This is a genomic window from Enterococcus sp. AZ101, from assembly GCF_050499005.1.
GTDB classification, from domain to species: domain Bacteria; phylum Bacillota; class Bacilli; order Lactobacillales; family Enterococcaceae; genus Enterococcus_L; species Enterococcus_L ureilyticus.
This window is the reverse complement of record NZ_JBMHEZ010000002.1, coordinates 461,371-576,713: the sequence shown is the minus strand read 5'-3', so window position 1 is coordinate 576,713 and position 115,343 is coordinate 461,371. Positions and strand designations below refer to the sequence as shown.

The 115,343-nt window shown below is 36.5% G+C and carries 114 protein-coding genes, 1 pseudogene, 1 CRISPR repeat array and 2 other annotated features (2 of these 118 only partly in view); of the genes and pseudogenes, 11 read left to right on the top strand and 104 right to left on the bottom strand.

From position 1 onward, the window contains the following. Nucleotides 1-69, bottom strand: partial view of an O-acetylhomoserine aminocarboxypropyltransferase/cysteine synthase family protein gene (locus IGJ50_RS12100; protein WP_069639525.1) — the 5' portion only. It extends 1,212 nt beyond the left edge of the window; 69 of the gene's 1,281 nt are visible here — the first part of the coding sequence; it begins with the start codon at nt 67-69; its stop codon lies beyond the left edge, outside the window. A gap of 145 nt (nt 70-214) precedes the next feature. Next, nucleotides 215-474 (bottom strand) — a binding site (T-box leader). A gap of 151 nt (nt 475-625) precedes the next feature. Here IGJ50_RS12100 and IGJ50_RS12095 point away from each other — a divergent pair. Both IGJ50_RS12095 and IGJ50_RS12090 read left to right on the top strand, forming a co-directional pair. Further along, the gene (locus IGJ50_RS12095; protein WP_069639526.1) at nt 626-982 is read left to right on the top strand and encodes a hypothetical protein; all 357 of its coding nucleotides are present in this window, start codon (nt 626-628) and stop codon (nt 980-982) included. 32 nt (nt 983-1,014) lie between these two features. Next, entirely contained in the window at nt 1,015-1,176 is a 162-nt protein-coding gene (locus IGJ50_RS12090; RefSeq protein WP_167351665.1) for a hypothetical protein, read from the top strand. Between the two features lie 378 nt (nt 1,177-1,554). Here IGJ50_RS12090 and IGJ50_RS12085 read toward each other — a convergent pair whose 3' ends face one another. From IGJ50_RS12085 to IGJ50_RS12045, 9 genes are all read right to left on the bottom strand, one after another. Next, nucleotides 1,555-1,989 carry a hypothetical protein gene (locus IGJ50_RS12085; protein WP_069639527.1) on the bottom strand — a complete coding sequence of 145 codons (435 nt, stop codon included), beginning with the start codon at nt 1,987-1,989 and terminating at the stop codon, nt 1,555-1,557. Nucleotides 1,990-2,136: 147 nt separating this feature from the next. Beyond that, nucleotides 2,137-2,724 (bottom strand): ATP-dependent Clp protease proteolytic subunit, encoded by a 588-nt coding sequence (locus IGJ50_RS12080; RefSeq protein WP_069639528.1) that lies wholly within the window; start codon nt 2,722-2,724, stop codon nt 2,137-2,139. A 382-nt stretch (nt 2,725-3,106) separates the two neighbouring features. Beyond that, nucleotides 3,107-4,591 carry a hypothetical protein gene (locus tag IGJ50_RS12075; RefSeq protein WP_069639529.1) on the bottom strand — a complete coding sequence of 495 codons (1,485 nt, stop codon included), beginning with the start codon at nt 4,589-4,591 and terminating at the stop codon, nt 3,107-3,109. A 349-nt stretch (nt 4,592-4,940) separates the two neighbouring features. Continuing rightward, the gene (locus tag IGJ50_RS12070; RefSeq protein WP_069639530.1) at nt 4,941-6,404 is read right to left on the bottom strand and encodes an MDR family MFS transporter; all 1,464 of its coding nucleotides are present in this window, start codon (nt 6,402-6,404) and stop codon (nt 4,941-4,943) included. 170 nt (nt 6,405-6,574) lie between these two features. Continuing rightward, the gene (locus IGJ50_RS12065) at nt 6,575-7,276 is read right to left on the bottom strand and encodes a YoaK family protein (RefSeq protein WP_069639531.1); all 702 of its coding nucleotides are present in this window, start codon (nt 7,274-7,276) and stop codon (nt 6,575-6,577) included. Between the two features lie 76 nt (nt 7,277-7,352). After that, the gene (locus IGJ50_RS12060; protein ID WP_069639532.1) at nt 7,353-8,519 is read right to left on the bottom strand and encodes an oxalate decarboxylase family bicupin; all 1,167 of its coding nucleotides are present in this window, start codon (nt 8,517-8,519) and stop codon (nt 7,353-7,355) included. 506 nt (nt 8,520-9,025) lie between these two features. Beyond that, nucleotides 9,026-11,737 carry a cation-translocating P-type ATPase gene (locus IGJ50_RS12055; RefSeq protein ID WP_069639533.1) on the bottom strand — a complete coding sequence of 904 codons (2,712 nt, stop codon included), beginning with the start codon at nt 11,735-11,737 and terminating at the stop codon, nt 9,026-9,028. Nucleotides 11,738-12,189: 452 nt separating this feature from the next. Then, on the bottom strand, nt 12,190-12,357 hold the full coding sequence (locus IGJ50_RS12050; RefSeq protein ID WP_207121004.1) for a hypothetical protein: 168 nt from the start codon (nt 12,355-12,357) through the stop codon (nt 12,190-12,192). Nucleotides 12,358-12,482: 125 nt separating this feature from the next. Next, a complete protein-coding gene (locus tag IGJ50_RS12045; protein ID WP_207121003.1) occupies nt 12,483-13,700 on the bottom strand; it encodes an AraC family transcriptional regulator in 1,218 nt (405 codons plus the stop codon). Nucleotides 13,701-13,827: 127 nt separating this feature from the next. On the opposite strand from IGJ50_RS12045, the gene IGJ50_RS12040 reads away from it, so the two are divergent. Further along, the gene (locus IGJ50_RS12040; protein ID WP_207121002.1) at nt 13,828-14,796 is read left to right on the top strand and encodes an NAD-dependent epimerase/dehydratase family protein; all 969 of its coding nucleotides are present in this window, start codon (nt 13,828-13,830) and stop codon (nt 14,794-14,796) included. Between the two features lie 118 nt (nt 14,797-14,914). Here IGJ50_RS12040 and IGJ50_RS12035 read toward each other — a convergent pair whose 3' ends face one another. The 29 genes from IGJ50_RS12035 to mobA form a co-directional block, all read right to left on the bottom strand. Next, the gene (locus IGJ50_RS12035; protein WP_207121042.1) at nt 14,915-15,307 is read right to left on the bottom strand and encodes a hypothetical protein; all 393 of its coding nucleotides are present in this window, start codon (nt 15,305-15,307) and stop codon (nt 14,915-14,917) included. A gap of 22 nt (nt 15,308-15,329) precedes the next feature. Continuing rightward, entirely contained in the window at nt 15,330-16,085 is a 756-nt protein-coding gene (locus IGJ50_RS12030) for a tRNA 2-thiocytidine biosynthesis TtcA family protein (protein WP_429950600.1), read from the bottom strand. A gap of 26 nt (nt 16,086-16,111) precedes the next feature. Continuing rightward, nucleotides 16,112-17,950 carry an LTA synthase family protein gene (locus IGJ50_RS12025; RefSeq protein ID WP_429950598.1) on the bottom strand — a complete coding sequence of 613 codons (1,839 nt, stop codon included), beginning with the start codon at nt 17,948-17,950 and terminating at the stop codon, nt 16,112-16,114. Nucleotides 17,951-18,051: 101 nt separating this feature from the next. After that, on the bottom strand, nt 18,052-19,092 hold the full coding sequence (locus tag IGJ50_RS12020) for a Gfo/Idh/MocA family protein (RefSeq protein WP_429950596.1): 1,041 nt from the start codon (nt 19,090-19,092) through the stop codon (nt 18,052-18,054). 170 nt (nt 19,093-19,262) lie between these two features. Continuing rightward, the gene (locus tag IGJ50_RS12015) at nt 19,263-20,231 is read right to left on the bottom strand and encodes a sugar phosphate isomerase/epimerase family protein (RefSeq protein ID WP_207121038.1); all 969 of its coding nucleotides are present in this window, start codon (nt 20,229-20,231) and stop codon (nt 19,263-19,265) included. Beyond that, nucleotides 20,228-20,962 (bottom strand): ThuA domain-containing protein, encoded by a 735-nt coding sequence (locus IGJ50_RS12010; RefSeq protein WP_207121037.1) that lies wholly within the window; start codon nt 20,960-20,962, stop codon nt 20,228-20,230. Before IGJ50_RS12010 ends, IGJ50_RS12015 begins: the two co-directional genes overlap by 4 nt. 2 nt (nt 20,963-20,964) lie before the next feature. Beyond that, nucleotides 20,965-22,059 carry a Gfo/Idh/MocA family protein gene (locus IGJ50_RS12005; RefSeq protein WP_429950594.1) on the bottom strand — a complete coding sequence of 365 codons (1,095 nt, stop codon included), beginning with the start codon at nt 22,057-22,059 and terminating at the stop codon, nt 20,965-20,967. A gap of 643 nt (nt 22,060-22,702) precedes the next feature. Further along, the gene (locus tag IGJ50_RS12000) at nt 22,703-22,843 is read right to left on the bottom strand and encodes a putative metal homeostasis protein (RefSeq protein ID WP_207121035.1); all 141 of its coding nucleotides are present in this window, start codon (nt 22,841-22,843) and stop codon (nt 22,703-22,705) included. Between the two features lie 34 nt (nt 22,844-22,877). After that, on the bottom strand, nt 22,878-23,147 hold the full coding sequence (gene rpsN, locus IGJ50_RS11995; protein WP_207121034.1) for a 30S ribosomal protein S14: 270 nt from the start codon (nt 23,145-23,147) through the stop codon (nt 22,878-22,880). Nucleotides 23,148-23,297: 150 nt separating this feature from the next. Further along, nucleotides 23,298-24,167 (bottom strand): AraC family transcriptional regulator, encoded by an 870-nt coding sequence (locus IGJ50_RS11990; RefSeq protein WP_069639549.1) that lies wholly within the window; start codon nt 24,165-24,167, stop codon nt 23,298-23,300. Between the two features lie 162 nt (nt 24,168-24,329). Beyond that, nucleotides 24,330-24,485: a hypothetical protein gene (locus IGJ50_RS11985; protein WP_167351667.1), complete on the bottom strand. Its 156-nt coding sequence runs from the start codon at nt 24,483-24,485 to the stop codon at nt 24,330-24,332. A gap of 22 nt (nt 24,486-24,507) precedes the next feature. Further along, nucleotides 24,508-25,632 carry an ABC transporter permease gene (locus IGJ50_RS11980; protein WP_429950591.1) on the bottom strand — a complete coding sequence of 375 codons (1,125 nt, stop codon included), beginning with the start codon at nt 25,630-25,632 and terminating at the stop codon, nt 24,508-24,510. Beyond that, entirely contained in the window at nt 25,629-26,777 is a 1,149-nt protein-coding gene (locus tag IGJ50_RS11975) for an ABC transporter permease (protein ID WP_429950589.1), read from the bottom strand. The genes IGJ50_RS11980 and IGJ50_RS11975 overlap by 4 nt, the downstream gene beginning before the upstream one ends. After that, nucleotides 26,767-27,669: an ABC transporter ATP-binding protein gene (locus IGJ50_RS11970; protein WP_429950587.1), complete on the bottom strand. Its 903-nt coding sequence runs from the start codon at nt 27,667-27,669 to the stop codon at nt 26,767-26,769. Before IGJ50_RS11970 ends, IGJ50_RS11975 begins: the two co-directional genes overlap by 11 nt. Nucleotides 27,670-27,893: 224 nt before the next feature. Continuing rightward, complete coding sequence (locus IGJ50_RS11965; protein WP_429950585.1) at nt 27,894-28,895, bottom strand: sulfate/molybdate ABC transporter ATP-binding protein; 1,002 nt, start codon at nt 28,893-28,895, stop codon at nt 27,894-27,896. Further along, nucleotides 28,892-29,563, bottom strand: a complete 672-nt coding sequence (gene modB, locus IGJ50_RS11960) for a molybdate ABC transporter permease subunit (RefSeq protein ID WP_069639554.1) — start codon at nt 29,561-29,563, stop codon at nt 28,892-28,894. The genes IGJ50_RS11965 and modB overlap by 4 nt, the downstream gene beginning before the upstream one ends. A 9-nt stretch (nt 29,564-29,572) precedes the next feature. Beyond that, complete coding sequence (gene modA, locus IGJ50_RS11955; RefSeq protein WP_429950582.1) at nt 29,573-30,391, bottom strand: molybdate ABC transporter substrate-binding protein; 819 nt, start codon at nt 30,389-30,391, stop codon at nt 29,573-29,575. Nucleotides 30,392-30,416: 25 nt separating this feature from the next. Continuing rightward, complete coding sequence (locus tag IGJ50_RS11950; protein ID WP_207121027.1) at nt 30,417-31,391, bottom strand: molybdopterin-binding protein; 975 nt, start codon at nt 31,389-31,391, stop codon at nt 30,417-30,419. 15 nt (nt 31,392-31,406) lie between these two features. Continuing rightward, nucleotides 31,407-31,880 carry a molybdenum cofactor synthesis domain-containing protein gene (locus IGJ50_RS11945; RefSeq protein ID WP_207121043.1) on the bottom strand — a complete coding sequence of 158 codons (474 nt, stop codon included), beginning with the start codon at nt 31,878-31,880 and terminating at the stop codon, nt 31,407-31,409. Further along, a complete protein-coding gene (locus IGJ50_RS11940; protein ID WP_207121026.1) occupies nt 31,873-32,307 on the bottom strand; it encodes an MOSC domain-containing protein in 435 nt (144 codons plus the stop codon). Before IGJ50_RS11940 ends, IGJ50_RS11945 begins: the two co-directional genes overlap by 8 nt. A 5-nt stretch (nt 32,308-32,312) precedes the next feature. After that, nucleotides 32,313-33,278, bottom strand: coding sequence for a GTP 3',8-cyclase MoaA (moaA, locus tag IGJ50_RS11935; RefSeq protein ID WP_207121025.1), 966 nt, complete (start codon nt 33,276-33,278; stop codon nt 32,313-32,315). A gap of 25 nt (nt 33,279-33,303) precedes the next feature. After that, entirely contained in the window at nt 33,304-33,804 is a 501-nt protein-coding gene (gene moaC, locus IGJ50_RS11930; protein ID WP_069639560.1) for a cyclic pyranopterin monophosphate synthase MoaC, read from the bottom strand. A gap of 187 nt (nt 33,805-33,991) precedes the next feature. Further along, nucleotides 33,992-35,194 carry a molybdopterin molybdotransferase MoeA gene (locus IGJ50_RS11925; protein WP_207121024.1) on the bottom strand — a complete coding sequence of 401 codons (1,203 nt, stop codon included), beginning with the start codon at nt 35,192-35,194 and terminating at the stop codon, nt 33,992-33,994. 15 nt (nt 35,195-35,209) lie between these two features. Continuing rightward, entirely contained in the window at nt 35,210-37,927 is a 2,718-nt protein-coding gene (gene fdhF, locus IGJ50_RS11920; protein WP_429950580.1) for a formate dehydrogenase subunit alpha, read from the bottom strand. A gap of 1 nt (nt 37,928) precedes the next feature. Next, nucleotides 37,929-39,227 carry a complex I 51 kDa subunit family protein gene (locus IGJ50_RS11915; protein ID WP_429950578.1) on the bottom strand — a complete coding sequence of 433 codons (1,299 nt, stop codon included), beginning with the start codon at nt 39,225-39,227 and terminating at the stop codon, nt 37,929-37,931. A gap of 11 nt (nt 39,228-39,238) precedes the next feature. Beyond that, nucleotides 39,239-39,727, bottom strand: coding sequence for an NAD(P)H-dependent oxidoreductase subunit E (locus IGJ50_RS11910; protein WP_207121021.1), 489 nt, complete (start codon nt 39,725-39,727; stop codon nt 39,239-39,241). Continuing rightward, nucleotides 39,715-40,308: a hypothetical protein gene (locus tag IGJ50_RS11905; protein WP_429950576.1), complete on the bottom strand. Its 594-nt coding sequence runs from the start codon at nt 40,306-40,308 to the stop codon at nt 39,715-39,717. The genes IGJ50_RS11910 and IGJ50_RS11905 overlap by 13 nt, the downstream gene beginning before the upstream one ends. Then, nucleotides 40,295-41,104 (bottom strand): formate/nitrite transporter family protein, encoded by an 810-nt coding sequence (locus tag IGJ50_RS11900; RefSeq protein WP_207121019.1) that lies wholly within the window; start codon nt 41,102-41,104, stop codon nt 40,295-40,297. The genes IGJ50_RS11905 and IGJ50_RS11900 overlap by 14 nt, the downstream gene beginning before the upstream one ends. A 17-nt stretch (nt 41,105-41,121) precedes the next feature. Continuing rightward, the gene (mobA, locus tag IGJ50_RS11895; protein ID WP_429950574.1) at nt 41,122-41,661 is read right to left on the bottom strand and encodes a molybdenum cofactor guanylyltransferase; all 540 of its coding nucleotides are present in this window, start codon (nt 41,659-41,661) and stop codon (nt 41,122-41,124) included. A gap of 270 nt (nt 41,662-41,931) precedes the next feature. Here mobA and IGJ50_RS11890 point away from each other — a divergent pair, with 270 nt between their 5' ends. Then, complete coding sequence (locus tag IGJ50_RS11890) at nt 41,932-42,630, top strand: TIGR00266 family protein (protein ID WP_069639568.1); 699 nt, start codon at nt 41,932-41,934, stop codon at nt 42,628-42,630. 70 nt (nt 42,631-42,700) lie between these two features. Here IGJ50_RS11890 and IGJ50_RS11885 read toward each other — a convergent pair whose 3' ends face one another. From IGJ50_RS11885 to IGJ50_RS11875, 3 genes are all read right to left on the bottom strand, one after another. After that, on the bottom strand, nt 42,701-43,633 hold the full coding sequence (locus tag IGJ50_RS11885; RefSeq protein WP_429950573.1) for a DUF975 family protein: 933 nt from the start codon (nt 43,631-43,633) through the stop codon (nt 42,701-42,703). A gap of 246 nt (nt 43,634-43,879) precedes the next feature. Beyond that, nucleotides 43,880-44,859: direct repeats of the CRISPR family, unit length 33 nt; unit sequence ATTTCAATCCACTCACTCTAAACAGAGTGAGAC. A 187-nt stretch (nt 44,860-45,046) separates the two neighbouring features. Beyond that, the gene (locus IGJ50_RS11880; RefSeq protein ID WP_069639570.1) at nt 45,047-45,373 is read right to left on the bottom strand and encodes a hypothetical protein; all 327 of its coding nucleotides are present in this window, start codon (nt 45,371-45,373) and stop codon (nt 45,047-45,049) included. Then, nucleotides 45,370-45,978: a hypothetical protein gene (locus IGJ50_RS11875; RefSeq protein ID WP_429950571.1), complete on the bottom strand. Its 609-nt coding sequence runs from the start codon at nt 45,976-45,978 to the stop codon at nt 45,370-45,372. Before IGJ50_RS11875 ends, IGJ50_RS11880 begins: the two co-directional genes overlap by 4 nt. Before the next feature lie 204 nt (nt 45,979-46,182). Between IGJ50_RS11875 and IGJ50_RS11870 the strand changes: the two genes are divergently transcribed. Beyond that, nucleotides 46,183-46,713, top strand: coding sequence for a helix-turn-helix domain-containing protein (locus IGJ50_RS11870; protein ID WP_429949103.1), 531 nt, complete (start codon nt 46,183-46,185; stop codon nt 46,711-46,713). Beyond that, nucleotides 46,701-47,591, top strand: a pseudogene (locus IGJ50_RS11865) (IS3 family transposase); the annotation flags it as partial. The gene IGJ50_RS11870 and the pseudogene IGJ50_RS11865, both read left to right, overlap by 13 nt. Nucleotides 47,592-47,777: 186 nt before the next feature. Here IGJ50_RS11865 and IGJ50_RS11860 read toward each other — a convergent pair. The 26 genes from IGJ50_RS11860 to IGJ50_RS11735 form a co-directional block, all read right to left on the bottom strand. After that, entirely contained in the window at nt 47,778-48,200 is a 423-nt protein-coding gene (locus IGJ50_RS11860) for a cupin domain-containing protein (protein ID WP_429950569.1), read from the bottom strand. A 391-nt stretch (nt 48,201-48,591) separates the two neighbouring features. After that, on the bottom strand, nt 48,592-50,028 hold the full coding sequence (locus tag IGJ50_RS11855; protein ID WP_069639573.1) for a PTS transporter subunit EIIC: 1,437 nt from the start codon (nt 50,026-50,028) through the stop codon (nt 48,592-48,594). Then, a complete protein-coding gene (locus IGJ50_RS11850; RefSeq protein WP_429950977.1) occupies nt 50,018-51,697 on the bottom strand; it encodes a glycoside hydrolase family 13 protein in 1,680 nt (559 codons plus the stop codon). The genes IGJ50_RS11855 and IGJ50_RS11850 overlap by 11 nt, the downstream gene beginning before the upstream one ends. A 74-nt stretch (nt 51,698-51,771) precedes the next feature. Beyond that, on the bottom strand, nt 51,772-52,770 hold the full coding sequence (locus tag IGJ50_RS11845) for a LacI family DNA-binding transcriptional regulator (protein WP_207121423.1): 999 nt from the start codon (nt 52,768-52,770) through the stop codon (nt 51,772-51,774). Nucleotides 52,771-52,951: 181 nt separating this feature from the next. Further along, nucleotides 52,952-53,500: a hypothetical protein gene (locus IGJ50_RS11840; RefSeq protein WP_069639575.1), complete on the bottom strand. Its 549-nt coding sequence runs from the start codon at nt 53,498-53,500 to the stop codon at nt 52,952-52,954. 112 nt (nt 53,501-53,612) lie between these two features. Then, nucleotides 53,613-54,071, bottom strand: a complete 459-nt coding sequence (locus tag IGJ50_RS11835) for a hypothetical protein (RefSeq protein WP_429950566.1) — start codon at nt 54,069-54,071, stop codon at nt 53,613-53,615. Nucleotides 54,072-54,095: 24 nt separating this feature from the next. Further along, nucleotides 54,096-54,476, bottom strand: a complete 381-nt coding sequence (locus IGJ50_RS11830) for a PTS sugar transporter subunit IIB (RefSeq protein WP_429950564.1) — start codon at nt 54,474-54,476, stop codon at nt 54,096-54,098. A gap of 31 nt (nt 54,477-54,507) precedes the next feature. Then, the gene (locus IGJ50_RS11825) at nt 54,508-54,696 is read right to left on the bottom strand and encodes a hypothetical protein (RefSeq protein ID WP_069639578.1); all 189 of its coding nucleotides are present in this window, start codon (nt 54,694-54,696) and stop codon (nt 54,508-54,510) included. A 154-nt stretch (nt 54,697-54,850) separates the two neighbouring features. Beyond that, nucleotides 54,851-55,531 carry an amino acid ABC transporter permease gene (locus tag IGJ50_RS11820; protein ID WP_429950562.1) on the bottom strand — a complete coding sequence of 227 codons (681 nt, stop codon included), beginning with the start codon at nt 55,529-55,531 and terminating at the stop codon, nt 54,851-54,853. Further along, nucleotides 55,532-56,377: a transporter substrate-binding domain-containing protein gene (locus tag IGJ50_RS11815; protein WP_069639580.1), complete on the bottom strand. Its 846-nt coding sequence runs from the start codon at nt 56,375-56,377 to the stop codon at nt 55,532-55,534. Between the two features lie 9 nt (nt 56,378-56,386). Continuing rightward, complete coding sequence (locus tag IGJ50_RS11810; protein ID WP_429950560.1) at nt 56,387-57,847, bottom strand: amidase; 1,461 nt, start codon at nt 57,845-57,847, stop codon at nt 56,387-56,389. Between the two features lie 101 nt (nt 57,848-57,948). Then, nucleotides 57,949-58,464 carry a GNAT family N-acetyltransferase gene (locus IGJ50_RS11805; RefSeq protein WP_429950558.1) on the bottom strand — a complete coding sequence of 172 codons (516 nt, stop codon included), beginning with the start codon at nt 58,462-58,464 and terminating at the stop codon, nt 57,949-57,951. A 496-nt stretch (nt 58,465-58,960) separates the two neighbouring features. Continuing rightward, nucleotides 58,961-60,363 (bottom strand): IS3 family transposase gene (locus IGJ50_RS11800; protein ID WP_429949650.1). Its coding sequence is split into 2 segments (ribosomal slippage): nt 58,961-59,817 and nt 59,817-60,363, totalling 1,404 coding nucleotides; the frame shifts between segments, so codons are not numbered across the junction. Nucleotides 60,364-60,446: 83 nt separating this feature from the next. Then, nucleotides 60,447-60,617: a hypothetical protein gene (locus tag IGJ50_RS11795; RefSeq protein ID WP_429950556.1), complete on the bottom strand. Its 171-nt coding sequence runs from the start codon at nt 60,615-60,617 to the stop codon at nt 60,447-60,449. Between the two features lie 428 nt (nt 60,618-61,045). Continuing rightward, nucleotides 61,046-61,537: a hypothetical protein gene (locus tag IGJ50_RS11790; RefSeq protein ID WP_429950554.1), complete on the bottom strand. Its 492-nt coding sequence runs from the start codon at nt 61,535-61,537 to the stop codon at nt 61,046-61,048. 414 nt (nt 61,538-61,951) lie between these two features. Beyond that, nucleotides 61,952-62,440 carry a hypothetical protein gene (locus tag IGJ50_RS11785; RefSeq protein WP_429950552.1) on the bottom strand — a complete coding sequence of 163 codons (489 nt, stop codon included), beginning with the start codon at nt 62,438-62,440 and terminating at the stop codon, nt 61,952-61,954. Nucleotides 62,441-62,596: 156 nt separating this feature from the next. Beyond that, nucleotides 62,597-63,370 carry a carbonic anhydrase gene (locus tag IGJ50_RS11780; protein WP_207121750.1) on the bottom strand — a complete coding sequence of 258 codons (774 nt, stop codon included), beginning with the start codon at nt 63,368-63,370 and terminating at the stop codon, nt 62,597-62,599. Between the two features lie 195 nt (nt 63,371-63,565). After that, nucleotides 63,566-64,174: a signal peptidase I gene (lepB, locus tag IGJ50_RS11775; RefSeq protein WP_429950551.1), complete on the bottom strand. Its 609-nt coding sequence runs from the start codon at nt 64,172-64,174 to the stop codon at nt 63,566-63,568. A gap of 27 nt (nt 64,175-64,201) precedes the next feature. Further along, on the bottom strand, nt 64,202-64,867 hold the full coding sequence (locus IGJ50_RS11770) for a hypothetical protein (protein WP_429950550.1): 666 nt from the start codon (nt 64,865-64,867) through the stop codon (nt 64,202-64,204). A gap of 82 nt (nt 64,868-64,949) precedes the next feature. Then, nucleotides 64,950-66,020, bottom strand: a complete 1,071-nt coding sequence (locus tag IGJ50_RS11765; protein WP_429950549.1) for a DUF916 and DUF3324 domain-containing protein — start codon at nt 66,018-66,020, stop codon at nt 64,950-64,952. Nucleotides 66,021-66,112: 92 nt separating this feature from the next. Continuing rightward, the gene (locus IGJ50_RS11760; protein ID WP_429950547.1) at nt 66,113-66,889 is read right to left on the bottom strand and encodes a WxL domain-containing protein; all 777 of its coding nucleotides are present in this window, start codon (nt 66,887-66,889) and stop codon (nt 66,113-66,115) included. 28 nt (nt 66,890-66,917) lie between these two features. Beyond that, nucleotides 66,918-67,709 (bottom strand): WxL domain-containing protein, encoded by a 792-nt coding sequence (locus IGJ50_RS11755; RefSeq protein ID WP_429950545.1) that lies wholly within the window; start codon nt 67,707-67,709, stop codon nt 66,918-66,920. Nucleotide 67,710: 1 nt separating this feature from the next. After that, nucleotides 67,711-68,061 carry an LPXTG cell wall anchor domain-containing protein gene (locus tag IGJ50_RS11750; protein WP_429950543.1) on the bottom strand — a complete coding sequence of 117 codons (351 nt, stop codon included), beginning with the start codon at nt 68,059-68,061 and terminating at the stop codon, nt 67,711-67,713. A gap of 16 nt (nt 68,062-68,077) precedes the next feature. Continuing rightward, nucleotides 68,078-70,567, bottom strand: a complete 2,490-nt coding sequence (locus IGJ50_RS11745; protein ID WP_429950541.1) for a WxL domain-containing protein — start codon at nt 70,565-70,567, stop codon at nt 68,078-68,080. A 214-nt stretch (nt 70,568-70,781) separates the two neighbouring features. Further along, nucleotides 70,782-73,226, bottom strand: coding sequence for a lectin-like domain-containing protein (locus IGJ50_RS11740; RefSeq protein ID WP_069640658.1), 2,445 nt, complete (start codon nt 73,224-73,226; stop codon nt 70,782-70,784). A gap of 62 nt (nt 73,227-73,288) precedes the next feature. After that, nucleotides 73,289-73,978, bottom strand: coding sequence for a winged helix-turn-helix domain-containing protein (locus IGJ50_RS11735; RefSeq protein ID WP_429950538.1), 690 nt, complete (start codon nt 73,976-73,978; stop codon nt 73,289-73,291). A 273-nt stretch (nt 73,979-74,251) separates the two neighbouring features. On the opposite strand from IGJ50_RS11735, the gene IGJ50_RS11730 reads away from it, so the two are divergent. Then, on the top strand, nt 74,252-75,691 hold the full coding sequence (locus IGJ50_RS11730; protein ID WP_429950536.1) for a helix-turn-helix domain-containing protein: 1,440 nt from the start codon (nt 74,252-74,254) through the stop codon (nt 75,689-75,691). Between the two features lie 624 nt (nt 75,692-76,315). On the opposite strand, the gene IGJ50_RS11725 is transcribed toward IGJ50_RS11730, so the two are convergent. Genes IGJ50_RS11725 through IGJ50_RS11705 form a run of 5 tightly spaced genes read right to left on the bottom strand, consistent with a single transcriptional unit; the run spans nt 76,316 to nt 79,903 of the window. Continuing rightward, nucleotides 76,316-76,582: a tyrosine-protein phosphatase gene (locus tag IGJ50_RS11725; protein ID WP_429950534.1), complete on the bottom strand. Its 267-nt coding sequence runs from the start codon at nt 76,580-76,582 to the stop codon at nt 76,316-76,318. Nucleotides 76,583-76,599: 17 nt separating this feature from the next. Next, nucleotides 76,600-77,379, bottom strand: coding sequence for a PhnE/PtxC family ABC transporter permease (locus IGJ50_RS11720; protein ID WP_429950532.1), 780 nt, complete (start codon nt 77,377-77,379; stop codon nt 76,600-76,602). Nucleotides 77,380-77,392: 13 nt separating this feature from the next. Beyond that, nucleotides 77,393-78,184, bottom strand: a complete 792-nt coding sequence (phnE, locus tag IGJ50_RS11715) for a phosphonate ABC transporter, permease protein PhnE (protein ID WP_429950530.1) — start codon at nt 78,182-78,184, stop codon at nt 77,393-77,395. Next, nucleotides 78,177-78,989 (bottom strand): phosphonate ABC transporter ATP-binding protein, encoded by an 813-nt coding sequence (gene phnC / locus IGJ50_RS11710; protein ID WP_429950528.1) that lies wholly within the window; start codon nt 78,987-78,989, stop codon nt 78,177-78,179. Before phnC ends, phnE begins: the two co-directional genes overlap by 8 nt. After that, nucleotides 78,989-79,903: a phosphate/phosphite/phosphonate ABC transporter substrate-binding protein gene (locus IGJ50_RS11705; protein WP_239574262.1), complete on the bottom strand. Its 915-nt coding sequence runs from the start codon at nt 79,901-79,903 to the stop codon at nt 78,989-78,991. The genes phnC and IGJ50_RS11705 overlap by 1 nt, the downstream gene beginning before the upstream one ends. 375 nt (nt 79,904-80,278) lie before the next feature. On the opposite strand from IGJ50_RS11705, the gene IGJ50_RS11700 reads away from it, so the two are divergent. Continuing rightward, entirely contained in the window at nt 80,279-80,476 is a 198-nt protein-coding gene (locus tag IGJ50_RS11700) for a hypothetical protein (protein ID WP_207121761.1), read from the top strand. Between the two features lie 894 nt (nt 80,477-81,370). Here the strand turns inward: IGJ50_RS11700 and IGJ50_RS11695 are convergent. From IGJ50_RS11695 to IGJ50_RS11685, 3 genes are all read right to left on the bottom strand, one after another. Then, entirely contained in the window at nt 81,371-81,619 is a 249-nt protein-coding gene (locus tag IGJ50_RS11695; protein ID WP_069640649.1) for a helix-turn-helix transcriptional regulator, read from the bottom strand. Between the two features lie 266 nt (nt 81,620-81,885). Beyond that, complete coding sequence (locus tag IGJ50_RS11690; protein ID WP_429950526.1) at nt 81,886-82,242, bottom strand: DUF2200 domain-containing protein; 357 nt, start codon at nt 82,240-82,242, stop codon at nt 81,886-81,888. Between the two features lie 110 nt (nt 82,243-82,352). After that, on the bottom strand, nt 82,353-82,694 hold the full coding sequence (locus IGJ50_RS11685) for a YrdB family protein (RefSeq protein ID WP_429950524.1): 342 nt from the start codon (nt 82,692-82,694) through the stop codon (nt 82,353-82,355). 98 nt (nt 82,695-82,792) lie between these two features. Between IGJ50_RS11685 and IGJ50_RS11680 the strand changes: the two genes are divergently transcribed. Beyond that, a complete protein-coding gene (locus tag IGJ50_RS11680) occupies nt 82,793-83,155 on the top strand; it encodes a winged helix-turn-helix transcriptional regulator (protein WP_069640646.1) in 363 nt (120 codons plus the stop codon). A 154-nt stretch (nt 83,156-83,309) separates the two neighbouring features. Here IGJ50_RS11680 and IGJ50_RS11675 read toward each other — a convergent pair whose 3' ends face one another. From IGJ50_RS11675 to IGJ50_RS11655, 5 genes are all read right to left on the bottom strand, one after another. Further along, complete coding sequence (locus tag IGJ50_RS11675) at nt 83,310-83,558, bottom strand: hypothetical protein (RefSeq protein ID WP_069640645.1); 249 nt, start codon at nt 83,556-83,558, stop codon at nt 83,310-83,312. 66 nt (nt 83,559-83,624) lie between these two features. Continuing rightward, nucleotides 83,625-84,794, bottom strand: a complete 1,170-nt coding sequence (locus IGJ50_RS11670) for an amidohydrolase (protein ID WP_429950522.1) — start codon at nt 84,792-84,794, stop codon at nt 83,625-83,627. Between the two features lie 46 nt (nt 84,795-84,840). After that, nucleotides 84,841-86,040, bottom strand: a complete 1,200-nt coding sequence (locus tag IGJ50_RS11665) for an MFS transporter (protein WP_429950520.1) — start codon at nt 86,038-86,040, stop codon at nt 84,841-84,843. Between the two features lie 460 nt (nt 86,041-86,500). Beyond that, nucleotides 86,501-86,776 (bottom strand): hypothetical protein, encoded by a 276-nt coding sequence (locus IGJ50_RS11660; RefSeq protein ID WP_083244389.1) that lies wholly within the window; start codon nt 86,774-86,776, stop codon nt 86,501-86,503. 70 nt (nt 86,777-86,846) lie between these two features. Beyond that, entirely contained in the window at nt 86,847-87,752 is a 906-nt protein-coding gene (locus IGJ50_RS11655; protein WP_429950517.1) for a helix-turn-helix transcriptional regulator, read from the bottom strand. 103 nt (nt 87,753-87,855) lie between these two features. Here IGJ50_RS11655 and IGJ50_RS11650 point away from each other — a divergent pair, with 103 nt between their 5' ends. Then, nucleotides 87,856-90,078 carry an ATP-binding cassette domain-containing protein gene (locus IGJ50_RS11650; RefSeq protein ID WP_429950515.1) on the top strand — a complete coding sequence of 741 codons (2,223 nt, stop codon included), beginning with the start codon at nt 87,856-87,858 and terminating at the stop codon, nt 90,076-90,078. 56 nt (nt 90,079-90,134) lie between these two features. On the opposite strand, the gene IGJ50_RS11645 is transcribed toward IGJ50_RS11650, so the two are convergent. The 6 genes from IGJ50_RS11645 to IGJ50_RS11620 form a co-directional block, all read right to left on the bottom strand. Next, nucleotides 90,135-90,422 (bottom strand): SHOCT domain-containing protein, encoded by a 288-nt coding sequence (locus tag IGJ50_RS11645; RefSeq protein ID WP_429950513.1) that lies wholly within the window; start codon nt 90,420-90,422, stop codon nt 90,135-90,137. A gap of 96 nt (nt 90,423-90,518) precedes the next feature. Further along, nucleotides 90,519-91,565 (bottom strand): hypothetical protein, encoded by a 1,047-nt coding sequence (locus IGJ50_RS11640; protein WP_207121770.1) that lies wholly within the window; start codon nt 91,563-91,565, stop codon nt 90,519-90,521. A 24-nt stretch (nt 91,566-91,589) separates the two neighbouring features. Next, the gene (locus IGJ50_RS11635; protein ID WP_069640638.1) at nt 91,590-92,291 is read right to left on the bottom strand and encodes a response regulator transcription factor; all 702 of its coding nucleotides are present in this window, start codon (nt 92,289-92,291) and stop codon (nt 91,590-91,592) included. Continuing rightward, nucleotides 92,292-93,764: a sensor histidine kinase gene (locus tag IGJ50_RS11630; protein ID WP_429950511.1), complete on the bottom strand. Its 1,473-nt coding sequence runs from the start codon at nt 93,762-93,764 to the stop codon at nt 92,292-92,294. A gap of 66 nt (nt 93,765-93,830) precedes the next feature. Then, complete coding sequence (locus tag IGJ50_RS11625; RefSeq protein ID WP_429950509.1) at nt 93,831-94,787, bottom strand: DUF4822 domain-containing protein; 957 nt, start codon at nt 94,785-94,787, stop codon at nt 93,831-93,833. Between the two features lie 211 nt (nt 94,788-94,998). After that, a complete protein-coding gene (locus IGJ50_RS11620) occupies nt 94,999-95,706 on the bottom strand; it encodes a DUF975 family protein (protein WP_069640635.1) in 708 nt (235 codons plus the stop codon). A gap of 320 nt (nt 95,707-96,026) precedes the next feature. Between IGJ50_RS11620 and IGJ50_RS11615 the strand changes: the two genes are divergently transcribed. Beyond that, the gene (locus IGJ50_RS11615) at nt 96,027-96,506 is read left to right on the top strand and encodes a DUF3955 domain-containing protein (protein WP_429950507.1); all 480 of its coding nucleotides are present in this window, start codon (nt 96,027-96,029) and stop codon (nt 96,504-96,506) included. A gap of 97 nt (nt 96,507-96,603) precedes the next feature. On the opposite strand, the gene IGJ50_RS11610 is transcribed toward IGJ50_RS11615, so the two are convergent. The 17 genes from IGJ50_RS11610 to folK all read right to left on the bottom strand — a co-directional run. Next, nucleotides 96,604-97,989: an aldehyde dehydrogenase family protein gene (locus IGJ50_RS11610; RefSeq protein WP_429950506.1), complete on the bottom strand. Its 1,386-nt coding sequence runs from the start codon at nt 97,987-97,989 to the stop codon at nt 96,604-96,606. Between the two features lie 60 nt (nt 97,990-98,049). Beyond that, nucleotides 98,050-98,769, bottom strand: coding sequence for a hypothetical protein (locus IGJ50_RS11605; RefSeq protein WP_429950505.1), 720 nt, complete (start codon nt 98,767-98,769; stop codon nt 98,050-98,052). Between the two features lie 177 nt (nt 98,770-98,946). Beyond that, nucleotides 98,947-100,245, bottom strand: a complete 1,299-nt coding sequence (gene eno / locus IGJ50_RS11600; protein WP_010771434.1) for a phosphopyruvate hydratase — start codon at nt 100,243-100,245, stop codon at nt 98,947-98,949. Between the two features lie 158 nt (nt 100,246-100,403). Then, nucleotides 100,404-101,159, bottom strand: coding sequence for a triose-phosphate isomerase (tpiA, locus tag IGJ50_RS11595; protein WP_069640631.1), 756 nt, complete (start codon nt 101,157-101,159; stop codon nt 100,404-100,406). 115 nt (nt 101,160-101,274) lie between these two features. Next, nucleotides 101,275-102,465, bottom strand: a complete 1,191-nt coding sequence (locus tag IGJ50_RS11590; RefSeq protein ID WP_069640630.1) for a phosphoglycerate kinase — start codon at nt 102,463-102,465, stop codon at nt 101,275-101,277. Between the two features lie 137 nt (nt 102,466-102,602). Next, nucleotides 102,603-103,604 (bottom strand): type I glyceraldehyde-3-phosphate dehydrogenase, encoded by a 1,002-nt coding sequence (gap, locus tag IGJ50_RS11585; protein ID WP_025872307.1) that lies wholly within the window; start codon nt 103,602-103,604, stop codon nt 102,603-102,605. A 39-nt stretch (nt 103,605-103,643) separates the two neighbouring features. Continuing rightward, a complete protein-coding gene (locus tag IGJ50_RS11580) occupies nt 103,644-104,681 on the bottom strand; it encodes a sugar-binding transcriptional regulator (RefSeq protein ID WP_429950504.1) in 1,038 nt (345 codons plus the stop codon). Nucleotides 104,682-105,013: 332 nt separating this feature from the next. Then, nucleotides 105,014-105,889, bottom strand: a complete 876-nt coding sequence (locus IGJ50_RS11575; protein WP_069640628.1) for a YitT family protein — start codon at nt 105,887-105,889, stop codon at nt 105,014-105,016. Nucleotides 105,890-106,024: 135 nt separating this feature from the next. Beyond that, nucleotides 106,025-106,822: an ankyrin repeat domain-containing protein gene (locus tag IGJ50_RS11570; RefSeq protein WP_429950501.1), complete on the bottom strand. Its 798-nt coding sequence runs from the start codon at nt 106,820-106,822 to the stop codon at nt 106,025-106,027. A 364-nt stretch (nt 106,823-107,186) separates the two neighbouring features. Continuing rightward, nucleotides 107,187-108,056: a hypothetical protein gene (locus IGJ50_RS11565; protein WP_069640626.1), complete on the bottom strand. Its 870-nt coding sequence runs from the start codon at nt 108,054-108,056 to the stop codon at nt 107,187-107,189. Then, nucleotides 108,046-108,972 (bottom strand): WD40/YVTN/BNR-like repeat-containing protein, encoded by a 927-nt coding sequence (locus IGJ50_RS11560; RefSeq protein ID WP_429950500.1) that lies wholly within the window; start codon nt 108,970-108,972, stop codon nt 108,046-108,048. Before IGJ50_RS11560 ends, IGJ50_RS11565 begins: the two co-directional genes overlap by 11 nt. Before the next feature lie 147 nt (nt 108,973-109,119). Continuing rightward, complete coding sequence (gene aspS, locus IGJ50_RS11555) at nt 109,120-110,889, bottom strand: aspartate--tRNA ligase (protein WP_429950498.1); 1,770 nt, start codon at nt 110,887-110,889, stop codon at nt 109,120-109,122. A gap of 33 nt (nt 110,890-110,922) precedes the next feature. Next, complete coding sequence (gene hisS / locus IGJ50_RS11550; protein ID WP_429950496.1) at nt 110,923-112,221, bottom strand: histidine--tRNA ligase; 1,299 nt, start codon at nt 112,219-112,221, stop codon at nt 110,923-110,925. Between the two features lie 529 nt (nt 112,222-112,750). After that, nucleotides 112,751-112,958: a binding site (T-box leader), on the bottom strand. Nucleotides 112,959-113,052: 94 nt separating this feature from the next. Continuing rightward, nucleotides 113,053-113,856: a dihydropteroate synthase gene (gene folP / locus IGJ50_RS11545; protein WP_429950495.1), complete on the bottom strand. Its 804-nt coding sequence runs from the start codon at nt 113,854-113,856 to the stop codon at nt 113,053-113,055. Continuing rightward, nucleotides 113,853-114,449, bottom strand: a complete 597-nt coding sequence (locus IGJ50_RS11540; RefSeq protein ID WP_429950493.1) for a non-canonical purine NTP pyrophosphatase — start codon at nt 114,447-114,449, stop codon at nt 113,853-113,855. The genes folP and IGJ50_RS11540 overlap by 4 nt, the downstream gene beginning before the upstream one ends. A 5-nt stretch (nt 114,450-114,454) precedes the next feature. Beyond that, nucleotides 114,455-115,027, bottom strand: coding sequence for a GTP cyclohydrolase I FolE (folE, locus tag IGJ50_RS11535; protein ID WP_429950975.1), 573 nt, complete (start codon nt 115,025-115,027; stop codon nt 114,455-114,457). Nucleotides 115,028-115,031: 4 nt separating this feature from the next. After that, nucleotides 115,032-115,343 carry the 3' portion of a 2-amino-4-hydroxy-6-hydroxymethyldihydropteridine diphosphokinase gene (folK, locus tag IGJ50_RS11530; protein WP_069640619.1) on the bottom strand. 177 nt of this gene lie beyond the right edge of the window, so the window shows 312 of its 489 coding nt (coding positions 178-489); the start codon falls outside the window, past its right edge; the stop codon is at nt 115,032-115,034.

Below are 115,343 nucleotides of genomic sequence, written 5' to 3'. Positions count from 1 at the left end.
CGTCTCTTTGTCGGGTTTGTGTCCTCCATGGATTTGGATCGTTTCAAATTGATAGTTAGAGTTTGTCATTATGCGTCATTCCTTTTCTATTTTTTATTTTATTGATTTTTTTTATATCGCCAATCCACATATCACCTTCTTGCATAATGACCGCCTCTTTCTATTTATTCTCATTAAAAGGAACAAAAAAGCCGTCCCTACTAGCTTTATACTAGTAAAGGGCGACTGTCGCGGTACCACCTTTATTGGAAATCACTTCCATCTCAACCCAAACGTCGAATCACTTCTTGATTTGGTGCCTTGTTAACGGTAGCTGCCGTAAAAATCAAATTGATTTTTCCTCTCCAAGATCATTTTCGACAAGGGATCATTACTTTCTTGCACCAAACGAAAGCTCTCTCGCTCCAATAACTGATCACATCAATTCACTGGATATAATGTCTGCTTGTGTACTCTTCTTTTCAATGAGTTTTAGTATTGGTCATAATATTAGAGCATTCTCATTTTTTTGTCAACGTTTTTTTCTTTATTTTTCATTTTTTATAAATATTACTCTTCTATTGAGTGTCCTATTTCTCTTTCTTCTACTTTTTTATTATAATTAAGAAAATTGGAGGTCGATTTAATGTCAGCAAGTAATGAAAAAGTGGAAATACTCTTATCTTATTTATCTGAAATCCATACAAAGAGCTTAACTTTATACGATTTAGTCACCAGCCGCCCACGCCCTGAAGATACTCGAATTCTTTTAAATATCAATGAAGTCTTCACCTATTATCATAGTGTACGTGTTTTTTACTACAGTAATAGTGAACTAACGGCCTCAGAGGTTCACCCCTTTTTTAAAGCCTTTGAAGATTTCTATTTTGAATTGAAGCAGGTCTTTTTTCTTGAAGAGGATGATAGCATCCTACTTTATAATAAGTTAACGGCTATGAAAGATTCTTTTGAACAGTTGACGAATGATTTTAATGTTCTATAATAGAGTAGACAACAGGTAAAGAAGGTGCCCAAATGGATCAAAGTGAAGTCGTAGAGCGCTTGCGCGAAGAGTTGGAGATTCCATTTTTTAATGGAACGATTGAAGAACGTGAATACACAGAAGCTGAATATCAGAAGATCAAATCTGATCTGATTCAGTATTTTGATGATTATGTGCGTAATGTAGAAAATTAATACGGAATAGTCACATGAAAATCTAAAGATCTAAAACAGACTGTAATGTTTCTGTTTTAGATCTTTTTCTATGTCTTTAAAAGCAAGTCTCTTTTCTTTGCTTAAAACAGACAAAAAATAACATTATGTATGTTAAAATTAAAAAGATAAAGATATATTATTAATATGATATTTATTTTCAAAAACGTATAAATAAAAAACCATCGGCGGAAAAGGCCGATGGAAAAGGAGTATTACTCAATAAGAGTAAAATGAAAAATAAAAAGGTTGTTGTTGGTATGATCATATAATACAACAGTTTTTTTCTTTTGTCTACTAAAAATAACATTAAATTAAAATGAAATCTTACTATTTTTTGTCATTTTTCCATTTATTTTTTTATTTATTTAATAAAAGGTTGCTCATTCGTGTGATAGCAAATGAAATGTCATCTGTTGCTTTATCTTGCTTTTCTTCTGAATGATTGAACAAATCAACATCGATCCCTTTTTCCGGATCTAAAGATAAAATCATTTCGTTACAACCAGCTAAATATTCGATGTATGAACGTTCGAATTTCTTATGGATTCCCATAACACGGGCAGGTGGACGCAATTGAGTTACTTTTTCAAGCATAATTGTATATTCCTTGGTGCCATCTTGGAAAATGCGTTGAATCTCAGCAATTCTTTCTGGAGCCAACTCCGTTACTTTGCCGTTATCGATTGCTTTACGAACTTCCTCGTAATAGTCGTTCATTTTTTCTCCGACTTCTTCTGTTTCTTTAACAATATCATTGATGTTTTGAACATAATAGCCTAAATTTGGTTTCACAATCTTTCCTACTTTCTTTTAGTAATCACTCAATTTTACCCTGTTTGATAGGCAGATGACAAGAAGAATCTGCAAAAATACAATTTTACCCTGATTCTTCTTATAAAAAAACTGCAAACAGATTTTTTGTTTGCAGTTTTTATGTTTTTATTGAATTTCGTCACTTGTTTTGATGATTTTAGAAATCATGCCATACTCTTTGGCTTCGTCAGCTGACATCCAGAAGTTACGGTCTGTATCTTTTGCGATTTTTTCGTAAGTTTGACCTGTCGCTTCAGCGATCAAGCGATTGACACGTTCACGCATACGGATGATTTCTTTGGCTTCAATTTGAATCTCTGTACTTTGTCCTTGCACACCGCCAGCAGGTTGATGGATCATATAGCGTGTATTTGGTAAGCTATAACGATTCTTCGCTTCAGCAGCTAAGTAAATCGTAATACCAGCACTTGCAACCCAACCAGTTCCGATCACGATCACTTCTGGTTTTACAAATTTGATCATGTCATGAATCGTATCTCCCGCTTCAACATGTCCGCCTTGGCTATTGATAAAGATTTTGATAGGCTCATCACCCATTGCAGCTAGCAACAATAATTGAGATGTTACTTCTCGTGCTAAATCTTGATTGATTTCTCCGTAAATCAAAATTGTTCGCTCTTCAAACAATTTTTTCATAAACGCATTTGGTTGTTGTTTTTCTTCTGTTTCTTCATTTTCATCTAAATAGTTCATCACGACTAACCTCCATATTTTAAAGCTAAATCTCTATATTAATAATACCGCAATATGAAAATTTGTCCACTTTTTTGACTTGTTTTGACCTTAAAAACTATTTTTCAAACATCAAGGATCCATCGATACTTAAAAGTAATCTATTGTTTATTTTTATCTGAGACATAACACTACGAGTCACATCCCCTACTCCAGGAATTCGAATTACTAGTGAAATCAGAAGTAACTTCGCGAGAATTGCTGAGAAACCCAGTGAGGTACAGGGCGACGTCACACTGGATCTATTTGATTCTCATCTGTCATAAACCATACAAAACTTATGCTGCATTCTTTGCCTTAACATTCTTCGTCTTTTTGCCAACTAATAAGTAAAAATAGATTATCACTTTACCCCATTAATATAGGAAGTATTATGAACTTCCATAAAGTGTTGATAAGGCTTCATACACACTAACAAAAAAGAATGATCTAATAACATATCTACAGAGATTGGAATGATATGAGGATGATCTTCTAACACCGATGGAATCAGGGCCTCTTCACAAAAGATATATTCATTACGAATCGATTGGTCATATCCTTCAACTTCGTATATGGAACGGTAAAATTTATTCTCTACCACTATATCGAAAACATTAAATTCAGAGAATTTACTTTGATACAGTAAAAATTTTGAATCAGAATCGGTTACGATTTTCAAATGGAAGAACAGTTTTTCTTGCATTAAAATAGGGCCCGCTTCTTCAATAAAACGATAGATTAAATTTGTATCAATTACAAGAAGATTTTTAATTCCTTGTCCCCATTTAAATAAAACTTTGACGATTCGTTGAAACAGCTCTTTATTTTTAGGATGCAGCGTATAAAAAGAACCGTGGACTAAAACTTGATGATTATACCAAGCATTCCTTGTTAAACGGATAACCCCTTCTTCAAAACTAAAATCCCCTAATAAAATTTGATCAAATTCTTCTTCAAAATATTGGATTAGTCGAATAATATCTGGACGACCAACTAAAAACGTACTACGTAATTTCTCATGGTCTTCAAATAAATTCTCTAATTGACTAAAAGAATACTCACAAGAATTAAAAAGAGACACCACATAAACAATTTCATGTTCTGGTAAAAAGCGCTCCATATTCAAACTTTTCCATGCTTGTTCGACTAACTTGAAAATGGGGCGTTTTTTTAAATCGACGATGACCTTTTCTTCTAATTCAAGCTTTTCTTTATCTTGACGTGAATAGGCAATATTCATTCCTTGTAAAATAAAATAACGACTTTCTTCCGTATAAACTCTGGTTGAAAACTCGTGTTCAATCAAATCGAGCATGTCCTCGCACGCTTCTTCAAATTCAATCGTCTGATTTGTTTCATAATTGATGTCAATTTTTGTTAGATAGTATAAATATAAGAACCTCGTTTCAAATTCTGAACTATTCAACCGTTCATTTTCACAGTCCAGATGACAAGCAGAAAAAAAAGCTTCCGCTTTTTTCTTCAAATTATAAGCTTTACTAACTGAAATAAATTCTTCTTCTACTAAATCCAAGTAATTAAACTGTTGTTCCAAAAATTTGGTACACGTCTTTAGAAATAATGATTGCTGATAGATGATTTTGCGAATTTCAAATAATGGAATATCTTTATTAAATTCTACATAAAAGTATTTTTTTTGTTTCTCATAACTTAATATGTACATATCTAGTATCTGAACTAAATCTTCCAAATCATTTTGTACTGTTGTTGGAAATGCTTCGAATATTTCTATATAATGCGTAATGTCAATTTTTTCATATTTGTATAGTGCTTCAAGAAGAACAATTTTTCTATAAATATTTTTTTCTAAATACTTTTCTAACATCTATTCCCACTCTTTGCATAGTTGATTTCTCAATTATTTTATCAGTAATTGAGTTTAAAAATAGATGCGATGACTTACTCTACTAAACTTTTTTATTAAGTAGCCTATCGTTATAGATATTTCATAAACATAGCTAACTTAATTATTGCCGAGTGGAAGTCATCACACTATCAATAAATATACTCCATTTCAATTTTTAATATACACGCAAATGAGTAGATAGAAAAGTAATAAGTATTTCTATAAAAAAACTTAATTTTTTCACTAGATATCTGTTTAACCGGTAATTCATTTTTGAAAGAGTGGGGATTATCACTTCCTTATAAACGTCTATAAATAATTCAAATGATTACTCTTTCTTTTCTCTCTTTTTAGTATTCGATCCTTTTTTACGAAAAATAATTAAGGAACTAATTAAAGCAACGATACAAAAAACAAAAGCCATCGCAAACGCATGACGATAATCGGTAACCTCCAATGATTCTTTTATAGCAAGTGTGGAGCTTCCAATTGCCAATGATTGTGTAGGAGTAGCTTGGGCATGACTAGATAGAAACGTAACTAATACAGCAGTCCCAAAGGAGCTAGCAATTTGCCTTAATGTATTATTCGTTGCGGTCCCATTACTGATCATGTCATTGGGTAAAGCATTCATTCCCGTTGTTGTCACTGGCATCAAGACCATTGATATTCCCAATAAACGAATAGCATAGAAAATAGCTATGAAAAGAATTGGGGTTGTCTCAGTAATAAATAGAAATGGAAATGTCCCTAAAGACAATAACGTCAAACCAATCGGGATTAAAAAACGTCCACCAAATCGATCAAATAATTTTCCTGTAACTGGATTCATTAATCCCATCACAATACTTCCAGGCAATAAAATCAACCCCGAATCAATTGGACTTTCTAGATGAACCTTTTGAATATAGTCTGGTAAAATAGATTCAAATCCAAGCAAGGCTATATAAGAAATGGCACTTAGAAACACAGAAACTGAAAAAGTTGAGTAGCTAAACACTTTTAAGTTCAATAGTGGATTTGAAATTTTCAACTCTCGTACAATGAAAGAAATAATCACAGCACATCCTATAAACAAAAGAACAATCACTTCTTTAGACAACCAGCCTTTAGTACTGGCTAAACTAATGCTGTATAACAAACTACCAAATCCAATGATCGATAAAAAAACAGAAGGAATGTCTAACTTACTCTGTTTTAAGGGTATGCTGACTTTAAAAAACAGCAAAGCCCCTATTTCAGATAGAAGAATCAACGGTATTGTAATAAGAAATAATGTTTTCCAATTAAAATAGGTAATAATATATCCAGATAGCGTTGGCCCTATCGCGGGAGCTAACGCAACTACTAAACCAACAAACCCCATAGCAGTTCCACGCTCGTTTTTTTGGAACAGCGTTAATACAATCGTCTGAATCAAAGGAAGCATAATTCCAGAAGCAATTCCCTGTAATAATCGTCCAAAAAGCAAATACTTGAATGTTGGACCGAAATAACAAATAAGCACGCCCATTAAAAATAAATTCAAGGCAGTTAAAAATAGATATTTAGACTTGATTTGTTTCATTAAATAAGCAGACAAAGGAATAGTAATACCTGATACTAAGAGAAACAACGTTGTTAACCATTGAACGGTGCTTAAACTTATATTCAGGTCTTTCATAATCGTTGGGTAGGCTGTGATCAACAGCGTCTGATTCATAATAATACAAAATGCGCCCAGTAGAATAACAACCATAAGAGCACTTCGATTATAGCGTACCCCATCATAGGTTTCTTTGTTTTTATTCATCCATTCACGTCCTTAAATAATTACACCGATTTTCCCATTTACCAATCTGGAATAACACAGAAAAGAAACACTCATTGAGCTATTTCGTTTTCTGCGCGACTGAATCTTCCTCTACAGTTCCTTACTGTCTAGTCTTTGAAAACTGATTCAAGTTCACTAATTATTTACTACTAAACAGGATCAATTTTAATTGCTTTCTCCTCTACTTTGATCATTTTTGAATAGAAGGCAATTCCCACTAAAACAATTGCTGTAAACCATAAAGATTTTTCACCATAAGCTTTTGTCAAAATAGTCCCGATTAGTCCGCCACCTGCAAAACCAATTAATACAGAAAAATATAACCAACTATTTTTCCATGCATCTTTTGCTCCGGTAAAAGCTTGAATAATATAATTGAACGCTAATTGTACCACTAATGTCACGGCAACATTTCCATAAAGCATGCCATCTATTTTATGAAATGCATTCCCTTGCATTCCAGCTAGAAAAGAAACAAGCATACATATCTGTAGGATGGTAAAAACACTATTAATTGATGAAAAACCTAAGCCAACTAAAACGACTGCTTCTATAAGTAAAATTTCAAATGCCCAGATTTTCTTCATTTTAATGCCCAACACTTCAATAATTCCTGTCGTCATCGCACCTAATCCAAAACATAAGATGGTTAGTGCCACTGTAGCTAAATGCTGCCAGTCTTTTGTTGCAATTGTTTGTCCTAATAAAATGATATTTCCTGATTGTACTGTGCTAAATGCTTTTCCTACAAAGTAGGTATACCCGTCCATTGAGCCAGCCGCAATCGCTAGAAAAAAAGCAATCCAAGGTAGTTCCATTACAGGATAAGTCGGTACTTTACGATTATTCACTCTCTATTCCTCCAATTTTTGATAGTAAAAAGCCTAGAAAATTTTCCTATTTATTTTCTAGGCATTGAAACAAAAACTATTCTGGTTTTTTAAACCAAACAACAGGTTGTGGCTTTTCTGGATTTGGTAGTGACTCCGCAAATTGTTTCGTAACGTTTAAATGATCCGCTACCATTTGCGATGGGGAAGAGCCTAACCATTTATTTAATGAAATATCAGAATACTCACCATGCTTGAAGACTTCTACAAAAATCAAGGGTTCATCACCAATATTTTGTACGTAGTGTCCAGCTACGATTGGAACGACACCTACGTCACCTGCTTGGAAATCAAACGTTCTAGAAACACCAGCAGAGTTAAAAACTGTCATGCGAGCTTTCCCTTGAATGTAGTATTGCCATTCTGCAGCTTTAGGATGCCAGTGAAGTTCGCGCATTCCACCTGGCTCTACTTCCACAAAAGCAGCCGAAATTGTTTTCGCTACAGGAAAAACGTTTTGATCGACGATTCGTACACGACCAGCTTCTGATTCAATCGGTTTAATTGTATCCATATGAAATGTAAATGGCGATGGAACTTTCCCATTCACATTTGGACGTTCGACTTCTTCAATAGAACCAGGAATATTTGCTTTAAAAATATATTTTTCTTTAGCAGGGAAACTTTCAATTTCCTCTGTTGATTTTTTAAAGTTTGCCGCAACCACTTCAGGTGGCGTATGTGCCAACCAATCCGATAATAAGAATGTATTGTTTTCAGAAAAATCAGCTTCACTGAAAACTAATAAAAATTCACAGCCTTCGTCTAACGCTTGAATAGAGTGAGGAACTCCCGCTTCAAAGTTCCATAAATCTCCGGCTTTAATGTCATCAATGAAGGAGCGTCCGTATTCATCAATACCCGTCACACGAGCATTTCCATAGAGCATCAAGCCCCATTCAGCTTCCTTATGCCAATGCATTTCTCGATAAGCACCGGGTTCTAAGCTCATGTCTACGCCAGCAACATCTTGTGAAATGGGAAAATCACGGTTTGTGATTTCTCTTGTCCATCCGCCTTCTTCCAAGCGTTGATGTGAATCAGAATAACTAAATCTTAAATTCGCCATCGTTCCATGGTCAGTAGCAGGTGGCACTAGAATATCTGGATTTTCTTCATCACGACTAGTATTTCTAGGTCCATGATCAATCCACCCTTTCCCATCGGTGTGTCTGTAAGGCTCAAGTTTTTTTTCTTCTGACATATCCAATCACTCCTTAAATTTAATATGTATTGATTGTCTCATGAAAATCGATTTTTAGACAATGATATACTTATGATTGACTTTTTACAAAAAAATTAGAATTTTATTGATTTCTATCCCTTTAAATGCTGATCCACCGATTCTTTATACGTTTATGCCCATAATTCTTTTCTTCCTTTCCTATCGCAGCAAGTGACAACTGTTCATCAAAGTTTCCTGTTTACTCTTTGATAATAGATAATATACAGCAAATAAGTATTCACTTTTTTTTTATTATTCAAAAATAAGAGCTGTTTTTTTTTGAAAAAAAAATAAAAGCCTCTAAAATAAGCTTAATCCCTGTTTCTCTTTTCAGTAAAACTAAATCGAAATAGTTTGAGAGTCTTTTTACATTGATTTAATTAAAAAAAATACAAAGACCAAAAATCTTTTTCATGATTTTTGGTCTTCGTATTTAGTTGACTTTAAACTTATTTATAAGTCTATTCATTTTTTTCGATTTGTTGTTAACTTTTTCCCATTCTACGTTGAACAAATTTTACAATTTCAACGATTGGGATAATCGCAAATGACGTTCCAGCAACGATTGCCCATTGGTAAGCATCTAATGACGTTACGCTGAACAAGTCATTGAATCCTGGAATTAGAATCGTTGCTGCTAGTAACAAGAACGATACTAAGATAGCCCAGTTAAATGATTTGTTTCTGAACAACCCAACTTTAAAGACAGATTGGTAAATAGATTTCACGTTGAATGCGTGGAACAATTGAATCAATCCTAATGTTGCAAATGCCATTGTCAACGCATCACCATGTTGTAAATCATATAAGGCTGCTGCTGATAAGTTTGGCATATTCGCTGCTGTGTGCGCTGGGAATTCGATCGCCATTTTATACACGATCAGCGTCAACGCACCTTGTGTGATCCCTTGATAAATTACACTACTCAAGACACCGCCAGAGAAGAAGTTTGATTTCTTCCCACGAGGCGCATGGCTCATCACGTCACGCTCAGCAGGCTCTACGCCCAAAGCAATTGCTGGGAATGTGTCGGTTACTAAGTTGATCCACAATAAGTGAACTGGTAGTAAGGTATCCCACGCTAACATTGTTGCAATAAAGAGTGTCAATACTTCCCCTAAGTTAGCAGAAAGGAGATATTGAATCGTTTTTTGGATATTTGAGAAGACTTTACGTCCTTCTTCAACGGCTACGATAATAGTAGAGAAATTATCATCCGCTAAGACCATATCAGAGGCACCTTTTGATACTTCTGTACCAGTAATCCCCATGCCGATACCGATGTCAGCTGCTTTCAAGGCTGGTGCATCATTCACACCGTCACCTGTCATAGCAACGACTTTACCTTCTTGTTGCCACGCTTTCACGATACGAACTTTATGTTCAGGTGAAACACGAGCATAAACGGAATAATGTTCAACGACTTTTGCAAATGCTTCATCCGATAATTCATTTAATTCAGCACCTGTAATTACAGCATCGTCGTCACCTTCTTTAATGATACCAAGACGTGCAGCAATTGCTTCGGCTGTGTCTTTGTGGTCACCTGTGATCATGATTGGACGAATGCCAGCTTCTTTGGCTACTTTTACCGCTTCGGCTGCTTCTTTACGTTCTGGATCGATCATGCCGACAAGACCTGCAAATACTAAGTCTTTTTCAACTAAATCAGAATCCATTTCCGCTGGAACCGCATCTACGATTTTATAAGCCATTCCTAAAACACGTAATGCTTGTTTGGCTAATTTTGTATTAGTCGCTAAAATTTCTTGACGTTGTTTGTCATCCATTGCTGGTGTTTGACCCTTTAATAATGCTTGATTACAACGTTTTAGTAATTCGTCTGGTGCACCTTTGACAGCAACTAAGAATTTACCATCTGCTAATTGGTGAACAGTTGTCATCAATTTACGATCTGAATCAAATGGAATTTCAGCAACACGAGGTTCAGCAGCAACTTTTTCCGTTACGTTAAAATCGTGATCTAAACCGTATTGAACAAGTGCTGTTTCAGTTGGATCACCAATCAATGAACCGTCTTGTGCAATTTTTGTATCGTTTGTGTAGTTCATGATTTTTAAGGCCATATTATCCATAGCAACAGCATCTGTTGCAGGTTTTACTTCATTATCTGTGTAAAGAGCTTCAACCGTCATTTGGTTTAATGTTAACGTCCCAGTTTTATCTGAACAGATAATATCTGTGCTTCCTAATGTTTCAACCGCTGGTAATTTGCGGACGATGGCATTTTTCTTCGCCATTTTTTGTGTACCTAAAGCTAAAATAATTGTAACGATAGCTGGCAATCCTTCTGGAATCGCTGCAACGGCTAATGAAATTGATGTTAATAACATATCGATCCATGTACGGCCGTTCATCATACCAACAACAAACATCACTGCTGCAATCACTAAAATAGCGATCGTCAACATTTTACCTAATTGGTTTAAGTTTTGTTTCAATGGTGTTTCAGTTTCTTTTTCGTTGGCTAACATCCCTGCAATCTTACCGACTTCGGTGTTCATCCCTGTGCCGACAACCACACCGATTCCGCGGCCATAAGTCACGTTACTGTTAGAATACGCCATATTGATCCGATCACCGATTCCGATGTCATCAGATTTACCTTCTAAAACAATAGCTTCTTTTTCAACTGGTACAGATTCACCTGTCAAAGCTGCTTCTTCGATTTTAAGACTCGCAGCTTCCAATAAACGTAAGTCTGCAGGAACAACATCTCCTGCTTCTAATAAAACGATATCTCCTGGTACTAGTTCATCACTTTTCACTGTGATCACGTGACCATCACGACGGATATTCGCATTCGGCGAAGACATTTCTTTTAAAGCTTCAATCGCTTGTTCTGCTTTGGCTTCTTGAATCACACCGAAGATCGCGTTTAAAATAACCACGAGTAGAATGATGATGGAATCAACAAAATCACCTGAGAAGACTGCGGAAATTACTGCAGCAAATAGTAAGACAATGATCATAAAATCTTTAAACTGTTCAAAGAATTTTACAACGATTGATTTCTTTTTCCCTTCATCTAAAGCATTAGCCCCATAGCTTTCTAATCTTTTCTTGGCTTCTTGATTGGATAGTCCTTCGACTGTCGTATCAAACTTTTGTAAGACTTCTTCATCTGACTGCGTATAAAATGCTTCAGATAATTGAACCTTTTTCTCTTCTGACATGTTCTTCCTCCTCTGTAATGTGCAGCTACTTAAATCTATTTTACTTCATATTAGCGAAACGAACACGCTTTTGGACTTAATGTTCGTAGCAAAAACGAAAAAAAATAGACCTCTGTATGCTAAATAGAACATACATAAGTCTCACCGTTTAAGACAACACCAGAAATTTCTTTCGGAGTTGGTGATGTTGCCGCAGCTAGCGCCGCCAGTTACTCCCTCATGAAATAATAGAATGGTGACAGATAAAATCGTTCATCAACTATTATTGATGAACTAATTATACCTGTTCTTTTAGTGTTTTTCAATTGAAATCGTCTTGATTTTCAGAAAAATTTCTGTTTAGTTTGAAAAAGGCTTACGTTATTGACCCTTGAAAGCATTCTCCAGAGAAAAAACCCTATCGTTCCAACAGAAATGGACAATCGGGATATGAAGATTCTATGATCAAACCGTTATGTTCTTTGCGAAGTATCCGATCCTTGTTTCGTGATGATTTCTAATCCTACTGATAATATAAATAGTAAAATAAATAAAGTAGCAAACATTACTCCACCGCCAAAAAGACTAATAGCACCTACGATACCAAGAAGACTCATTAAAATAGATTTTACTTTTTCCATAATCAATCACCACTTTTCCAAAACAAAGATTTTGTCCTTGTTTATTACTATCGTACGCCCAGAATCTTAGACTGTCAACGGATAAAGCGATTATTCAACTGCTGCTTTAACTCAGCAAAAACGATTTAGCTCTTGTATTGCTTAGTCAGCAACTCTTTATATTTTTTCGGTGTGTTGCCCCAAAATGTTAAGAAATTCCGATTAAAGGTGCGAATCGACTGGTAGCCACACGCTTCAGCTATCTCACTAATTTTTTTAGATGAACTCAGCAAAAGGGAGCGGGCAAATAACATTCGATTATATTCCAACAATGAATTAAAGGTCATCGCAAATTCAGCTAAGACAATTTGATCGATTTTTGTCGGACTCGAATAGAAATATTTAGCTGCTGTTTGAAGAGTGATCGGTTGTTGGTAATACCGATTGATGTATGTATAGATTTCAAAAGGTAAACTGTTTTGAAATCGAAATGAATTGTGCTTTTTATGATCAGGCTTCAATTTTTTGATTTCTGTTGGTGCAAAACCTGTTGCTGCTTTAAATTGTTTATTAAAACTAGGAACTGAATGATAGCCAACAAAATCAGCGATAAATGCAATCCCTAATTCTTCGAATTTCATCATGGCTAAAGCATTGTTTATCCGAACTTCGCTAAGATTTTCACCGAAGGTTTTCCCTGTTAACTTTTTTAATCCACGATTGATTGTTTGGGGAGTGCGTTTAAATTGTTCTGCTACTTGTGTCAATGTCAGTGCTTCTCTAAAATGGAAGTGAAGATACATCAGAACTTTTGAACTAACATTTCGGACATCTTTTTCACGCAGCCAATTCTGTCTGGCCGTACGTTCAAACCACACAATAACTTGATATAAATCTGCAAGTAAGGATAAATCATATAGACGATTTTGTTGCTCGTACTCTTTGAGTGCATGGGTAAAAATCGTGCTTAAGTATGAGAAATCATTCTCATTTCCATTTAGAACCGGTGTATCCCAATAGTCAAAAAAATTCATATGCTGCTCAACCGAACGAGTCGTTAGACTAGCCAGCATCAGTACGTTTAAAGAAAGTTCAAAAGTAATTGCTTGAATCTCTTCATAAATTTCTCTGAAATGATACACATGGTAAGAAAATAACCAAAGAACACTGCCTTTTTTTACTATATATTCTTGATTATTGATTTGAATTTTTCCTGAACCGCTTTTTATAAAAAAAAATTGAATTGACATCTTACTGGTTTTAGCAGTTTCAGCTTGAACAGTTACCATTTTTACAATAAAATCTGTTTTGTTCATTTCAAACCCATAATAGTCAGTCCCATTGTAAGGGAGATTCGTTTTCATAAAAACACTCCTTCGTTCAATTAAGATAAGAATAATATTTTTAATGTCCAGTATTTTGCTTTCAATAAGATTATACTATAGTTGGACATGTGATGAATATCACAAATATTTATTGGAGGTTATTCTCATGAGTAAAAAAGTTTTTGTTTTAGGTGGAACTGGATTTTTAGGTTACTATACTACGGAAGAATTATTGAAGCGCGGCTATGAAGTAGCGACGGTTGCATTGCCACCAATGCCGGCAGAGGACTTATTTTCTAGTGATGTTTCAGTGACTTTAGGAAATATCAATGATATGACCGATGAAGCAATCTTAGACATGTTAAATGGATGTGTTGGTTTTATTTATGCGGCTGGTGCAGATGAACGAGTGGTTCCTAAAAAACCTGCTTCGAAGTTTTTCTACGAAGCAAATGTTTTACCGACTCAACGTTTAGCTTATTTAGCTAAAGAAACTGGCGTGAAAGATTTTGTTGTTTTTGGTTCTTATTTTGCAGAATTTGCGGAACGTTTACCTGAAACCAAGTTAACACTTGAAGCATACCCAATGATGCGTTTACTGCAAGAACAAGTTGCTTTCGCTGAAGGCGACGGTGGGATGACTGTGACTTCATTGCGCCTTCCTTATATCTTTGGCACAATGCCAGGCAGAGAGCCACTTTGGAAAATGTTTACAGATCAAATCAAGGGCCAAGATGTTTTTCCTGCCATTAAAGGAGGAACTGCAATGGTGACTGTTGAACAAGTTGCAGAAGCAGCCGTCGGTGCCATGGAAAATGGCACTCATCGCAGTACTTACGCAATCGGCGATACAAATATGAAATATCAAGAATTCTATCAAATGATGGTTGCAGCTTTAGGGCAGCATACCCAAGTTCCTGTAGTCTCGTACGATGATGTCAAAGCAATCTACGAAGGAATCGATGCCGAAGCAGAACGAGCTGGCTTAGAGCATGGTATTCATTCAACCAAATCCGCGATGATGCAAGAATATGATCTATACTTAGATCCCAATGATACATTCCCTACGTTGAATGTGAAACATCATGATGTGATTGCTTCTATTAAGGCAACTTTAGCGAAGTGTGTAGATTAAGTAGTGATTTTCGCTATTTTGGCTTGATCGATTTGTGGAATCAAAAAATAGAAAGAAACAAAACAAATTGAGTGATCTGTTTTGTTTCTTTCTATTTTTACTACCTTAAAAGCACTTATCACTCTTCATATATTATTTCTTGTTCGTATTGTACATCCTTATCCGCATCCCCAAAAGTATAAAACACCGTAATCTTTACTTTATTTGAACCAATTTCAGAAAGTTGCTGTGTTAAATCATAGTCATAGACTGAATTGCTTAACACATTGCTAGTCATAGCAAGTGAGCTCTTCGTTTTATCAATCGGTACCCACTTTTTCTTTTCTTCTACAGAAAACACTGTTTCTGATTCACTGACTGTTAGAATCTTTTCTGAATCATTTGAAATCAGCAACTTTTTTCCTTCAAACTGAAAATGGACTTTCTTTGATTCACTTGCTTTTGGTTCAGATTGTCTAATTTGCGAGCATCCTCCCAATAGTAACAACAGCACGACCAATAAATTTTTCATAGTTCCTCTTCGTTTCATAACTTTATTCAGGTCCATTCATCGATTTTGTCCAGAAATTTTCAACCAAGCCATGTTCCATACCCATAATAAATTTCTCTCTAATATCAGGATAGGCTTGTGCCAAACCACTTATAAGCTGTTTGATTTCTTCCCTTTTCGTTTTTTTATCGACCGGACAAGGGTTAAAAATAACCGGTAATGCTTCTCTTTTGACAAATTGAATGACTTGTTTTTCTTCTACGTATAGCAACGGACGGATCAACGTAATATCGGTTTTTGATAAATAACTAATAGGATCAAAACTAGCCATTTGTCCATGAAATAAAAAATTCATAAAATACGTTTCGATTGCATCATCTAGGTGATGACCTAAAGCCACTTTATTACAGCCAAGTTCTTTAGCATATTTATACAAAATTCCTCTGCGTAGTTTTGCGCATAAGGAACATGGAGAGCGTTCTTCTCGGATATCAAAGACTACTTGAGCAATATTGGTTGGGACAACCTCTAATTCATAGCCCAACTTTTCCACAAATTCCTGCAATGGTGCAATATCCATATCAAATCCCATTGCTAATGTGATTGGGACAATGTCAAATTCGAAGCCCAAGCGCTGTTGCTTACTGATCGTATCTAAAAAATACAACAAACTGGTACTATCTTTGCCACCACTCATTCCGATTGCTACTTTATCACCTGGTTGGATCATGCGATGGTTTAATACCGCACGACGAATCGGGTTATAGTAGATCTGATTATCTTTCTTTTTAAAACTCATTGTTTACTCCTTTTCGGTCACTTGGTTCATTTAAAAAATTCTGTTTTTAAACTATAGCTCTCACCTGAAACGATATCATATTGGATCTGACGATAATCGTCGTATAATTCTTCTTGGGTTCTATTTAGTTTTAACGTTTTGCTCCATTGCTTATCTTTATAGTAGAACCCTTTTTCAAATGCTGGTACCTGCTTTTCAAGTTCCGTCAATAATTGATAAAAGCCTGTCATTTGCATGCCGCTTTGTTCAAACAATGTCGGTGCAAAATAAAATGGACTGCTGAGTGCGTCGTGTGTGTTTTTTGCACTCAATTTCTGTTGATTATCGTACATCAAAAACTCAGTCTCGTGCATAGTGACTTCATCATTGTCAGCTTTGATTTCATCAGAATAAATACTTGGTAAATGATCCCCCCAAAAAACAACCAAGGTTCGTCGCTTGACATCATTTAAAGCGGTTGTGAATTGTTTTAACGCTTCACTGCTATAGGCAACATCTTGCATATAACTATCAATGGCTTTTTTATTGCCCTGACTTTTAGAAGAGTAATCTGTTGTTACATATTTATCACTGTAAGGCATGTGTGTCTGCATCGTCACTAAATGAACAAACTGTGGTTTTTTCTCATCTTTGAGGAGATCTAGCACTTCTTGATAGGCGGATTCGTCAGAGATGTAGGGATTATTTTCGATTTTTTCTTTATAATTCATCGTGTCTTCGCTAATAAATCGATCAAAACCAAAGGTGTTGTAAACATCTTTTCTTTTATACATCGAGGTATTATATGGATGGATCGCAGTTGCTTGATATTCTTGATTTTTTAATAATGAAACGATTGATGGGATTGTTTCCATTTTAGGAATCAGCATCGTATAAGGAGTTGTTAACTGAGCGTTAAATAGTTCCATTGAAAAACTAGTCAATGCTTCAAATTCGATATTCGCCGTCCCACCACCATAATTTTGCGACAACATTTGTCCACTGTAGGTTGTTTTTGCGATAGCATTATATTCTTTTAAGGGATCTTTATTGACGGTTACCCCTGATAAATTCTGCGGATCAGAAAAACTCTCACTCATCACAAAAATAATATTCGGTTGTTCCTCCTCTAATGATTCATTGATTTTTTGCGCTTTTTTTGTGTATTTATCAGTAATTTCTTCAATGGTCTTTTTGGAGTAATTCTCTGGCTCATTCATCGCTTCAACCTTTAGATTATATAAAAACCCACCCATAAATCCTGTATTGTAATAGTTCATTTTTTGGCTATAGGGAATCCATAAAGCTGTTTTGTCGTAGGCTTTTCGTAATACATTACTTGAATCGTTGAAATGACTGATGTAAAACAATAACCCAATCGTTATAACTAAACTTGAAAGACGTGCGATTTGCCAGTTTTTTGATAAGTGTCGGCTCTTATAAACAGCTCTTCCAAAAAAGAATAAGCCCACAGCTGCAATGAGTAAAATAGCAATAAAAGGAATCGTTCCAATCATTTCCCTCAATAAGCCAAATTCCGTGATCATTTTCAAATCATCTGGATAAATTGGTTCAGTTCGGTAAAACATTTTTTGATAATTTGCAAATCCTAAAATCCCGATCGTGATTATATACAGCAAACTACCGAAAGCAAGCGAACCTGCCAAACTGCACAAAAATAGTAAGAATATCAATAGGACTGTACAACCTAAAATAAATTTTTCTGTGTGCCATGAGAAAGCAAATTTGACGACTAGTTCTAGCGATAATTCATTTTGACACCATTGTAAGTATAAGTTGCTGATCAAAACTAATAAGATCATTCCGATCATGATGAGCGGGTATTTGATCGTTTTTTTCTTAAATAGTTGCAGTTTTTTCTTCACACTATTCTCCCTTTTCTTTTTTCCTCAATACGTTCCTTAATATTTTATGCTTAGTCGAAAAAAAAGTAAAGCTCCCAACATGGGAACTTTACGAACTTTCATTATTTTAACTTTTTAGCTGTTTCAAAAATTTCTTCGATCAAGATCATTACTTTGCGAACCTCTTCATTTTTCACAACAGGTTCAGCTTGTTCTCGAACAACCTTGTAGAAATTTTTATAAAACGGATCATATTCTGCCGAAACGTTTGGTAGCTTCTTCGTTTCTGTTGCTTCTTCCGATGGCGGTGCCATCGTTTTCGTCAAGCCGACCCCTGCTTGGATTGGTTCAGGTGCTTGAATAGCTTGTTTATCAGATTCGATCACTAGTTCACCAGACAGATCCCAATCGTGAATGACGCCAGTTCCCTTAGTTCCCTTTAGATACCAGCGCGGCAGTTTGATATAGTTGGTCGTCCCCACCTCGATGATAGCACGGCTACCGTTTTCAAAGATAATGTATGCAATAAAGCCATCGTCTACTTCATCTCCAAGAATATAGCTTAAATCAGCTAAAACTTTTACAATACGGCTATCTACTAAAAACAACAGTTGGTCTAATAAGTGCACGCCCCAATCTAACAGCATTCCGCCACCGTGCTTTAACTCATGACGCCAATCACCGGGAATTCCGTTTGCCCCTTGCACACGGCTTTCAATTTGAAACAATTCACCAATTTGCTGGTTTTTGTAAAGCTCTCGAGTAATCAAAAAGTCTGGATCCCAGCGGCGGTTTTGATGGACCATAAAGGTTAGACCAGTTTCTTTAGCAACTTTCAATACTTCATCTAATTCTGCGACATTCATCGTTACTGGTTTTTCGCAAACAACATGCTTGCCTGCTTTTAATGCTTGAATCGCTAACTCCTTGTGTGAATCATTAGGTGTGGCAATCAATACAGCTTCTATGGTTTGATCTTGTAGTATGTCTTCTAACGATGAATAAATTTTATGATTGTGTTGACTGGAAATTGCTTGACGTTCTTCTGAATGATCATAGGTCCCAACAACGTGGATTCGTTCGTTTTCATTTGGCATAATGTTGTGAATATGGTAGGAGCCCATACCGCCGTATCCAATTACGGCAAAATTAATTGCGGTCATTTTTTTGTCCTTTCTATCTATAAAAGGTAATTGATTTTGGGTGCTGAAAGAGTTGGTCAGAAACGGTCGCTACCTTCTCTTTGACGTCTAGCTTTGCTGTGAACAACAAGGAACACAGTGAGTCGATGTTGAACAGTACAAGACGACTGTATGGAGCGTTGTTTCCTTGATTAAACCCACCACATTTCCGTAGGTTGCTCTTTGATCATGATACTTTTCAAATTAGTGATTGCTCTATTCAAGCCTTCCGCTGTAGACATGATTGGGTCTTCGTGTTCAATGCTCAACACATAATCATAGCCATAAATTCTCAACGCACTAATGATATCTGACCAAACTTTCAGATCATGACCGCACCCAACAGAACGGAAAGTCCACGCGCGACTTTTTACATTACCGTAGGGTTGCATGTCTGTGAGCCCATGCATATTGATATTGTCTTGATCCAAGTACGTATCTTTTGCATGGAAATGGTGGATCGCATTTGCTTCACCTAAAATTTTAACTGCCGCTACTGGATCGATACCTTGCCACCATAAATGACTAGGATCTAAATTACAGCCGATTGCTTTTCCCGTTGCTTCACGGAGTTTCAGCATCGTATAAGGGGTATGACATAAGAAACCGCCATGTAGTTCGATCCCGATTTTTACACCTGAATCTTCTGCAATCGTATTGATATTTTTCCAATAAGGAATTAATTGCTTTTCCCATTGATAATTATAGTTCTCTGCGTATTCTGTTGGCCAAGGTAACACAGGCCAATTGACTTGGGTATCGGTTGCATTGCCTCCTGCTATTCCAGAAAAACCGTTCACTACTGAAACATTCATTAACGAAGCTAGTTTGATCGTTTTTTGTAATAGTTCATCTGCTTCTTGCGCCGTTTCTTTTAGTGGTGAAATAGGATTATTATGACAGCTCAATGCACTGATCGTTAGGCCTTTGTCAGCAAGTTTTGCTAGATACTCTTTTCTAGCCTCTGAACTCGCTAGTAATTTGTCGATAGCTAAATGAGCATTTCCTGGAGAACCACCTGTTCCAATTTCAACTGTTTCTAGTCCTGCTTTTGAGACGGTATCAATCATTTCTTCAAAGCTTAAATCATTAAATAAAGGAGTAAATACACCTAGTTTCATTGTTCAGTTCCTTTCTTGTTCGCAATAGATTCTACAGGCTCATGGTGACCGTAATTCGGATAACTATTTTGCGTTGGCTGACACCAACGAACCCCATTTTTGATGACTTTTTGAACTTCTTTATTATAATAGGAAGGATACGTTTCGTGGCCTGGTTGAAAATAAAAGATTTTCCCATTCCCACGATGATACGTACAACCACTACGAAAAACTTCGCCACCAGGATACCAACTGATAAAAATCAGATCATCAGGTGTTGGAATATCAAAATGTTCGCCGTACATCTCTTCTTTTTCTAATTCGATATACTCGCCAATTCCTTCAACGATTGGATGACTTGGTGCAACGGTCCATATACGACAATGTTCTTCCGCCTCTCGCCATTTTAAATCGCACGATGTCCCCATTAGTTTCATAAAGATTTTTGACATATGACCTGAATGAAGGACCACGAGTCCCATCCCTTCCAACACACATTGATAGACACGTTGAACAATTTCGTCTGAAACTTCTTGATGTGCCACATGGCCCCACCAAATCAAGACATCCGTATTGGCTAAAACTTCCTCTGTTAAGCCATGTTCCGGTTCATCTAACGTAGCAGTTTGGACAGTAAAGTCTTCTTTTAAAAATCGAGCAATTTGTTGATGAATCCCTTCTGGATAAACTTTTTTGACAGCTTCATCTGTTTTTTCATGACGAAATTCATTCCATACTGTAACTTGAATCATCGTTATCCACCCTTTCTTTCACTGAAAAATACAGGCTGATTTGTTTCAGACGCTTTGTAGATTGCTTCAAGGATCTCTGTCACAACTAAAGCTTGTTCAGGTTTAACAACAGGTTCTTTATCCTTAATGATCGCATCGATCCAAGACTGTACTTCTAACACTTCCGGCTTGTCGCCAGCACCATCATAAAAATCAACGCCACCAGGTTCTAATTCAATTTTTTTCTCAAAAAGTGTACTGTGATCTTCTCCATTGATGGTTAATCCATCATTCATATCAGCCCCGCCTTTAGTGCCGTGAAGAGTAGTTTTAGCTTCTTTTACATCTAAACTATTCAATGCCCAGCTAGCTTCTAAAAAGATTGTTGCACCATTTTCCATCATAATAAAACCGAATGCCGAATCTTCAACAGTGAATTTTTCAGGGTCCCAAGCCCCCCACGCATTGGCTGCGTTTTCGGTCTCTGCAAGTTTATGATAGGCTTTTCCTACTACATATTTTGGTTTATAATTGTCCATCAGCCATAGCGTCAAATCCAGTGCATGCGTACCAATATCAATCAACGGGCCGCCACCTTGGGCTTCTTCATCAAGAAAAACACCCCAAGTGGGAACAGCACGACGGCGAATAGCATGGGCTTTAGCAAAGTAAATTTCGCCTAGTTCGCCTTCATCACAGATTTCATGTAAATAGGTCGAATCTTTTCGGAAACGATTTTGATAGCCAATCGTTAATTTTTTTCCTGTTTTTTCTGCCGCTTCGATCATGCTACGTGCTTCGGCTGATGTTTTAGCCATTGGCTTTTCACACATTACATGACAATCGGCTTCCATCGCTGCAATCGATAGTTCCGCATGCGTGCTGTTTGGCGTACAAACATGAACAACATCCAACTCCATTTCTTCAAGCATCTTCTGATAATTAGTAAATGTCTTCGCTGTTAATGTTCCATAGTATATTTTTGCTTCTTCTGCTCGTTCACTGATCAGATCACAAAAAGCAACCAATTCTACTTCCTTAACCTGTGCAAGCGCTGGCAAATGTTTACCATTAGCAATCCCACCACAACCGATAATTCCTACTTTCAACAATGTCATCAAAAAACCTCCAATAATATACATCTATTATTCAGTGGACAATAAAACGGTTCCACTTCTACACTATTACTATACAAAAAAATGAAAGAGCTTTCTTCCTAGATTATGGTTGAAAAATTCCTGGATATTGCTGTGAATCACTGCGACTGGCTCCGCCAGAGCAGATGATGAACAGTACTTGGCGAACAACGTGAGCGAAGTTTCCTTACTTATCAATCACTGCGACTGGCTCCGCCAGAGCAGATGATGAACAGTACTTGGCGAACAACGTGAGCGAAGTTTCCTTACTTATCAATCACTGCGACTGACTCCGCCAGAGCAGATGATGAACAGTACTTGGCGAACGACGTGAGCGAAGTCTCCTTACTTATCAATCACTGTGACTGGCTCCGCCAGAGCAGATGATGAACAGTACTTGGCAAACAACGTGAGCGAAGTCTCCTTACTTATCAATCACCAAACACCTTACAACATACTGATGTTGAACAGGACAAGCCGTCTAAAATGAGTGTTATCTACCTACTTGCAAAACACCAACAATTAACCACAGCATGAAAACAAAACAACCTAAATAAAACGAAAAAAGCTCTTCCTTTTATACTAAAAGGAAGAACTTCATTCTCTCATTTGTTCTGAAAAAAACTTAGCCAGCACTACCAGAAGCCATCACTCGATGTCTTTGCTCCCGCTTATATTGCTGAATGATTTTCAATGCCCGTTTTCTGGTTTTTCGGTTTGTACACTTCAATCGTCTACGTGCACTTGAAAGGTCTTGTTTCTCCATCAAATCACCTCTTTGCATCTATTGGTCGGTCTCATTACCAGCTTGCTTTGTGTACGCCTGGAATTTGTCCTTGGTGTGCTAACGTTCTAAAATTGATCCGTGACATGCCAAATTTACGCATATAGGCTCTTGGTCGTCCATCAATCAAATCGCGATTTTTCAAGCGATTTGGATTAGAATCTTTTGGTAATTTTGCAAGAGCCACGTAGTCATTATTTGCTTTTAACTCATTACGTTGTTCAGCGTATTTTTCGATCAATGCTTGTTGATGTTTCGCTTTGGCAATTTTTGATTTTTTAGCCACTTTTCTTTCATCCTTTCTAAATCGTAATGATTACTTTTTAAGAGGGTTAAGAGTAACATCAAACAAAAGAAAATGCAAGTTTTTTATTATAAAAAAAGCCCAGGATTTAGGCTCTTCTTTTCATTCAATTTATAGTTAACTTGTTTTCTTTTATTCTATAATCATCTTTTGATATTTCAACGGTGAAACGCCTACTTGCTCTTTAAACACATGATGGAACGTCTTCACACTAGCAAATCCTGACTTTTCAGCTACTTCGATCATCGGTACTTTTTCATTTGCCAAAATAAACTTCGCTTGATTGATGCGGTATTCCGTCAAAAAACGCATGAAGGTCATTCCAGTATTCGCCTTAAAAAATCGGGTGAAATAATAAGAGCTAAAGCCGCTATATTTTGCTACCTCTTCCAATGTTAGCGATTCTTCATAATGATTCTCAACATAGCTAAAGATCCGATCTAACAGTTCTAAGTTCTCTTTGTATTTGATTGTGGAAGCTTTTGCACCTTTTTTAACTTCTAGTTGTGTTTGAGGTAGTCTTCTATAAAAAGTTGTGATCAATTGAAATAGTAAACTAAAGAGCGCATACTTTTTCCCCTGATTATTTTTTTCGTATTCTTCAAATAACTGTTGCAATAGCTGTTTAATATCTGACACTAAGGACTTCGACCATTTTGAACTGTGTTTTTCTCCTGTTTCAAATAATTCAATCAACGAGCCGTCCCCTACTGATTTTAACTGCTTCTCATTAAATAAGCTTAAATCAAACTGATAAACGATTCGTTCACTGTTTGGTGACGCTAAAAAATAATGAGGTTCGCCACTGGCAAAAAAATAGATTTCTCCTTCAGATAAGTGGACAATTTCATCGCCTACACCGATATTGACAGTTCCATGGATTGAGTATATCAATTCAATTTCTTTATGCCAATGCGGGTAAACGATTGTCATACCGTCATTGATAAACGCTCTAAAAAGAAGCTTTTCTTCGAATTCGGGTCTTTCTAAATATACGCTCATTTTCTGCCTCCAACTCTGTCTCTTCCTCTTTACTTTATCAAAGTTTTGATTATTTACAACCGCTTTTATGCAAAAAAATGACCGAGATATAACTCTAGGAGTTACAACTCAGTCACCTGTCAGCTGGCCGAACGTTTGTGTCTCAGCCTCATTAAAAGTTTCCTATTTCATTTGTGCTAGTTTAGACTTTATCTCTTCAACTGAATAAGTTTTAAGCAGCCTTTTCACTTCTCCTTCTACATTGAAGACCCCAGCTTTGGTAAATCCTAAATTTTTAAGTGCAACCGTTAAATAATCAATAAACTCATCGTCTTTCAAACCAGTTCACTTCTTTCTATTTTTATAATTTCCATCGATGAACATTTTTCTTAAAACAAACATAGCCCAGCGTTAGCAAAATGACTGTCCCTAAGCTCAAAACAATGACACCATTCAAACTATTGATTTGTTCATTATGCATCGTTCTAGGCAGACACCAATTTGCATAATATTCTTGGTTTTCAATTGAAAATAATTCAAAGGGATGAAAATCGTAACCGACAAATAGTTTACTCACATTCAAGTAGGTAAATGGATTCGCATGTGCGTACTTCCTTACAAGCGCATTGTTTAAAGTACTTATTGTGTGCCCTTCAAACAAAATCAATAAGGTCACAATGATACTAAAACTCGTTTTTTTCACTAAAATACTGACCAAAAAGTGAAGCGCCAAAACAAATGCCAAGACAAAAGCAAATACAAACAACAACTGTCCAATATATTGACTAATCGGGATGAATTTCATCGACGTTTTTGTAAAAACAATCACTGGGTAAAAAAATGAGCTTTTACCCGAAAATAGACTCGCTATTATAAACCCAAAAAGTGATAGCCCTCCAATCATGAGCATCGACTGAATCCAAGCTAGGCTATATTTCATAAAAAATAAACGACTTCTCTTAATCGGTTGAGAAAAATAAAAATATAAACTCCGTTCTTCGATTTCTTTCGTTAGACTATCCCCAAACAAGAATAACAACAAAATGATCCCAAAGCCACTTACTAAGTAAGTCAATAAAATCGCCGTAAAAACAGTATTCTTTGTTCCATAACGCATCGATTGTGGAGGGATTTTCTGTTTTGCTAGCTCATTATTTAACATCGTCCGATAAAATGGATATGTTGGCAATGTCAACTCTCCAACTAATGATTTTCCCTGATCAGCGGCTGTGCGAAACCCTTCTTCCTGTGCTTCTATGTCTTGGTTTGTCTGTTTTAAGAAATGATCGATTTCATCACTATACTGACTTTGACCCATAACTGCTTTTTTACTACTTGCTAAAGAATTGATCAAACTATTTTCTTTTTGTCCCAGATAGCCATTCAATAGAAAGAGCATCACCGCCATAAGAAGACCAAGCACTAGAAATAAATACGTCTTACGTGTATGACCTATTTTCTTTAGCTCAAATAATAGTAGATTCATCGCTTCTTCTCCCTCCAATTCAGTCGCCAAACTAGAGCTAAAATTAGATTCCAGCTGATTAAAATAGCCAGTTGCGTAAGAAAAGAGCTTGAAACGTTACCACTGCCTCCAGCTATTTTAGGTGACAGATCCATATAGAAAAAAGGAAGATACGCATTTATTGCCTGAATCTTGGGCAGCAGTTTTTCTATAAGTATTGGAACAAACATAATGACTAGAAATATGCCTAATACCTCTAGAGCATTTTTTAGCCATTTAGACAACAATAATAAAAAGCTAAGTGTAAATGAAATAAAGAGTAATTGTAAACTGATGGTTTTAAGTAAAAAGAGCCATAATGGAATCAGTTTGACTGTTGTTCCCTGATAAATGGAGACAGGATAAATCAATGAGCCTGTTCCATGGAAAATACTTGCTACGACGAAGCCTAACACTAATAAAGTGATCAGACCACCAATAAAAATACTGAGCGCAACGATATATTTACGTTTAAAAAATCGTTTTTGACTTACTGGTTGAACGGCCATAAATAAATAGTTTTTCCGTTCATATTCACTAGTCAGAAAATCAAAAAACAATAAACCAATCATGATGACGATCAGAAAATTCATCCAATGATTTAGTAAATAGTAAACAAAATAAAAACCTTGTTGTCCTATTTCTAACTCTACTACAGGGATTTTCCGCTCAAGGAGCCATTGATTACGAGCAAGTTGCTCTGCAATGTTTGTTTCACTACGCCAGGGCTCCCCGCCTAAATCTAGGTATTTTTGCTGTAATTTGAGGCGGTTCGTTTGGATCGTCGTTTTTTTAGTCCACTTTTTTTCTAACTGAGCGGTATGTTCATCTTCTAATAGATAAACAATATCGATCAAGATTTTTTGTAGTGCTCGTTCTTTGCTAGAAGGTAGCTCCCCATGTTCATCTAGGAGCAATAATAATTTATAGTTCTCTGACGGACCAGAATATCCTTGAGGAGGGTCGATCTCATCATTGATTGCTTTGAGATGCTCAAAAACAGCCTGATCTGCTTCTTGATTCTTATCATAAAGATTTGCTAAAGAAACAAAAACTGAGAGCAGTGCTAAACTCACCAATAAGATATTTTTAGGATTCTTACTCCATTTTTTCCATTCAAATATCATATTGAGCCTCGCTATTTTTTTCGTATAAATTGAAGTAAATTGTTTCAAGTTGACCGTGGGTTACCTGGCAATCAAATAATTCTATTTCCTGCTCTTTACAAAAGGATCGAAAAACAGAAAATTGTTGTTTGGAGAATGTTCCTACAAACTTATAGTCAGAAAGTTTGGTGCAAGTAACATCGATTCTTGATAAAAAGGACAGTGCTTTTTCAACTTCCTTTAAAACAATCGTATATTCTATCGCATCAATCATTACCTCTTCTTTTTCGATCAATTTCCCTTCGTATAAGAAGACTACGTTGTCTGTTACTTTTTCAATTTCGTCAAGGTTATGCGAAGAAATAATCATCGATACCCCCTTACTCGCTAATGAACGAATAATCGTTCGTACTTTTATGATACTATCTGGGTCTAGTCCATTTAACGGCTCGTCCATCAACAATAATGCAGGTTGATTGATCAAAGCGATTGCTAATAGTAGATGCTGCTTCATTCCTAATGAATAATGCTTCACTTTCTTTTTCATGTATGTGCCAATGTCCAAATCTAAAATCAACTGTTGTAGTTCTTCTTTTGATTTTCCCTGCTCTTTTCGAACAAATTCTAAATGATCCCATCCAGTCAAATGACCATATAAAATCGATGAATCTTGTAAATAAGACATTTTATAAAATAACTGATAGTCCGTATGTGGTTGGTCGAATACTCGAATCGTTCCTTCATCTATTTGATCGATATTTGCAATACTATTTAATAACGTTGTTTTTCCAGTACCATTCGGTGCTACTAAGGCCAAAACTTTGGGCTCATCCAACGAAAAATCAAGTTCATCTAAAACTTGCTGTTCACCAAAGTATTTCGTTACTCCTTTAATTTCTAAAATTTTCCCCATTTTTCATTTTTCTCCTAATTTTTCTTAATTGCTTTCTCTCTGCAATCGTACACTTACTATTCTATCATTAAGCAGTAGATAGAGCCTTGCATTTTCGATGAACAATATGTGAATAAAATAAGAAGGTCAGATTTGTTCAATTTAAATAAGCACCCAAAATATCCGCCATAACTGCGACTATTTGGATGCGTGACAAATTAGACTTTAAATAACAGACCACTCGCTTATTTTAATACCATGATTGCTTCTGGTGAAAGGCTGAATCGTTTAATTCTGGCCGCTTCGATCTGCTTGCTGCCTTTCCACCAAAGATTGGTTTCTTGGCAGTTGAACCAAGCATTTTGCTCAAATGGTGTTTGCTGGCTGCTGATATACTCTACATCTAACTGATTAATTGCCGTATCATCTAACACTAAATCATGTGCTCGGATTCCAATATAACGACAATCTTTCGGGACCTCAGTTGCAACTGACAACGGTATTTTCCAGCCATCAACCTGAACGGAATGGGCATCTAGTGGCTTAACAGAAAAGATATTTTTGCACCCAGTCAAGCGTGCAGCTTCAACAGTTTGCGGCTGCTTAAATAAATCACTTGTGTTGCCTTTTATTAAGTCTGATTCAGTTAAAATCGCTAAAGTCGGACACAATCGATACAGTTCATCCAAGCTATGACTCACAATCAGCACATTGCCTTTGAAATCAGCTAAATGATCGTGTAATTCCAGTTGCAGTTCTTCTTTTAAAGCTGTATCTAGAGCCGAAAATGGTTCATCCAACAGTAACAATTCCGGCTCAAAAGCTAACATCCGCGCACAAGCCACGCGCTGTTTTTGTCCACCAGATAGTTGCCTAGGATAGCTGTTTCTTACATTTTCTAAATGAAACATGTGCAATAACTTTAAGATCAATCCTTGATCACTTGTCACACAACTTAAATTTTTATACACCGTTAGATGAGGAAACAAGGCATATTGCTGAAACAACAAGCCGACTTTACGCTTTTGCGGTGGCAAATTGATTCCTTTTTCCTGATCAAACAACACACGCTCCCCCAATTGAATCCGTCCTGAATCTGGAGTTTCGATTCCAGCAATACATTTAAGCAGCATACTCTTCCCACAACCTGATGCACCTAAAATGCCTAATGTTGTAGCTTCTATTTCAAAGGCGACTTGTAACGGATGATCCCGCAACTTTTTTTGAATGTCGACGAAAAGTTTCATAGTTGTCTCCTCCGGGCATTTCTACTGAAAAGCTCTGTCAAAAATAACATGAGCAAACAGATAACCACAATAACTGTCACGTAATTTTGAGCTAAGGACCAATCACCAGCCGCCACTGCCGAATAAATCGCTAATGGCAGCGTTCGGGTTTTGCCAGCGATATTTCCTGCTAACATGGTCGTTGCACCAAATTCTCCTAATCCTCTAGCAAAAGCCAATACCCCACCAGCCAAAAGTCCATTGAGCGCTAGAGGCAGCGCAATTTTAAAGAAGATTTTTTTCTCTGAGAATCCTAACGTTTGAGCTGCAGCGAACAAATCTGGTTCAATTTGCTCAAAAGCAGCGATTGCTGAACGATACATCAATGGAAACGACACCGCGACTGCTGCAATCACCGTAGCAGTCCAAGAAAAGACCACTTTGACAGCAAAAAAATCTAATAAGAATTTGCCAATCGGCTGTTGCACCCCAAAAATATCCAGTAAAAAGAAACCAAAAACCGTTGGTGGCAACACCAGCGGCAAGGTAAATAGACTGTTGAACAGAATTTTAAGCCCATGATTTTTTAATCGAAAAACAAAATAAGCAATCAGCGTCCCACTAAAGAAAGTCAAGACTATCGACAGCATCGCTGTCTGAAACGAAATAATGATCGGACTCAACTCCATTACACTCACCTACTTATTCATAATAAATCCAGTATCTTCAAAATATTTTGCAACTTCTTTGCTTTCTAAGAATGTCAAAAATTCCTCAGCTGCGGCTTTTTCTTGCGACTTTTCAACTAGAGCAACTGGATAGATAATGGGTTCATTCAACGTATCTTCTGGTAAAACTGCCACAACTTTTACTTTATCGCTCGAAGCGGCATCTGTCGCATAAACTAAACCAGCTTGCGCACTTCCTTCCGCCACCCAATTTAGTACTTCGGTTACATTGGTGCCAAAACTAGCATGATTCTTGACATAATCCCAATAGCCTAAGGCTTTTAGCCCTTTTTCAGCATATTGACCTGCTGGGACACTGGCTGGATCACCAACTGCAATCATTTCCGCTTTTTTCAAGTCACTAAAGTCCCGCCAATCTACCTCAGAGGCACTTGGAACAATCATCACTAATTGATTTTGCAGTAAGGGTACCACGCTCTTTTTATCGATCAACTTTTGCGAAACCAGAGCATCCATTTGTTTTGTAGCAGCCGAAAAGAAAATATCCGCTTCCAAACCTTTTTCAATTTGTGCTTGTAATTTTCCTGAACTGTCATAATTGCCTTCGACCGTTGTCTCAGGATGTTCTTTTTCAAAAGCTGGAATGATTTGTTTTTCCATCACTGACTCTAAACTTGCTGCCGCTGCAATCAATAAATGTTGTTCCTCCGTTTGACTGCTTGAACTGGATGAAGTTGCTGTCTTTTTATCATTAGCTGTACAAGCGGTTAGAAATAGAAAGGCTACTAGCAACAGCCGAATGACTTTTACCTTGTGATGTTGTTTCATTCTTATTCCTTCTTCCACTTTATTTTTATAAATAGCCGCCATACCCTAAAGCATTGATTTCACTTTTTGTTATGTTGTCTTGCGCAATAATTCTTGGTAACAATAAATCGAATACTGTCCGCTCAGAAAACATGACTCCACCTGGCAGTCCTACAATCGTTTTTCCGTTCAAATAAGCTAACAATAACATCGAACCTGGTAAAACAGGCGTCCCATGAGAAATAATTTTTGCACCAGTTTGCTTGATGGCTAAAGGCGTACGATCATCTGGATCAACACTCATTCCACCTGTACAAAAAACAAGATCTGCACCTGCCAGCAGCATTTCTTCGATGGCTGCTGTAATCATGTTTGGATCATCATTGACGATTTTATGAAAGTCAATGGTACATAGCGGATACTGCGCTAGTTTTCCTTTCACAACTGGGGTAAAGGAATCGGCAATCAATCCGTTGAAAACTTCACTCCCTGTCGTAACAATTCCTGCCACTACAGACTTAAAGGGAATCAGCGATAAAAGGGCTGCTCCGCCAAGTAACTCTTCTGCTTGAAGTAAGGTTTCTGGTTCGATTTCCAAAGGAATGATCCGTGTACCAGCCAACTTTTGCCCAGCTTTGATCCTTTGGTTACTTTTCAACGTTGCAACGGCAATTTTTCCAATTGAATTCAGCTTAAATAATAAGTCTTGGTTGACTTTTAACAATCCATCTACTTCCGCTACAACCTCGATCTTTCCTTCTGAAATAGACGTCGGCCGCATAAAGTCTCCAGCGATTAAATGATACAAAAAGTCGGCAGCCTCATTTTCATGGATCAAATCGGACTCTTCTGATTTTAAAAATAAGTGCTCTTTACCTAGTGAAAGTAACACAGGGATATCTTCTGCTTTCACTTGATGTCCTCTTGAAAAGAGGGCTCCTTTAAAGCTTCCTTTGACGATTTTGGTAATATCCTGACATAAAATCAGTCCTTGTGCATCCACTGTTTTTACCACTCTCATTCTGCTTTCCTCCGCTCAATGCGCTGTTTTTCGATCCGTTAAAATATCTAAGGCATGAGGCAAAATCGGTTGTAAATAGGTTAAATTTTCTGTCACGCCTTTAGGACTTCCCGGTAAATTGATGATCAGAGTCTTTCCACGTTGAACTGCGACACCTCGGCTTAACATGGCGAATGGCGTTTTTTGAATACTTAACATGCGCATTCCTTCACTAATACCCGGAATCTCTTTTTCTGCAATCCGTAATGTCGCTTCCGGTGTGATATCACGAACGCCTAAACCTGTGCCGCCTGTTGTTAGTATCAAGTCACAGGTTGAACACCATTCGATTAGAAGTGGGCTTAATTGATCTGCTTCATCTGGTAGTATCACTTGTTTGATTACGTCAAATTGCTCTTGTATCAGGTGCCTTATGATAGGGCCTGATTCATCTGTACGAAGTCCCTGAAAACCTGTATCGCTTAAGGTAATGATGCCAGCTTTATACAACTTCAAGTTTGTCTCCTTTTTTGATGTGCCCTGCTGTTACTACAACCGCAAAAATTCCTTCTCTTGGCATAATACAGTCACCAACTCGAGCATAAATCTGACAATGTTTATGACATTCTTTCCCAATTTGAGTCACGACTAGTTCAGCCTGACCAATACGAATTTGACTGCCGACAGGCAGTCTCCGTAAATCGATTCCTGAAACAATAATATTTTCACCAAACGCACCATTGCCAACATGAGCGCCTTTTTCATTAAATTCTGTGATTTTCTCAAACGACAAAAGACTGACTTGTCGATGCCAATTGCCGCCATGGGCATCATTTTCTAAACCAAATCCTTTCACTAAATCAACGGCTGCTATCTCCTTTTTTTGTGTTCCTCGTCGTTCACTGATGTTGATTCCAATAATTTCACCTACTGCCATAATGTTTACCCTCCAATTTGAGACATTAACCGAGAATCACCCTGATCCTCTAAAAAATGATGTTTCTCAGGTTTTTGCTGAATTGCTGTAAAGACTTGTTCTAGTAATAATTCTTTATTTTTTGTCTGCAATGCTACTTTTACATTACACCCGTCATCCATGTGTAGGCACGTTTTTAGGCATCCATCAGCAGTGAAGCGAATACGGTCGCATTCCGCACAAAAACAGTGTCCCAGCGCACTAATAAAACCAATTTTTCCTTTAAAATGTGGGAGAGAAAAGTAACTTGCTGGTCCGTTACCTAATCGTTGTTCAAAAGGAATCAGTTCACCATAGTTTTCTTCCAAGACGGAAATAAGCTCTTCTTGTGTTTTTCCAGGACAACCTTTGCCTAAACCAATCGGCATCAGTTCAATAAAACGAACGTGAATTGGGCTTTTTTTAGCCAACTTCGCAACTGTACAAATTTCTTTTTCCGTCAGCTCGCCTCTTGCTACGGTGTTGACTTTGATATTAGGTAAGCCAATTTCAATTGCTGTGCATAATCCATCCAATACTCTTTTGAGCTCTCCAACTCTTGTGATCTCGCGAAATTCATCAGGATCAAGTGTATCGATACTTACATTGATTCCATCTAATCCCGCTGCTTTTAAGGCACTTGCATACTTCCCTAATTGGATACCATTCGTGGTTAAGGTGACTTTTTCAATCCCTTGAATGGCTTTGATTGCTTTGATCAAAGGGATTGTGTCTTTCCTGGTTAAAGGTTCACCACCTGTTATTTTCACTTTTTTAATCCCTTGTTGCGCTAAGTTTTCAACTAAAAATAAGATCTCTTCCAGGCTCAATACTTCTTCTTTTTTCAAAAAACACATCCCTGTTGCCGGCATGCAGTATGTACAGCGAAGATCACAACGATCCGTTACTGATAGTCGAATATAATCAATTTCACGATTAAATGAATCTTTCATTTGAAGTCGCGTCCTTCCTACTCTTTCATTCGTCGCTTACTTGGTTTGTTGAGATGAAGTCACCACTTTTCCCACCAGATTTTTCTAACAGACAAACATTCGTGATTCTCATTTCACGATCCATTGCTTTACACATATCATAGATCGTCAATAGCGCAACATTCACACCAGTTAACGCTTCCATCTCTACCCCAGTTGGTCCAATTGTTTTGGTTAGACACTGAGCTGTCAAAAGCTGATCTGAGTTCCAGCTGAAGTCGATTTCACACTTGGTTAATGCTAGTACATGGCACAGAGGAATCAACTCGAACGTTTTTTTCGCTGCCATGATCCCAGCTATTCTTGCCACTTGCAGGACTTCGCCTTTTTTAATTGTTTGATTTTTGATACCGATGCCGACTGCTTTTTTCATATAGATCTCACCATATGCGAGCGCTGTTCTTTCACTTGCTTTCTTATCAGAAACATCAACCATCCGAGCCTTTCCTTGTTCATCGATATGGGTAAATTGTAGCTCTCTCTCCATTCAAACACCTCTCTTAAAACGCTTTCATCTTCTTGTTCTATCTGAAACTAATTCTCTTTGTTTTAAGTTTAGCACTACAACTAAAAAAAAACAATCTGATACAAATAATTTTTTTTAGCATATTTAACAAACAAAGATCAAGATAGAAAAGTACGCTTCATTTTCTACCTCAATCTTCTGTTAATGATTAGAATTCCCAGTAATACACGGTGACATGATCCCCTTTATTCAATACCCGTTTAGCAGGCTGATCAATGAAGCAGTTTGTTTCTAATGTATTATGAAATACGGAAGAGTAGTGTAGTTTTGTCTTCAAAGAAACACTACCCTCTTCTTCATAAGCACGAACAAAACGCCGAATCTTCGATAATTTTAATTCTTCCGTTAATTGAGCGCTCCTTCTTTTTAAATTTAATTCTGGACAATTCATAAAGTGCGCCAGCGCTGACCAATAAAATAAATGGAGATTGACCACCGCAGCAAATGGATTTCCAGATAAGTGTAACATTACTGTTTGCTGGTACAGACTGGCCATCATCGGCGTGCCTGGCTTCATTTTCACAAAATGAAACAGCGACTTGCCTTTTAGCTGTTGGATCACTTGAGGCACATAGTCTTTTTCTCCTACAGAAACTCCTCCTGTGGTGATCAGTATATCGACTTCTTGTATTTTTTCTCTAATAACACTTGAAATACTGTCAATCTCATCTGCACAATGTTCCATGAAAATAATTTTGCTGCCACTGGCTTGAATGAAGGAAGCCAGAGTATAGAGATTGCTGTCATAAATTTTTCCTGAAGTTAAAGGTGTTTTTAAAGAAATCAATTCACTACCAGTAGCAAGTATTCCAACTGTCATCGGGGCTAAAACAGTGACCTCTTCAATTCCTTGTGCAGCCAAAATACCAATTGCCCGACTATTCAGTAATTGGTATTTTGATAGCACTTTTTGATCAGCAGAAACATCCTCCCCGATGCATCCATAGTTACTTCCTACTTTGACTTCTTGATAAATCAGCACAGTACTCTCGCCATAATCTGTGCGTTCTTGCTTGATCACAGCATCATATGGCTTTGGGATAGGCGCGCCTGTCATGATCTTAACAGCTGTTCCTTGTGCTTGCTCTAGATTGTCAAGCGCATCCCCAGCAAAAATCGAGCCGACTACCTTTAAACAAATTGGTCGATCACGACTTGCACCTTGTGTTTCTTTTGCAACCACTGCATAGCCATCCATTCCCGCTCTAGGAAAATGAGGAACGGCTACTTTTGCTAAAATATCTTCGCCACACACTCGTCCACAGGCTTCTATAAGCGGGACTGTTTCTACTTTCTTTTGCTGCGCTAAAACCTGTTTGATTTTATGTTGCGCTTCTTCGACTTCAATCATTACAAGCGCTCCTTTTTACTTGATTGGTGCAATAGACACCGCACAAACCTTGTACTCTGGAATAATCGCGATATCATCAAAGGCAGCATTCGTCAGCTCATTTACATTGGCATCTGGAAAATGAAACGTCATGAACACTTCTTGTGGAAAGACTCGATTCCCAACAGCTGCATACGTTTCGATCGTCCCACGTCTAGAACGAACTCTGACTTTGTCCCCTTCTTCGATCCCCAAAAATTTGGCATCTACTGCATTGATTTCAATATACGATCGATCCGAAATTTGATTGATTCCTTCGGTCCGTCCAGTCATAGCGCGAGTATTGTAATGATACAACATTCGACCCGTCGACATTAGATACGGATAGCGTTCATCTGGTAGTTCTCTAGCTTTTTTGTATGGAATTGCCATAAATAATCCTTTGCCCCGAGTGAATTCACCTACATGCATGATCGGTGTACCAGCATCTTCCAACGTGCGACAAGGCCATTGCAGCCCTTCTTTTTCCAACCGCTCATAAGTAATCCCACCAAATGTTGGTGTGACAGAAGCAATTTCTTCCATAATTTCTTGGGCAGAATCATAATGGCACGGATAACCTAGACGAGTCATCACGTCACAAAAAATAGCGAAATCTTCTCTTGCTTGCCCTTTTGGTTCCACTGCTTTTCGGACACGCTGCACCCGTCTTTCAGTGTTAGTAAAGGTACCATCTTTTTCTGCATAACTGATTCCTGGCAACACAACATCTGCATAAGCGGCAGTCTCCGTCATGAATAACTCTTGTACCACAAAGAACTCTAGATTTTCCAGCGCTTTGCGTACATGATTCGTATCTGGGTCTGTGACGATCGGATCTTCTCCAAATATATACAAGCCTTTGATTTTCCCTTCAGTTGCCGCTGGTAATACCTGGGTTGAAGTCAAACCCGTTTTTCTATTTAATGATACATCCCAAGCCTTTTCAAATTTTTCCATCACTTCTGGGTTCGCAACTTTTTGATAACCTGGAAAATCATACGGCATACAGCCCATGTCACACGCACCTTGTACATTATTTTGGCCACGTAATGGATTGACACCACAACCAGGTTTGCCGATTTTTCCAACTAACATAGCCAGATTGGACATACTCATCACGCCCTCTGTCCCTGTAGAATGCTCGGTCACTCCTAAACAATAAATAATTGGTGCTTTTTCTGCCGTTGCATATAGTTTAGCGGCTTTGATCAAATCTTCTGCTTCAATATGACAGATTTCTGCCACTTTTTCTGGAGTATACTCTGCAACCAAGCGCTCTAATGCTTCAAACCCTTCTGTTTTTTCTTCAATAAAAGTTTGGTCAGCTAAGCCTTCTTTTAAGATCACGTGCATCATCCCATTTGCGAAAGCTACATTTGTTCCCGCTTGAATCTGTAGATGAAGTTCACTATTTTTCACTAAGTCGATTTTCCGTGGATCAACGACAATCACTTTTGTTCCATGTTGTATCGCTTGTCGAATTTGAGAGCCGATCACAGGATGGGCTTCCTCTGGATTTGAACCTACTAGTAAAATCACATCAACATCTGTCGTGATATCTGCAATTGGATTAGTCATTGCACCTGATCCTAGTGTATGTGCTAAACCATGTACAGAAGCTGAATGACAAACGCGGGCACAGTTATCTACGTTATTTGTTCCAAAAGCCGCTCTCATCATTTTTTGAAACACATAATTATCTTCATTTATCGAACGAGAACAAGAAAATCCCGCTAAGGAATCTGCCCCGTGGTCGGCTTTTAATTGACTGAATTTGTCTGCAACTAAGCTCAACGCTTCTTCCCAAGTCGCAGGTTCGAAAACACCATTACGCTTGATCAATGGTTCTGTGAGTCGATCGCCTGAACCAACAAATTTATAAGAGGCGAATTTCCCTTTTACACAAAGAAGGTTTTTATTTGCTGCTCCATTGATTGGCTCTACTCCAACTAATCGATTGCCCTTCACCACTAAGTTCATTTGGCAACCAGTGCCGCAATGTGGACAGGTTGTCGGTATTTTTTTCGTTTCCCACGCACGATACTTTTTGTGGTCTTTACTGACTAAAGCACCCGTTGGACAAGCAGAAACACAGTTTCCACACGATTCACATAATGACTGATCGAATGCAGCGCCATAACTAGGGGTCATTTTTGTATCAAAACCACGCTTAGCAATACTGATGACATCTCGTCCTTGTCTTAATTGACAAACTTTCGAGCAACGACGACACATAATACATTTTTCTGGATCATAGTCAAAGAATGGATTGCTTGTATCTTCTTGATGACACGACATACGTTTGCCGTTTGTAAAGCTAGTCTCATCAATTCCATAATCAAGACAATAGTCTTGTAGTTTGCACTCTCCATTTTTACCACATGAAAAACAATCTAACTTATGATTGCTTAATAGAAGATCCAATACAAACCGACGAGAGTCATTCACTCTAGGCGATGCTGTATGAACCACCATTCCATCTTGGCAATGCGCTGTACAAGAAGTCGTCAAACCACCTTTGCGTCCGCCTTGTATTTCGACTGTACACATTCGGCATGAGCCATCAGGAGCTAATTCTTTTAAATGGCAAAGCGTTGGTATTTCAATGCCTAGCTTTTCGGCAGCTGCTAAAACCGTGGTCCCTTTTGGAACTGTTACTTGATAATCATCAATCGACAATGTGACAGTCGCTGTTTTTAGTGTTGTTTCCATCTTACCAACCCCCTCCTTTTACTGATCCAACTGCTGTTTGAATGCCTGCTTCAAATTCTTCTGGAAAATAGCGAAGTCCGCTTTTCATAGGATTCGCCACAGATTGACCTAGCCCACAAGCCGAAAGATTCGTGACATGCATCAGCATTTTTTCTAAACGCTCTAGATCTTCGGGCGCAGCTGATCGAGTAGTGAATTTTTCTAATAATTCTAAAATCCGTGTTGTCCCTAAGCGACATGGGGTACATTTCCCACACGATTCATGGGCAAAGAACGCCGCTACACTCACTAAATAGTCAACGATATTTACTTGATCATCCATCACAACAATAGCACCTGAACCGATGGCTAGATCATGATCCCACAACCCTTCATAGGAATAAATACACTCCTCAAGGTTGCGTACCGCACCAATCGGTCCTGATTGACCGCCGAAATGAATAAATTTCAACGGGCGACCCGTAGACGAGCCGCCACCATATTCTTCGGAATACAAAATCTCTTTTAGAGGTATCCCGAGATTTACTTCATATAATCCACGATTTTTGATATGACCAGACAGACAAATGAGCTTCGTACCTCCACCATCTTCCGTTCCTAAATCACGATAAGCTTGACCACCTTCTCGTAAAATAACTGGAATACCAGCAAAAGACTCCACATTATTTACTAAAGTTGGCTTCAAATACAACCCCACATCTGCTAAGTGTGGTGGTTTTACTCTAGGTCTGCCGGTTTTACCTTCAATTGAATTTAACAGTGCCGAATTTTCGCCACAAACGTATGCTCCAGCCCCAGAAATAATTGTAATTTTGTAATTAAAGCCTTCAATTCCTAAAATATTTTCTCCTAAGAATCCTGCTTTTTCAGCATTATCCAACGCTTCTTGAAAAATTTTTTGAATCCGCAGATATTCACCGCGCATATAAATATAACCAGCTTTAGCGGAAAAAAGAAATCCTGCAATGATCATTCCTTCGATCACACTCAAAGGATCATGCTCTAATAAAGCCTTGTCTTTAAACGTTCCAGGTTCCCCTTCGTCTGCATTACAAACAATATACTTCGTATCTCCTTTGGCACCGTATAAATGGCGCCATTTCTTCCCTAATGGAAAAGCTGCTCCACCACGTCCACGTAAATGCGCAAGATCCAACTCAGCTAAAATTGTTTCTTTATCCATCTCGATAGCCTTCAACAAGCCTGCAAACCCCTGATAATGCTGGTATTCCTCTACATTTGTGGCTTGCTTCATTTTCATCGTACGTTCTAGTAAAACCGGTTGATTTCGTTGGATCATTTTTTTCCCTCCTATAGCTCCTGATAACATCCGTTTCGAAGATCATCGATCAATTGATACACCTTTGCCTCTGTCAAATCGCCAAAAACAGTGTCCTTGATTTTGATGACAGGGCCTTGGTCGCAAGCCCCAATACAAGGAATACTGTGATACATAAACAAACCGTCCGGTGTCGCTTGGTCTGCTGGCACTTCCAAAATTGTTTCTAGCACTTCTGCTAGCATTGCACCTCGTGTAAAAAGACAGGGCGTGCTATTACAAATTTTCAGTACATATCTTGCTTGTGGTTCCGTTTTCAAAATAGCGTAAAAACTTAAAATTTCATACACACGCGCTTGCGATAAATGAAGTCGCTCCGCTACTAATTTTGCAGTTTCCTCATCGATATAGCCTTCTTCTGACGCATATTGAATAGCGATCAGCATATTCAATATGCGCTGTGGATCTGTATCATGCGCTAAAATAATTGCTTCTTTTTCTGCCAAACTCAATGAACCCATACTTTTTCTCTCCTATCTTCCACGCTATTCTTAGAAAAATGCACTCCCTCTTGATCCTTTATAAGCCTAATTGTTTCAGGTAATTCAGGCGTATTTAAAATTAGATCGGCATATTGAATCACATTCGCTGCTGTTTTCTTAATACTTTTTTGATTTGCCATCATCACAAAGATACCTGGTTTGACGACCTCACGAAGAGAATTCGACTCACAAACAATCACTGTATCTCTTGGAACAACCTGCAAAAACGTGAGAAATCCTTCTAACAGATGATCATGAAATACTTTTAATAAGTAGACTTTTTTACATCCGGCTTTTAATAACTGCATCGTATCCTTTGTTCCAATCCTATTTGTTTCTTCGATCAACTCATAACCTTCCTCAATACTTGTACAAATTCCACACCCTACTTTTCCTCGTTGACACTGACCACGACGACCACTAATTGTGATGATTTTCAATCCATAAATAGAAAAACGCTGATGATTTTCAGCAATCAACTTTTTAGCGAGCGTCGTTTTGCCACTGTTACGTCCAGTTGAGCCGATTTGAATCAAATCGAGAACCTCAATACTTTTCATAGACACCCTCTGTCTCATGGACTTCTTTCTTTTCCGTCGTTACAAACATCAATGGAACTGCTAAAAATAAACTACCACCAACTGCATTTCCCAAGAACACAAACAACGTATTGCTTAGATAATCAGACCACTGAATACCACTAACCGTTGAAAAAATTGCAGCTGGTATAATAAATGCATTGGCCACTACGTGCTGGAAACCGCAAACAACAAAAACCATTACAGGAAACCAAAGCCCAAACATTTTTCCAAGATACGTTTTGCCCATTGCTCCTAAATACACAGCTAAACAGACAAAAATATTACAACCAATCCCAGAGATAAACGCGACGAATGGCGGATCTGCCATTTTTGCTTGAGCAACTGAAAGTGTCTTTTCTAAAAATGCCCCTTCTGTCAAGCCCACGATATGGCCAAAGAAATAAGCGACGAGCATGCCACCGATACAGTTTGTGACCAAAACGATCAGCCAATTATAAAGTAGACTTTTACCACTGATTTTTCTTTGTAAAAGCCCCAATGTCATAACCATCATATTTCCTGTAGCTAATTCACCACCAACAAAAGTAAGCGCTACCAATCCGATTGGAAATAAACAGCCGCCTAAAAAAGTTGAAAATCCTCCCCAACTTTTTGGCACAGTTCCCGATATTCTGATAAAAGCTAAATAACCTAATGCAATAAAACAACCTGCCATGATTCCTAAAATGCTTAATCTAAAAAATGGTAACTTACTTTTTGCTAACGCTTTATCGCCTAAATTGCTAACGACCTCTTGACTACTCTCAAAATCCATCTCAAACTCCTTTCTTCTCACTGATTCCATAAGATTAATTCTTTTGGTGTATTAACATTTTTTAACTCAAAAGACGATTCTAAGGTCATCACTTTCACTGAAAACTGTCTGAATTCTTTTCTAATGCGCCAATCATTTGTCTTAAGTTGCTGTTGAAAAATCGGCTGACAAGAACGATGATAAAAAGCATAGAGTGGCTCAAAACGATGATCTTGCTTACAAATAACGATATCATACGCTTGAATATCTTTAGCCATTTTCCAAATCAACTCGCTGTGTAAGTTCGGAATATCACATGCTAATAGAAATAAATGATCCGTTTCTATATTTTCTAGCGCTGTCACTAGGCCACCCAAAGGTCCTTTTTCTGGATATTGGTCTTCTAACATATAAACTTGGGAAAAAATTGGTGGAAATTTAGCTCGTCTATCTGTCACCAACATGGTATGTGAGAAAATCTTTTTGAGCTGCTTTATTGTTTTTAGTAGCATAAATTCTCTATCAAGCTGCAACAATGCCTTATCAAACCCCATTCGTGAACTTTTCCCACCACACAAAACAACAGCCGTACAATTTATAGTTTGTTCGATGGTCCCACCTCCTAAAAAGATAAAACTAAAAAAATATGTTGACTAAAAAATATTTTTTAGCAATAACTTTTATTCCATTATAAAACATCCTTGCGACAAGTCAATTATTATTTTACAATTTCATCCCAGCAACTAATGCTATTTGGTCTTATTTTTAGAAAAATCAAACAAATTAAGAAGTAACTCTGCTGCAAATACGGTATACTAGTATATGAAATACAGAAGGAGGTTTGTTTAATGGACTATAACATGACAGAAAATACTGTTTTCCCGTTAGTCGAAGTGGCTTTAAAAACAGGTGAAAGTATCCAATTAGAAAGTGGTGCCATGGTTTATCACAATGGTGAGATCAATCTTGAAGGCAAAATGAATAGCAATGGCAAAGCTGGTATAGGTGGCGCTATTCGCGCGTTAGGTCGTTCAATGTCCAGTGGCGAAAGTTTTTTTATCACGAAGGCTTCTGGCTTGACCGATACAGCGAAAGTTGCTTTAGCACCAGCAACTCCTGGCACAATCAAAGAACTCCAAGTAGGATCAGAGCATTGGCGTTTAAATACTGGTGCATTTCTAGCTTGTGATGCATCTGTTTCTTATAATATGAAACGTCAAAAACTTAGTGGCGCGATCTTTGGTGGCACAGGTGGTTTGTTCGTAATGGAAACGGCTGGTTCAGGTACTTTATTGATCAACAGCTACGGTGATATCGTTGAACTTCATTTGGATGGAACAAAACCGTTTGTTGTAGATAATCAGCATGTCGTTGCTTGGTCAGAATCACTGGATTACAACATTAAAATTGCCTCTGGTCTCTTTGGTTTTACAACTGGTGAAGGTGTAGTCAATGAATTTCACGGCACTGGGACAATCATGATCCAAACAAGAAATATTGAAGGCTTAGCTGGCTTGATCAGCCCTTTCGTTAGCAGCGGCTCATAAAAATAAATAAGTGTGAAACGCTCAAACGAGGGTTTCACACTTATTTTTTGTTTCAAAACGAATATCATTTCTAAAAATCAGCAAATCCAGCTTCTCTCTCTTGCGAAAATAAATGATGCTTTTCTGCAATAATCTGCTCAAAAAATAGTATTTCTGACACACCATAATATGGAATAACATAGATTCCGGCTAAACCAAAACTAAAGAAAGTTGCAAACTGCCACAATACAAATGAGTAAGAAAAAACCAGATATTCTAACTTGTAACCTTGCATGAGCGCTTGGCTTAACGCCATCGCTTCTTTTGGTGAGAGTTCAGAATCTTTTTTCAATAGATAATTTGTCATACTATAAGATAATTGCTTGATCACTCCAGGAATAACAAATAATAATGACCATAAAAATGTATAGAGTGTCACTAAAAGATTGGCTATCACTGTCCGTTTACCATTCTCTCTAATAAATGCTAGAAAAACTGTTTTAAGATTAAAACTGCGGTTTTCCACATTATCGACTGCTGCCCATTGCACCATTCCACGATACATTATTGTACCAAGACACAAAATTGTCCCAATTAAAAAAGCAAGAAAAGCAAAAAAGCCATTTGCTACCGTTGTAGTCTGAGTATACGTCACGGTGTGCGCACCATTTTTCCGTGAAACTGACGCAGGACTTGTTAATGAATGTAAATTTTTCTCAGTAAAATTGTCTTCCTCATAATAATCATCTTGATAAAAAGCTTCATCATAGCCGTCTGAATAGCCATCATCATAGCCTTTTTCATAGTTAGAATAAGTGCGGTTCGATTTTTCAGTATACTCATCTTGCCAAGAGTGATAATCATTTGACGGATCACTAACGTGCGCTGACGATTGAAACAAGAAAATTATAGAAAAGAAATAGATAAATAATACTGCACAAGGTAAAATAGCAATCAAACTCCAGTTTCCGTAATGTCCATGTAGATGGGTTTGAGCTTTCTTTTTTAGTTCATTTCTTATCATATGTTCTCTCCTTTTAACGCCTCTAGAATCTTCTATAGCCGTTTCTATCTATTTTATCGCTTTTTTCATTATACCTCTTAAAATGTTGTTGCGACCACTCAATTCCTTTGCTATTTACGGAAATTTTTGAGAAATAATGAGCGTAAATAGAAAAACCATCTGTTTAATTAGATGGTTTTAAGGATTTAGTGTATTTTTGTTAGAGTGAGACCTAACTTTGATTATAAAAATCAGGATCTACCGCTAATTTCAATCCACTCACTCTAAACAGAGTGAGACGAATGGCAATCCAAAACGACTAAGCAAGACCGTAATTTCAATCCACTCACTCTAAACAGAGTGAGACAATACAGTAGCTTGGAATACATTGTCAGCTTCCGGATTTCAATCCACTCACTCTAAACAGAGTGAGACCCCTATTCTCAATTTGCGCATCTTTGAGCCTTGCTATTTCAATCCACTCACTCTAAACAGAGTGAGACCAGCACGATCTGATATTTCTGTCCAAATATTGATATTTCAATCCACTCACTCTAAACAGAGTGAGACAAGTATCATCCAGTCCTCGAAATAATCAGCCAAATTTCAATCCACTCACTCTAAACAGAGTGAGACATGCTTCCTAATTCTTTTTGTTTGTCTCCACCTCTATTTCAATCCACTCACTCTAAACAGAGTGAGACATGCTTCCTAATTCTTTTTGTTTGTCTCCACCTCTATTTCAATCCACTCACTCTAAACAGAGTGAGACGCAGAGGAATTTACGCATAATATCGATAAACCCGAAATTTCAATCCACTCACTCTAAACAGAGTGAGACACCTACTATAGTGAAGCCTTTCCGAAAGAGTACGAATTTCAATCCACTCACTCTAAACAGAGTGAGACCAGAAAAGAGATCCAGCTGGAGTACGTCTGTCTATTTCAATCCACTCACTCTAAACAGAGTGAGACACGATTTTCCCCCACACACATATTAAAATTGTTTCATTTCAATCCACTCACTCTAAACAGAGTGAGACGTCGCAGGCTTTGCAACCATCATCGTTGCTCTCGATTTCAATCCACTCACTCTAAACAGAGTGAGACGGATTCCCTCATTGTTTTTAGCTTGTACTTCCAGTATTTCAATCCACTCACTCTAAACAGAGTGAGACGATATGCCGTGTGGACTCCAAGCTCCCAAATGGATTATTTCAATCCACTCACTCTAAACAGAGTGAGACCGTGAAAATAGAGTGATTTTCTAAAAAAATACTCTATTTCCAACTAAAGTAACTTGTAAGATGAGATTACGATGAGAAAAACACTGAAAACAAGTCATTTCTCAGTAAAAATCAGTGCGGATCCCCCAGCTATTTCATGTACACTTAGGGTTCGCACCCACATTTTTTTAGCACTTAACTTTATTCACTACATATTAAACATTAATTTCTTGATCGTATCGGAAAGAACTGCGCTTGCTAAATTGCTAAACACATCCGAAGTAAATTGCGGTGCATGTTTCTTTAAAAAAGTAGCAACTTTCCCTTGATCTTTTGATTCAGATTCTATCAGTAATTTCAAACTAGCCTGAAATTCTTCACTATTTTGGGGAAGCTGTGTCAACATTGTTCTAATTTCTGTAGAAAATTGCGCCCAATCAATCTCTTGATTTTTCCCATTAGTAACTTTATTATTGTTCCCGATCACAACAGTCGAATGGTTGATTCCACCAAAATCATTGCCTTTTATATTCATTTTTTCACCTCATTATTTTTATCTGTTTCAGGCGTATAGTGATTCTTGCTTTGGTCGTTAACGCCATTGTTCACTTCATTTTGATCACCCGCTATAACAGTACTATCATGAATACTTTGATCCACATTCCACACGTTTCGATCAATTTGGATATTTTCCTGCTTCATATTGATCACTACTTTTCCTTTACGATGGTCATCATTGATACAATCTTCAATCACTTCCCGTACCTTTTCCGCAAAAGATTTATTTTCACAATGAATCAAGTAGGTAAAACCAGAATTAAGATTCACATAAATATAATAGCCCTTATTCAAATTTTCCATAATCACCAAATAAATATAAAAACCTGTAAGAATCATTCCAACCATACTCCAAAAGCGAAACAGCATGAAGCCTCCTGAAGAAAGAATAAATAATACCGCTGCTAACCAAGGTATTGTTAAATTTGGCTCGGCTACAAATAGTTGAGAAACATTACTGATCTGAAGCGTCCGATTGTCTAACGCAATGACATTTTTCTCAATTGAAATCTGCGTTGGATTTATTTTATTTTTTGCATTTGGATGAAAATTGAGTTTACCAAACATATCGGTCATTTCCATTTTTCGGCGCTCCTTCCTATCCTTTATTTTTTACTAAACATCTCTAATAATAGCACAAATTAAAAACTTTTAGAATATAATTACATACTTTTAGTTTTCTATCTGTTTTTTTGCATAAAAAAAGTCTGGTACATAACTCTACGAGTTATGATGTGACCCCCAAAAGTTGTACGTGAAAAATACAATTTTTGGAGGTTATTTTTTATGAGTTATTATGAGGTAGAATTCAAATTAAAGCTAGTGAAAGAGTACCTAGAAGGGCCTCTGGGCGGACGAGCCTTGGCTAAAAAATACGGACTCCCATCAAATGCCTTAATTTACAATTGGAAACACTCCTATCAATTATTTGGGAAAGAAGGGCTCAAAAGACACCGTTCGCTGACAAAATATACTAGTGAATTTAAGCGAGATGTATTACACTTTATAGAAACGACAGATGCTTCTTTCGGTGAAGTAGCAAGACAATTCAAGCTACCTAATGGGTCGATGATTTCTCGTTGGCAAAAGAAATACATCGCTGGTGGTCAAACTGCTCTGTCCAATCAAAAAGGGAGACCCAAAAAAAGGATGAACAAACCAACAAAAAAACAGCAAGAAACAAGCAAACTATCTCGTGAAAAGGAATTAGAGCGTGAGAATGAACGTTTGCGAATCGAGGTCGAGTATTTAAAAAAGCTACGGACTTTCCAACAAACTATTATGGCGAAGCGAAAAGACGAGTTCAAACCAGAATAGCCATAGAACTTATTGGAAAGTATCGTCAAGATCATGTATTACAAGCGATTAAGCTACCGCGTTCTACTTTCAATTACTGGAAAAAGATAATGAGCGAAGAAAAAATGACTCACATAGAGAAATTGATTCAAACAATTTTTGAAGAGAATGATCGCAATTATGGCTATCGTCGAATCAAGTTGGCTTTAGTGAATATGGGCTATCAAATCAATCATAAGAAAATCAGACGAATTATGAAGAAATATAACTTAGTATGTATAAGCTTTACACGTCGTTCAAGAAGGTATCGATCTTACAAAGGTTTGGTGGGAACCTTGGCTAAAAACAAGGTGAATCGCCGCTTCTTTAGCACGATTCCAAAACAAAAAATCTTTACAGATATTTCAGAATTCCACTATACTGAACGAAATTCCGAAGGAATTAAACTAAAAAGAAAAGCCTATCTCAGTCCTTTTCTTGATGGTTTTAATGGAGAAATCATTGCCTATCAATTTCAGCAAAAACCAACGTTGGATTGCGTATTGATTCCTTTAAAAACAGCCATTAAAGAAAGTAAAAAGACCAACGTTCGAACAACAATCCATTCCGATCAAGGGTGGCATTACCAAAATCAACAGTATGTTAGACAATTGAAGCAAGCAAAGTTATACCAGAGTATGTCACGAAAAGGAAATTGTTTGGACAATGCATTAATGGAAAATTTCTTTGGTCTAATGAAACAAGAAATGTATTATGGCCGTAGTTTTTCTAGCTTTGAGGAATTAAAACGAGCAGTTACAAATTATATTGATTATTACAATCATCATCGGATAAAAGCAAAATTGACTGGTATGAGTCCGGTTCAATACCGAATTCATACCAGTCGAATGACAGGTTAATCTACGTACAACTTTTAGGGCGCACATCATTATGTACCAGACTGAAGGAATCCGTATAAACGGTGGGAGCAGAAGCAATCACTACGCTTTGCTTCGATCACATCAAATTCTAAGTGCTAAAGCACTAAGATTTGAAGGATTCAGAAATAAACACTCCTGTCCCAACCTCTGCTAATGAATCATTTATTATTGTACTAAACTTGCTATCTCTTCTTCAGAATAAATTTTCTTGTCCGTCTTGATAATCTCCGATTGATCTTTTGATGGTGACACAAATCTAAAAATGGTACACTTCGCAACGGTATCACTAGTATTTGAGATGCGGTGAATGCTATTATTCATCCGAATCATCTCACCAGTTGTCACTGTCTTATTTATGATAGCCGACTCGATCCATTCCAAAAATAGCGTCCCTTCATTTACCACAATAATTTCTTCGATTTTGTTGTGAACATGCCAATCTTGGACACAGCCAGCTGGGATGACATTTGTATGAACTTCAAAAGTATCAAATAAAAAATAGCTCACGTCTGTTCCATTTTCCTTTGTTACTGATACCGCATTTGTCTGATCAATTATTATTGGATTCTTTTTCTCTGTTTTTCTCATTAGATATCTACTCCTTATTGCTTGAATCCCAAATACTTTCGTTTTCATCTTCAGACGAATAGATTTCTTTAACATTCCCGCTTTCATAAAATAAATAAAAGGTTTCATTACTATTTAAAAAAATAGAAGGGCAGACTTTTTCTCTTATTTTAATTTCCCCTCTTATAGATAGTTATCTAAGCTTACCATATTCTTATGGAACAAGAAATATACACCTTATAGATTCGTCTACAAAAGAACACACAGACTAATTCGCTTACTTCCTCTCAAAAAAACGTATAAAACAAAACCAAGATTTAGCTTTGCTTCACACGCTTATGCAAATTAATCAATAATCACTAGTTACACCTAAGCCTTGGTTACCACTCAATTGCTTTGTTCATTTAGTGATTCATTGCTGTTCTCCTAAATATTCATCATCGGACATCATCACTTCTTTTGGCACACCGAACAAATAAGTCAGTACAAAAGATAAAATAAAGATACAAATCCCAACTACGATATAGGTCACCAATTGATAAGAGCTATAAATATACATCAATGGAGACAGAATCACCGCTAAACCATATGAATTCGCTTGCACATTTAGTAAAGATAAAACAGCGCCGCCTAATGCAGAACAACCAAGCATAATTCCTAGCGGTTTCATCCCATAACGAATGGTGATCCCAAACAAAGCAGGTTCACTTACGCCTAACAGTTGTGTCACCCCAGCACTGGTTCCGATAACTTTTACATTTTTGTCTTTGGCTCTCACACTCACAGCAAAACTGACCGCCGCATTGGCAAATCCATACATCGCACATAATGTAATCAGCGGATTAAAGCCAGTCGTTGCGAGTAAACTTGTTTCAATCATAATAAATAGATGGTGCATTCCTGTCATAACCGCTAGAGGATACAAGAAACCGATCAACAAACCACCGATCCCAAACGGTAATTTAATCAAGCCTGTAATCAAGTACACCAGCCCATTTTCAACAACGTGCAAAATTGGTCCTAAAACTAATAGCCCGGTCAACATCATTACTAAAATAACGACAAAAGGCGTGAACATTAAATCCAAAGAATTCGGCATTTTTCTCCGCAGTACTTTTTCCAATTTTGCACCTAAAAGACCAATGACTAGTGCAGTTAAAACACTACCTTGATACCCCACGATTGGAATAAAGCCAAACGCCATCAACGGTTCCACTCCACTATTGAGATCTGCCACGGAATAAGCATTCGGTAACATTGGTGAGACCAACATCAAGCCAATCACAAAACCTATAATTGGCGTTCCCCCGAATTTCTTAAAAGCCGACCAACAAATCAATGCCGGCAAAAAGGCAAAAACAGTATCTGTCAACACACTTAATAGAACTAACGCGAACTCTGGAATTTTATCTGCTGATGTTCCAAAAAAGGCTAGAACACTATCATTTAAAAAGACACCCTTCAATCCTAAAAATAATCCAGTTGCTACGATGCCTGGAATAATTGGAACAAAAATATCAGAAAGCGTGCGGATCGCATGTTTGATTGGATTACTTGGCTGTTTCATCTCTTCTAAGGTCGTTTCTTTTTCTAACAATTCATGATTGTTTTGAACTAATGAATCATACACTTTATTAACAATACCAGTACCTAAAATAATTTGATATTGACCAGCATTGAAGAACACCCCTTTTACTTGATCAATTTTCTCAATTTTTTTATCATCAATTACTGAACGGTCCTTCACTTCTAAACGTAAACGTGTTGCACAATGGGTAATTCCTGTAATGTTCTCTTCCCCAACAATGCTGATGATTTCTTCTCCAATTTGTTTGTAGTTAATTGCCATTGCCATTCACCTCATTTATTTTTTTAAACAAAACACTTTGATAAGGATGAAGCTTTACGTCATTTGTTTCACTGACTAAATCATCATGAGAATTTAAAAATAAATCAATTGAGCCAGCGTCTAAAGAAACTAGCTCCTCAGTATCACTCAAATTGGTATAACAATAAACAACTCTGTCTTTTAATACCCGTTTATATGCAATCACATTGTCTGGTACATTCTCTAAGAAAACAATTGTACCATTCGTTAAAACATCACTTACTGCCCCATGTTGTCGCAGTGCAATCATCTGTTTATAATGCGCTAGTACAGGATTAGACTGTGCATTTCGAGTTGGATATTCTTCGGTCATCGAAAGCCATGGCGTCGTATCAGAAAATCCACCATATTGACTAGCATCCCAAGGAAATGGTGTACGTGTATTATCACGACTTCGTTGATTGACAAATCCCAACGCTTCTTCCGGTGTGAAGCCTTCTTGAATCGAGCGATAGTAATTATCGATACTTGAAATGTCATTGAATTGATCGATTATTTTACGTTCGGCATTTTGCATGCCCAACTCTTGCGCTTGATAAATAAATGGTGTTCCACGTAGAAAGAAATAGAGCATACCGATCGCTTGAGCAGCTTCATTCGTCTGAAACTCAGGCTTGATAAATTTTGAGACCGCTCGCGGTTGATCATGATTTTCAATAAAATTAGCGCCCCAGCCATTGGCTTGCAACACTTCTTGTGATCGTTTTAGCTTTTCTTTGAATTCCTTTGTAGTCCAATTCGTTCGCTTAAACCAGTCAGAGCCAGATTCAACATCAATATCGGAATAATTAAAATCAAAAATCATTGAAAAATACCCACCGTCACCGATAAAATCACCGTATTCCTCGTAAGGCACACCTGGTGCTTCACCTACTGTTACACAGTTATATTTCTCAAAAGTCTCTTCTTTCAATTCATTTAAAAATCGCTCAATGCCAGGCCGATTTCTTGTTTTACTTTTACAAGAAGCTAAACCATCTACACCATCCGCAGGTAAACTAGAAAAATCTTGATCTTTCTTGATAAAAGTGATCGAATCGATCCGAAAACCTGCAATTCCTTTTTCTAACCAACGATTGATCATTCCATAAATTTCTTGACGCAGCTTAGGATTTTCCCAGTTCAAATCAGGCTGTTTTTTGTCAAAAGCATGAAAATAATAAGTATCTTCATTCGGAAGTTTTTCCCAAACTGAACCTCCAAAAATCGAACGCCAGTTATTTGGTTCAGTTTTTCCTTCTTTAAAAATATAATACTCTCGATACGGACTTTCTTTGTCTTTTAATGCCGCTTGAAACCAAGGATGTTCATCTGAGGTGTGATTGATGACTAAATCTAAAATCACTTTGATTCCCAACTTATTCGCATCTTTTAACAATTGATCAAAGTCAGCCATAGTCCCAAATTCAGGATTAATCCCTTCAAAATCAGAAATATCATAGCCATTATCCACCATTGGAGACGTAAAAATCGGACAAATCCAAACCGTAGTGATCCCCAACTCTTTTAAATAAGGCAGCTTTTCTCGAATCCCTTGAATATCCCCCACTCCATCATTGTTTGAATCTTTAAAGCTTTTAGGATAAATCTGATAAATCACTTCTTTTTCCCACCAATTTTTGTTTATCATTTCTATACTCACTATTTATTCATCCTTTCACTCTTTGTGGTATCGATACCATATTTCCATAAGAATAAATCCACCTAAGTGGATTTACGCTCAATTAGCGATAAAATAAGTTCTTTTTTATTTACTTTGTAAGTTACTCCTTCAAGCAAAGCAACCATCAATTTCGTTGCTTCGATCCCTAAAGCCGTCGTTGGCTGATTGATTGTTGTGAGAGGAACAGCAATAATACTTGTACTTGGCTGATTATCAAACCCTAATACAGCCAAATCTTCTGGTACATGTAATCCTTGCTGAAGCACTTCTTGAATAATCCCAATAGCGACCTCGTCACTTCCACTAAAGACAGCATCCGGTCTGTCATTTTTAGGTAGACTTAGTATTTCTCTCGCTACTTTTTGACCATCTTCCATGTTATGGACTTGTTTAAAGATCCACTTATTTTTAATGGATAACTCATGTTCAGACAGCGCCCGTTCAAAGCCTTTGGTTCGTTGTTGCCCATGTCCACCAATGGTTAAATTCCCACCGGTACAATAAGCGATTTTGTGATAGCCTTTCTGGATGAGATAATTCGTTGCCTCATAACTGATTGCTTCTTGATTGGTAGAAATATTGGGAATTTCTGTTCCATCTAGTTTTTCATTACATAGCACAATTGGTCCATAGCTTGAATAGTCTTCAATCACTTGTGAATCGCTTTCAATTGATGTCATGATCACACCTGCGACAACTTGCTGTTTTAGATACTCCAGCATTTTCAGCTCTGCTTTTGGATCATCATAAGTTTGCATGATCAGCAGTTGGTATCCATGTTCCTTTGCTTGTTTTTCGATTGCATCTACTAAATAAGAAAAAAATGGATTGGTGATTCTAGAAATCAACACACCGATCGTTGTACATTTTTTTGAGCGAAGTTGTGTGGCAATTGCACTCGGTGCATAGTTTAGTTCATCCATTGCTTGTTGGATTCGTTCTTTTTTATCATCTGAAATATACGGATGATGGTTTAAAAAACGCGAAACCGTGGAAACGGATAAACCAGCTTTTTTTGCAACATCTTTGATTGTGGCCATCGGCTGTCTCCTTCTATGATATCGATACCATAAATATAAAGTATCTTTTTATTTTTGTCAATGCTAAAATAACTCTCTTTCATTTTAGCATTGACATCCTCTTCCAAAAGCTTCTCACTTTCCTTTTTAAGAAGCTCTTTTCAGCACAGATTAAAACTAAATTAGCCCTGGTATTCCCCCCCTAATGATAAGTTGAACGATCTGACTTCCACTGCAATAAATGCTGATTCAGCGAATCTATTTCATTCGACTGTTTATCAGATGAAAATCGAAATGTCCGATTGTTCATCTTTATGACGATTTTAGCTTCCGATACCATTCTTGCTTTTCCACTAAACCTAATTTTTCTAACTTTCAAAATAGCTGTTTTTCGATATTCAAATACCTCTTCATTAATTATTAACTTAAACCTATACTTTCCAAGCTCCACTAAAGATATTTTTTTATAAAATAGTTTATTGTAGCACTTCTGTAAATAGTGAGAGATAACTATCAAAAAAAGACAAAGTGTGATTGATACGATCCAAATTTGTGCGGTCGTCAAATTTTTAGTTGGGATATTAAAAAGAGCCATTACAATTCCCATACCTACTATTACTAAGAAAAAACCTACTATAAAAGAAAGACTACCAACAACTGTTGGCAGCAAAAAATAGCTAGAATATCTTAATGTTACATCCCTAAGAATCGTTTTATCTTTTGACTGTTTATTCCCTTTAAATTGAACCATTTTTTCTCCTTACAAACACTAAATATTTTAGATATACGATAAAAAACTATTCATCTATATGTACTAAACCAGATCTTACACATTCCTATTTTAAATAAAGGAACATCAAAACCTAAAAATTGAGACCCATTTCTTTCAACAAAAACAGAATAGAAAATAATGTAAAAAAAACAGCAAATATAGAAAAGAAAAAAATCATAAATCGCTTTCCAAATTGGTTATCCACTGTAGAAAATATCTGATTGACGTTAGTAGGATTGTAGCGTAATTCAACCTTGGAATGAACGGGCAGTCCTTTTCTCTGACCTATAGGTATTTTATGGAAATAGATCAGTTGATTGATTTGAAATTCTCTTTTATATTGTTTGTTATTGATTGTATATTCAACCAATGACACTCTACCATAATTTGTTCCATCAGAACTTTCTATTTTATACGTGCTTTTACTAAGTACGATCCCGACCACTCTTTCTGTCGTTTTCTTTTCTACCGTTTTCATCCTAAGATAAATAAGTAACACGATAACCCAAAAGATAAATGCGTGAATCACACTAATAAAAACATCCTTCATATTTAACTCCTTTCAAATCTACTTCTACTCTTTTTTAAATGATAAAATCTCTTGCAAAGCTTTTTCACCATTCATATTGCCAAACGTTTTCATATCAATATCTACACAAGGAATAGCCAAAGGCGAAAGAAGTTTTTGTAAGCTTGCCGTTTTATACCGAACTTGCGGACAAACCATCACACGATTAACATACGGTTTAAAAATTGGTATTAACGTTAGTTGATTGATCTCCGCTTCGCCACCATACGCAATCAGTGTGGGGTACAGAGTAGATAAATTCTCAAAATCGGCAATCACATCATGGAGTTGCCCAAAATAAACTGCTTTAGGATCTGCTGCTTTTGCGATTTTTTGGCAAAACATACTAGACGTCATACCGCCTGCACAACAAATATAAACGAGCATATTATCCTCTCCCTAAACTAGTATTATGCTACTATTTAATGTTTTCTTTAAATTCTTGCTCTGCCTGATTTAATAATGGTCGTACAGATTCTTCAACTTTTGAGTCTACATTCATGCGCATCATAAACTGACTAGGCGTTTCTTTAAATCCATTCATAAGACTATCTTTATATTCTGTTACTAAAAATTGGCTTGTCTCTTTTATTTCTTTCTTATCCATTGTTTTGCCTACTTTCTATTTTTAATTATTCTATAAGGTAATTATACTCGTTTTTTGAGAATAAAAGAATCATAATTAGTCATTTTCGTTATAACATCAGACAAAAATCTGCATAAGTAGCTCCACAATTAGTCGCTACTTACACAGAATTATTTTATACTCTTACTTTGGGTTTCCCTTTGTAGCGATTGATATAATATCTTTCCAACCAACTTTGCCCCCAACCAATCGCTACACAAAGCAGCCAATAAATCACTGCCACCAAAATATACATCGTCATATAATCAAAGGTTCTTCCACCCACGATTTTGGCCTTTTGAAAAATATCAGGAATCGTGATCATTGCAGCTAATGACGTGCCTTTTAACAAATCCATCGCCACATTGCCTAATGCTGGAATCGAAATCCGAAAAGCTTGCGGCAAAATAATTTTACGCATCACTTTTCCAAATGGCAAACCTAACGCATACGCCGCATCCCACTGCCCTGCTTCAACTCCAGCGATCGATCCACGATAGATTTCTGCAATAAACGCACTGCTGGTCAAACTAAAACAAATACAAGCTGCGGTCAACGCACTTAATTGATAAGGTAGTCCAAAATATAAAAGAAATAACAAAACCAACCCTGGAACTCCCCGTAAAAACGAAATATAAAAGCGAACGAACCCTTTGATTACTTTCGAAGGCAACATTCCTAATACAGTCAACAGAATCCCAAGAACATTTCCCATCAAAAACGTCACGACACTGATGCCAAGTGTATAAGGCAAACCCGTCAACAGAAAGGGAATCGAGTCGATCATTAACTGAAAATCGATTTTTGGTATATACATCTATTCAACTGAAACACTTTCTTCAACTTTTTCTTTCGGCTCCACTGAAACATCGGTTTGGAAATATGTTTCAGAGATTTTTTTCATCGTACCATCATCTGTCATTGCTTTTAATGTTTCATCAATTTGTTTACTTAATGCAACACTGTCTTTTTTCATTAAAAAACCAGTAAAATTCGCATTAAAGTAGACATCTTCTAAAATTTTTACCGGAATATCAGGCAACGCACCGACTGACATTTTTTGTAGATAATAATCATTTAAAATAACATCCGTCCGACCATTGGCAACATCTGTCAGGTATTGATCATTTGTCGCATTATCGTAGGTTACTAATTTTGCTCCGTATTTTTCCGCTATTTTCATGTAGTTTGTATTGGGTTCGCCAGCTGCTTTTTTGCCTTTTAAATCTTCAAGAGAAGCAATCCCAGAATCGTCACTTTTTCGAACGATCATGCTGTCAAATGAATACTTGATTGGAGAAGATAAGATAAATTTTTTCCCTCGGTCCCCTGATAAACCAAAGTCATTCGCCGCTAAATCAGCTTCACCTTTATCAACGGAAGTAATCTGACCATCCACATTGTATTCTTTAAATTCAACCTCAACATCTAAACGTTTGGCAACTTCTGTGATGACATCCACATCATAGCCGGTTAATTTGTTTTCATCATTATAATAAGAAGATGGGAATAAGGTTCCTGAAGTGGCAACTGTTAATTTTTTTGCTTCTTCGACTTTTTGCCAGCTATTATCTTTTCCAGCAGTCTGCTCTTTTGTGCCACCACACGCAACGAACACTAAACTTAATACAACAATACTAAAACTAGCAAATACTTTCTTCATTTGAACCTCCTATGATTCACGATAAAATTTTGGTAATAAGAATTTCTGTTCTTGCTCAAACAACTTTCCAACTTGAAATAATACATCTTCGCGGCCTTTCGAAGCCATAAATTGAATGCCTAACGGTAAACCAGATCCTGCTATATGAGTAGGTAAACTGATTGCTGGTTGTCCTGTTAAATTCGCAAGCTGAGTAAATGGCGTGATCGTTAAGCTTTTTTCAAACATATCATAGATCAAGTCTTTTAACTGTATATCAGAAAATGACGCCGCTTGAGCTAAGTCTTTACGAATCTGATCACTCTGCAGTTCTGCATCTATTTTAGGCGCACTATCAGCAGTAGTCGGCGTTAATACTACATCATATTCCTCAAATAATTGCTCCATTTTATATGCCGCTAGATCCCACAGATGAAGTGATCTTGTATAGTGACTTGCAGGAATCTTCAAACCATATTGGTAAATCCCCCAAGTCATCAGCTCCATATCATTTTTCGTAAGCGGTCGCTGAATGGCCTCTTGAATCCCATCAAACATAGCGGCTGTTTCAGCACCATTCATCAAGTAGTAGCTATCAATCAATTGACGACCATTGACTGGATAGGAAATTTCAGTTACTTCATGTCCTTGTTGTTCTAAAAATATTGCTGCATTGTGTGTTGCTTTTATTGCCTCTACTGAGACTGGTGTCCCAACAGGAGAATCGGTTAAAAAAGCTATTTTCAATGTTTTTTTCTCTGACGCTGCTTGATGACTCCACTCAGCTTTCGGCGCTTGATAGGGCGCTGCTTTTTCGGTTCCACGTAAATGATAAAATAACGTTTCGGTATCTCTCATCGAAACTGTTAAAGCAAAATCGATCGAAGCTCCTTGCCAGCCACGCCAACCATCAGGTCCAACTGGCATACTGCCGCGTGTTGGCTTTAACCCAATCAACCCACTAAAAGAGGCTGGAATCCGAATCGAACCACCGCCATCACTTGCTCCAGCAATTGGAAATACCCCACTGGCAACGGCTGCCGCAGCGCCACCACTTGAACCTCCAGGTGAATAGGCAAGATTCCATGGATTTTTAGCTGGTCCGTAAATCGTCGGATCAGAAATATTTTTAAAGCCGAACTCTGGCGCATTGGTTTTTCCTAATGGAATCAAGCCCAATCGTTCTAAACCTTTCACAAAATTATCCGTTGAATTTGCACGGTTTTCTTGAAATAAACGAGATCCAGATGTTGACTTCATTCCTGCTTTATCTTGTCCGAGCATTTTTAAAGGAATAGGTAAGCCAAAAAAAGGACCAGTTTCTGCTCCTCTAGCTTCATATTGCTGTTTCGCAGCTTCCGCATCCCAGTCAACAAAGGCATTGAGTTCAGGATTTAGCTTTTTTACCTGCTGCGTTCGCTCATCGATCCATTCTGTCACACTTAGTTTTTTGTCTCTAAATTGTGTTGCGTAATACAAGCCGTCTTTCATGATCATCCCCCTTACAATCCTGATGATTTTATTATACAGGTTATTGGGGATTTTTTAGGTTTATTTTGCTTAAAAGATTATCGTCCTCAAAAGTGAAAAGATTATTTTAGATGCTTTTTCATGATTAAATCGATCTGCTCATCCTCGCCCATATAAAAAGCATGCTGGCCTACCTGAGTAAATCCCATCTTATGATAGAATTTCATCGCAGAAAAATTACGCTCCCAGACTCCTAACCAAATAGCGGTCTTATTCAACTCTTTCGCTCGTTCTATCGCTTTAGTATATAACATTTTTCCAAGTCCCAATCTCTTAAAATTCGAATCGATATAAATACGTTCGATTTCTAACGCATCTTTCTCAATGGTTTCAGTCTGGGCATCATTTACATTGATTTTTAAATATCCAGCCAGTTGTTCATTTGAATAAATAAAATAGAACTCTGACTGTTCATTTTGCAGCTCACTAGTTAATTTTTCTTCCGTATATGCTTGGTCAAGGTAATCTTTTAAATCGTCTGGAGTATTGTCTTTCGCAAAGGTATCTGTGAAGGTTTTGATGCTTAATGCTTTCAGTACTGTTAGGTCATTTAGGGTTATTTTTTTGATTTTAATCATTATTTTGCCTTCTTTCGAGTTTTTTTAACAAAATTAGTCAAGCAAAACAAGCAACAAACAAACCACTAATCCGAGCGTGACCACCGCAAAATGGAGCAACTGTTGCTTAGTCCCACCGACAAAATCTGGTTTTTCATGTTTATAACTTGGGTTAACAGATTTTATATTATAATCTAACGTACTGCTGAAAAAACATCTGATGGGATCATAAAAATAAACATGATGCTATAAACAATAGCTGTGATTAAAAAAAAGGATAGGTTGATCTAGATACTTGCTATTGTACCCAACATCAACGGAATCAAGAAATAGAGTAAGCAAATAAAAAATTGTTTTTTTACGCTTTTATTTTTCATAACACATCATCATCCTAATCACATCCCACTCAAATTATTTCTAAATATAGTGTATCAAAAAGAGTCCAAGCTTTATAGCCTAAATGTAGTGACCCCAAAAAGTTAGACTTTTTATAGAGTGGATTTTTCTACTCTATTTTTTATGCAGTTTTTTGATCGAACTGTCGAAACTCTACTGGACTTTTCCAGTTAAGTTTTTCTTTGATTCGATGATTATTATAATAATAAATATAGTTTTCAATTGCTCGTCTTAACTCATTTTGACTCCGATAGACTTTGCCATAATACAATTCTTGCTTTAGAATACTGAAGAAATTCTCCATAGGAGAATTATCTAAACAGGTTCCTTTCCGAGACATACTTTGAAAGATACGGTTGTCCTTTAATGTCTGTACATAGGTATTCATTTGATAAGCCCAGCCTTGATCAGAGTGGAAGGTGCGGCGATAAGGACAATCATTTGTTTGAGAAATTGCTTCTGCTAACCCTGCCATAACTGTTTTACCGTTTGGTTGAGTAGAAAGGCTGTAGCTTAGAATTTCACTGTTATACATATCCATAAACGGATCTAAATATAGTTTTTTCAGTCGAAGAATGCCCGCGTCATCTGTTTCATAGTATTTAAATTCAGTTGTATCCGTCGTGATTTTTTGATGAGAGACCGAAGTGTTGAATCTTCGATGAATCAAGTTTTTAGCTACTTTCCCAACGGTTCCCTTATATGAATTATATTTCCTAGATTTCTTGGTAAATGCGTTGACTTGTAACTGTAGCTTTTGAATTAATCGCTGTACTTTCTTTTTATTTACTTGGTATCCACGTCGTTTTAATTCTTGTGTCATTCTTCTATAGCCATAATGTTGATGTTCTTTACGAATTGCTTGAATTTCTTCTTCAATCATTTGTGTTGAAGTTGTTCTGTCGAGGCGTTTTTGCCAGTACATGTAAGTGGATTTTGGAAACCTTAGGGTTTCCAGAATATCTTTTAATCGAAAGTATCCTCGGAGGCTGTGAATGATTCGCGCGATTCGTTCATTTTTTGTTCGTCCTCTATACGCAGCCTCCTCAATTCTTTTAAATAGGCATTCTCAATTTTTAACATTCTATTTTCTTTTTCTAGTTTATCTAATTGAGATTGTTCACTTGGTAATGGTTGGATTTCATTTCGTTTCTTCTTAAACATTGTAGGTGGACGTCCTTTCTGTTTAGAGAGTCCATCTATACCAATCTTACGATAGGTTTTAAGCCAATTCGCAATCAATGATGGATTGTTCATTTTGAGAAGATTGGCTACTTCTTGGTAGGACAACTCTGTAGTTAAATACAACTCTATCGCATCTAACTTAAATTGAACAGAGTAATTCCTACATTTCCGACTACGAAGTAGTCCTTCTTCGCCTAATTCATTATACGCATGGATCCACTTTCTTATTTGAGTGTTAGAATTAAATCCATATTTTTTTGCTAAGCAATTTATTCCTCTTTTTTCTTCAAGATGCTCTTGAACAATTTTTAATTTGAATTCTAAACGATATTTTGCCATACAAAAAGACCTCCAAAAGTTAGATTTTTGGGTCTAACTTTTGGGGGTCGGCTCATAAACTTTTCTTTTGCTTCATCTTTTACTTATTGAAAATCCACTTCATTCTTCTTTACTGTATCATTTGAAAATTCATAGTAACATGGTTTATTATCGTAGAATATTTCTTCAACAAAATTGATTTTTTCTTCTGGTAAATCAGTAATGATTGCTGATGGTACAAAGTATTCATTTGATGGCTTAAATCGATAGAACAAACTAATCCCACATTTGCTACAAAAGCCACCGCTCTCCAATTTCAGAAAAATGTAAGATTTAGAGACCCTCTAATGAACCGTCTCTCCTGCTTCTAAACTAGCAAATCCCGTATATCTAAATCGAAATTTTTTAAATCCAATTCAAATTGCACAGACTGACAAAAACAAGCTCCTTTAAATTTTTTCATGGTTTCACGCTCCTTTTACTATAAAGTAAAGATGGAAAATTTTAGCTTGTCTAGCGAATAAAATGTTAAACTCATTGATAAACAAACTATTTCGCAACGCTAAAATCATTGTCATTTATACTAAAAAAGCCAGAACATAATGTTCTGGCTAGAAATTTTTACAAAAACTAATGACTAGATTTTAACTTAATGAATGGAATTAAGACTATGTTTTAATCTACTAAATCATTGACGTCATTTTTATGCGCCTGCTTCATAGATTTCAATTGTTTTACTAATTGTGGACATTGTTTTATCTGCGCCTGTATATGGCATACTATCGTAGGTGTATTCGAATGTAACATGAAAAACATTGTATTTGTCGAAATTGAATGTCCCATTATCATTTAATGCCTCTTTTTCAGAAACATCAACCAACTTACGCAGCTGGTCATCATATGCTTTATAAGAAATTTCTAATTCAGAAAAATCAACTTGCTTACCAGCTCTATTTTTCACGCTTTTCACAACATCTTCTGGTTTAAGAACAGATACCCACTCACCATCATCATAACTTCTGACATGAGATACATCTGAATACAAATCAATACTGGCTTGATCAATAGTATCATATATCATTTCTCCATTATCTCCAACCGTAATCCAACCACTAGCATACGCATAGAAACCTCCGAACGTGATTCCTCCAATCAAAAGAATACCACACAACAGCGTCCTTACCTTTTTCTTCATATTATACTCCCCTTTATAATTATTTTACTATTTCATTTTAACAAATTGACAATAATTTTAACAGTTATTTTAGAAAAAACATTTGAAATCGATATATTATAATCATTTTATAACCTTTATTTTACCAATTATTTCTTTTCACACTAATTTCGTGACACTTCTTGTAATTTTCGAAGCATGCTACACTCGTTTTTGTTGCGTAAAAAAACAAAAGTAGCATACTCTGACTAAAATAATTTAGTGCTTAACCCGTATTTATTTCTACTTTATTTGTCATATCATCATTTATCTAATTAACAGAGTTACTTCCATACAAGGGGAATAATGGATTCTCCTATGACAGAAAAACAATCTTCATCATATTTAGCCTTCACACGCCATTCCAAACAGAATTTTTTCACGCTAGGAGACAAATCAAGTCATTCCTTTTATAGGACTATTTTGAACGGCTAATTTATCGATTTCTTCTTTGTGTAACAGAATCAAGTCTTTAAGCTCTTTGACCGTTATACTATTTTTATCCGTATTAGAATCAACTTTCCTACCATTTTCATCTCCAATTTGCCCCGTTAATATCGTCCCATCCGTCGTTACTAAAATCCTATCTGAATCATCATGGTCCATTTCTAAAAGAGTGATGATATCATCTGCATTTGGGCCATTAAACGTTTCGTATATTTTTTTAGCATCCGCATTTTTTAGATCAATTGACAGTGAATCTTCGTTGCTTTTGCTTAATTTTTTATTGGATGGTTCAACCGTTTCTTTGTCTGGTGCTTGACTTTTGAGTTTCGTTTTTTCGCTATTTTGCGTCTGAGCTTTTGTTTTGTTACAGGCAGTAACTGTTACACAACTGATTATTAACAGTAGTAACAAATTGACTAGATAACCCTTCTTTTTCATTTTGGTTCCATCCCTTCTTTGTAAAAAATAAAAACAAATTTTAGATTTCCATCAGACTATTCACTTTAACAGTAGAAATTTTGCTAAAAAAACCATGATGATAAACACCATCATGGCTCGTTCTTCAACTTCTAATTAGTGCAAACAACATTTTACTTATTCATCATGTTCTAAAATTGATCGATCATTTAATGGTTGAACTTCTCGATTATTATGAGAATACAATTTTTTGAATTCTTCGATTTGAGCTGAAGATACTTCCACAGGTTCTTTCATCACATACCATTCCACATTTTCATTTAGTGGTGGTGTAGTCAATGAACCTAGATAATGATAATAGCTTCTATTAGATGGAATCATATCATTTAAGTCAGTTATTGGATCGTTTTTATCATTGTTTACGTCATCTAAAACTTCTTGGAAGCCTTTATTTTCAGTACCTTCCTTGAAAAATACTCCAATCACTGCAATGCGTCCATCTTGGGCAGTATTGACAAAATGTGCTTCGATCGGATAATGTTTACCGTCAACAGTATGTTCACTCTCCGCATGAAAATGAAACTGACTTAAGGTAAAGTTTCGTCCATTAATCACGGATGTACCACCATCTGTGATTTGGATACTATGACCATTATTCTCAGCTTTCGTAATATCTTTTCCGTAATCAATTGTGATTGTTCCAGTATCTGGTGTCATCACTTCTGCTTTTTTAGTAACAATATCAATTGGTGACTGCATCTTCCCAGCAGAGAATTCCCACTCTTCTTGATCATCATAATCGATATGTTCAGATTTTTTTGCATGTGTTGTCGATTCTGTTTTAGCTTCTTTCTTATCAGATGCGTCACTAGCACTTTTGTTTGATGTACAGCCAACAGCTAAAACGGCTGTAAAACTTAAAAGTAATAAAGAGAGTGTTTTTCTTTTCATTTTTTCATCCTTCTTTCTTCAAAATACAATCTATTATATCTCTTTTTTCATAAAAAATAAACATTTTTTTCATTCAATCGACTTCAATAGTTCATTATTCTAATTCTCTTTTCAACGATTTTATAAGCTGTTAACTTTTACTTCGCTCATTTCATTTTTTTATCTCAATACGTTACCCACCGTATTTTTATCACTTCATTGGATACCTATCTGATAAAAAGGTAACAATCGTAGTTTTACAATCCCAATCACATCTCGTCGATCGACTAAACCATAGTAACGACTATCTGTAGCGTAGTGACGATTATCTCCAAGCACTAGATATTTGCCCTTTGGAATAATGCCATCTGTTGTTCCTAAAATAGCAATGGAGTCAAAATCTTCGGTAATCATTTCATCATCTATTTTAGCTTGCGCTAACTTTTTCTGTAAAAAACGTTCTACAACAAGTCGTCCATCGACGTAAAGTTCATCCTTGGAATAGAGTATTCGTTCTCCTGGCAAACCAACGACTCGCCGTATTGAGGTTCCATTTCCATCAGGTTGCTTGAAATAAATTAATGAAAAACGTTTGGGCGTACCAAGTCGATCCACATATACACGATCGCCATCATTCAACGCTTCCCGCATCCCATACCCTTCATTTTTGGGCAATGCAAAAACAACTCTGGAAAGTAAAAATAAGCATAACAATACAATCAAAAAAGTTATGCCTAATTCTTTACTGAGTTCTTGAAGAAGTCGTTGTTTCTTATTTTTCTTTCTTCTTTTTTTACTCTTAGTCCTTACTTTCTTTTTCGTCATTTAGCTTCACAGCCATTTCTTAACATGTTATTTCTTTTGACTTAACGCTGATTCATTCACATTAAAATACGTAAAAACCTTTTTTTGAATCGTTTTGACTTTTTTTATATCTGCTAAATAATTGTCATAGGTTGTTTTTTCCTGTAGACTTTCGATCGATTGATTGTTCAAGTTAAGACCTAATTCTTTCATTTGCGTATAATATCGATTTAATAGTTGCTGTCCGTCTACCGTTAGCCTTGGATCAGCGTAACGAACCCCAAAACCAGACAGTTTTGCTGCTAGCTCACGCAAATTTTTTCTTGTTTTTTCAATATTTGTGGTTCCTTCAATTGTTCCTAACTGCTCAGATGTTTTGTTTAATAAATAATACCCTTCTACGATAGCGTCAGAGTCACGATTTCCTAGATTAGTGGCTTGATGATAGCGGGAAAATGCGGCGCCTCCTGCTAATATCAAACCTAAAATCAAAAAGATCACTCCTGATTGCATTTGTTTTTTACCTTTTTGCTTCAATAAATGGATTTTCTTTTTTAAAACTCTGCGTTTCTTTTTATTTTTTGTTCGACGTTGTTTTAATGCTAGTCTATTTTTCTTCGTTAAAAAATAAGAAATTAGGAAAACAACCGCAAAAATAATACAGAGGATTGCCGTTGAAAGTATCCCAATGAATAGCCAATCTAATATCGACATGTTTCTATCCTCCAAAAATAATTAATTATTTACTCTATTTCAATACCCTTACATTTTCACTTTTAATCACCATTTTGTACTACTACCTTTTTTTCTTGCTTGATTTCTTTTTCTTTTTTGTTTTCTTTTGATTCTTTTTTCTAAAGAAACGAACCGCAAAGAATATAATCAATATAATCCCTAACGCACTAGCGACCACTATAATGATCAACGACCAGTCTACTCGACTTTCCTGTAGTAAACTAACATCTTCTTGGTTAAACTTATCTGCTTCTTCATTTGTGATCTCGAAGTCCTGTTCCCAAGTCCATTTACCATCATTTTCTGTTGTGATTACAACATGAGCCACATACTCACCTGCAACCATTTTTTCACCATTCATTGAAATGGGAAAATTAATTTGTGAATTAGGCGCCATTCTCATTTTATTTTGTTTTGTATCATAAAGAACTTCACTCGACCCTTTTTTCATGACTTGAACATCAACGGTCATATCATCGATGTAGGCAGGTTGTGTATTTGAATAATTGATGAACACTGCGTTTCGGTAATTTTGCTGATCAGCGAAAACTTTATTAAGTTTTAGCTCAGGCTTCATCGCAGTATCTGTTTCGGTCAAAATCATTCCAACCATGTAGCCATATTCATTTTTGATCATCGCTTTTTGACTTTCCGTCTGCCCTTTTTGGATCATGTAGATACCACCAGAAATGACGCCATCATATTGGGAACCTGGCATTTTTATGTTTAATTTATATTCTACACTTTGTTTTGCAGGGATCTTAACTGTTTTTTCACCTTTTACTAAATCAGCAAAATCATACTTAAGTGAGGCATCTTTTTCTAATTTGGATGGACCGTATTCGATTACACCATTTGTATTCGTCTTTGCACTGTTAAGCGCTACATCTACTGTGATTTCTTCAGCTGAACTATTGTTCATTTTAATGGTGACCGTTTGTTCTTGGCTTGGTGTCATTCGGAGATCAAAATAGCCGACATCTTTATTGTGTTGATTTTCAGGCTGAATGACTTTATATGTGAACCCACTTCCATCTTCTTGCGCTGCTTGTCCTGTTGTGGGTAAAATACCGATTATCAAACCTATGTATAAAATAACTGCTAAGCACATTAAACTCGTTTTTTTCATCATGATTGCCCTTTCTTAAAAAGAGGAACAAGTACGCCTAATATAGGCGGACTTGTTTAATCTCTTTCATCAATACTTTTTATCTTTTACTTGAATTATCGTGCGTCAGCAATTGTCCAAGTGATTGTTGAAGTATAGCTGCTGCTTGTTGATAATTTATTCCCTTCGGCTGGTACCCATAATTTAACTGAATCATCTGCCGTATTATCTGCCGTATCTCCGAATTGCAAGGTAAATTGACCAAAACCTTTGTCATCTGCATCTTGTGTCACAAATGTTGCAGGTGTTGTACCATCCGTTTCAACCGTTTGTACTGCTTTAACGCCAGTTTCATTCACTTGATTCTGATTGGCTCCATTAACCAATTTCACATTGCTAAAGTTCAATTGCGCTGCTTTTAGCTCTTGATTTTCTGAATTTGTGAACGCAGTTGCTTTAGCAGTTACTGTGTGTTTATTTGCTTTGTTATCTGCACGTGTATCTTTAAACTGAACGAAATTTGGACTAGCAACTTTAGTACCGTCTTTGTATTCAATTTGAGCAGCTTTTGCTGAATATTCCCAACCACTTCCAGATGCTGGCGTAACTTTATTATCTGTACCAAAATCTAAATCCGTTACTGCAATCACTTTTAATGGTCCTGTTGCTGGATTGACTGGTGGAGTGACAATTGGATTTTCTGGATCAACTGGTTTTGTTGGATCTGTTGGATCTGTTGGTGTGTCTACGCTATCATCTTCTAAAAAGTTGATTGAACCTTTTCCGCTCCATGATGCTGGTTCGTCTGCTGCTTGTACTGCATTTGGCACTGCTACTGCTGCTCCTAATACTGCTAATAGCGTAGCTGCGCATAATTTGTGTGTTAATTTCATTTGTGTTTCCTCCTAGAGTTTTTATAATTTATGGTAGCTCGGATAAAATCCAAGTTAACACCGTTTGGTAGTTGCCCGGCTCTTTTTCTGTTTTACCGGGTACGAATAAAGAAATTGCTTGATTCTCATAGATTGGTTGATTATTAAACGCTGGATCTCCGATTGGATTATTCTGTTCGTCCAATTTAGGCCTTAATGTATCTGCCTGTTGATTGGTATTCGTAACAGATGCTCCAAAGGCAATTGCCCAGGTTCCCTCACCTTTTTTCGGCTTGGCTTCAGCTAAGTTATAGACTTCACCAATATTCGAAAGACGAATCACTTCTTTTGAAACCGTAGGTGCGGTTGTTTGGTCATTTATGGAGTTTGCCCATGATTTGTCAAAGGACAGCACTGCGCCTTTTAACTCCTTGCTTTTCGCCGATTGATTCTGGAACTGCGTTTTTTGCTTTAACTGTAAAGTCCAGCCTTGGCTGTCGTTTCTAAAATCGGATACTTGAATAAAGTTTCCTCTCGCTCCGGTATCATCATTGAAAAGTTGGGCATTTCCGTAATAGATTTGATCCTGTTCAGACATCGTTGCATCCGAAAAGGTAATTTTAGGGACAAAATCAATCCTCAATAGGTTATCAGTATGAGGGCTGCCCCCTGGATCAGCAGGTTTTTCTGGATGTTCAGGGTCCATCACTTGTAATGGTTGCTTCCCACTAAATCGGATTGTTCCTTCACCAGAGTAATTCGACTCTTCTGCTTGACTCGTCACTGGAGTCATTAACAGAAGGGGAAACAGTAAGCAGCAGATGAGTAATTTTTTTTTCATCTTATTCACACTCCCTTTTTACGCGTTTTCGCTTCTTCCAAAAGAAGACGATCAACGCAATTAGGATAAGTGCGCCCCCTGTGAAGAGCATGCTAACTTTTATTAAATCCCCAGTATTTGGCAATCGTCCTGTCGGCTTCTTGCCAGTGTTTGGAAGTTCACTACTTGAAGAATCATTGTGTGTTGATTCATTCGTTTGAGCGATTGAGGAATCTGATTCTTTAAAGACGATTCCTGCATTTGTCTGTACTTGTCCACCCTCCTCAGCTGCGGCCTCATTGATCGTACCGAAAGACACGGCAAGAAAAATCAAAGGAGTTAGAACAAAACAAATCATTCGCTGTTTTTTCATCGTTGTCTCCTCTCCATTAATAGGCTTCTTCTATTTGCCAAGTCAGTGTCGTTTCATATTTCCCTATTTGTTTCACTGAACCGACCGGAACGTTTAGACGCAGCCCTTGTTTTTCTGGTCCCCATGTTTCTTCGCTAATATCATATTTCCCTGAGGACTGGTGTTTGGAGCTGAAAACTTCCTGAGCATCTGTGGAAATCATTTTTTCTTCCCCAGCAGTCTGATAACTTAGCACATCTGGCAATTTCTGCGATGGGTCTTCTGGGATACTAAAATCTTGTGATTGCTTTAACGTGATTTTCCAAGTGCCTAACGTTTGACGATTGTCCCATATGATTAAATCTTGATCATACTCTGGATTGGCATAGGTTTTATCTAAGACACTCACATTTTGATCCCCAAAATTAATGGTATTAGGTGCTGATTGAATAAATAGCGTCCCTTTAAATGTGTATTTTGGATTAATATTTGGGGTGACTAAAAGATTTTTCTCGTCTGTTGGTACTTTATCTAACACATAGTTTAGCGATTTAACAGCATCGATTTTTTCTTTTATTTGTGGATTATTAGATAAATCAATAGATTCCCCAACCTTCGCATCAAACGATATTCCTTCAATAATTGGTGTTCCTTTTTCATCTACAAAGTCGATATTTACTTTTGTAATTGTTGGAATCACAGTCATATTCAATTTTTTATCTACCTCCTCAGTCCCGCTACCATAGGAAGCGCTCAATTCATAAATGCCTCCTTCAGTAGGATCAAAAGAAGCAGAAGTCGGTGGTAATTTCGTGACTGATAGATTTAGTTGCGTATTTGTCAATTCTTTTACCGACAAATCTTCATATTGCCATAATTTAAGCCCTGCTTTTTCACGAATCATAGTAAGTAACGACTCATCTGTTTTTGGATAGTTTTTTGAGTCTACGCTAAAATCATTTCCATAAATAATATATTTACTACTCTTGACACTATTTTCATTTTGAATAAAAATTGGAACCGTGACATCACCTGTATTTCCTTTTTCATCTGTAAGCGTTACTTGAAAACTACTTGGCCCAACTGTCTTGACAATATCTGCAACAGCTTGATTTTCTTTCAATTGCACAGTAATTTTATCCTTAGACGAATAATTATCTTGGTATTCTGATAAAAATGAACGATAATCTGTTACGTTGGTTATTGCTTTAGCATCGTCTACATCAATAAACGTTAGCTTTCCTGTTCCAGTTGGCGCTTCTTTATCATAGTTTAGTCTGTACGTATAATCGTTATCTGATAGGAAATTTTGTGCTTTTACGTGTGCTGTCAGTGTTAAATCAGTATCACTGCTCACACCGATATCTTTCACTTTAAACTGGATATCAACCTTGCCATCTTCTAGCGTTAAGACTTTTGATAATGGAATACTCAATTCATTGTTCTTAAAACTTGGTGTTACAGCTACACCATTCAGCTGAAATGTGCCATACTGATACTTTTGATAGGGAGATAAAGTGAATGTATACGTTGGTGGTAACATATTTTGTTTTCCGCTGGTGTATTGACCAGCATAATGAACCGTTACTTCAGAATCTTGTGTAGCACTTTGAATTTTTTCGCCATTGGCATTCTTAAATTCAACATTGTCGGCGTAATTTACTAATCCTGGAACAGATTTAAAAGAAACCATATTCTTTTCAGCTGCTTGAGCTGTCGTAGCAATGAATCCCCAATAAACACTATCTGTGCCAAAAGTATCTCTTGAAACAGGAACAGAAATGGGCGCTAACCCTCCATATGAATAGGTTAGGGTTCCATTATTTGAGCTATCCCATCCTGTCCATTTAATCTTTAGTAAGCGCCATTGACCATCCCCAAGTTTGAATGATGGGTACTGCACTCCAGAATGATTAATATAATTTGTAGCCCAAGTATTTAAAAATGCATAGCTACTTGCCTTATAAGGAAATGTATAAGCAATGTGACCATTACCATTATTCTCCTCAAGGTTTTGGTCGTACCCCCATGTTCCATACGGTAGAAACTGCGGCCAGGCTCTAACTGTACGGTTAAAGTATGTATCAAATTCAATCGCCACACTATATCTTAAAGGATCACCGTCTACAACGGGTTTGTTACTAGACAGAAAATAACTAGTTCCGTAGATCCCCATGTTTTCTCCGTTGTTTCCAGAATAACGTTGCGTTTTAATTTGATCATTATGGAGAGCAAAAATTAACCCGTCACCATCTCCGTCAATATTTACATTAATATCTGCAGCAAAATCTTGTGAAAGGTCTATCTTATTTTCTTCTGTAGAAAAAACACCACCGTTTTGTCCCGTCTTTTTATCAGTTATAATTACATTATTTCCATCTACATAGCTATCACCTGACTTAGGTACTTGAAATATATTTTCTATAGGAACACTCGCTACCTCTTCAGCTGCTTCTACATATTTAGGCATAAATAGAGAGCCAATCGTTACTATCAGAAAAACCAACACCGCATTTTTATTTGTCATTTTATTCTCACCTCCTTTCTACTGTTAGCTTATCCATATTCAATAGATTCAACGATTTCGAACTATGGATAAATCTAAGAGATGTGCCCTCCTACTGTTGTTTCAAATTTACAGAAAATCAATTCTAACGTTTTAAGTTATTTTGTGAATAGAGATAAAGACTAATTATTTATCTCTTTCAAACGATTACCTATCTCTTTTTTTAGCGTACCTATCAATAGGCTTCTTCTATTTGCCAAGTCAGTGTTGTTTCATATTTCCCTATTTGTTTCACTGAACCGACCGGAACGTTCAGACGCAGCCCTTGTTTTTCTGGTCCCCATGTTTCTTCGCTAATATCATATTTCCCTGAGAACTGGTGTTTGGAGCGAAAAACTTCCTGAGCATCTGTGGAAATCAGTTTTTCTTCACCTGAAATCTGATAGCTCAGCACATCCGGCAATTTCTGAGATGGCTCTCCTGGGATACTAAAATCTTGTGATTGTTTTAATGTTATTTTCCATGTGCCTAGCGTTTGACGATTATCCCATATGATTAAATCTTGATCATACTCTGGATTGGCATAGGTTTTATCAAAAGCACTCACATTTTGATCCCCAAAATTAATGGTCTTAGGTGCTGATTGAATAAATAGCGTTCCTTTAAACGTATATTTTCGTGTGACACCTTCAGGTACGACCAACAGGTTTTGTTCATCTGTAGGAGACGCATCTAAAACATAGTTCAATGCTTTGACCGCTTTAAGCTTTTCGAGGACTTGTTCGTTTTTGGTTAGGTCAATCGACTCTTCAACATTTGATTCAAACGTAATTTCATCCACAATAGGTTGATTATTCTCATCTACGAATTGAATCGATACTGGCGCAATACTTGGGATCACCGTCACTTTAACTGGCTTAGCTACTTTAGCTGTCCCGCTTCCATAAGAAGCGGTTGCTTCATAGACACCTGCTTGAGCAGTATTGGACGTTGGAGGTAGTTTATCCATTGATAGATTTAATTGAGTATTATTCATTGCCGTTACAGATACGTCGTCATACTGCCATAATTTCAACTCTGTTTGTTCAAAAATTAGAGAGCGCAATGCTGCATTTGTTGTAGGATAATTTCTTGAATTTACACTAAAGTCTTTCCCATAGATAATGTACTGACTACTTTTGACAACATCCTGATTTTGAATAAAGAGTGGAACCGTCACATCACGTGCATTCCCTTTTTCATCGGTAAGCGTTAGTTGAACACTACTTGGACCAACTGTTTTGACTAAAGCAGCGATGTCTTGTCCAGGTTTTAATTCAACCCTGATTTTATCTTTTGCTGAGTAGTTATCTTGATATTCTGATAAAAATGGACGGTAATCTGTTACATTGGAAAGTGCTTGTTCATCACCAGCATCAATAAATGTTAATTTACCTGTTCCTGTTGGTGCTTCTTTGTCGTAGGTTATTTTGTATGTGAAATCGTTATCTGACAGGAAATTTTTTGCTTTTACATGTGCTGTCAGTGTTAAGTCTGTATCTTGGGTCACCTCACTATCTTTTACTTTAAACTGGATATCAACTTTACTATCTGTCGATGATAAGTCTTTTGATAAAGGAATTTCCAACTCATTATTAACGTATGTTGGTGTAACCGCAACACCATTGAGCTTAAACGATCCTTGTTGATACTCTTGATTTGGTGATAAAGTGAACTTATAAGTTGGTTCCATTAGGTTTTGTTTCCCTCCCACATGTTGACCAACATAGTGAACTGTCACCTCGGAATCTTGGGTAATGTTTTGAATGCTATTTCCTTCAGCATCAATGAAATCAACATTTTCAGAGTAATCTACAAATCCTGGTAAAGATTTAAAACGAACGCTTGCTTTTTCAGTTACATTAGTTGTTGACCCAGTGAATCCCCAATAAACATTATCTGTTCCACCAAATGTATACTTAGGAACTGATGCTGAAATAGGCTCTAATCCTTCGTATTGATACGTTAAATTCCCAATATTACTAGCATTCCAAGCAGTCCATTTTAATGTTAATAATCGCCACTTACCATCACCAAGCTTAAAAGAAGGATACTGCACTCCATTGTGTTTAACTGATGCAACCGTTCTGTCTGCATAAAATCCATAACCATCATAACTATCTGGAGTCGTGTATGCGATGTGTCCATTACCTAAATTTGTATTTAAAAATCGATCATATCCGAAGTTGTAATAAGTATCAAATTCAATAGCCAGACTTTTTTTTAATTGGGATGGTCCTATCAACATATAAACCCCCTGTAAATACCAATACGATCCGTAGACCGCTAAACCCTGACCAGTTAAACCTGAAAAATTTTGGGTTTTAGGTTGATCATTATGCATTACAAACGTCATTCCGTCACCACTACCATCAATTTTTACATACATTTCAGCATAAAAATCTTTTGAAAGATCTATCTTATTTTCTTCAGTAGAATAGATACTGCCAATTTGATTTGATGTATTATCTGTTATAACAATTTCATTTCCATCTACATAACTGTTTGCTCCTTGAGGGACTTTAAAAATAGTATCTACGGGTACACTATCAATTTCTTCTGTAGCTTCTGTATAGTTTGGAAAAAACAGAAAACCAACTAATATCCCCAAAAAAAGTAACCCAGGTTTTTTTTCTGTCATTTTTCATTCTACCTCCTATCTACTTCAGTTTATTTTTAAGGCTTATCTCTAAATAGAACAACTTACGAATTTTTCAACATATACCCTTTTGATCGAACTGTTTTTATATATTTTGGTTTTTTCAAATCACTCTCTACTTTACTTCGTAAATGAAAAATCAGATTACTGATTTTATACTTATTACTTCTTTTATCGTCATTCCAGATTAAAGACAATATTTCTTCATAAGTAACTGTACTATTGAGATTTTCCATTAATAAGCTCAAAATATTGTACTCACTTCGGGTCAGTGAAATTTCTTCTCCATTTTCTTTATGTACGCTCAAATTTATTGGATTTAAATTTAAAGAAGGAACTTTATTTTTACTCATATTAGAAATATTTACTCTTTTTTTGAAATTACGTTCAAGTGCACTTGTAATTTGTAACTGGATCAACTCAGAGGATCTATCACTGTATGAAATTCCATCGACACCCATTTTGTAATATAAAATTTCATTTTTTTCTTCATAGTTAGCTGATAGCACCCAAATTAGTCCAGAAAAATTCTTTCTCAGTTCAAATAATATGTTTAGTATATTGATTGAACTAATCGCTTTGATTTCTTCTATAATAATGAGGTCTGCATCTAAGTGAGAAATATCTATGTTTGTTTCTGTAGTAAAAGTTAAATCTAATAAGTCAAAAGAAGATAGTATGTCTTTTAATCGGCTCTCTTCTCTATCTGTAATAGCAATAGATTTATATGTCATTGTTATTCATCCTTACTTTTATTTTTTGTCCTTATTGAATATACAACAAATATTTCTATTTGAAATTCTTTTTTTTTCGCTTAAAATGCAAAAAAAAAAAAAATATTTTTTCTTTTTCTTCCTATATATATAGAGCGATTTTGAGAGGGAATAACTTCTCATAGATTATAATTGAGCGTATTATTCGCTTTATTTCTTTCTGCAATTTAGAATTTTTAGAACATGTTCAAGATAAATTTTGCATTATAATGCAAATAAGGAGTGATAAATTAAATGAATGAGATAGAAAAAAGATTAATATTTGATAACATCCTAAAACGTAAGCTACATATTTTATCTTTATTAATAGACTCAAATGAACCTATATCTGTTTTTGATTTACAAAAGAATTACGATGTATCCATTAAAACGTTACAGCAAGATTTTTTATCCATTGAAAATGCTCTTTCTTCAACTGTGGAACTAACCAAATCTAGTAATTGGTCCATCAGGAAAATAGCTTCTCCCAAAGCCATCCAAACGTACATGTATGATTTAATACAACATAATCCTATATTTATATTAGTGGATTCACTCTATGAAGGAAAAAAAGAAAAGGTTGCAACTTTTGCTGAAAAGCATTTTATCTCTCAGTCAGCCTTAAGAAAACATATCGATTTATTGAAAGATGTATTAGCTGATTATCATTTAACGTTAAATACGAATCCATTTGAACTTATAGGAAATGAAATAGATATTCGCCACTTCTTTTTTCATTATTTTAACAATAACCACAGAAATTGGATGAATACATTTACAGATGCAGATTTTAAACTAATAGACAACTTTTTAAACTACATTAGAGACAATTATAAACAGATATTGACTATTGATTACTATAGATTCGCTCAGTTAATCAAAATTTCTCGCAATAGAATTGCTCAAAATAACCAGGTCTCTTTTGACAGTTCCCTTATTTCAACCTATAGCACTCATGCTGGTTTCAAATCGATTCATAGCGCCATTGATTGGGTTTCAAGAAACGATACTCTTTATACTGATTTATCTGATTCTGAAATTATCTATCTTTACATCATTGCTATAAATTCTGTTGTTTATGGAAAAGATTCTTTTTACATTCTCGATGATTTGTTACCGATGTTAAAAACCTTTAATACGATAGTTGATAACTTCTTCAAGGATTTACATTATAATTTTTCCGCAAACGTTGAACTCAATCTGATTTTAAAATCTTATTTGTCTAATTTAGACATGTTAAGCAAATTTTCTCCTCTTTTTCAAACGGAACAACAGGATTTAAAAAATATCGCTATACATGAATACCCCAAAACATATGAAAATTGGTTATATTATCTAGAAAAATACTCTGATTTTCATTTCAAAGAAGATATAGCCACTTCGTTAACTTTATTAACCGAAACTAATTTGAAAAGAGATCATATTATTTTATTTGCCATATCTAGTACTCCAATAATTTCAGAACACCTAAAAAATATTGCAGCATCTGTAGCACCAAAAGAGGTTCAAATCCATTTTGTGATTAACCAACCGGTCACTGAAAATTTAATTCGATTTCTACATATTGATATTGTTGTTGCTAATTTTGCAATTCCTGAAGACCTTTCTAATATCAAATCAATTCAAATATCGTCAATCCCTGGTGAAATGGAATGGATGAATTTAGCAAAAGAACTTCGTCGCTATTTAAGCTAGTTGATTATTTTTTAGCGAACTTAAAATCGTATTAATATCTATTTATTATTTTTGAGTCGCTTTTTTCTATTTTTTTTGATAAAAAGGGAGCAATTTTTAGTGTTATTTAATGGTATTCGTAAGAAAAATTATGTTGCATGTTTGTATTCTTTTCGGACATACTTAAGGGGTAGAATAGAACGAGTAAACTTCTCTCTCTTCGGTTGCCAAATAGTGCGCATCATTTGCTCTTCAAGTAATCGCTGTGATGTGCACTAAAAAACAGCTCATGTTGGCATGAACTGTTCAAATTAGAATATAAAATAAATTAGTACTTCAAAGACTGGCAGCAACCAAGCATTTGAAGCCTTGTAAAGACAGCGAACACTGCCCAAACAAGTTGCCAATTGCTGGCATAAAAGCACTAGCTCTTTTTATTGTACCTAATTTTACTGGGCATCAAAGTGACTTCATCGTTTACTTGTTTTGCAAATATACATTCTATTTCTCCCAAAACGTCTTCTTCATTGATCCACATCATTACACTCTGCTCAATACGATACGGAGTAAAATTATCATCCATCTTCTCCGTTAAAATATCAAAATTTCCTAAAATAAAATGGTATCAATTATGTTTTTTTATACTTACATAAACGGAACATGATACGTTTCAATAGACGTTTCTTCTTCTAAAGTATAGTTTGTTTCTTCCCGTTCACGACGGCTGCGTAAATCTATTGCAACTCCTACACCATATTCTTTTAAAAATCGTCTATCAGAGGCACTTAAACGACTTACATCATCGCTACGAAATAACTTTTTCCACGTAACTATTTGTCCATTTTTCGTTGGTATACCACCTAAATCTCTCGTATTATAGGTTGTTTCTAAAGGCAATCGTTGATAATACATGCTTTGTCCTCTTTTCTTTAAATTGCTCTTTTGACTCTTGTCACAAGCATTTCTATTGTGAACATCGTGCCAAAAATCACCAAAAAGATAAACGTGATTTTTCCATACTGATAACCACCAATTGCTCGTGTCAGTAGTGTGCCAATTCCTCCTGCTCCAACCATTCCAAGTGATATTGATTCAGCCACGTTTCCTTCAACACGAATCGCTAACCAATTAAGAAAAGATTTTGATACATTCGGTAAAATGCCTTCTTGTATCAATTGAAACCAATTCGCTCCTGTTGATCGCATGGTCTCAATGACCTGAACTGGAATTTCTTCTATACTGCTGATAAATGATTTTGTTAAGTAACCGACTGTTGGAAACATCATTCCAATAACACCAGATAGTGGTCCAAAACCTAAACTTGCGACAATCATTAAGATCCACACAAGTGCTGGAATCGCCCTGATAATGGATATGACTGCTTTTATACCTACTGACAGAAAATGTGCTGGCGCAATGTTATCAGCACCCAAGCAAGCAACTGTAAAGGATAAGATTGCCCCTAAGATCAGTGAAGCTACGGCCATTGATAAAGATAGCTCTAATTCACTCAAGATTGTCCCAATATCTGAAATATCCAGTGTTAAAAAATGACGAATCACCTCACCAGATTGACCCAATCTCGATAAAAAAGTTCCCATGTCTAAATCTAATAATGATGCACTAATCCCAAATAATAAGATAGCAACTACCCAAATCACAAGGTTTCTTATTTTATCTTTTGGCTTTACTAAAGGAATTCTATTCATTCGCCCATTCCCCCTATAATATCCACTTTCTAAGTTTATTTACACAAAATTCCGTTAGCAATACTAGTATGACTAAAATGATAATTAGCGCCATTGCTTCTTGATATTTAAACAAACGAATATTCGTTTGAATCATGATACCAATCCCTCCAGCACCTACCATCCCTAAAATACTTGATGCCCGAATGTTGATTTCAAATGAAAAGAATGTCCAATTGATCCAGGCAGGGAAAAAAGCAGGAATAATTCCATGAACAAGTAATTGTGCAGGTGTTGCCCCAGTTGCTTTTAATGCTTCTAATTTACTATCTGCAATATTATTCATTTCTTCTGCATATGAACGCGTCAAAAAACCAAATGTTGCAAGAATCAACGCAATTAATCCAACCATGTTTCCAATCCCAAAGATGTAGACTAACAACGAGGCCCAGACCAATATGGGGATGTTCCTAATAAATGAGACAATAAATCGAACAGCAATTCTTAATGGTGCAATCGGATTGATTGATTCAGCCATTAGCAATCCAAAAACAAAAGATAAGACTGCGGAAATATAGGTTCCTACTACCGCAAATAGCAACGTTTGCACAATCAATGCGATATAGCTAGAAAAACCATTGAAGTTTGGCGGGAAAAAAATTTCACCAAAAAATAGAAAAACATTAGGTAAAGTCAAAAGCGGTGTTATAGGATCTACTTGCAAATAAACGAAGGAATATATTCCGATAACACTTAACAATGCAACTGTTACGCGTTTTTTCAAACTTTTTTGATGCGCTAAGGCGATTGATCCTAGATTATCCATACGCATGTTCCTCTTGTTGTGCTAGGATCATAGTAGGATTTTCCATATTTATAGCTGGAATAGCCTCGTTGTTATAAAGCTGTTCGATTTTTTCTTCTGTCAACTCGACTGGCGTTCCATCAAATACAATTTCCCCTTTTTTTACGCCAATAATTCGCGTTGCATACTTTTTAGCAATATCAACTTGATGTAGATTGACAATCGTTGTCATATTTCTTGACTCGGTTATCTCTTTTAATTGAGTCATCACGATCTCTGATGATTTTGGGTCAAGAGAGGCAATCGGTTCATCTGCCAAAATCAGTGCAGGATTTTGCATCAACGCTCGGCAAATACCCACTCGTTGCATCTGTCCTCCTGAGAGTTCATCTGCACGTTTATAGGCTTGATCCAGTAACCCAACTTGTGCTAATAATTCCATCGCTATTTGCCGATCTTCTTGTGTGTATCGACCAAATGCACTTGTAAAAAAAGAGACCTGTCCTAGTTTTCCATGAAGGACATTTTTCAGCACATTTGTTCTCTCCACTAAATTGTAATGCTGAAAAATCATCCCGATATGTGAACGTAATTTTCTTAACTTCTTTCCTTTTGCTGTCGTGATATTTTGTTGCTGAAACAAAACAGCTCCCGAACTTGGAGAAACTAATTGATTGATTACACGAATCAGTGTTGATTTTCCTGCTCCAGATGGACCGATAACAACAACAAATTCACCTTTATTGATTGAAAGTGAAATATCATTTAATGCTTTTTGCCCCGTTTTGTATTCTTTGCTAACATTTTTAATTTCTACTAATGTCATTATTTTTCTCCCTCTATTTCCAAGACCTTCATCATCTCTTTGATCGATTCATAGTCTGTGTCATGAGCCTCAACAAACTTCACCGAATCGTCTTTGTAAAAAGCTTTAAAGTATTCTTTATCATCATAGTTCAAATAGAAATCTTTGATTTTTTTCTTCAATTCTTCTGGTAAATCTTTTCTCATAACGTATGCTGCATTAGGAATTTCTTGCGTTTCACCAATGATTTTTAGCTTATCTTTTTTGACTAATCCTGCATCATCCATAGATTGTAAGACTTGTGCAGCAACTGCGGCCGCTTCATAATCTCCTTTAGCAACCCCCATGACACTTGAATCGTGTTTGCCAGAGTAGGCTACTGTTTTAAAGAAATAATTTGGTTCTTCGACTTTTTCCTGTTCTAAATCAAGTTCTTTGACCAATTCATACTTTGGATAGAGATAACCAGAAGAGGAAGCGGGATCAACAAAAGCGAAATTACTTCCTTTCAAATCTTTCAAATTGTTAATTTTATCATTGTCGTTTTTTGTGATAAAAACCGTACGATAAGCTTCTTTTCCGGCGGACGATGTTGTAACGATTGGTTCTATTTCTACGCGTTCTTTGGCTTGATAATAGCTCATAGGGGATACTAACAATATATCTAGCTTTTCATTTTTCATCGCTTCGATCCCTACTGCGTAATCTGCCCCTTCCATTACATCCACTTCAATGCCTAATGCTTTACTCATATCTTCTTGAAATTTTTTATTTTTACCGCCAGCTTCAGGATTATTTTCATCTGGCATCGTGACAATCGTTATCTTTTCTGGCATACCATCTGCTTTAGCAGAAACCGTTTTGTTTGATCCGCAGGCAGTCATGAATCCAATTGAGGCTAATAGTGTGAGTCCAAATAGAACGTTCTTTTTCATGTTGATTTTCTTCCTCCTTTTTGTTATTACACTGATAATACTACCCATTGAATGTAAATTTATCCGCACTTTTATGTAAATTATAAGTTAATTGATGTTAAGAAATGGTATGGAATCTGTGGATTTTAAGTACGGATGACAAGATTTCAACTTAAAAATAGAACGACCGTTATGCTATAAATGAGACGTATCGAGCTTTTCAAAGGAAGAATTTGTAAAGTGAGAGAGTAGCTTTCTTTCTATTTATTTTTTGTGTCTTAATCATTTTACTAATGATTATTTTCTCGTCTCTTTTTTCTCTTTCAATTTTTTGATAAAATGGAAAAGAAGTAATGATTCTATAACGGCAACTATAAAGAAAGCTGAGTGAGCGATATGGAAAATTTGAAGAGAGTTATTCAACTGTTAAGTGGACGTTTCGATAATAGTGAGCAGTTTCATTCTCTGTCAGAAGAAGAACAAGAGAAGTTTCCCGTTGCAATACACAACAATATGCTTTTAAATGATCTGATTGTGAATCGTCCAAAGGATTTCGATGGGGTGTTAAAATCGATCATTGTGCCAAAAAATTAATGAACGCGAAATTTGATACGCTAAAAGACATTGATTTTTCTGATCTCTCAGAATCTGACAAATTTGTTCCATTGCATTATAAGGAACATGAGGGTACGTTTATTGTTGAATCACATAATATATTTACGAAAAAACAGCGTTTATTTTGAAGCAAGAACTATCTGATGAAGCGTTGGTCATAAAAGAGGAACTGTTTAATGATGATAAACGAGTGTTTGGATTTGATAGACCGATTATCTATAAACAAAATATCTGATAGGCTACTAGTAAATTGATTCGTAAGGTCATTGACAATCCCTTCATCTGTAATGCTTCCTGCCATTATAAAACTTATTCCAAAATTTTAGATTTACAATACAATCTTATCAACAACTAATTTGTAAAAAAGGTAAAATAACACCATTTTAGTAAAATTTATTTATTTCTTTATACACCTCTGGCTATAATATTAAAAAAGCCGTCTCAACTTAACGGCTTTTTTCAACTCATTCACTTAGCTATTTTTCTGCACTCAAATAAACACTAACTTTACTTTGCCTGAATGACCTTCAATATGACTTCCTCAACTTCCTTAGAATAGACTTTATGATTTTTATTCAACAAATAAGGTAGTAACATTTTGTTATTTTATATTATTTCACTATTAACGAGGGCATTTAGCTCGGACTAATCGATCGTTTTCAGTTATAAAATGAATTAAATGTGGTTTTTGAAGCTTCGCTATGCTATTTAAGCTCGATCATTGCTAATATAATGAAATGCCTTATAAGTGTACTAATAACGAACAATAGAACGATAGAAAAGAACTTTAGGAAGGAACACACTTAATTTTTATCACACCAATGGAGGGACTCTTGATTCATAGTCCCTCCTTATGTATCCAGATTTTTTTCGCTATCCGCTGAAATTCTCATCCTGTTGTTCATCTATTATACTTCCAGCAAGCTCCTCTCCTTTTAAAATCTGATCCAGAGAAAAATCAAAAAAGAAGCTTAATTCGACTAACGTATCGATATTAGGATACGATAGATCATTTTCCCAACGCGAAACCGTTTGTCTTGTTACATGAAATTTTTTCGCTACTTGCTGTTGTGTCAATCTTTTTTCTTCTCTGCTTCTTTTTAATAAGTTACCGATCCTCATTACCTGTCAACCTACCTTCACCAAATAAACTATTTCCTCAACAATAGTAAAAAAAGACTTTCTTCATGTCTATACTATTTGTCTAAGATATCTTAAATATCACATACTAGAAATGATTTAAAAAGCAATTTTGATGTTACTTTTTACTATATTGATAGGTTTGTCTCATTTTTTAGACTTATTTATAAAAAAATAGCCCAATTCCCCTCACATAATATAATGATTACATAAGTTAAATTGAGCAAGCTCTTTTTGAAGTTTCTCGACTATTTTCTCAAAATCTTCTCCACGGCTTTCCCTTTTGCTAATTCGTCTATCAGCTTATCCATATAACGAATTTTTTGCATCAGTTCGTCTTCGATATCTTCCACACGATACCCACAGATCACGCCTTTGATCAAAGAAACATTAGGATTGATTGCTGGAGCTTCTTCAAAAAACGTTTCAAAATCAACCTTATCATCGATCTGCTTTTGTAACCCAGCTTCATCATATCCTGTTAACCAGCGAATAATTTCATCCACTTCTGCTTTCGTTTTTCCTTTTCGTTCTACTTTTTGATTATATAATACATAGACACTAGCAAAAGACATTGTAACTATTTTAGGCTTTTTCGCTTCCATTCGCTTTCCATCCTTTATTTGGTTGTTTCACTATTTTATTTATTATACCGCTATTTAAAACATATTCAGTAAAATACCTTTTTGAACGTAAATTATACATATTAGTAAGATTAAAGTGTTCCAAAATAACTACTAAGTCCAAGGTTAATGACAACAATAGCACCAAAAACAATTGCTACAGAAGTTCTATTCATACTAAGTAAGCAATATGCCACAATTCCAAAAATTAAACATTTTAACGCTACAAGCCGCAAACCATCAAGGCGATGACTTGAAGATGGAGCACACCAAATGCTCCAAATAACAATCATTAATATAGGTGCTAACAAACCGACTGTAATACGTATAATTTTATTAGATTGAAGAGTAAATCCCCAATATCCTAAAATAAATATAGCAAATATTTCCAGTAAAAATGCAATTGCGATATTACTGTTTTTAATTAAATTCATTACGTTCTCCTTTTATTCTTAACTGGTTTGAGTATATAATAATAAGATAAATAAAACAATTACGCACAAAAAAGTAAGTACCTAGTGGAGGTTGAGATTTGAAATCAGAAAAAGAAGATAAATGTACCGTTGAAGATTATGGTTTTGAAAACATAGAAAAATTGTTAACTATGATAGGCGGCAAATGGAAAATACAGATCATTTATCACTTAAGTGGAAACTATAACATTAGATATGGACAGCTAAAAAGAAAACTTCCTGAAATCAGTCATAAAATACTATCAGCTCAATTGAAAGATTTAGAAAAAGACGGGCTTATTTATAGGACAGAACACGATGAAATTGTACCTAGAGTAGAGTATTTACTTACAGAACTTGGAAGGAGCCTTCTGCCTGTTTATGAAGTAATTGGAAATTGGTGTGAGGAAAACAGGGCTATTTTAGAACTGAGGCAAAAATAAAAAGACGACCTACTTATTGTCGTAAGTCATCATTTTTGTAAAAGTTCATCTTTCGCTGAATTTAAATTTTCTATTTACCTGATTTTCAAGAAGTTGTTTTATAGAAGCTGCTTATTAAAACATTATTAAATTTTCGTATTTATAGGAAATGCATTCATTTTTTTTGCTGCACCTGATTTAATACGAAGAGAAGTTCACTTACCTTTTGTTTTTTTATTTGTGTGACTAAAGAAGTTACTTGCTGAACCTCAACCTTTTTTTCTTGTTCGATTTTTTCATCTAAAGAAAGAACTTTTTTAGCTGGTTTTGTCTGGATATTTCTATTTTTTTGTTTATTCTTATTTTTATCTATTATTAAGATTAGACAGAAAAATAGCAAGACTCCAATGATGATTATCTGCATGAAGTGCCCTCTCTCTTCCTTAACTAGAAAGAGAACCTTAACCGATTCGTTAAGGTCCTCTTCTGATTATTTTTGTCCTAAAATATCTAAAATAATTTGAGCATGCATCGCTGAACCCACTGAGAAACATTCTTCCATAATTTTGAATTTTGGATGATGATTCATATAGCCGCAGCCTTCTGCTGCTGTTCCACCACCTAAAATAAAGAATGAACCTGGCTTAACGTCAGTATACGCAGAAAAATCTTCCCCACCCATCATTTTAGGTGCTTCAAACATTCGCTCTTTGCCAACAACCTTTTCAGCTGCAGCTATGACTAAATCTGTCGCGTCACTATCATTGTTTACCTCGCTATAACCAAGTAAATAATCTAGATCATATGTTGCATCATACATCTTGCAGACATTATCAATGATTGCTTCAATCCGCTTTTGGATGAATGAGCGAACCTCTTTATTATTCGTCCGAACAGTCCCTTGGATTTGGGCTGTATCAGGAATAACATTTGCTGTTTTCCCCGCATTAAACTCACCGATTGAAATAACTGCATTATCAAATGGACTTATATTTCTTGAAACAATATTATTCAAATTATTAATGATTTCTACTCCGATCATAATTGGATCAACAGAAAGATCAGGAGTTGAACCATGTGAGCCTTTCCCTTGGATTTTCAATGTAAAGACATCCGACGCTGCACTTGCTGCGCCTTTTCTTGTCCCGATCATCCCCACTGGAATATTCGGTGCAATATGCAGACCAAAAACCATATCTACATCATCCATTACACCCGCTTCAACTAATAATTTTGCCCCACCTGGTGGCTCTTCTTCAGCTGGTTGGAAAATAAATTTCACCGTTCCAGTAATTTTGTCTTGCATTGTGCTCAATACCTTAACTGCACCTAATAGCATGGCAGTATGTGTATCATGGCCACAAGCATGCATCACACCTGGATTTTCAGATGGGAAATCTACATCTGCCTCTTCCTCGATTGGCAACGCATCAATATCCGCTCTTAAAGCAATCGTTTTACCTGGCTTATCGCCTTTTAATACGGCGATCACGCTATTTTCGGTTAGCGAGCTAACTTCTAAATTTGGGAAATCCGCTAGTACCTTTTGAATATATTTTGCTGTTTCCACTTCATGAAAGGATAATTCTGGATGGCGATGCAAATGTCTCCGCCATTTTACCATATCTGCCTGAGGCATTTGTTCTTGAATAGTTGTCATTGTATTTCCTCCTTCATTTTAAAACGAGTCTATATAACTAGATCGCTTATTTTTGTTTGATAAACATTATCGTCACAGCTGTCAACAAGCCGACAACTAAAAAGAAAATAAAGGTTGAAATGTATTGCCCATTAGACAATTCAACTAATTTTCCAATCAGCGTTGGTGAAACAAATCCACCAAGAATCCCTCCTGTTGCAAGTGTGCCATAACTTGGAGCAAATTTAGCTCCTTCGAAAATTCGTAATGGAATACTCATCATAGTGACAAATGAAATAATTAAAAAGAAATTCGCTAAGCCCATAACGATCGATAGTAAGACCAGGTTTCCAATATAATAGGACCCAAATGCAGAAAATGTGCCTAAAATAGCTGTAATCGCCACAACTGCTTTTTCCTTATGTTGGAAAAAACGTCCGACAACATAACTACCGCCGATTGAGCCAATCAACATAAACAACCCACCAACACTGCTGATTACAGCCGCACCATTTAAGTCCAACCCACGCTCTCCAGTCAAGAAACTAGGCACCCAACTTGAAAGTCCATATAATAAACAGTTGATGAAAAATGAACTTAAAAATAAAATCCAAACCCGTATATCAGACCAAATCACTAAAATTGAAATTTTATCTGTTTTTGTTGCAATAGCTTCTGCTTTTTCTTGTTTTTTTTCATTTCTAGGTATAGCGATAATTAAGAAAATAGCAATCACAACAGCTAATACGGTTAAAATCAGATACGCATTTTTCCATCCTGCATTGGTAATGATCGGTGATAAAGCTAATGGTCCGATAAACCCTGCTACTCCAGAAGAAGAAAGTAAGATTCCTTGCGCAAAGGTGCGCTTTTCAGGTGGAAAATTCATCGTGACTTCTTTACTAGCAGACGAAGCATAACCTGAGTGTGCCAAGAATCCAGTTAAAAAACGCACCGACATAAACATAATTAATGAGGTGCCAAATCCAAATAAGAATGAAAATAAGCCCATTCCTAACACAGAACCTATTAAAACAATTCGTGAACCAACCTTATTGATCACTAAGCCCATCGGAATCTGCATAATAGCATATCCTAAGAAAAAAGCACTCATGATCATCCCTTTTGCCGCAGGCTCTAACCCAAATTCTGTTGAAATTGGAATCAGTGAATACCCCACCGAAAGCTTATCGATATAAACCATAGTATACCCTAAAAATAATGCAACTAGTAACAACCCAGTTTTCTTTTTTTCCTTTTTCTCCATGTGTCCTCCTTCATATAAAAGCGATAAGGGCTCGTTTTGGTTCCTCTGAAAAATAGGAAAAATTGACTGTGACGCTTTTTTGTCGCATTCAATTTTTATCTTTTTTCCGAGAACTTAGCCCATATAGCTAGATAATAATAAAAGCGATAAGGGCTCGTTTTGGTTCCTCTGAACGACAATGTTCAACTCCAACATATAGCTTCATCAGAGTTCCTAACTCGTTACAGAAAAAAATTCAAACGAGCTCAGGTCTAAAAAGATAATTATTATCCTTATAGTATAATCTATTATCCACTAAAAAAAAAGAAAAAAATGAGAAAAGCATGTGTTTAAAATTAAAAAAAAGAATGTATGAACAATAAGTAAAATGAAACAAACTAACAATTCTATGAAACAGAACAATCCGCTAAGAACAAGCATTTGTTTCTTAAATACGTTTGGTGATTGGCTTTTCGTTTATTTAAATTCTAAACCAACCTAAAGCTAAAAATAATACCCCAATAAAAAGTAATGTAAAAAAACCATAAATATTATGCATATTTATCCCAATGCCGTAGCCAACACGCTTAGGAATAAAAAAACGAGAGTCAGAAAAAAATTTTCCCTTGTCTCGTTTTGATTTAACAATTGAAGGGATAGACAGAATTGGATACGCAAGTAAAATCACAGCAATTAGACTATTTAATAGTGGGTCCATGAAAATCATTCCTTTTACTTTTATTATAACACCAAACATACCTAGACTTTCCTTTACTAGTCCATAATCATTTTTATTCTATCTGTATCGTTAAATTCCAGCTCCTCCTTTAGTTATAGAGTTTACGTAATTCTTCTATTTTTTCTTTAAGTAACATTACAAGTTCTGCTGGTTCTTTTACCTGCGCTTCTTTTCCTAATAACAGAAAAAATTCTGCTGTAAATTCAATATCTGATTGACTGATAGACATTGAAAGCTCTGATCCGCCCGTTTCATTTTTTTGAACACCACTGTGTAAATAACGGTTTTCTAAACATTGTTTTGCTCCTTTGTCACTCAAATGCGCCACAAGTTTCAATGGTTTTTGCGGTAGGTATTGGGTTTCGATTTCTTTTAGCCGAATAGAAGGGTCAAAATATTCTTCCGTAATTTCCAGCTTCTTAATGCGATCAATACGAAAATGCCTTGCTTCCTTTATTGTCTGATCCAAAGCAAATAAATACCAAAGTCCATTACTAGCATAAATTCCGATTGGTTCTATCGTTTTTTTAGAAACCTTTTTAATTGAATGGTACTCGATTCGAACCACTTGATAATCTAAAGCTGCTGTGATCAGTTCATTTAGATAGGGCGTAGAAACAGCTTGTTTCGGTACTTCAATTCGAAAATGATCGGACAGTTTAAGTAGTTTTTGTTGCACACTTTTTGAGACAACTTCTACTAACTTTTCTCTTGCTGTAATCGTATTGACCTTAAAAGGGAAGTCACCATAATCCGCCAACGACTGGATCGCAAAATACAACGAAAACAGTTCATTTTCGGTGAAAAGAACAGGGGGTAAAATCTGATTTTCTAATACACTAAATCCACCATTTCGACCTTTCTTTGATTCAATATACAAACCTAAATCAGCTAGATCAGAAATATACCGATATATACTACGGACGGATAACTGGAACTGATCAGCCAATTCTTGTGCGGTAAATTCTTTTTTGTTTTGAATATACCATAACATATTATATAAGAGCGCTTCTTTTTTTATTCTTCTCACTTCTTTCTATAAACTGACAAATTATGTCATATTAAATGTTTATACTTATGGTAAAGGAGGAATGAACATGAGTCAAATCAAAATTCGCGGCGCTCGCACTAGGAATTTAAAGAATATCGATCTCACAATCAATAAACACAACATCAATGCTTTTGTCGGTGTTTCTGGTTCTGGAAAATCTTCACTGGTTTTTAATACCATCGCGGCTGAAGCGCAGCGCCAAATGAATGATACGTATCCAAGCTATATCCGCAATCGAATGCCTCATTTAGAAGCACCCATTGTTGACTCAATTCAACAGCTTTCACCTGCTGTTATTGTCAATCAAAAAGCTTTAGGAGAAAATCGACGTTCAACAATTGGCACAGCAACCGATATCAACCCCACCTTACGTTTACTATTTTCTCGGTTTGGTCAGCCGTTTGTTGGTTTTTCAGATCTGTTCTCTTTTAATAGTCCTACCGGTATGTGCAAATCCTGCTCGGGTTTAGGCGTTGTTACTGAATTTCATTTAAATGAGTTACTTGATTATAAATGCTCCTTAAATGATGGTGCGATTTGTTTTCCTACTTTTGAGCCTGGTAGTTATCGTTGGAAACGTTATGTCGATTCAGGATTGTTCGATAATGATAAGTGCTTGAAAGATTTCACAAAAAAAGAGCTATCCTTGTTGTTATATTCAGAAGAATTCAAGCCTCCTAAGCCACGTTCAGGTTGGTACAAATCAGCGACTTATCAAGGATTGATTCCGCGGATCACTCAGACCTTTATTGAGAATCCTTCAAAAAGTTATCGTCGTTATTTACCAGAAGTTCAACGTGTGACAACACAGAAACAATGCCCTACCTGTCAAGGCTATCGCTTAAATCAGCAGGCTTTATCTTGTAAAATCAACGGCGTCCATCTTGGTGAATGTTTGGCGATGCAATTAGGTGAATTACGTGGATTTTTGCGTAGTTTAACAGAAGAAGGGATTAAACAAATCGTCCAAACTGTTTTGCAACAGTTAGATTATCTTTGTCAGGTCGGTTTAGATTATCTCAGTTTGGCGCGAGAAACAGGTACACTTTCTGGTGGTGAATCACAACGAATCAAATTGATTCGTTCCATTGGCAGTAGTTTGACCGACCTGATGTATATTTTAGATGAACCCAGTGTAGGCTTACATCCAAAAGACATAGGAACAATCGGTCAATTGATTCGAGCAATCAAAGAAAAGGGGAATACAGTGTTATTGATTGATCATGATCTTGCTATGATAGAGTTGGCGGATACCGTTTTTGAATTAGGACCTAAAGCTGGTCGATATGGCGGAGAACTAGTCAGTGTTAGTAATTATGAGCAATGGTCACAAAAGCAAAAAGAACAACAACCATTGATGCGAAATAGCCAAACTACTTTGATAGATACGTTTTTTTTAGCAGAAAATATTTCAAAGAATAATGTGGACCATCTTTCAGTAGCCTTACCTGAGCAACAGTTAATTGCTATCACAGGAGTGGCAGGCTCTGGAAAAAGTTCATTTGCTCGCGCTGTGCAGGAAAAATATGAGGAAGACATTTTTTACGTTACACAAAAAAGTCTACGTACTAGTCGCCGGTCGACTGTGGTTTCATTTATCGGCTTGTTTGATCAGATTCGTAAACTATATAGTCAAAAAAATCATATTGCGGCAAGTTATTTTAGTTTCAATGGTAAAGGCGCTTGTCCTACGTGCAAAGGGAAAGGATTTATTGAAACAGAACTGGCTTTTCTCGATCCAATCCGCAGTACTTGTGAAGCCTGTCAAGGAACGAAGTACCACCAAGATGTCTTAGCTTATACTTATAGAGGAAAAAACATCGTAAAATTACTTGCACTATCTATTGAAGATGGTTGTGCTTTTTTTGCAAATCAACCGAACATTTCGAAACAGTTCGGTTGGCTGCGTGCGATTGGTTTAGGTTATCTCACATTGGGGCAAACGCTAGATACCTTGTCTGGTGGAGAATTACAACGTTTGAAATTAGCATGTCATCTTGAATGTAAAAACAAGTATATCATTTTAGATGAGCCAACAACAGGACTGAGTAGGCAAGACGTTCAAGCGTTACTCAATGTTTTTGATACCTTACTTCAAAAGGGCAACACACTTTTAGTCATTGAGCACAATACAGAGTTGATTCGCCTCGCAGATTGGATGATTGAGTTTGGACCAGGTTCCGGAAAAAAAGGGGGCCAGATCATCTTTGAAGGTCTTCCGCTTCAGGCTGTAAATTGTAGCACATCAATCACTGGAAAATTTCTATAATTCTCATTAGAAAAAGCCGAAAAGCTGCATGTTGATTCGCAGCTTTTCGGCTTTTTCTATTTTTTCAATACTTCTTTCTTGTGCAAATACTCTTCTTCTGTAAGATTTCCTTTTGCAAATTCTTCATCCAACACATCCAACACCGAAAAGTGAGAGGCTTGACTGGTTGTGTCTTGATACGTTGATGGACTTGACATCGTTTGTTGATTTGATCGATTTCTTAAAAAATAAACTACACCAATAATCACGATAGCCAGCACGATCCACCAAAGAAACCCCATACCAAACATCCCACCTCTCATCATTCCTCGACTTCCGCTGAAAACATTTGAACAATAGCCCATAATAATCACTCCTCACTGATTTTTACTCAGTATAGAAGAAAAATATGTCAAAAGTGTGTCAAAAAATTCGCTGTCTCATTTAGTTGTTTGATGCGCTTAAAGATCTATCTGTTCACTCAACTTTTGATAGTTTGAAAATGAGGGATGTTGTGTTAATTCATGTGTATCGATTGCTAACGTCTGTTTATCAACAATCGATTTGGTCAAGGCATCCGCAAAACGAATAAAATCATTATTCGTTGCTTCATTGTAAGTCAATGAAAAATATTTTGACTGTCGATAATACTGCTTCAATTGATCCTCACTGATTTTTTCAGGTTGATCCGCAAAGTATTCATCGTAACGGGCGCTATCAATTTTCCCACCTGTCACAGTCAACTGTAATCTACCGATCAATCCATTGCCAAAATCTTCGGCATAGCCAATATATTTTGTCTTTGACGGTTGCTTGATGTCCTCTTCTAATTCTGCAGCAATCGTCATCAAGCCTTGTCTAGCAGTGGTTGATGAGCCTCTTACCGTTTCAAAATTGCCAACGATCCGATTTTCTTCCCGCATTTGTTTTTCTACAAATGTGATACCATTAACGACCGTTACTAAGGTTGAATCTGTTCTTGGATTTTGGGCTTGGAAAAAAGCATAGTCAGACAGACGTTTGTTCGCGCCAGAATACTTTGACTCATAATAATTTTCTGCTCCGTACTCATTAAATTCAACATTGATGATTTTACTTGTATCATCGGTAATGATTTCCACAATCCCTTTATTGCCTACATCAAAATAGCCTTCATTTGTATAATAATTTCCTGTCATCAATCCTAAAGGCGGTTGATTTGACCAAAACATTTGCTTTAATTTTTCTTCGTATGTATAAAGTGGTTTTGGATTTGAGCCAAATGTTGTTTGAGTCGCTCCAGTGACGACATCATAGTTGTACGATGTGCCTTCAAAACTCAGTTCATTCTCTTTTTGCTCCTTTACGTCTTCACTTGAAGCAATAGGCTCGGATGAAGACGGAGTAAAAAGTGCTGGTCTGGAGGCTGCGCTAGATTGCTCTGTAGCCTTTTTCTGATCTGGTTTACAGCCAACAAGTCCTATTATACTGCCAAGAAAAAGGACAACGAGTAGATGACTTTTTTTCATAGCGTTTCTCCTTTTTATTTAGTTTTAAGCATTAAAACGATAACCACTACCCCAAATTGTTTCTATCGGAATTTCTGATAACTTCCCTTTTTTCAGTTTCTCTCTGATCCGTCCTACATGTACCACAACAGTATAAATATCACTATCCAACTCATCTAGCTCCCAAACTTGTCGAAATAGTTGTTCTTTCATCCAAACTCGATTTGGGTGTTCCATAAAAAAGAGTAATAAATCAAATTCTTTTGTAGGAAAAAGAATCTCTTTTCCTAGGACAAATACACGACGAGCCTGTTTATCAATCATGATCTGCCCCCTTTCTATGATATCGTTGATTTGATCAGAGCGAGTCAATTGTTGATAGCGTTTGATATGAGCTTGCACGCGGGCGACTAATTCACTTGGACTAAACGGCTTGGTCATATAATCATCTGCACCTAATCCTAATCCTCTGACTTTATCGATATCTTCTTTTTTCGCTGAAACAATCATTAAAGGAATATTTTTCTGCTCCCGAATCCTGCGACAAATCTCAAAGCCATCCATTGAAGGCAACATAATATCGATCACGATCAAATCAAATGGTTCATTTAGGGCTCGATTTAACCCAATCAGTCCATCATTAGCAATCTCAGCTTCGATACGATTGATTTCTAGATAATCTTTTTGTAATTCCGCAATACTCACATCATCTTCGATCAATAAAACACGTGATACTTCATTTGACATTCAGCTGTCCTCCTCAAGCTTTTTTAATAGGATTGTCACAGTCGTTCCAACATTTGGCGAACTTTCGATCATAACGTGTCCATCATGCTTCTCAATAATCTGTTTGACGATTGCTAGACCTAAGCCGCTGCCACCAGTATTTGTTGGTCGTGCTTCTTGTCCACGATAGAAATGATCAAACACAAAAGGCAATTGCTCTGCTGAAATCCCTTGTCCATTATCAGCTAGACGAATTTCGATCATACCTAATTTTTCTGAAACATCGATTTGAATCGTTAAAGGACGATCATTTGCCTTAAACTTCAAACTGTTTTCAAGTAAATTGATAAAAACACGGTTCAGCTGCATTCGATCTGCTGACACATAGCTGACTGGTTGTGAACTCGTTAATTGAAGCGTAACATGAGTGTTTTGTAACTGAAATTCTTCCATGATATGTTCTAAAAACGCTTGACTATTGATTCGCTCAAAATGAAACGAAAGTGCTGCAGCATCAAGTTTTGAATAAAGAAATAGAGCTTCGATCAATTCGTTTAGCGAGAGTGCTTTTTTATGAATCGTCTGTAAATATTTCGCTTGTTTTTCAGGTGAATCTGCCACCCCATCTAGTAAGCCTTCCACATATCCAATGATCGATGTGATCGGTGTTTTCAAATCATGAGAGATACTCGCAACAAGTTCTTTACGATTATTTTCAAGTTTCGCTTGTTCTTGCGTTGAATGAACCAAGGCTGTACGCATCTTTTCAAAATCAGAAGTCAGTTGTTTCACTTCCATTGCCGTTTGCTTTTGAGAAATGATCATTCCATTTTCTAAATGTCCATCACTTATTTCAGACATCCCAGCACCGAGCTTTTCCAGCGGTCTAATGATTGTTTTTTTGAGTAAATGATTTAAAAAGAGCAATCCGCCAACAGCTACAATCACGATAGTGACAATGATCAGCAACCCCCACTTGGTCATGAATTCAAGAAAATTATTTTCTTTCTTTAAAACCAACAAACTGCCAGGAACTTGATTATCAAAATAGAAATCAAACTTCATATAGCGATATAAGCGCCCAGCATTGTCGATCGTCCCTCTGGTTTCAATATTATTTGCATCAAAGCTGGGAAAGTGAACGATCAATGATTTTTCTACTAGCTCTTTTGAGTAATACGCAATCTCTGCTTGCTTGCGAATAACCACACCTAACGCGTCACTTTCAAACTGGCTGATCGTCTCTTTTAATTCGCTACGAGGGTTTAATAATTGATCCGGATCTGATTTCGCTATACTGCGCAGTTTGATATAAGCTAATTCCTCTTCTGGACTCAGTGAACGTTGTTGGGTAAATGTTTTGTACAAGGTTGCTGGACTAGGAATCTTTCCAGTTGTTACATAAAAAACAATACAAATAATTGAAAAGAGTGAAAGAAAAGCAATTGCTATGCCACCAATATATGAGATGAGAAATCGTTTTTTTATTGTCATTTTTTTCTCCCTTACTTCATTTTTTAGTGGTAGCTATTCCGTTCTTGACTACTTGTTCTCAGTTTTTTAAAAACTAAATTCTGGCGTAAATTCACCCTCATAGGGTGTATGCTCTACAAAGACTGTGATGTCCTCGCCCGCTTGATCTTTGCCCAAACGCTTGTAAGTAAATTTTTTATTGTTTAATTCTGTTAATTCTAAAGCCGCCCCATATTTAGTTTGACCAATCGATACGTGGGCACGGATTTTGTTATGATTTAGAACATCGAAATAACCAAAATCACCTCGGCTAACGCCTGTTTCTAAATTGAAAAATTCGTATTTGTTTGTGTCAGCCGCAAATTTTGCTAAGCTAATAAAATTTTTATTATAGTCACTTACATCGTTACCAGCTTCATCAAGAACTTTCGTTCCGTTCCATAACGTTTGGCTTAATAATTCAGCACCGTCTTTTTTAGTGTTGATGGTTCCAGTTGTTGACTCTAAAGGCTTTTCTTTTTCTGTGAAAGTCAGCTCGCTTTCATTATACGGTATATGTTCAACAAAAACATCTACTTCATTTCCTGCTTTGTCTTTCCCTTTTCTTGTGTACGTGAATTTTTTATTTGTAAGTTCAGTAAGTTCGACAATTGCTTGATAGTTCATCGTTTCTGAAATCAAAATTCGTTTTGTTCCATCATTTGTAATAAAAAAAGTGCCACAATCTCCACGACTTACACCCGTTTGTGCATCGAAAAATTCATAACGTCCTGTTTCGCTATCATATTTTGCTAAACCGATAAAGTTAGCATTTTCTGTCGTTAGATCATTATTTTCTTGATCGTAGACTTTGGTTCCTTGCCAATTCGTGTTCCCTAAAATTTCTGTTTGCTTATCCCCTTCATTATTTTTTTTGGGATTGGTTTGTTCTGTTTGTTTCTGTTCAGTTGCTTTGGTTCCGATTGATTCTTCTGTCCCTACGCTACAACCTGCTAGTAATAAGACTAAACTTGATATACCTATCATAATTTTTTTTGTGTTCATAATATTGTTCCTCCTTCGTGTGATTTCTTACCGCATACCTTATTATAAGTAATAGTTGTAAACAGGCTCTAACAAGAGTATAAACAAATTATAAACAATAAAAAAGAAGATGCGCCACCACTCTAAGAGTGATAGCACATCCTTAAGAAATCCGAATAAATGGTGGGAGAAAATATAGCTTCTTCTATCCCAACTTTAAACATTCATTGTTTTAAACTGTTGTTGTTTTTAGTAAATTTTCATAAAAAGCCGCTTTGGTTGCTGAGATGTAAGGTGTTAACCATAGATAACCGATCCCAAACGTTAAAATAGCTAAGATGTGCCATCCTATAAAACTCAAATCCAATAAGAATAACTGACCTTTATAGCCTTTCATCAGTTGTCTACTACGTGTGATAGATTTTAGCAAACCTGGACGCACGCCATTTTCTTCATACGCATCATAATAAACAAAATAAGCCTGCGAATAAGAATAACCTTTAATAATTCCTGGAATAACCAATAACAGTAACCATAAAGAAATAAAAATCACCATTAATACGTAAAGACCGATCAAGCCTAAGACTACAGGGCCTGCAAAACCACGAAATACATCTGAGAATGGACGTATTTCTTGTTTTTTACCTCTTATAAGATCAAGAAAAGTCCAAGAAATACCGGCACTAAATATCGCACCTAAAATTCCTCCAACAAAACTACCGCCTCCGCCTCCAGAATTTCCTTCATAGCTTGCGGTATTGTTTAATAAATCCGGATTATTTTGAAAGAATGTAATTGCAGGGATAAGCAGTAAGAAAAACAAAATTAACCCAATTGCAATCGAAATCAAGGTTGGAACTAGGCACATCAACACGCTATCTTTCCAACGCCCACGTAAGACTGCTTTTGCTTCATTTTTTAATTCAGCACTTGTTTTCATAAATATCCTCCTTTCTATTTAGTACAATCAGTATAACAAATAAATCAGTATTGAAAAAAACATACGCCCACTTTCATTCGTCATACTAACCAATTTTTCATTAAATATATTATTTTGACGCAATCGATCCTTCATAACTTGTTTATTTGATAAGAGAATCTAATTTTTATTTATCATTAAGGGATGCTATAATTCAACTACGATAAATGGCTCAAGCAAGAAGCCCTGTCCCCTACATACCCGCCTGCAAGTAATGCTTTCTTGAATATACTGCGCTATTTTCTTAAGCTTAAGATACATCAATGAAAGGAATTAATACTATGGAATTTGGAGATAAAATCAAAGAACTAAGAACAAAAAATCTACTGACACAAGAAAAATTTGCAATCCGCTTAAATGTAACTAGACAAGCCGTATCAAACTGGGAAAATAACCGCAATCTTCCAGATCTTGAATTACTAATTTTAATTTCTAGCATATTTCATATTTCACTTGATGAATTGATTCTAGGAGAAAATAATGTGAATAATATGACCGAGAAACTAATCAAAGATGGCAGCAAAACAAGACAAGCAAAATTAAACATGATCACAACATTGATTGGTGCCTTTCTATTACTCTTTGGCTGCGCTTGTATTTTCATCAAAACAAATTCAGTAGAATATATCGATACTTCAGGTATTTTACATGAAAATTTTTATCTTTTACCTATAGGTTTCTTATTCATTATAGCTGGACTAATTGTATTTTTAGTTACAGGTATCCGATTTATCATTGATAGCGTTCGAAACAAAAAATAGTTATTGATTCTCATAATCCTCAAAAAGCACAGTTATTTTCAAACTGTGCTTTTTGAGGATTATTGTTAGTCAATAGTGATCGTTGGAATTCTTCATTTTATAATAAACGTTTCAACCAATCGAATTTTTTCTGATCATATGGTGGATAAATTAGTTTTGCCATGGTGTCTTTTCTACCGTAAACAATTGATTTTTTGTGCGAAAAAGTCTCAATACTGTATTTTCCATGATAATTCCCCATTCCCGATGCCCCTACTCCACCAAAAGGTAGATCATCATTGGCCACATGAAGGATCGTTTGGTTGATTCCACCACCACCAAATGAAAGTTCAGATAAAATTCGTTTTTGAACATCCCTATCATCTGAAAATAAATAAACCGCTAATGGCTTTTCCCCTTCTTTGACAAACGTGATTGCTTCATCCAATTGTTGATATGCACAAATCGGTAATAGAGGACCGAATAACTCTTCTTTCATCAGACTATTCTCTCGGCTTAAGTCAATATCGAATAAACTTGGCGCGACAAACCTTGTAGCACGATCATACTCTCCACCGTAGATTAGTACATCTTGATTTTCATCGATCAATTGAATAAACTTGTCAATTGCAGGTCCTTGAACAATCCGACCATAATCATTATTGGCTTGTATATTTGATCCATAAAACTCAATGATTTTTTCTTTTAAAGCGATAATTAGTTGATTTTTAACTTTTTCATCAACTAAAACATAATCTGTAGCAATACATGTTTGGCCTGTATTCAATAGCTTACTCCAAATAATTCGTTCAGCAGCTAACTCGATATCGGCTTGCTCTGTAACGATTGCCGGGCTCTTACCACCAAGTTCTAAGACAACTGGTGTCAACTGTTTTGCTGCAGCTTCCATTACAATTTTCCCGACTTTGGCGCTACCTGTGAAGAAAATGAAATCCATCCGTTCTTTTAACACTGAAGCATTATCAATTGAATGCGGGGAAAGCATCTTGACATACTCTTCGTCGAAGGTTTCACCAATAACAGCACCAATCACTGCAGCAACATTCGGCGTTTTTGACGATGGTTTTACGAGCGCGCAATTGCCCGCCGCAAGTGCACCGATTAAAGGAACTAAGGTCAATTGAAGCGGATAATTAAACGGACCGATGATATAAACGGTTCCAAATGGTTCTAGAAAAACTGTATTCTTGTTCAGTAAAGAGGAAATCGCTCTGGGTTTATTGACCGGCTTCGTCCATTTATCAAGATTTTTCAGCATATCTTTGATGGCAGAAAGAACTAAACCTAACTCCGTTGCATAAACTTCTGCTTTAGGTTTTTTTAAATCTTTTTCAAAAGCCCAATAAAAATCTTCTTCGTGTTTTTGTATAGTTGTTAGTAGTTGTTCAAGCTTTTCTTTTCTGAAAGAAATTGATTTAGTTTGGTTTGAATTAAAAAAAGCACGTTGTTTTTGCATTATTTCTTGAAGATCTGATTGATTCATAGCATATCCTCCTATTTTTCTTTTTAGTATAACATCGATTTTTTCTTTTGAATAATTTTATCAATCAACACGTCTTTCTAAAATCCATGATCGCGCTATACCTTCTGCACCATTCTTATTTGTCGAAGAACTCAGAATCAGTTGCGTTTCATTATAATAAGAAAAGCTATATCTAAGCGTCTTATCCTTGTTTAAGTAAATCAACTCAGTTTCTCCAGTTTCGAAGGTCAATGGGATTGCTTCACTATTCTCTAAGCTTTCAGTTTTTGCAATTAGTAACTCCACTTTATTAGGATCAAAAGTAGCGTTTATTTGAATAAATGCTGGAAAGTCTGGTTCTGTAGACTTCCATCGGCCTAAAATGCTTTCTTGAGATATTGTTCGAGTCATTTTCAACTCAATTGGCGCTAAATCTCCACCTGATACTAGTTCATCCCCACTTTGTTTGACTTCATATTTAGGATAAACAATAATTTCCTCTTCGTTTACTTCAAATATGTAATGAAATGTTTTATCTTTTACTTGATGTGTAAACACTCTACTATCTTCAGTGTACTCGATTTCTAGTTTCTCTGAATTGAATATCAACTTTTTTTCATCATAAACAATTTCATAGCTACCGTAATCATAATTATTTGCTACCCATGAGCCAGCTAATCTTTGTATTAAGCTTTCATCAATTCCTTTTTTTGAATCCTCTATTGGCACTTTTGGGGAATTGCATGAAGCTAAAACGATTGAAGCCCAACATAAGGAAACCACCCTACCTATTTCTTTCATTTTTCCTCATCTCCTTAAAAAAATATTTTGCTCTATTCAGTATAACTGAGTATACGGGTTTATTAAATATATATAAAAAACCTCCTCTTGCCTAAACAAGAGGAGGTTTTACGAAGGAGTATAAGGAGAAAAGATCTGACGATCAATTGTCCCTTTTTGCTTTATGATCAGTTAAAATTATTTGTTTTTTAGGTTGTAGAAAGATTTCAAGCCTTTGTATTCAGCAACTTCGCCTAATTGGTCTTCAATTCTTAATAATTGGTTGTATTTAGCAATACGGTCTGTACGGCTTAATGAACCAGTTTTGATTTGACCAGCGTTTGTTGCAACAGCGATATCAGAGATTGTTGAATCTTCTGTTTCACCTGAACGGTGAGATACAACTGCAGTATAGCCAGCTTCTTTAGCCATTTCGATTGCTTCGAATGTTTCAGTCAAAGTACCGATTTGGTTTACTTTGATAAGGATTGAGTTCGCGATTCCTTTTTCAATCCCTTCAGCTAATTTAGTTGTATTTGTAACGAACAAATCATCACCAACTAATTGAACTTTGTCGCCTAAAGCAACTGTTAATTTTTTGAAACCATCCCAGTCATTTTCATCTAATCCATCTTCGATTGAGATGATTGGGTATTTCGCACATAATTCTTCGTAGAATGCAATCATTTCTTCAGTTGTTTTTTCGCCTTCGCCTGAATCAGCTAAAACGTAAACACCTTTTTCTTTGTCGTAGAATTCAGAAGAAGCAGCATCCATCGCAAGAACGATATCTTTACCAGGTACATAGCCAGCTTTTTCGATTGCTTCGATGATTACTTCAAAACCTTCTTCGTTAGAACCAAGGTTAGGAGCGAAACCACCTTCGTCACCTACAGAAGTAGCTAAACCGCGCGCTTTTAAGATTCCAGCTAACGCGTGGAATACTTCAGCACCGTAGCGTAAAGCTTCTTTGAATGTAGGAGCGCCTACAGGCATGATCATGAATTCTTGGAAGTCGATACTGTTATCAGCATGAGATCCACCATTGATGATGTTCATCATTGGAGTTGGCAATACTTTAGTATTGAATCCGCCTAAGTAGTGGTATAAAGGTACTTCTAGGTAATCAGCAGCAGCACGGGCTACAGCGATTGAAACACCAAGAATAGCGTTTGCGCCTAATTTACCTTTGTTAGGAGTTCCATCTAAATCGATCATTGCTTTATCAATAGCCATTTGGTCACGTACATCGTAGCCAATAATTGCTTCAGCGATGATGTTATTTACGTTGTCAACTGCTTTAACAACCCCTTTACCTAAGTAACGAGCTTTGTCGCCATCACGTAATTCAACCGCTTCGTATTCACCAGTTGAAGCACCAGATGGAACCATTCCACGACCAAAAGCACCGCTTTCAGTGTATACTTCTACTTCGATTGTTGGGTTACCGCGTGAGTCTAAGACTTCGCGTGCGTAAACATCAGTAATAATTGACATGTTTTGTCTCTCCTTTGAGTTTGTTTTATACTAAGGGGATTCGATTCCCTTAATTATGATTGTAGTGAATAACCGAGTGCTATGCAAACATTTTTTGCATAATTCATAGAATATTCAATGAATCTTTGATTAATTGCGTATATTGTTATAAGACGTGATTATTTAACAGCATCAAGTAAAGCTAAGAAAGAGTCAGCTTCAAGACTCGCTCCGCCAACTAAAGCACCATCAACGTTTTCTTTTGCCATATATTCAGCAATGTTTTCAGGTTTTACAGAACCGCCGTATTGGATACGTACAGCTTCTGATACTTCTTTGCCGTATAATTTTTCAACTGTTGCACGAACAACGCCACAAATTTCATCAGCGATATTCGCATCAGCAGATTTACCAGTTCCGATGGCCCAGATTGGTTCGTAAGCAATAACCATTGAAGATACTTGCTCATTAGATAAATCAACTAAGCCTTTTGTGATTTGGCCTTCAATCCATTCAGCAGTTTTGCCTGCTTCGTATGTTTCTAAAGATTCACCACAACAAAAGATTGGTGTCATGTTGTTTGCAAAGATTGCTTTGGCTTTCTTGTTGATGTCTTCGTCTGTTTCGTGGAAGTACTCACGACGTTCAGAGTGACCGATGATTACATAGTCAACACCTAGATCAGCAAGTGCTGCTGGAGATGTTTCACCAGTGAAGGCACCTGAGTTTTCCCAGTAACAGTTTTGTGCAGAGATTTTTAATTCAGTTCCTTTAGCCGCTTCTACTAATTCTTGTAAGAATAAAGCAGGAGAACCGATTACTGAATCAACAGCACTATTGGCAGGAATTTTTGTTTTTACTGCTTCTGCAAAAGCTTTCGCTTCTGAAGCAGTTTTGTTCATTTTCCAGTTACCAGCGATAATTGGTTTACGCATGGAAAAGCACATCCTTTTCTTTTTATGGTAAATTATGGGTGAAATAGTTTTATCCAGCCCGTTTCACAAGCTAGACCTATCGTCATTAATGGATAAATAACTTGTTCAACTTTTTCTATTTGTCGTTGATTGCTGCTAGACCAGGTAATTCTTTACCTTCTAATAATTCTAAGCTTGCGCCCCCACCAGTTGAGATGTGCGTGAATTTATCCGCAAAGCCTAATTGAATAGCTGCAGCAGCAGAGTCTCCACCGCCAATGATTGTTGTTGCATCCGCCAAGTTAGCAATTGCTTCACAAACACCGATTGTTCCTTTGGCAAAGTTGCTCATTTCGAATACGCCCATTGGTCCATTCCAAACAACTGTTTTTGCACCTTCTAATGCTTGGGCAAATAAAGCAATTGTTTCAGGTCCAATGTCAAGTCCCATTTGTCCATCAGGAACATCACCACTATGTTCTTCTGTTGGTACATCGTTTGAGAATTCTGCAGCCGTGATTGAATCGATTGGCAAGATTAATTTATCGCCTGCTTTTTCGATTAATTCTTTTGCTAATGCTACTTTATCTTCTTCAACTAAAGAGTTACCGATGTTCATACCTTTGGCTTTGTAGAATGTATAAGTCATTCCACCACCGATAAGGATTTTATCTGCTTTAGAGATCAAGTTTTCGATAACACCGATTTTGTCAGAAACTTTTGCGCCACCTAAAATAGCAACAAATGGACGTTTTGGTGCAGTTACTGCTTCACCAACGAATTTGATTTCTTTTTCCATTAAGAATCCAGCAACTGTTGGGATACCAGTTGACGCAATACCTACATTAGAAGCGTGTGCACGGTGAGCCGTACCAAATGCATCATTAACAAATACATCGCCTAAAGAAGCCCAGTATTTACCTAATTCAGCGTCATTTCCGCTTTCTTTTTTACCGTCGATATCTTCAAAACGAGTGTTTTCAAACACTAAAACGTCGCCGTCTTTCATATTGTTAACAGCTGTTTCTAATTCAGCACCACGTGTTTCAGGAACGAATGTTACTGGTTTACCCAATAATTCGCCTAAGCGTTCTGCTACTGGTTTTAGTGATTTGCCAGCTTTGTCTTCTTCTGTCTTAACACGACCTAAGTGAGAGAATAAAATTGCTTTCCCGCCATTGTCGATCACGTATTTAATTGTTGGAAGTGCTGCTACGATACGGTTATCATTTGTAATCACGCCATCTTTCAAAGGCACGTTGAAGTCAACACGTACAAGAACTTTTTTGTCTTTTAAGTCTACATCTTTGATAGTCTTTTTAGCCATTAAAAGGTACTCCTATCTATTTTTGGATTTTGAAAAGAATGATTTTTCTTGAACTTATAAAATAAGCGGGGAAGCGCGTTGCTTCCCCGCTTATTATTTCACAGTTGTTCAAATTTCACTAATGATAAGAATTGATCTTATAGGTTAGCGAAGTACTCTAAAGTACGAACTAATTGTGCAGTATAAGACATTTCGTTGTCATACCAAGCAACAGTTTTCACTAATTGTTGATCGCCAACAGTCATTACTTTAGTTTGAGTAGCATCGAATAATGAACCGAAAGTCATACCTACGATATCAGAAGATACGATTTGATCTTCGTTATATCCGTAAGATTCGTTAGCAGCTTTAGCCATCACTTCGTTTACTTCTTCAACTGTTACTTTTTTGTCAAGAACAGTTACTAATTCAGTTAATGAACCAGTTGCTACAGGAACACGTTGAGCAGCTCCGTCTAATTTACCGTTTAATTCAGGGATAACTAGACCGATTGCTTTAGCAGCACCAGTAGTGTTAGGTACGATGTTTTCTGCTGCAGCGCGTGCACGACGGAAGTCTCCACCTGGGTGAGGTCCATCAAGAGTCATTTGGTCACCTGTGTAAGCGTGGATCGTAGTCATAAGACCTTCAACCACACCAAAGTTATCTTGTAAAGCTTTAGCCATAGGAGCTAAACAGTTAGTCGTACATGAAGCACCTGAGATAACTGTTTCTTTACCTGTTAAGATATCGTGGTTAGTGTTGTAAACGATTGTTGGTACGTCATTTCCGCCTGGAGCAGAGATAACAACACGTTTAGCACCAGCTTTTAAGTGTAATTCAGCTTTTTCTTTTGAAGTGAAGAATCCAGTACATTCAAGAACGATATCTACGCCTAAGTCGCCCCATGGTAATTCTTCTGGGTTGCGGTTAGCAAGAACTTTAACTTCTTTACCGTTAACGTTGAAAGATCCATCATGAACTTCAACAGTTCCGTTGAAACGTCCTTGAGTTGTGTCATATTTTAACAAGTGAGCCAACATTTTAGCATCTGTTAAATCATTGATTGCTACTACTTCGATTCCTGCTACATCTTGGATACGACGGAATGCTAAGCGTCCGATACGTCCAAATCCATTAATACCTACTTTAACTGTCATTAAAGATTTCCTCCTTATGAAAATCAAAAATTTTTTATTTTAAAGGGTTACCCCTTTTAAAATCTCATTTGCGGCAGCTTCATCTGTGATGAGCCACGTTTGTTTTGGTGCGTTTTTCATATATGCCCGAATTGCTTTGGCTTTTGTCTTGCCGCCTGCAATCGCAACGACATTTGGTATTTTTTGTACATCCTTAAGCTGAAGTCCGATGCGAGGGATTTTATAAACGACTTCGCCCTCTTCATCAAAGAAATACCCGAAAGATTCTGCTACAGCATTATTTTGCTTTAACATGACCATTTCTTCATCCGACATTTTACGGCGTGCTGCCATATGCAACGCGCGTCCAATACTATGAACAACACAATTGCTTTGTTCGATCAGTGTTAATACTTCTTGGATCGATGGTTCTTGCAGCAGCGAGTTATACGTTTCAAGACTCAATTGCTCTGGAACATATAATGCTCTATGGTGACCGCCAGTTTGACTTGCCATTACAGCACTTACTGAATTGGCTTGAACAGTCATTGCTTCACCGATGCCGCCTCTAGCTGGAACAAACAAAATATGTCGTTTTTCCGTTTCTAGGGTCCCCATATGTTCTGCGGTCAAGGCCATGGTCGTGCCACCCATAACGGCAACGATATTATCACCATCAGGTAAGAGTAGATCCAAAGAATCGGTCAAAATATCGCCAAATTCATAAAGTACTTTCTCCTGATTGTCACTATTGCCTGCTACAACGATACAACGCTTGATCCCAAAATATTGGCTGATTTCTTTTTCGACTTGATGCATACCGAGTAGTTGATTCATTACTGTCTCTAATCCTTGATAAACTTCTAAGCCTTTTTCAGTTAATGTCATTCCACTTTTAGAAGTTTCTATCAGTTGTAAGTTTTTCAGAAAATCGGTCTCAGTTCTCAAAACCCGTTCTGTAATCCCCATACTATCAGATAGACTTCTGCGTCCAATAGGCTGCATCCAGTAAATATTACGAAGAATATGAAACCTTTCCTGCATTACATCGAGCAAATCTGGAGCAACTGCTTCAATCATTTTTAATTCATCTAGCATGATGCGCTCCTTCGTTGGTCTAAAAACGTCCAAGTAAGACTTAAAACGACCTATGAACTTTAAAAAAATAGGATTGGCGTTCTTCTTTTTCAATGTTAAATTCTTTAACAGTCTTAAAAGCGTCCCTCAATCTTATATACATAGTCTAACAGTTTTCATTGCTCTTTTCAAGAAAAAGAGATTATTTTTTGAAATTCGCTATCTCCTCTTTGAAATTCATTATGCAAGATGCCTCTTTTGAATCACTTGTATTTTAAAATTCTTGTTAAAAAATTCAAAGCAAATAAGAAAATCCAGCTATTATGCTGGATTTTTTAGCTTCCTATTACACATTATAAATCCTCTTCATAAAAACGACCAAGAATTTTGACATTATCCGAAATACTCACAAAAGCAGACGGATCAGACTCTTTCATCGCAGCTTCCAATGATGGCAATTCAAAACGAGTCACAACCGTTAACAATAATGTCTGTTTATCATGACGATACGCACCTTCTGCTTCATGAATGATTGTGATTCCTCGTCTCATTTTTTGTTGGATTCCATCGATCACAGCATCTGGATTTTTGGTAATGATCATGACTTGCATTTTCTTTTGCTTCGTATAAACAGCATCTGTCACTTTCCCACTCACAAAAATCGACAATGCGCTGTAAAACATATACTGCCAACCAAATAAATAACCTGCAACAAAGATAATCAGCCCATTAAAATACATTGAAATCGACCCCACAGAACGTCCAGTTTTCTTACGAATCGTGATACTAAAAATATCCAACCCCCCCGAAGAAAGACCATTTTTCAACGCAAAACCAATACCAGAACCCATCACTGCACCACCGAAAATTGCACAGATAATTGGATCATTAGACAAACTTGTTTGCGGTACGATCTGCATAAAGATTGAAGTTAGAGTCACCGTCAAAAAGGTGAAAATTGTAAATTTTTTCCCAATTTTACGCCAAGCAACAAAAAATAACGGAATATTCAACGCATATAATGTGATCGAGACCGGCACTTTAAACCCAACAATATTCGTAGATAAAGTCGTTAATATTTGCGCAAGTCCAGTAATCCCGCTGGAATAGATATTTCCTGGTTGATAAAAGAAGTTCATCGCAACCGATGCCAAGATTGCATAGACAATCGACACGGAAAGTTTGGTCGTGTAATCATGGACGGGTAAACTTTCAAAGAATTTTTTCATGTAGGAGCAGCCTCACTTTATTTGATTCATTTGGTTCTCATTATACGTGCTTTGAGTTCGGAAAAAAAGGACAATCTTCAGAATAGCAGAAAATACTTAATCATCGCAATGATCAAGCCTCTAAATAATTCGATTTCAATAGGCATTTAGGCTATTCAACATCTCAGTGTAGCCTAAACTTCTAGCATAATCCTCAGCTGTCCGTCCAGTATTATCTTTCAACGTTTTGTCAGCTCCACTTTCCAATAAAACGTCAACGATTTGTTGATAGATTTCAGAACCATCTCTCAATGCAACAGCTTCTATCAAGGCTGTATACCCGTAATTATTTTGATGATTGATCGCTACTCGGCCATCTTTTAATAATAGCTTCACATTTTCAAGATGTCCTTTTTCAGCCGCTGGAATCAGTGCATTTCCTCCGAAACGATTCACTTTTTGCTGATTTGGTACTTGTTTTTCTAGCATATAAGTCAGAATTTCGGTTTTTCCTTGGGCTCCTGCATAAAGGTATGGACTATCCGAAATATGATCTTGCACGTTAATATCGGCTCCCGCATCAATCAACTGTTTTGCGATTCCGATGAAGTTTTGATGTGTTGCGATCAAAAGAGGTGTTTCACCTTGTGCATTGACTTCATCGATCGAATAGTTTTCATCTACTAGTATGGCTTGGACTTGTGCAAAATCATTATTATTTACAGCCTGTATTAATGTACCCGCTGGAAATGATTGGCTAGATGCTTTTACTGTGTTCATTGTGTTTGATTCTTTGGATTCATTTGATTGCTTGGTATTATTTTTATCCGTAGTCATGCTTGTACTCTCCTTTATTGAGTGATTTGTATCATTTTTTTTAGAGTGGCAGGCTGAAAAAATAAGTAAAAATGAAGCGAGCAATGCTATCTCTAACAAAATTTTTTTCTTATTCATGATTATTCTCCTTTAGCGGTATTTATATTTAGTATAGAACATAAATATAAACAAACTATAAACACTCTTCGTACTCAGAATGAAATGGACTTATCCCTTGTTGAAACAAAAAGCAATCAAGCGTTCAATTAGAGCCGCAGTTGAAAGCTGTGAGGCTAACGCAGCATTATAGGTCAGGTTTTGAGTCTTGATATAAATGAGAGCTATTAATCATAAAGCGTTTGACTAAGGTATTATTATGAGTATTAGTGATACTGATAATTTGCTACTACTAAAATTCAAAAGTTGAACCCTTTCATTGATTTCTACAGTTTCACCTGAGCTGAAAAAAGGAGCAATGCCTAGATGCAGTACTCCCCATTTTTTATTCACTTGATCGCTTAAAATATAGCTCAATTTTTTGTGGGTCATCAAATCCTGCTTTTAATAAAATAATTTTTGTCTGAGCATTTTGGACGATATCCCCATATTCATCATACTTGTTTTCTGAATCTAAACTAATCGACCAACGCGCATTCGTATCATCGTTTATCGTCAATGCTGTTGTACCAAATTGCACGGTTTGTTCGAATGAATATTTTTCTCTCTCCCCAACCTCTTGGATAACAATTCCTTCAGAAGCACTAGATGTTAGACTGGTATCTCCATCTTTCGATTCCCAAACACCTATCAGAGCTGATAAAACGTAAGAATAGGCTATCTTTCGTCCACCGTAGGTTCCAATATATTGATGGACCGCTTGATCTTTTGAACGATAAGTCAGTACACACGTCTCATTGGTTAACCAAGTTAAGCGATAATCAGTGATCCCATTAGTAGGCAGTTTTTCTTTTAAGCGAGCTAAAATCAGGTAGTAATTATTGAAGTAATACACTCCTTGATCGTCACTCGTTTCTTTGACTAAAAAAACATGTTTTGCATCAGGTGAAAGACTTATTATCGCTTTTTCTTTCGGCTTTACAAAACTGAAAAGAGCACTCACTGTGATGATTGCCGCAATTTGGAGCAAAATTATATAGATTTTTCTTTTTTTATCCAGATCCATTAGACATAATAGCGTCAAACCTAAAAATAGAAAACTACCTATTATTGCAGCGAGCAAAAACCAATCACTTATTAATTCGATCCCTTTCGAAGACACAAGTACAAAACCGCCTAAAAACAGCAGACACAATATAGTCAAAATCAAAAAGATGATCCCACTAATTTTTTTTATTCTTTTTTTACTCTCCATCTGGTTCTACCTCACGATCAAATACCCAATTTTCTCCATTATCTTTTGAAATAAATTTTCCTTTTACTAAACCACCTTGATAATCACCGACTTCTCCTTGATTTAGTAAAACCTCTAATTGTTCTCCAACTTTATAGGGCATTTCAGCGACTAAAAAAATAGCTTTATACTTTTCAGGCACCTGAATTGTCGCAGCTTGCCAGCTAGCTCCTCCATCTTTCGTAATGCGTAGATTAGGTGCTGCTGTTCCAAAAGATAAGAAGCCTGTTCTTTCATCAATAAAACCGCCGTCTTGGATTAATGACGTTTGATCGATACCTGCGGTCTCCTCCCACGTTTTTCCACCATCATGTGTCAAATACGCTACCGTTCCTTCTTGACGAACAACGCGACCCCCAGAATAAATCACATAGCCAAAATCCTTACTTAAAAAAGCGATTTTTCGAAAACGAATACCTGCATTTTCTTGGGAAATATCATATTTTTGCCATGTTTTTCCTTGATCGACCGTTTGAAGAAGCTTTAAGCCTAGATTTTCATAGAGGAATGACGTATTTTCTTTTGTTATAAAATAGCTTTGCTCCATCAAACCGTTCTCATAAGAAGGGGTATACTCACCAAATTGAATCTCTTCTAAACGCTCAGGAACTTCTACCCAATTCTCGCCCGAATCATACGTAACATATACCTTTTCACCCTTGATTAATACATCCGTCTGTTTTTGCGTTGGCTCTTTGGGCGGCTCCGCTTCCTCTTTTTTCTCGCTTTGTATTGCGTCTTCTAGCTCGTTGATTTCCTTATTATATGTTTCAATACTTGTTGGTCTGCTCACGTAAAAAAATAATGCTGTAAAACTCGATAATACAACAATAATAGTCAAAAAAAACGCCCGATTCTTGTTCTTCAATTTACTCACCCCTTTAATCCGCCTACTAGTTAAAGTATAGAGGAACAGCCTTTTTATTGAAAGGACTATTTTGTTTGTTGATAAAAACGTAAAAAAAGTTTCCAATAAACTATCGTAGTTTACTGAAAACTTGTTTTATCTTGACTAAGTCAATCGTTATTCATCGATTGCTGTTACATCAATGTTTAATTCAAATAATTGTAATGGTGACACCACGCTTGGCGCATTTGTCATTGGGTCTGCAGCTTTTCCATTTTTAGGGAAAGCAATTACTTCACGGATATTATTTTCGCCAGCTAATAACATCACTAAACGGTCTAATCCTAAAGCAATTCCACCGTGTGGAGGGAATCCATAATCTAAAGCATCCAATAAAAACCCAAATTGCTCTTGTGCGGATTCTTTCGTAAAGCCTAAAGTTTCAAACATTTTTTCTTGCAGGTCGCGCTTGTGGATCCGTAATGAACCTCCACCTAGCTCATAACCATTCAAGACAATATCATAAGCTTCGGCATAGACTTTTGCTGGATTTGTCGAAAGTAATTCGATATCAGATTCTTTTGGCTGTGTGAATGGATGGTGAGCAGAAACATAGCGGCCAGCTTCTTCGTCATATTCAAACAATGGCCAATCAACGACCCATAAGAAGTTGAATTTAGACTCATCAATCAAGCCTAATTCTTTCCCTAAGCGAGAACGAATCGCCCCTAAAGCTGCTGCAACCACTTCTGGTTTATCTGCTCCAAACATTAAGATATCACCAACTTCTGCATTCGTTGCTTTGATCAAATCATCAGAAACTTCTGTCAAGAATTTCGCAATCGGTCCTTTTAGTCCATCTTCTTCAACTTTTAACCAAGCTAAACCTTTGGCACCAAATTGGCTAACATACGTACCTAAATTATCCATATCTTTTCTTGAATATTTATCGGCCGCCCCTTTAGCATTTAGCGCTTTGACTTGTCCACCATTTTCTAAAGCCATTTGGAACACTTTGAAGTCAACATCTTTTACGACATCTGCGATATCGATCAATTCCATCTCAAAACGTGTATCTGGTTTATCACTTCCATAACGTGCCATTGCTTCATTGTAGCTGATACGAGGGAAAGGTACTGTTACTTCGATCCCTTTTGTATCACGCATCACTTTCGCTAACATTTCTTCTGTCATCGTTTGGATTTCTTCTGGTGTTAAGAACGTTGTTTCCATATCGATTTGAGTAAATTCAGGTTGACGGTCACCACGTAAATCTTCATCACGGAAGCAACGAACAATTTGATAATAGCGATCAAAACCAGCATTCATTAATAATTGTTTAAAAATTTGTGGTGATTGCGGCAATGCATAAAAATGACCTGCATGAACTCGTGAAGGAACTAAATAATCGCGTGCCCCTTCTGGTGTTGATTTACCAAAATAAGGTGTTTCAATATCGATAAAATCGGTATTGTCTAGATAATGACGGATCGATTTCGTTATTTCATGACGTAATTTTAAATTTGCTGTCATTTTTGGACGACGTAAATCTAGATAACGATATTTCATACGAATTTCATCGCCGACATTATTTTCATCTTCAATTAAAAACGGTGGTGTTTTAGCTGTATTCAAAATTGTGATATCTGTTGCCATTATTTCAAATTCGCCTGTTTTCATTTTAGGGTTGACCGCTTCTTTGTCGCGATAAGTCAGCTCGCCTGTAATTTCGATCACATACTCACTACGACATTTGTCTGCAATTTCCCATGCTTCTTTTGAATGCGCAGGGTTAAAAACGACTTGAGCGATTCCTTCACGGTCACGTAAATCGATAAAAATGACCCCTCCTAAATCACGGCGCTTTTGCACCCAGCCTTTTAATGTGATGATCTGTCCTACTAAATCTGCTGAAACTTCTCCGCAGTATACTGTTCTTTTTGCCATTGATGATTACTCCTCTTCATTTTTTACTTTTATTTAATCAAACATCACTGTCATCATTTCATCATAGATTTCATCGAATCGTTCATAAATATCTGATAGTGGGAATGCTTTTTCCTGACGGCTAGCCATTGATTTTACATTTACAATGCCTTCAGCTAATTCAGTTTCACCTAAAGTCAGAGCAAGTTTAGCATTTAATTTAGCCGCTGTTTTAAATTGAGCTTTTGCTTTTCGATCCATAAAATCACGATCAGCTGAAAAGCCAAAATTACGAATTGCTTGAACCAGTTTTAGTGTTTCTACATTTGTTTGCTCACCGATTCCAACAACATAAGCATCGATTTCATTGATCACTGGAACCGCAACGCCTTCTGCTTCCATCGTAATCAAGACACGTTCAATGCCCATTGCAAACCCAAAGCCAGGTGTTGCTGGTCCACCAAGTTCCTCAACTAATCCATCATAACGACCACCAGCGCAAATCGTCGCTTGTGCGCCCATACCTGGTGCTTCACTCATCACTTCGAAAATTGTGTTTGTGTAATAATCTAATCCTCTTACCATGTTGCTATCCACTTCAAATGGAATATTCAATTCGTTCAGCATCGTTTTGACAGTGTCAAAATGTTCTTTTGACTCCGAGCTTAAATAATCCAAAATCGATGGTGCATCAGCTACGATTGCTTGATCTTTTTTATCTTTACTGTCTAACACACGTAAAGGATTTTCATGTAAACGACGTTTTGAATCTTCGCTTAATTCAGCTACTTTTGGTTCTAAATAGTCGATCAATGCTTGGCGATATGCAGCTCTTGTCTCTTTATCTCCTAAAGAGTTGATCACTAAACGAATTTGATTGATTCCTAATTGTTTGAAAAAGTCTAAGGCCATCGCCATACTTTCAACATCCACCGCTGGGTTCACACTGCCAAAAGCTTCAGCACCGATTTGGTGAAATTGTCTCAAACGTCCTGCTTGTGGGCGCTCATAGCGAAACATTGGTCCCATATAGTAGGTTTTATAAGGTTTCGAAAATTCAGGTCCGAACAATTTATTTTCGACAAAAGAACGAACGATCGGGGCTGTTCCTTCTGGACGCAATGTCACATGACGATCGCCTTTATCGTAAAAATCATACATTTCTTTTGAAACAATATCTGTCGTATCCCCTACACTGCGGGAAATTACTTCGTAATGTTCAAAAATAGGGGTACGGATTTCTTCATATTGATAGTCACGAAAAATCAAACGAGCTGTTTCTTCAACAAATTGCCACTTTTCTGACGTTCCCGGTAATAAGTCATTGGTTCCTTTTGGTTTTTGATAACTCATTGTTTCATCTCCTAGTTATTGTTCATTGTTTGTACTTTATTTTGGTAAAGGTTGGTTGGTTTGAATTCACTTTAGAGCTGATTGAATTTTTTAACGATTGTTCAGCTGTTGGTTTGGATCATGGCTTTGGGTGATTCTCTAGTACGGTAACTTCGCTCACTTCGTTCGCCAAGTATTGTTCATCATCCACTCTGGCAGAGCCAATCGGGGTACTTTCGGACCTAATAAACAAATCAAACTATCGTCTGCACTTCTTCTGTCTCAGGAATTGGGTGATTCTCTAGTATGGTAACTTCGCTCACTTCGTTCGCCAAGTATTGTTCATCATCCACTCTGGCAGAGCCAATCGGGGTACTTTCGGACCTAATAATCAAATCAAACTATCGTCTGCACTTCTTCTTCTGTCTTAGGAATTGGGTGATTCTCTAGTACGGTAACTTTGCTCACTTTGTTCGCCAAGTATTGTTCATCATCCACTCTGGCAGAGCCAATCGTGGTGATTCACAACAAAAAATCGCCCTTGTATAAATACAAGGGCGAGTGAATAGACACACGCGGTACCACCTAAGTTCGAAAGATTGCTCTTTCCTCTAACGATTAACGCTCGTAACGGAACGGCTTTTCCTCCGTTCATCTCCAGAATGTCTTTCGATCTCTCTAACGAAGTTGCTTTCAGCCAAGGCAACTTTCTCTTCTACGATCAGTTTGAAATCTACTCGTTCTTTCATCGATTTTTTTATAGTATCTATAAATTACTAAAGAATGGAAATAAAGTCAAGTAGAATTTCAATTAGCTTTACAATAGCTCTCGTAAAGAGCTAACAATTGTGATTACTTATGGTTCAATGATTCCCAAACATTCAACGCATCCCGCATTCCTTTAACCTGATGAACTCGAACAATTTCCACACCTTTATTTGCAGCAAATAATGAAGCTGTAATTGAACCAAAATCACGTGCCAATGGGTCAGATTCATTTGTCAAAGTTGCTATCGTTCTTTTTCTTGATACGCCATACAGTAAAGGATAATCTTTGTAACGAAAAGCTTCAGGATCTTTTAGAATGTCTATATTTTCTGCTTGTGTTTTTCCAAACCCAATACCAGGATCAAAACAAATCCGTGTTGAAGCAATCCTAGCTTTGTGACAAAGTTCTATTTTTTCCTGACAAAATTGTTGGATATCTTCAACTACCGATAATTCGGTCCGTCTTTTACGTGAATGCATGATCACTAAGCCACTATCAGGATACTTTTGTGCCACTTCGATCATTCCATTTGTATCCAAACCTTTGATATCATTGATGATGTTGGCACCTGTTGCTAATGCTGCATCTGCAACTTCTGGAAAATAGGTATCGATCGAAATAGGTTTATCCGTCCTGTTTCTGATGGCTTCTACTATAGGCAAGATTCTTTCTTTTTCTTCTTTAGCTGAAATTTCTTGATAGTTTGGTCGTGTAGATTGTCCCCCGATATCGATAATGTCAACGTTTGCTGCCAGCATCTCTTCGCAATGGGCTATTGCTTTATCTAACTCATTAAAATGCCCACCATCTGAAAATGAATCGGGGGTCACATTTAAAATTCCCATGATTTGAGTGGCATTTTTAGTAAAGTATCCCTCTTCCGTCATCTTTGTTGCTCCTTTAATTGTTCGATCATTTGCTTCAATGCCGACACTCTTGGACTGAAATCATTTCGTTCTTCTTTTGGTAATTGAGCGAGGGTTTTATGTTTTTTCGGTAAATAGAAAATTTTGTCAAAACCATAGCCCATTTTCCCTATTTCTCTTGTTGTCAGTTCACCTTTCAGCTCTTGTCCTGAAATAAGGTACTCTCCATCTGGCCAAGCATAAACTAATACGGCATGCAGACTAATTGTTCGATTTAACGATCGTTGTCCTTCAAATAGCTCAAAAAGCTGATGATTTTTTTCTGAATCGGTCATGCCAGTTTCAAAAAAGCGCGCTGTCTCAACGCCTAACAGAGTAGGAAAAGCTTTGATTTCCAAGCCACCATCGTCTGCCAATACTGGTTTCCCAACAATTTTTGCATAAAATCGAGCCTTGAGTAATGCATTTTCAGCATACGTTTTGCCCGTTTCGGCTATCTCATACTCTTTATTTGTATCGTTGGCATATGGAACAAATGTAATTTGATCCTTGAGATAAGCAGACTGCATTTCTTGTAATTTTCCTTGATTATTCGTACCTACAATGATCTCCATTTCTGTCATCCTTTATGCTCGATTGCTCTCAAAAAATCATCTTTACATTCCCGATCTGTTTTAAAAATCCCTTGATAATGAAATGTTCTCGTTAAACTGTTTGGTGATTTTACGCCACGCATCGTCATACACATATGTTCTGCCTCGATTGCCACGGCTACACCTTTAACCGGTACATGTTCAACCAGTTTATTTGCAATCATAATGGTTAAATCTTCCTGAACGCTAGGACGTTTGGCACAATACTCTACTAAACGTGGCAACTTGCTTAAGCCTAACACTTTGCGTTCATCAGGAATATAGGCCACATGGGCTTTTCCATAAAATGGCAATAAGTGATGCTCACACATAGAATAAAATTGAATATCTTTGACCAAAACCATATCCTCTTCATTCAAACTATCAAAAAGTGCATAATCATCAAATTCTGGCGCTCTCAATGAAGAAAATACTTCGTTATACATCTTAGCTACCCGTGTTGGTGTATCTTTAACTCCCGCTCGTTCTGGGTCTTCACCAATTGCACGCAGAATTTGTTTTACTGCCTGCTCGATCATCGCTAGTTGTTTTTCGTCCATCTTCCTACCAACTTTCTTTACTAAGCCAAACTTCGGCTTGATTCCCTGTACTTGTGATCCAAGCATCGAAAGATTTCCCTTGAAATGCAGCTTCAGGATAGACCTCTTTTAATGGGACCAATACAAAAGAGCGTTTAAGCATTTCTTTATGTGGAATCGTCAAACGTTCTGTTGCTATTTTTTCATCATTCATCAACAAAATATCAATATCTAAGGTTCTTGGGCCCCAATGAATCAATCGTTCACGACCTAGTTTCTTTTCAATCGCTTGTGTTTTATCTAATAATTGCAGAGGTTCACATGTTGTCTTGATTTG

Excerpts from the sequence above, each read along its gene's own strand:
- IGJ50_RS12095 (WP_069639526.1), top strand. The coding sequence starts at position 626 with ATGTCAGCAAGTAATGAAAAAGTGGAAATACTCTTATCTTATTTATCT.
- IGJ50_RS12090 (WP_167351665.1), top strand. The coding sequence starts at position 1,015 with ATGGATCAAAGTGAAGTCGTAGAGCGCTTGCGCGAAGAGTTGGAGATT.
- IGJ50_RS12080 (WP_069639528.1), bottom strand. The coding sequence starts at position 2,724 with ATGAACTATTTAGATGAAAATGAAGAAACAGAAGAAAAACAACAACCA.
- IGJ50_RS12075 (WP_069639529.1), bottom strand. The coding sequence starts at position 4,591 with ATGTTAGAAAAGTATTTAGAAAAAAATATTTATAGAAAAATTGTTCTT.
- IGJ50_RS12070 (WP_069639530.1), bottom strand. The coding sequence starts at position 6,404 with ATGAATAAAAACAAAGAAACCTATGATGGGGTACGCTATAATCGAAGT.
- IGJ50_RS12060 (WP_069639532.1), bottom strand. The coding sequence starts at position 8,519 with ATGTCAGAAGAAAAAAAACTTGAGCCTTACAGACACACCGATGGGAAA.
- IGJ50_RS12055 (WP_069639533.1), bottom strand. The coding sequence starts at position 11,737 with ATGTCAGAAGAGAAAAAGGTTCAATTATCTGAAGCATTTTATACGCAG.
- IGJ50_RS12050 (WP_207121004.1), bottom strand. The coding sequence starts at position 12,357 with ATGGAAAAAGTAAAATCTATTTTAATGAGTCTTCTTGGTATCGTAGGT.
- IGJ50_RS12045 (WP_207121003.1), bottom strand. The coding sequence starts at position 13,700 with ATGAAAACGAATCTCCCTTACAATGGGACTGACTATTATGGGTTTGAA.
- IGJ50_RS12040 (WP_207121002.1), top strand. The coding sequence starts at position 13,828 with ATGAGTAAAAAAGTTTTTGTTTTAGGTGGAACTGGATTTTTAGGTTAC.
- IGJ50_RS12035 (WP_207121042.1), bottom strand. The coding sequence starts at position 15,307 with ATGAAAAATTTATTGGTCGTGCTGTTGTTACTATTGGGAGGATGCTCG.
- IGJ50_RS12030 (WP_429950600.1), bottom strand. The coding sequence starts at position 16,085 with ATGAGTTTTAAAAAGAAAGATAATCAGATCTACTATAACCCGATTCGT.
- IGJ50_RS12020 (WP_429950596.1), bottom strand. The coding sequence starts at position 19,092 with ATGACCGCAATTAATTTTGCCGTAATTGGATACGGCGGTATGGGCTCC.
- IGJ50_RS12015 (WP_207121038.1), bottom strand. The coding sequence starts at position 20,231 with ATGAAACTAGGTGTATTTACTCCTTTATTTAATGATTTAAGCTTTGAA.
- IGJ50_RS12010 (WP_207121037.1), bottom strand. The coding sequence starts at position 20,962 with ATGATTCAAGTTACAGTATGGAATGAATTTCGTCATGAAAAAACAGAT.
- IGJ50_RS12005 (WP_429950594.1), bottom strand. The coding sequence starts at position 22,059 with ATGACATTGTTGAAAGTAGGAATTATCGGTTGTGGTGGGATTGCTAAT.
- IGJ50_RS12000 (WP_207121035.1), bottom strand. The coding sequence starts at position 22,843 with ATGGAGAAACAAGACCTTTCAAGTGCACGTAGACGATTGAAGTGTACA.
- IGJ50_RS11990 (WP_069639549.1), bottom strand. The coding sequence starts at position 24,167 with ATGAGCGTATATTTAGAAAGACCCGAATTCGAAGAAAAGCTTCTTTTT.
- IGJ50_RS11980 (WP_429950591.1), bottom strand. The coding sequence starts at position 25,632 with ATGAATCTACTATTATTTGAGCTAAAGAAAATAGGTCATACACGTAAG.
- IGJ50_RS11975 (WP_429950589.1), bottom strand. The coding sequence starts at position 26,777 with ATGATATTTGAATGGAAAAAATGGAGTAAGAATCCTAAAAATATCTTA.
- IGJ50_RS11970 (WP_429950587.1), bottom strand. The coding sequence starts at position 27,669 with ATGGGGAAAATTTTAGAAATTAAAGGAGTAACGAAATACTTTGGTGAA.
- IGJ50_RS11965 (WP_429950585.1), bottom strand. The coding sequence starts at position 28,895 with ATGAAACTTTTCGTCGACATTCAAAAAAAGTTGCGGGATCATCCGTTA.
- modB (WP_069639554.1), bottom strand. The coding sequence starts at position 29,563 with ATGGAGTTGAGTCCGATCATTATTTCGTTTCAGACAGCGATGCTGTCG.
- modA (WP_429950582.1), bottom strand. The coding sequence starts at position 30,391 with ATGAAACAACATCACAAGGTAAAAGTCATTCGGCTGTTGCTAGTAGCC.
- IGJ50_RS11950 (WP_207121027.1), bottom strand. The coding sequence starts at position 31,391 with ATGAGAGTGGTAAAAACAGTGGATGCACAAGGACTGATTTTATGTCAG.
- IGJ50_RS11940 (WP_207121026.1), bottom strand. The coding sequence starts at position 32,307 with ATGGCAGTAGGTGAAATTATTGGAATCAACATCAGTGAACGACGAGGA.
- moaA (WP_207121025.1), bottom strand. The coding sequence starts at position 33,278 with ATGAAAGATTCATTTAATCGTGAAATTGATTATATTCGACTATCAGTA.
- moaC (WP_069639560.1), bottom strand. The coding sequence starts at position 33,804 with ATGGAGAGAGAGCTACAATTTACCCATATCGATGAACAAGGAAAGGCT.
- IGJ50_RS11925 (WP_207121024.1), bottom strand. The coding sequence starts at position 35,194 with ATGATTGAAGTCGAAGAAGCGCAACATAAAATCAAACAGGTTTTAGCG.
- fdhF (WP_429950580.1), bottom strand. The coding sequence starts at position 37,927 with ATGGAAACAACACTAAAAACAGCGACTGTCACATTGTCGATTGATGAT.
- IGJ50_RS11915 (WP_429950578.1), bottom strand. The coding sequence starts at position 39,227 with ATGATCCAACGAAATCAACCGGTTTTACTAGAACGTACGATGAAAATG.
- IGJ50_RS11910 (WP_207121021.1), bottom strand. The coding sequence starts at position 39,727 with ATGGGTTCATTGAGTTTGGCAGAAAAAGAAGCAATTATTTTAGCGCAT.
- IGJ50_RS11905 (WP_429950576.1), bottom strand. The coding sequence starts at position 40,308 with ATGAAAAGTATTGAGGTTCTCGATTTGATTCAAATCGGCTCAACTGGA.
- IGJ50_RS11900 (WP_207121019.1), bottom strand. The coding sequence starts at position 41,104 with ATGGATTTTGAGAGTAGTCAAGAGGTCGTTAGCAATTTAGGCGATAAA.
- IGJ50_RS11890 (WP_069639568.1), top strand. The coding sequence starts at position 41,932 with ATGGACTATAACATGACAGAAAATACTGTTTTCCCGTTAGTCGAAGTG.
- IGJ50_RS11885 (WP_429950573.1), bottom strand. The coding sequence starts at position 43,633 with ATGATAAGAAATGAACTAAAAAAGAAAGCTCAAACCCATCTACATGGA.
- IGJ50_RS11880 (WP_069639570.1), bottom strand. The coding sequence starts at position 45,373 with ATGAATATAAAAGGCAATGATTTTGGTGGAATCAACCATTCGACTGTT.
- IGJ50_RS11875 (WP_429950571.1), bottom strand. The coding sequence starts at position 45,978 with ATGGAAATGACCGATATGTTTGGTAAACTCAATTTTCATCCAAATGCA.
- IGJ50_RS11870 (WP_429949103.1), top strand. The coding sequence starts at position 46,183 with ATGAGTTATTATGAGGTAGAATTCAAATTAAAGCTAGTGAAAGAGTAC.
- IGJ50_RS11860 (WP_429950569.1), bottom strand. The coding sequence starts at position 48,200 with ATGAGAAAAACAGAGAAAAAGAATCCAATAATAATTGATCAGACAAAT.
- IGJ50_RS11855 (WP_069639573.1), bottom strand. The coding sequence starts at position 50,028 with ATGGCAATTAACTACAAACAAATTGGAGAAGAAATCATCAGCATTGTT.
- IGJ50_RS11850 (WP_429950977.1), bottom strand. The coding sequence starts at position 51,697 with ATGATAAACAAAAATTGGTGGGAAAAAGAAGTGATTTATCAGATTTAT.
- IGJ50_RS11845 (WP_207121423.1), bottom strand. The coding sequence starts at position 52,770 with ATGGCCACAATCAAAGATGTTGCAAAAAAAGCTGGTTTATCCGTTTCC.
- IGJ50_RS11840 (WP_069639575.1), bottom strand. The coding sequence starts at position 53,500 with ATGGTTCAATTTAAAGGGAATAAACAGTCAAAAGATAAAACGATTCTT.
- IGJ50_RS11835 (WP_429950566.1), bottom strand. The coding sequence starts at position 54,071 with ATGAAGGATGTTTTTATTAGTGTGATTCACGCATTTATCTTTTGGGTT.
- IGJ50_RS11830 (WP_429950564.1), bottom strand. The coding sequence starts at position 54,476 with ATGCTCGTTTATATTTGTTGTGCAGGCGGTATGACGTCTAGTATGTTT.
- IGJ50_RS11825 (WP_069639578.1), bottom strand. The coding sequence starts at position 54,696 with ATGGATAAGAAAGAAATAAAAGAGACAAGCCAATTTTTAGTAACAGAA.
- IGJ50_RS11820 (WP_429950562.1), bottom strand. The coding sequence starts at position 55,531 with ATGTATATACCAAAAATCGATTTTCAGTTAATGATCGACTCGATTCCC.
- IGJ50_RS11815 (WP_069639580.1), bottom strand. The coding sequence starts at position 56,377 with ATGAAGAAAGTATTTGCTAGTTTTAGTATTGTTGTATTAAGTTTAGTG.
- IGJ50_RS11810 (WP_429950560.1), bottom strand. The coding sequence starts at position 57,847 with ATGAAAGACGGCTTGTATTACGCAACACAATTTAGAGACAAAAAACTA.
- IGJ50_RS11805 (WP_429950558.1), bottom strand. The coding sequence starts at position 58,464 with ATGATTAAAATCAAAAAAATAACCCTAAATGACCTAACAGTACTGAAA.
- IGJ50_RS11790 (WP_429950554.1), bottom strand. The coding sequence starts at position 61,537 with ATGAAGAAAAAGGTAAGGACGCTGTTGTGTGGTATTCTTTTGATTGGA.
- IGJ50_RS11785 (WP_429950552.1), bottom strand. The coding sequence starts at position 62,440 with ATGAAAAAGAAGGGTTATCTAGTCAATTTGTTACTACTGTTAATAATC.
- IGJ50_RS11780 (WP_207121750.1), bottom strand. The coding sequence starts at position 63,370 with ATGAAAAGAAAAACACTCTCTTTATTACTTTTAAGTTTTACAGCCGTT.
- lepB (WP_429950551.1), bottom strand. The coding sequence starts at position 64,174 with ATGACGAAAAAGAAAGTAAGGACTAAGAGTAAAAAAAGAAGAAAGAAA.
- IGJ50_RS11770 (WP_429950550.1), bottom strand. The coding sequence starts at position 64,867 with ATGTCGATATTAGATTGGCTATTCATTGGGATACTTTCAACGGCAATC.
- IGJ50_RS11765 (WP_429950549.1), bottom strand. The coding sequence starts at position 66,020 with ATGATGAAAAAAACGAGTTTAATGTGCTTAGCAGTTATTTTATACATA.
- IGJ50_RS11760 (WP_429950547.1), bottom strand. The coding sequence starts at position 66,889 with ATGAAATTAACACACAAATTATGCGCAGCTACGCTATTAGCAGTATTA.
- IGJ50_RS11755 (WP_429950545.1), bottom strand. The coding sequence starts at position 67,709 with ATGAAAAAAAAATTACTCATCTGCTGCTTACTGTTTCCCCTTCTGTTA.
- IGJ50_RS11750 (WP_429950543.1), bottom strand. The coding sequence starts at position 68,061 with ATGAAAAAACAGCGAATGATTTGTTTTGTTCTAACTCCTTTGATTTTT.
- IGJ50_RS11745 (WP_429950541.1), bottom strand. The coding sequence starts at position 70,567 with ATGACAAATAAAAATGCGGTGTTGGTTTTTCTGATAGTAACGATTGGC.
- IGJ50_RS11740 (WP_069640658.1), bottom strand. The coding sequence starts at position 73,226 with ATGACAGAAAAAAAACCTGGGTTACTTTTTTTGGGGATATTAGTTGGT.
- IGJ50_RS11735 (WP_429950538.1), bottom strand. The coding sequence starts at position 73,978 with ATGACATATAAATCTATTGCTATTACAGATAGAGAAGAGAGCCGATTA.
- IGJ50_RS11730 (WP_429950536.1), top strand. The coding sequence starts at position 74,252 with ATGAATGAGATAGAAAAAAGATTAATATTTGATAACATCCTAAAACGT.
- IGJ50_RS11725 (WP_429950534.1), bottom strand. The coding sequence starts at position 76,582 with ATGTATTATCAACGATTGCCTTTAGAAACAACCTATAATACGAGAGAT.
- IGJ50_RS11720 (WP_429950532.1), bottom strand. The coding sequence starts at position 77,379 with ATGAATAGAATTCCTTTAGTAAAGCCAAAAGATAAAATAAGAAACCTT.
- phnE (WP_429950530.1), bottom strand. The coding sequence starts at position 78,184 with ATGGATAATCTAGGATCAATCGCCTTAGCGCATCAAAAAAGTTTGAAA.
- phnC (WP_429950528.1), bottom strand. The coding sequence starts at position 78,989 with ATGACATTAGTAGAAATTAAAAATGTTAGCAAAGAATACAAAACGGGG.
- IGJ50_RS11705 (WP_239574262.1), bottom strand. The coding sequence starts at position 79,903 with ATGAAAAAGAACGTTCTATTTGGACTCACACTATTAGCCTCAATTGGA.
- IGJ50_RS11700 (WP_207121761.1), top strand. The coding sequence starts at position 80,279 with ATGGAAAATTTGAAGAGAGTTATTCAACTGTTAAGTGGACGTTTCGAT.
- IGJ50_RS11695 (WP_069640649.1), bottom strand. The coding sequence starts at position 81,619 with ATGAGGATCGGTAACTTATTAAAAAGAAGCAGAGAAGAAAAAAGATTG.
- IGJ50_RS11690 (WP_429950526.1), bottom strand. The coding sequence starts at position 82,242 with ATGGAAGCGAAAAAGCCTAAAATAGTTACAATGTCTTTTGCTAGTGTC.
- IGJ50_RS11685 (WP_429950524.1), bottom strand. The coding sequence starts at position 82,694 with ATGAATTTAATTAAAAACAGTAATATCGCAATTGCATTTTTACTGGAA.
- IGJ50_RS11675 (WP_069640645.1), bottom strand. The coding sequence starts at position 83,558 with ATGCAGATAATCATCATTGGAGTCTTGCTATTTTTCTGTCTAATCTTA.
- IGJ50_RS11670 (WP_429950522.1), bottom strand. The coding sequence starts at position 84,794 with ATGACAACTATTCAAGAACAAATGCCTCAGGCAGATATGGTAAAATGG.
- IGJ50_RS11665 (WP_429950520.1), bottom strand. The coding sequence starts at position 86,040 with ATGGAGAAAAAGGAAAAAAAGAAAACTGGGTTGTTACTAGTTGCATTA.
- IGJ50_RS11660 (WP_083244389.1), bottom strand. The coding sequence starts at position 86,776 with ATGTTTGGTGTTATAATAAAAGTAAAAGGAATGATTTTCATGGACCCA.
- IGJ50_RS11655 (WP_429950517.1), bottom strand. The coding sequence starts at position 87,752 with ATGTTATGGTATATTCAAAACAAAAAAGAATTTACCGCACAAGAATTG.
- IGJ50_RS11650 (WP_429950515.1), top strand. The coding sequence starts at position 87,856 with ATGAGTCAAATCAAAATTCGCGGCGCTCGCACTAGGAATTTAAAGAAT.
- IGJ50_RS11645 (WP_429950513.1), bottom strand. The coding sequence starts at position 90,422 with ATGGGCTATTGTTCAAATGTTTTCAGCGGAAGTCGAGGAATGATGAGA.
- IGJ50_RS11640 (WP_207121770.1), bottom strand. The coding sequence starts at position 91,565 with ATGAAAAAAAGTCATCTACTCGTTGTCCTTTTTCTTGGCAGTATAATA.
- IGJ50_RS11635 (WP_069640638.1), bottom strand. The coding sequence starts at position 92,291 with ATGTCAAATGAAGTATCACGTGTTTTATTGATCGAAGATGATGTGAGT.
- IGJ50_RS11630 (WP_429950511.1), bottom strand. The coding sequence starts at position 93,764 with ATGACAATAAAAAAACGATTTCTCATCTCATATATTGGTGGCATAGCA.
- IGJ50_RS11625 (WP_429950509.1), bottom strand. The coding sequence starts at position 94,787 with ATGAACACAAAAAAAATTATGATAGGTATATCAAGTTTAGTCTTATTA.
- IGJ50_RS11620 (WP_069640635.1), bottom strand. The coding sequence starts at position 95,706 with ATGAAAACAAGTGCTGAATTAAAAAATGAAGCAAAAGCAGTCTTACGT.
- IGJ50_RS11615 (WP_429950507.1), top strand. The coding sequence starts at position 96,027 with ATGGAATTTGGAGATAAAATCAAAGAACTAAGAACAAAAAATCTACTG.
- IGJ50_RS11610 (WP_429950506.1), bottom strand. The coding sequence starts at position 97,989 with ATGAATCAATCAGATCTTCAAGAAATAATGCAAAAACAACGTGCTTTT.
- IGJ50_RS11605 (WP_429950505.1), bottom strand. The coding sequence starts at position 98,769 with ATGAAAGAAATAGGTAGGGTGGTTTCCTTATGTTGGGCTTCAATCGTT.
- eno (WP_010771434.1), bottom strand. The coding sequence starts at position 100,245 with ATGTCAATTATTACTGATGTTTACGCACGCGAAGTCTTAGACTCACGC.
- tpiA (WP_069640631.1), bottom strand. The coding sequence starts at position 101,159 with ATGCGTAAACCAATTATCGCTGGTAACTGGAAAATGAACAAAACTGCT.
- IGJ50_RS11590 (WP_069640630.1), bottom strand. The coding sequence starts at position 102,465 with ATGGCTAAAAAGACTATCAAAGATGTAGACTTAAAAGACAAAAAAGTT.
- gap (WP_025872307.1), bottom strand. The coding sequence starts at position 103,604 with ATGACAGTTAAAGTAGGTATTAATGGATTTGGACGTATCGGACGCTTA.
- IGJ50_RS11580 (WP_429950504.1), bottom strand. The coding sequence starts at position 104,681 with ATGCTAGATGAATTAAAAATGATTGAAGCAGTTGCTCCAGATTTGCTC.
- IGJ50_RS11575 (WP_069640628.1), bottom strand. The coding sequence starts at position 105,889 with ATGAAAAAATTCTTTGAAAGTTTACCCGTCCATGATTACACGACCAAA.
- IGJ50_RS11570 (WP_429950501.1), bottom strand. The coding sequence starts at position 106,822 with ATGAATAAGAAAAAAATTTTGTTAGAGATAGCATTGCTCGCTTCATTT.
- IGJ50_RS11565 (WP_069640626.1), bottom strand. The coding sequence starts at position 108,056 with ATGGAGAGTAAAAAAAGAATAAAAAAAATTAGTGGGATCATCTTTTTG.
- aspS (WP_429950498.1), bottom strand. The coding sequence starts at position 110,889 with ATGGCAAAAAGAACAGTATACTGCGGAGAAGTTTCAGCAGATTTAGTA.
- hisS (WP_429950496.1), bottom strand. The coding sequence starts at position 112,221 with ATGAGTTATCAAAAACCAAAAGGAACCAATGACTTATTACCGGGAACG.
- folP (WP_429950495.1), bottom strand. The coding sequence starts at position 113,856 with ATGACGGAAGAGGGATACTTTACTAAAAATGCCACTCAAATCATGGGA.
- IGJ50_RS11540 (WP_429950493.1), bottom strand. The coding sequence starts at position 114,449 with ATGGAGATCATTGTAGGTACGAATAATCAAGGAAAATTACAAGAAATG.
- folE (WP_429950975.1), bottom strand. The coding sequence starts at position 115,027 with ATGGACGAAAAACAACTAGCGATGATCGAGCAGGCAGTAAAACAAATT.